The organism is Massilia sp. MS-15 (genome assembly GCF_020176695.1).
Lineage (GTDB): Bacteria > Pseudomonadota > Gammaproteobacteria > Burkholderiales > Burkholderiaceae_D > Telluria > Telluria hydrophila.
In genome coordinates this window covers 1-114,259 of sequence record NZ_JAIWIA010000042.1, presented here as the reverse complement: position 1 = coordinate 114,259, position 114,259 = coordinate 1, and the positions used below count along the sequence as shown (strand labels likewise).

98 protein-coding genes and 3 riboswitches (1 of these 101 cut by a window edge) are annotated in these 114,259 nt (G+C 67.5%); of the genes, 61 read left to right on the top strand and 37 right to left on the bottom strand.

Annotated elements, in window-relative coordinates:
• Window positions 1–728: the 3' portion of a CHASE3 domain-containing protein gene (locus LCI23_RS17120; RefSeq protein WP_224947660.1), read on the top strand. Its footprint begins 802 nt before the window's first position; the window shows 728 of its 1,530 coding nt (coding positions 803–1,530); the start codon falls outside the window, past its left edge; the stop codon is at window positions 726–728.
• On the opposite strand, the gene LCI23_RS17115 is transcribed toward LCI23_RS17120, so the two are convergent.
• Complete coding sequence (locus LCI23_RS17115; RefSeq protein WP_224947659.1) at window positions 709–1,509, bottom strand: Crp/Fnr family transcriptional regulator; 801 nt, start codon at window positions 1,507–1,509, stop codon at window positions 709–711. The genes LCI23_RS17120 and LCI23_RS17115 overlap by 20 nt on opposite strands.
• 265 nt (window positions 1,510–1,774) lie before the next feature.
• Here LCI23_RS17115 and LCI23_RS17110 point away from each other — a divergent pair, with 265 nt between their 5' ends.
• The 9 genes from LCI23_RS17110 to LCI23_RS17070 all read left to right on the top strand — a co-directional run bounded on the left by LCI23_RS17110 (window position 1,775) and on the right by LCI23_RS17070 (window position 13,674).
• On the top strand, window positions 1,775–2,467 hold the full coding sequence (locus LCI23_RS17110) for a response regulator transcription factor (RefSeq protein WP_224947658.1): 693 nt from the start codon (window positions 1,775–1,777) through the stop codon (window positions 2,465–2,467).
• Between the two features lie 24 nt (window positions 2,468–2,491).
• A complete protein-coding gene (locus tag LCI23_RS17105) occupies window positions 2,492–3,829 on the top strand; it encodes a sensor histidine kinase (RefSeq protein WP_224947657.1) in 1,338 nt (445 codons plus the stop codon).
• A 126-nt stretch (window positions 3,830–3,955) separates the two neighbouring features.
• Window positions 3,956–4,390: a type IV pilin protein gene (locus LCI23_RS17100; protein ID WP_224947656.1), complete on the top strand. Its 435-nt coding sequence runs from the start codon at window positions 3,956–3,958 to the stop codon at window positions 4,388–4,390.
• The gene (locus LCI23_RS17095; protein ID WP_224947655.1) at window positions 4,378–4,992 is read left to right on the top strand and encodes a Tfp pilus assembly protein FimT/FimU; all 615 of its coding nucleotides are present in this window, start codon (window positions 4,378–4,380) and stop codon (window positions 4,990–4,992) included. Before LCI23_RS17100 ends, LCI23_RS17095 begins: the two co-directional genes overlap by 13 nt.
• A complete protein-coding gene (locus LCI23_RS17090; RefSeq protein WP_224947654.1) occupies window positions 4,989–5,432 on the top strand; it encodes a hypothetical protein in 444 nt (147 codons plus the stop codon). Before LCI23_RS17095 ends, LCI23_RS17090 begins: the two co-directional genes overlap by 4 nt.
• On the top strand, window positions 5,429–6,604 hold the full coding sequence (locus tag LCI23_RS17085) for a PilW family protein (RefSeq protein WP_224947653.1): 1,176 nt from the start codon (window positions 5,429–5,431) through the stop codon (window positions 6,602–6,604). The genes LCI23_RS17090 and LCI23_RS17085 overlap by 4 nt, the downstream gene beginning before the upstream one ends.
• Complete coding sequence (locus LCI23_RS17080) at window positions 6,601–7,191, top strand: hypothetical protein (RefSeq protein ID WP_224947652.1); 591 nt, start codon at window positions 6,601–6,603, stop codon at window positions 7,189–7,191. The genes LCI23_RS17085 and LCI23_RS17080 overlap by 4 nt, the downstream gene beginning before the upstream one ends.
• Window positions 7,192–7,232: 41 nt before the next feature.
• Complete coding sequence (locus LCI23_RS17075; RefSeq protein ID WP_224947651.1) at window positions 7,233–11,834, top strand: pilus assembly protein; 4,602 nt, start codon at window positions 7,233–7,235, stop codon at window positions 11,832–11,834.
• Window positions 11,835–12,024: 190 nt separating this feature from the next.
• Complete coding sequence (locus tag LCI23_RS17070; protein WP_224947669.1) at window positions 12,025–13,674, top strand: peptide chain release factor 3; 1,650 nt, start codon at window positions 12,025–12,027, stop codon at window positions 13,672–13,674.
• A gap of 29 nt (window positions 13,675–13,703) precedes the next feature.
• Here the strand turns inward: LCI23_RS17070 and LCI23_RS17065 are convergent, their stop codons facing one another.
• Together LCI23_RS17065 and LCI23_RS17060 are read right to left on the bottom strand one after the other, a co-directional pair.
• Entirely contained in the window at window positions 13,704–14,687 is a 984-nt protein-coding gene (locus tag LCI23_RS17065) for a DUF3108 domain-containing protein (protein ID WP_224947650.1), read from the bottom strand.
• A gap of 47 nt (window positions 14,688–14,734) precedes the next feature.
• Window positions 14,735–15,445 (bottom strand): outer membrane beta-barrel protein, encoded by a 711-nt coding sequence (locus LCI23_RS17060; RefSeq protein ID WP_224947649.1) that lies wholly within the window; start codon window positions 15,443–15,445, stop codon window positions 14,735–14,737.
• Between the two features lie 276 nt (window positions 15,446–15,721).
• Here LCI23_RS17060 and LCI23_RS17055 point away from each other — a divergent pair, with 276 nt between their 5' ends.
• Entirely contained in the window at window positions 15,722–17,431 is a 1,710-nt protein-coding gene (locus LCI23_RS17055) for an MCP four helix bundle domain-containing protein (protein WP_224947648.1), read from the top strand.
• A 40-nt stretch (window positions 17,432–17,471) separates the two neighbouring features.
• On the opposite strand, the gene gcvP is transcribed toward LCI23_RS17055, so the two are convergent.
• The 3 genes from gcvP to gcvT form a co-directional block, all read right to left on the bottom strand.
• Complete coding sequence (gene gcvP / locus LCI23_RS17050) at window positions 17,472–20,351, bottom strand: aminomethyl-transferring glycine dehydrogenase (protein WP_224947647.1); 2,880 nt, start codon at window positions 20,349–20,351, stop codon at window positions 17,472–17,474.
• Between the two features lie 102 nt (window positions 20,352–20,453).
• Window positions 20,454–20,834, bottom strand: coding sequence for a glycine cleavage system protein GcvH (gene gcvH / locus LCI23_RS17045; RefSeq protein ID WP_224947646.1), 381 nt, complete (start codon window positions 20,832–20,834; stop codon window positions 20,454–20,456).
• A gap of 58 nt (window positions 20,835–20,892) precedes the next feature.
• A complete protein-coding gene (gcvT, locus tag LCI23_RS17040; protein WP_224947645.1) occupies window positions 20,893–22,011 on the bottom strand; it encodes a glycine cleavage system aminomethyltransferase GcvT in 1,119 nt (372 codons plus the stop codon).
• Window positions 22,012–22,057: 46 nt separating this feature from the next.
• Window positions 22,058–22,157, bottom strand: a riboswitch (glycine riboswitch).
• Window positions 22,158–22,176: 19 nt separating this feature from the next.
• Window positions 22,177–22,262: riboswitch (glycine riboswitch) on the bottom strand.
• Window positions 22,263–22,421: 159 nt separating this feature from the next.
• On the opposite strand from gcvT, the gene LCI23_RS17035 reads away from it, so the two are divergent.
• Window positions 22,422–22,982, top strand: coding sequence for an ATP-dependent Clp protease proteolytic subunit (locus LCI23_RS17035; RefSeq protein WP_224947644.1), 561 nt, complete (start codon window positions 22,422–22,424; stop codon window positions 22,980–22,982).
• 109 nt (window positions 22,983–23,091) lie between these two features.
• On the opposite strand, the gene LCI23_RS17030 is transcribed toward LCI23_RS17035, so the two are convergent.
• On the bottom strand, window positions 23,092–23,289 hold the full coding sequence (locus LCI23_RS17030) for a hypothetical protein (protein ID WP_224947643.1): 198 nt from the start codon (window positions 23,287–23,289) through the stop codon (window positions 23,092–23,094).
• Between the two features lie 276 nt (window positions 23,290–23,565).
• Here LCI23_RS17030 and LCI23_RS17025 point away from each other — a divergent pair, with 276 nt between their 5' ends.
• From LCI23_RS17025 to LCI23_RS16995, 7 genes are all read left to right on the top strand, one after another.
• The gene (locus LCI23_RS17025) at window positions 23,566–25,929 is read left to right on the top strand and encodes a DUF1631 family protein (RefSeq protein WP_224947642.1); all 2,364 of its coding nucleotides are present in this window, start codon (window positions 23,566–23,568) and stop codon (window positions 25,927–25,929) included.
• Window positions 25,930–26,026: 97 nt separating this feature from the next.
• Entirely contained in the window at window positions 26,027–29,551 is a 3,525-nt protein-coding gene (smc, locus tag LCI23_RS17020) for a chromosome segregation protein SMC (protein WP_224947641.1), read from the top strand.
• The gene (locus LCI23_RS17015) at window positions 29,548–30,717 is read left to right on the top strand and encodes a cell division protein ZipA C-terminal FtsZ-binding domain-containing protein (RefSeq protein WP_224947640.1); all 1,170 of its coding nucleotides are present in this window, start codon (window positions 29,548–29,550) and stop codon (window positions 30,715–30,717) included. The genes smc and LCI23_RS17015 overlap by 4 nt, the downstream gene beginning before the upstream one ends.
• A 39-nt stretch (window positions 30,718–30,756) precedes the next feature.
• Window positions 30,757–33,099, top strand: coding sequence for an NAD-dependent DNA ligase LigA (ligA, locus tag LCI23_RS17010; protein WP_224947668.1), 2,343 nt, complete (start codon window positions 30,757–30,759; stop codon window positions 33,097–33,099).
• A gap of 13 nt (window positions 33,100–33,112) precedes the next feature.
• Complete coding sequence (gene galU / locus LCI23_RS17005) at window positions 33,113–34,000, top strand: UTP--glucose-1-phosphate uridylyltransferase GalU (protein WP_224947639.1); 888 nt, start codon at window positions 33,113–33,115, stop codon at window positions 33,998–34,000.
• Complete coding sequence (gene def / locus LCI23_RS17000; RefSeq protein WP_224947638.1) at window positions 33,997–34,533, top strand: peptide deformylase; 537 nt, start codon at window positions 33,997–33,999, stop codon at window positions 34,531–34,533. The genes galU and def overlap by 4 nt, the downstream gene beginning before the upstream one ends.
• Complete coding sequence (locus tag LCI23_RS16995) at window positions 34,533–35,021, top strand: hypothetical protein (protein ID WP_224947637.1); 489 nt, start codon at window positions 34,533–34,535, stop codon at window positions 35,019–35,021. Before def ends, LCI23_RS16995 begins: the two co-directional genes overlap by 1 nt.
• A gap of 6 nt (window positions 35,022–35,027) precedes the next feature.
• On the opposite strand, the gene LCI23_RS16990 is transcribed toward LCI23_RS16995, so the two are convergent.
• Window positions 35,028–36,800, bottom strand: a complete 1,773-nt coding sequence (locus LCI23_RS16990) for a DUF885 family protein (RefSeq protein ID WP_224947636.1) — start codon at window positions 36,798–36,800, stop codon at window positions 35,028–35,030.
• 305 nt (window positions 36,801–37,105) lie between these two features.
• On the opposite strand from LCI23_RS16990, the gene LCI23_RS16985 reads away from it, so the two are divergent.
• From LCI23_RS16985 to LCI23_RS16975, 3 genes are read left to right on the top strand one after another with little or no spacing between them, the layout of a single operon-like run.
• Window positions 37,106–37,414 carry a hypothetical protein gene (locus LCI23_RS16985; RefSeq protein WP_224947635.1) on the top strand — a complete coding sequence of 103 codons (309 nt, stop codon included), beginning with the start codon at window positions 37,106–37,108 and terminating at the stop codon, window positions 37,412–37,414.
• Window positions 37,415–38,884: an ATPase domain-containing protein gene (locus tag LCI23_RS16980; protein ID WP_224947634.1), complete on the top strand. Its 1,470-nt coding sequence runs from the start codon at window positions 37,415–37,417 to the stop codon at window positions 38,882–38,884.
• A gap of 8 nt (window positions 38,885–38,892) precedes the next feature.
• Window positions 38,893–40,242 carry an ATP-binding protein gene (locus tag LCI23_RS16975; RefSeq protein WP_224947633.1) on the top strand — a complete coding sequence of 450 codons (1,350 nt, stop codon included), beginning with the start codon at window positions 38,893–38,895 and terminating at the stop codon, window positions 40,240–40,242.
• Here LCI23_RS16975 and LCI23_RS16970 read toward each other — a convergent pair.
• Window positions 40,239–41,459 (bottom strand): pyridoxal phosphate-dependent aminotransferase, encoded by a 1,221-nt coding sequence (locus LCI23_RS16970; protein ID WP_224947632.1) that lies wholly within the window; start codon window positions 41,457–41,459, stop codon window positions 40,239–40,241. The two genes, LCI23_RS16975 and LCI23_RS16970, sit on opposite strands and share 4 nt — an antisense overlap.
• Before the next feature lie 161 nt (window positions 41,460–41,620).
• Window positions 41,621–43,135: a peptide MFS transporter gene (locus LCI23_RS16965; RefSeq protein WP_224947631.1), complete on the bottom strand. Its 1,515-nt coding sequence runs from the start codon at window positions 43,133–43,135 to the stop codon at window positions 41,621–41,623.
• Between the two features lie 179 nt (window positions 43,136–43,314).
• On the opposite strand from LCI23_RS16965, the gene LCI23_RS16960 reads away from it, so the two are divergent.
• Window positions 43,315–44,334 carry an amidohydrolase family protein gene (locus LCI23_RS16960; protein WP_224947630.1) on the top strand — a complete coding sequence of 340 codons (1,020 nt, stop codon included), beginning with the start codon at window positions 43,315–43,317 and terminating at the stop codon, window positions 44,332–44,334.
• Between the two features lie 177 nt (window positions 44,335–44,511).
• On the top strand, window positions 44,512–46,908 hold the full coding sequence (locus LCI23_RS16955; RefSeq protein WP_224947629.1) for a TIM-barrel domain-containing protein: 2,397 nt from the start codon (window positions 44,512–44,514) through the stop codon (window positions 46,906–46,908).
• Between the two features lie 13 nt (window positions 46,909–46,921).
• Here LCI23_RS16955 and LCI23_RS16950 read toward each other — a convergent pair whose 3' ends face one another.
• On the bottom strand, window positions 46,922–47,545 hold the full coding sequence (locus tag LCI23_RS16950) for a LysE family translocator (protein WP_224947628.1): 624 nt from the start codon (window positions 47,543–47,545) through the stop codon (window positions 46,922–46,924).
• Window positions 47,546–47,618: 73 nt separating this feature from the next.
• The gene (xth, locus tag LCI23_RS16945; RefSeq protein ID WP_224947627.1) at window positions 47,619–48,422 is read right to left on the bottom strand and encodes an exodeoxyribonuclease III; all 804 of its coding nucleotides are present in this window, start codon (window positions 48,420–48,422) and stop codon (window positions 47,619–47,621) included.
• Between the two features lie 166 nt (window positions 48,423–48,588).
• Here xth and LCI23_RS16940 point away from each other — a divergent pair, with 166 nt between their 5' ends.
• Genes LCI23_RS16940 through LCI23_RS16925 form a run of 4 tightly spaced genes read left to right on the top strand, consistent with a single transcriptional unit; the run spans window position 48,589 to window position 51,620 of the window.
• Window positions 48,589–49,419: an ABC transporter substrate-binding protein gene (locus LCI23_RS16940; RefSeq protein ID WP_224947626.1), complete on the top strand. Its 831-nt coding sequence runs from the start codon at window positions 48,589–48,591 to the stop codon at window positions 49,417–49,419.
• A gap of 24 nt (window positions 49,420–49,443) precedes the next feature.
• Entirely contained in the window at window positions 49,444–50,139 is a 696-nt protein-coding gene (locus tag LCI23_RS16935) for an amino acid ABC transporter permease (protein WP_224947625.1), read from the top strand.
• A gap of 19 nt (window positions 50,140–50,158) precedes the next feature.
• Entirely contained in the window at window positions 50,159–50,851 is a 693-nt protein-coding gene (locus tag LCI23_RS16930) for an amino acid ABC transporter permease (RefSeq protein WP_224947667.1), read from the top strand.
• Window positions 50,852–50,879: 28 nt separating this feature from the next.
• The gene (locus LCI23_RS16925; protein WP_224947624.1) at window positions 50,880–51,620 is read left to right on the top strand and encodes an amino acid ABC transporter ATP-binding protein; all 741 of its coding nucleotides are present in this window, start codon (window positions 50,880–50,882) and stop codon (window positions 51,618–51,620) included.
• Here LCI23_RS16925 and LCI23_RS16920 read toward each other — a convergent pair.
• On the bottom strand, window positions 51,617–51,835 hold the full coding sequence (locus LCI23_RS16920; RefSeq protein ID WP_224947623.1) for a DUF488 domain-containing protein: 219 nt from the start codon (window positions 51,833–51,835) through the stop codon (window positions 51,617–51,619). The genes LCI23_RS16925 and LCI23_RS16920 overlap by 4 nt on opposite strands.
• A gap of 333 nt (window positions 51,836–52,168) precedes the next feature.
• A riboswitch (cyclic di-GMP riboswitch) is annotated at window positions 52,169–52,256 on the top strand.
• Window positions 52,257–52,337: 81 nt separating this feature from the next.
• Here LCI23_RS16920 and LCI23_RS16915 point away from each other — a divergent pair.
• Window positions 52,338–54,119, top strand: coding sequence for a S8 family serine peptidase (locus LCI23_RS16915; protein ID WP_224947622.1), 1,782 nt, complete (start codon window positions 52,338–52,340; stop codon window positions 54,117–54,119).
• 60 nt (window positions 54,120–54,179) lie between these two features.
• On the opposite strand, the gene LCI23_RS16910 is transcribed toward LCI23_RS16915, so the two are convergent.
• The 4 genes from LCI23_RS16910 to map form a co-directional block, all read right to left on the bottom strand.
• A complete protein-coding gene (locus LCI23_RS16910) occupies window positions 54,180–54,929 on the bottom strand; it encodes a PEP-CTERM sorting domain-containing protein (RefSeq protein WP_224947621.1) in 750 nt (249 codons plus the stop codon).
• Between the two features lie 269 nt (window positions 54,930–55,198).
• Complete coding sequence (locus LCI23_RS16905) at window positions 55,199–55,945, bottom strand: pseudouridine synthase (RefSeq protein WP_224947620.1); 747 nt, start codon at window positions 55,943–55,945, stop codon at window positions 55,199–55,201.
• Between the two features lie 7 nt (window positions 55,946–55,952).
• Window positions 55,953–58,535, bottom strand: a complete 2,583-nt coding sequence (locus LCI23_RS16900; protein ID WP_224947619.1) for a [protein-PII] uridylyltransferase — start codon at window positions 58,533–58,535, stop codon at window positions 55,953–55,955.
• A 5-nt stretch (window positions 58,536–58,540) separates the two neighbouring features.
• Window positions 58,541–59,377 (bottom strand): type I methionyl aminopeptidase, encoded by an 837-nt coding sequence (gene map, locus LCI23_RS16895; protein ID WP_224947618.1) that lies wholly within the window; start codon window positions 59,375–59,377, stop codon window positions 58,541–58,543.
• 298 nt (window positions 59,378–59,675) lie between these two features.
• Between map and rpsB the strand changes: the two genes are divergently transcribed.
• The 17 genes from rpsB (at window position 59,676) to LCI23_RS16810 (ending at window position 76,538) form a co-directional block, all read left to right on the top strand.
• The gene (gene rpsB, locus LCI23_RS16890; protein ID WP_036207002.1) at window positions 59,676–60,425 is read left to right on the top strand and encodes a 30S ribosomal protein S2; all 750 of its coding nucleotides are present in this window, start codon (window positions 59,676–59,678) and stop codon (window positions 60,423–60,425) included.
• Between the two features lie 153 nt (window positions 60,426–60,578).
• The gene (gene tsf / locus LCI23_RS16885; protein WP_224947617.1) at window positions 60,579–61,484 is read left to right on the top strand and encodes a translation elongation factor Ts; all 906 of its coding nucleotides are present in this window, start codon (window positions 60,579–60,581) and stop codon (window positions 61,482–61,484) included.
• A 165-nt stretch (window positions 61,485–61,649) separates the two neighbouring features.
• Window positions 61,650–62,366, top strand: a complete 717-nt coding sequence (gene pyrH / locus LCI23_RS16880; RefSeq protein WP_224947616.1) for a UMP kinase — start codon at window positions 61,650–61,652, stop codon at window positions 62,364–62,366.
• 35 nt (window positions 62,367–62,401) lie between these two features.
• A complete protein-coding gene (gene frr / locus LCI23_RS16875; RefSeq protein ID WP_224947615.1) occupies window positions 62,402–62,962 on the top strand; it encodes a ribosome recycling factor in 561 nt (186 codons plus the stop codon).
• Window positions 62,963–63,095: 133 nt separating this feature from the next.
• Window positions 63,096–63,851 carry a polyprenyl diphosphate synthase gene (gene uppS, locus LCI23_RS16870; RefSeq protein ID WP_224947614.1) on the top strand — a complete coding sequence of 252 codons (756 nt, stop codon included), beginning with the start codon at window positions 63,096–63,098 and terminating at the stop codon, window positions 63,849–63,851.
• A 31-nt stretch (window positions 63,852–63,882) separates the two neighbouring features.
• Window positions 63,883–64,713 carry a phosphatidate cytidylyltransferase gene (locus tag LCI23_RS16865; protein ID WP_224947613.1) on the top strand — a complete coding sequence of 277 codons (831 nt, stop codon included), beginning with the start codon at window positions 63,883–63,885 and terminating at the stop codon, window positions 64,711–64,713.
• 21 nt (window positions 64,714–64,734) lie between these two features.
• Window positions 64,735–65,910: a 1-deoxy-D-xylulose-5-phosphate reductoisomerase gene (gene ispC, locus LCI23_RS16860; RefSeq protein ID WP_224947612.1), complete on the top strand. Its 1,176-nt coding sequence runs from the start codon at window positions 64,735–64,737 to the stop codon at window positions 65,908–65,910.
• 3 nt (window positions 65,911–65,913) lie between these two features.
• A complete protein-coding gene (rseP, locus tag LCI23_RS16855) occupies window positions 65,914–67,254 on the top strand; it encodes an RIP metalloprotease RseP (RefSeq protein ID WP_224947611.1) in 1,341 nt (446 codons plus the stop codon).
• A 116-nt stretch (window positions 67,255–67,370) separates the two neighbouring features.
• Window positions 67,371–69,707, top strand: coding sequence for an outer membrane protein assembly factor BamA (bamA, locus tag LCI23_RS16850; protein WP_224947610.1), 2,337 nt, complete (start codon window positions 67,371–67,373; stop codon window positions 69,705–69,707).
• Between the two features lie 71 nt (window positions 69,708–69,778).
• On the top strand, window positions 69,779–70,282 hold the full coding sequence (locus tag LCI23_RS16845; protein ID WP_224947609.1) for an OmpH family outer membrane protein: 504 nt from the start codon (window positions 69,779–69,781) through the stop codon (window positions 70,280–70,282).
• A gap of 43 nt (window positions 70,283–70,325) precedes the next feature.
• Window positions 70,326–71,375 (top strand): UDP-3-O-(3-hydroxymyristoyl)glucosamine N-acyltransferase, encoded by a 1,050-nt coding sequence (gene lpxD / locus LCI23_RS16840; RefSeq protein WP_224947608.1) that lies wholly within the window; start codon window positions 70,326–70,328, stop codon window positions 71,373–71,375.
• Entirely contained in the window at window positions 71,372–71,878 is a 507-nt protein-coding gene (gene fabZ / locus LCI23_RS16835) for a 3-hydroxyacyl-ACP dehydratase FabZ (RefSeq protein ID WP_224947607.1), read from the top strand. Before lpxD ends, fabZ begins: the two co-directional genes overlap by 4 nt.
• A gap of 1 nt (window position 71,879) precedes the next feature.
• A complete protein-coding gene (lpxA, locus tag LCI23_RS16830; RefSeq protein ID WP_224947606.1) occupies window positions 71,880–72,668 on the top strand; it encodes an acyl-ACP--UDP-N-acetylglucosamine O-acyltransferase in 789 nt (262 codons plus the stop codon).
• Between the two features lie 16 nt (window positions 72,669–72,684).
• Window positions 72,685–73,827, top strand: a complete 1,143-nt coding sequence (gene lpxB, locus LCI23_RS16825) for a lipid-A-disaccharide synthase (protein WP_224947605.1) — start codon at window positions 72,685–72,687, stop codon at window positions 73,825–73,827.
• Window positions 73,828–73,850: 23 nt separating this feature from the next.
• The gene (gene rnhB, locus LCI23_RS16820) at window positions 73,851–74,480 is read left to right on the top strand and encodes a ribonuclease HII (protein ID WP_224947604.1); all 630 of its coding nucleotides are present in this window, start codon (window positions 73,851–73,853) and stop codon (window positions 74,478–74,480) included.
• A 10-nt stretch (window positions 74,481–74,490) separates the two neighbouring features.
• A complete protein-coding gene (locus LCI23_RS16815) occupies window positions 74,491–75,276 on the top strand; it encodes an RNA methyltransferase (protein ID WP_224947603.1) in 786 nt (261 codons plus the stop codon).
• Between the two features lie 65 nt (window positions 75,277–75,341).
• The gene (locus LCI23_RS16810; RefSeq protein WP_224947602.1) at window positions 75,342–76,538 is read left to right on the top strand and encodes an EAL domain-containing protein; all 1,197 of its coding nucleotides are present in this window, start codon (window positions 75,342–75,344) and stop codon (window positions 76,536–76,538) included.
• 163 nt (window positions 76,539–76,701) lie between these two features.
• On the opposite strand, the gene LCI23_RS16805 is transcribed toward LCI23_RS16810, so the two are convergent.
• Window positions 76,702–77,550, bottom strand: coding sequence for a pyruvate, water dikinase regulatory protein (locus LCI23_RS16805; RefSeq protein ID WP_224947601.1), 849 nt, complete (start codon window positions 77,548–77,550; stop codon window positions 76,702–76,704).
• Window positions 77,551–77,727: 177 nt separating this feature from the next.
• Between LCI23_RS16805 and ppsA the strand changes: the two genes are divergently transcribed.
• The 4 genes from ppsA to LCI23_RS16785 all read left to right on the top strand — a co-directional run bounded on the left by ppsA (window position 77,728) and on the right by LCI23_RS16785 (window position 83,694).
• Window positions 77,728–80,178 (top strand): phosphoenolpyruvate synthase, encoded by a 2,451-nt coding sequence (gene ppsA, locus LCI23_RS16800; RefSeq protein ID WP_224947600.1) that lies wholly within the window; start codon window positions 77,728–77,730, stop codon window positions 80,176–80,178.
• A 183-nt stretch (window positions 80,179–80,361) separates the two neighbouring features.
• Complete coding sequence (locus tag LCI23_RS16795; protein WP_224947599.1) at window positions 80,362–81,720, top strand: MBL fold metallo-hydrolase RNA specificity domain-containing protein; 1,359 nt, start codon at window positions 80,362–80,364, stop codon at window positions 81,718–81,720.
• 69 nt (window positions 81,721–81,789) lie between these two features.
• Complete coding sequence (locus LCI23_RS16790) at window positions 81,790–82,542, top strand: SDR family NAD(P)-dependent oxidoreductase (RefSeq protein ID WP_224947598.1); 753 nt, start codon at window positions 81,790–81,792, stop codon at window positions 82,540–82,542.
• Between the two features lie 33 nt (window positions 82,543–82,575).
• Window positions 82,576–83,694, top strand: a complete 1,119-nt coding sequence (locus tag LCI23_RS16785) for a 6-phosphofructokinase (protein WP_224947597.1) — start codon at window positions 82,576–82,578, stop codon at window positions 83,692–83,694.
• A gap of 10 nt (window positions 83,695–83,704) precedes the next feature.
• On the opposite strand, the gene LCI23_RS16780 is transcribed toward LCI23_RS16785, so the two are convergent.
• From LCI23_RS16780 to LCI23_RS16770, 3 genes are all read right to left on the bottom strand, one after another.
• Window positions 83,705–85,321 (bottom strand): murein L,D-transpeptidase, encoded by a 1,617-nt coding sequence (locus LCI23_RS16780; protein ID WP_224947596.1) that lies wholly within the window; start codon window positions 85,319–85,321, stop codon window positions 83,705–83,707.
• Window positions 85,322–85,402: 81 nt separating this feature from the next.
• Window positions 85,403–87,082, bottom strand: a complete 1,680-nt coding sequence (locus LCI23_RS16775; protein WP_224947595.1) for a diguanylate cyclase — start codon at window positions 87,080–87,082, stop codon at window positions 85,403–85,405.
• Window positions 87,066–89,603: a bifunctional diguanylate cyclase/phosphodiesterase gene (locus LCI23_RS16770; RefSeq protein WP_224947594.1), complete on the bottom strand. Its 2,538-nt coding sequence runs from the start codon at window positions 89,601–89,603 to the stop codon at window positions 87,066–87,068. The genes LCI23_RS16775 and LCI23_RS16770 overlap by 17 nt, the downstream gene beginning before the upstream one ends.
• A 431-nt stretch (window positions 89,604–90,034) precedes the next feature.
• Between LCI23_RS16770 and LCI23_RS16765 the strand changes: the two genes are divergently transcribed.
• From LCI23_RS16765 to LCI23_RS16745, 5 genes are all read left to right on the top strand, one after another.
• On the top strand, window positions 90,035–90,457 hold the full coding sequence (locus LCI23_RS16765) for an NfeD family protein (protein ID WP_224947593.1): 423 nt from the start codon (window positions 90,035–90,037) through the stop codon (window positions 90,455–90,457).
• A 39-nt stretch (window positions 90,458–90,496) separates the two neighbouring features.
• Window positions 90,497–91,432: an SPFH domain-containing protein gene (locus LCI23_RS16760; RefSeq protein WP_224947592.1), complete on the top strand. Its 936-nt coding sequence runs from the start codon at window positions 90,497–90,499 to the stop codon at window positions 91,430–91,432.
• A gap of 8 nt (window positions 91,433–91,440) precedes the next feature.
• Window positions 91,441–92,256 (top strand): SDR family oxidoreductase, encoded by an 816-nt coding sequence (locus tag LCI23_RS16755; protein WP_224947666.1) that lies wholly within the window; start codon window positions 91,441–91,443, stop codon window positions 92,254–92,256.
• Between the two features lie 74 nt (window positions 92,257–92,330).
• Complete coding sequence (gene lepB / locus LCI23_RS16750; RefSeq protein WP_224947591.1) at window positions 92,331–92,996, top strand: signal peptidase I; 666 nt, start codon at window positions 92,331–92,333, stop codon at window positions 92,994–92,996.
• Window positions 92,997–93,115: 119 nt separating this feature from the next.
• Complete coding sequence (locus tag LCI23_RS16745) at window positions 93,116–94,297, top strand: multidrug effflux MFS transporter (RefSeq protein WP_224947590.1); 1,182 nt, start codon at window positions 93,116–93,118, stop codon at window positions 94,295–94,297.
• A 9-nt stretch (window positions 94,298–94,306) separates the two neighbouring features.
• Here LCI23_RS16745 and smpB read toward each other — a convergent pair whose 3' ends face one another.
• Entirely contained in the window at window positions 94,307–94,756 is a 450-nt protein-coding gene (smpB, locus tag LCI23_RS16740) for an SsrA-binding protein SmpB (RefSeq protein ID WP_224947589.1), read from the bottom strand.
• 118 nt (window positions 94,757–94,874) lie between these two features.
• On the opposite strand from smpB, the gene LCI23_RS16735 reads away from it, so the two are divergent.
• The 3 genes from LCI23_RS16735 to LCI23_RS16725 all read left to right on the top strand — a co-directional run bounded on the left by LCI23_RS16735 (window position 94,875) and on the right by LCI23_RS16725 (window position 96,932).
• The gene (locus LCI23_RS16735; protein WP_224947588.1) at window positions 94,875–95,306 is read left to right on the top strand and encodes a type II toxin-antitoxin system RatA family toxin; all 432 of its coding nucleotides are present in this window, start codon (window positions 94,875–94,877) and stop codon (window positions 95,304–95,306) included.
• A 13-nt stretch (window positions 95,307–95,319) separates the two neighbouring features.
• A complete protein-coding gene (locus LCI23_RS16730) occupies window positions 95,320–95,619 on the top strand; it encodes an RnfH family protein (protein ID WP_235584471.1) in 300 nt (99 codons plus the stop codon).
• Between the two features lie 131 nt (window positions 95,620–95,750).
• Window positions 95,751–96,932, top strand: coding sequence for a diguanylate cyclase (locus tag LCI23_RS16725; RefSeq protein WP_224947586.1), 1,182 nt, complete (start codon window positions 95,751–95,753; stop codon window positions 96,930–96,932).
• 6 nt (window positions 96,933–96,938) lie between these two features.
• Here LCI23_RS16725 and LCI23_RS16720 read toward each other — a convergent pair whose 3' ends face one another.
• Complete coding sequence (locus LCI23_RS16720; RefSeq protein WP_224947585.1) at window positions 96,939–97,430, bottom strand: DUF4124 domain-containing protein; 492 nt, start codon at window positions 97,428–97,430, stop codon at window positions 96,939–96,941.
• A gap of 154 nt (window positions 97,431–97,584) precedes the next feature.
• Between LCI23_RS16720 and guaB the strand changes: the two genes are divergently transcribed.
• Together guaB and guaA are read left to right on the top strand one after the other, a co-directional pair.
• Window positions 97,585–99,045: an IMP dehydrogenase gene (gene guaB, locus LCI23_RS16715; protein WP_224947584.1), complete on the top strand. Its 1,461-nt coding sequence runs from the start codon at window positions 97,585–97,587 to the stop codon at window positions 99,043–99,045.
• Window positions 99,046–99,117: 72 nt separating this feature from the next.
• A complete protein-coding gene (gene guaA, locus LCI23_RS16710; protein WP_224947583.1) occupies window positions 99,118–100,728 on the top strand; it encodes a glutamine-hydrolyzing GMP synthase in 1,611 nt (536 codons plus the stop codon).
• A gap of 279 nt (window positions 100,729–101,007) precedes the next feature.
• On the opposite strand, the gene fnr is transcribed toward guaA, so the two are convergent.
• From fnr to moaD, 6 genes are all read right to left on the bottom strand, one after another.
• Entirely contained in the window at window positions 101,008–101,763 is a 756-nt protein-coding gene (gene fnr / locus LCI23_RS16705; RefSeq protein ID WP_224947582.1) for a fumarate/nitrate reduction transcriptional regulator Fnr, read from the bottom strand.
• Window positions 101,764–102,047: 284 nt separating this feature from the next.
• On the bottom strand, window positions 102,048–102,497 hold the full coding sequence (locus LCI23_RS16700; RefSeq protein WP_224947581.1) for a hypothetical protein: 450 nt from the start codon (window positions 102,495–102,497) through the stop codon (window positions 102,048–102,050).
• Window positions 102,498–102,654: 157 nt separating this feature from the next.
• Window positions 102,655–104,802: a TonB-dependent receptor domain-containing protein gene (locus LCI23_RS16695; RefSeq protein WP_224947580.1), complete on the bottom strand. Its 2,148-nt coding sequence runs from the start codon at window positions 104,800–104,802 to the stop codon at window positions 102,655–102,657.
• A gap of 205 nt (window positions 104,803–105,007) precedes the next feature.
• The gene (gene modA / locus LCI23_RS16690; RefSeq protein ID WP_224947579.1) at window positions 105,008–105,616 is read right to left on the bottom strand and encodes a molybdate ABC transporter substrate-binding protein; all 609 of its coding nucleotides are present in this window, start codon (window positions 105,614–105,616) and stop codon (window positions 105,008–105,010) included.
• Window positions 105,613–106,068, bottom strand: a complete 456-nt coding sequence (locus tag LCI23_RS16685) for a molybdenum cofactor biosynthesis protein MoaE (RefSeq protein WP_224947578.1) — start codon at window positions 106,066–106,068, stop codon at window positions 105,613–105,615. Before LCI23_RS16685 ends, modA begins: the two co-directional genes overlap by 4 nt.
• A 1-nt stretch (window position 106,069) precedes the next feature.
• Window positions 106,070–106,327, bottom strand: coding sequence for a molybdopterin converting factor subunit 1 (moaD, locus tag LCI23_RS16680; RefSeq protein ID WP_224947577.1), 258 nt, complete (start codon window positions 106,325–106,327; stop codon window positions 106,070–106,072).
• Window positions 106,328–106,533: 206 nt separating this feature from the next.
• Between moaD and LCI23_RS16675 the strand changes: the two genes are divergently transcribed.
• Complete coding sequence (locus LCI23_RS16675; RefSeq protein ID WP_224947576.1) at window positions 106,534–107,106, top strand: nitroreductase family protein; 573 nt, start codon at window positions 106,534–106,536, stop codon at window positions 107,104–107,106.
• Window positions 107,107–107,118: 12 nt separating this feature from the next.
• Here LCI23_RS16675 and LCI23_RS16670 read toward each other — a convergent pair whose 3' ends face one another.
• From LCI23_RS16670 to LCI23_RS16635, 8 genes are all read right to left on the bottom strand, one after another.
• Complete coding sequence (locus LCI23_RS16670) at window positions 107,119–107,370, bottom strand: hypothetical protein (protein ID WP_224947575.1); 252 nt, start codon at window positions 107,368–107,370, stop codon at window positions 107,119–107,121.
• A gap of 26 nt (window positions 107,371–107,396) precedes the next feature.
• A complete protein-coding gene (locus LCI23_RS16665; RefSeq protein ID WP_224947574.1) occupies window positions 107,397–107,648 on the bottom strand; it encodes a hypothetical protein in 252 nt (83 codons plus the stop codon).
• A 34-nt stretch (window positions 107,649–107,682) separates the two neighbouring features.
• The gene (locus LCI23_RS16660) at window positions 107,683–110,166 is read right to left on the bottom strand and encodes an adenosylcobalamin-dependent ribonucleoside-diphosphate reductase (RefSeq protein WP_224947573.1); all 2,484 of its coding nucleotides are present in this window, start codon (window positions 110,164–110,166) and stop codon (window positions 107,683–107,685) included.
• 92 nt (window positions 110,167–110,258) lie between these two features.
• Window positions 110,259–110,687, bottom strand: coding sequence for a putative zinc-binding protein (locus LCI23_RS16655; RefSeq protein WP_224947572.1), 429 nt, complete (start codon window positions 110,685–110,687; stop codon window positions 110,259–110,261).
• Window positions 110,688–110,698: 11 nt separating this feature from the next.
• Complete coding sequence (locus tag LCI23_RS16650; protein ID WP_224947571.1) at window positions 110,699–111,196, bottom strand: SCP2 domain-containing protein; 498 nt, start codon at window positions 111,194–111,196, stop codon at window positions 110,699–110,701.
• A gap of 24 nt (window positions 111,197–111,220) precedes the next feature.
• Window positions 111,221–112,108, bottom strand: coding sequence for a U32 family peptidase (locus tag LCI23_RS16645; protein ID WP_224947570.1), 888 nt, complete (start codon window positions 112,106–112,108; stop codon window positions 111,221–111,223).
• 25 nt (window positions 112,109–112,133) lie between these two features.
• Window positions 112,134–113,171 carry a peptidase U32 family protein gene (locus tag LCI23_RS16640; RefSeq protein ID WP_374041186.1) on the bottom strand — a complete coding sequence of 346 codons (1,038 nt, stop codon included), beginning with the start codon at window positions 113,169–113,171 and terminating at the stop codon, window positions 112,134–112,136.
• Window positions 113,172–113,315: 144 nt separating this feature from the next.
• Window positions 113,316–114,248 carry an IS1595 family transposase gene (locus LCI23_RS16635; protein ID WP_374041188.1) on the bottom strand — a complete coding sequence of 311 codons (933 nt, stop codon included), beginning with the start codon at window positions 114,246–114,248 and terminating at the stop codon, window positions 113,316–113,318.
• Window positions 114,249–114,259: the final 11 nt, after the last annotated feature.

Below are 114,259 nucleotides of genomic sequence, written 5' to 3'. Positions count from 1 at the left end.
TGCACGACGAGATGGGCGCCAACCTGACCGCCATCGGCATGGACCTGAGCACGGTGGGCGAGCAGCTCAAGGGCACGCACCCGGAACTGGCCGCCATGCTGGGCCGGGCGCGCAAGACCCTGGTCGATACCGTCCAGCTCAAGCGGCGCATCATCGAGAACCTGCGTCCCAGCCTGCTGGACAACATGGGCCTGTCCGCGGCCCTGCAGAGCTATTGCGCCGATTACGCGCGCGTGACCGCGCTCGATTGCGACGCCCTGATCGACGATGCGGCCGACGCTGCCGGTCCGATGCAGGCGATCGCGCTGTTCCGTATCACCCAGGAAGCCCTGAACAACATCGCGAAATACGCGCGCGCCCGCAGCGTGATCGTCAACCTGACGCGTGAACCGGATGGGTGGGAACTCGAAATCACCGACGATGGCATCGGCATCGCGCCCGATGCCATGGCCAAGCCGAAGTCGCACGGCCTGCTCGGCATGCGCGAGCGGGCCCTGCTGCTGGGCGGCAGCCTCAGGGTGGAGCCCGGCGTCAACGGGATCGGCACCTGCGTGCGCGCCTGGCTGCCGCCAGAGGCGCCTGGCGGCGATGCCGGGCCAGGGCCATCTTTCGCTTCAGGAAAGCCGGAAACGACAACGCCGTTCCTGGGGCCGGGAACGGCGTCGGGTTCAACGCGGGAGACGCCCGCCGAGGGCGCCGCGCTCAGTCTTAACGGGCCACATCCATGAGCAGGCGGTCGTATTCCGACTTGGCCACCTTGTAGCATTCGCCCGCATACTCTTCCAGGCCCGCACGGTCGAGCACGGTGATATTGCCGCGACGGTACTGGATCAGGCCTTCGTCCTGCAGCTTGCCGGCAGCCGCGGTGATGCTTTCGCGGCGCACGCCCAGCATGATCGAGATCAGTTCCTGGGTCACCTTCAGCTCGTTGCTGGCCGAACGGTCCAGGCGGTCGAGCAGCCAGCGGCACAGTTTCTGCTCGATCGAGCTGTGGCGGCCGCCAACGGCGTTCTGGGCCATCTGGGCGAACAGGGCATTGGTATAGCGCATCAGCAGCTGGGGCAGGGCGCCGCCGCGGTTGAAGGCGTCGCGCAGGAACTGGGTCTTGAGGCGGTAGCCGTAGCCTGCGCTCTGCACCACCGCGCTGCAGGTGGCACGTTCACCCATGAACAGCGACACGCCGACCGCACCTTCATGGCCGACCACCGCGATCTCGGTGGTGGCGCCGTCTTCCATCACATACAGCAGCGACACGATTGCGGTCGTCGGGAAATACACGTATTCCAGTTTGCTGCCATACTCGAACAATTCCTTGCCGAATGGCAGGGGAACCAGCTCGAGGTGTTCAAACAGGCTTTCCAGGTCTTGGCGGGGCAGGGCGCCGAGCAGTTCGTTCTGCTGGGTGCCGCTGTAGCTGACAACGGGGCGGGACGCGGCTTTCACAGTCTCACTCGTGGCTGGAATCTTGTGCTGCGCCTTGTGCGTACCACCAAGTTGAGTGTTGTTCATTTTATGGTCCTCTTTGCTCTGACGTGTCGGGTGCGATGCTGGTTGCGGTCCTGGGAGCGCTTTTTTGTTTCCTATCGCGATGTGTGAACATTAAAGCCATAGTCTGTTGCCGAACATAAGACTGGCCTCCGCCCCCATGTAGGCTTGGCCCATGGTATTTTGTCAGTCCAGTCCTACTGGGGAGATGACGATCTATCATCGTGTTCTCTTTGGATTGGGAAACAAAATCACGCATAATGGGGCTTTCCCATTTTTCCTCCTGCCGATGCCCCTGCCGTTGCTGCTGGTCGAAGACGACGCCGTCCTGGCCGATGGCCTGGTGCGTACCCTGCAGTCGCACGACATGGCTGTCGAACTGGTATGTGATGGCCTGGCCGCCGATGCCCTCCTGCAGGCCTGTGCGCCAGCCAGGTTCGTCGTGCTGGTGCTCGATCTGGGCCTTCCCCGCATCGATGGCTTCGAGGTGCTGCGCCGCCTGCGCGCCCGCGGAGCCACCACCCCGGTACTGCTGCTCACGGCGCGCGACGCGGTCGAGGACAGGGTGCGCGGACTGGAAGCGGGCGCCGACGACTACCTGGTCAAACCGTTCGCCAGCGCCGAACTGGTGGCGCGCATCCGGGCGCTTGCACGCCGCGCCGCGCCGGCGCCCGACCAGCTTGTCCTGGGGCGCCTGAGCCTGGACACCGCCGCCCGCCGCGCCCGCATCGACCACCGTGCGCTGGAGCTGTCGGTGCGCGAATGGAGCGTGCTCGAGCACCTGCTGCAGCACGCCGGGCGGGTGGTATCGAAGCAGCAGATCATCGATGCCATCGCACCCTGGGGCGAGGACCTGACCCAGAACGCGGTCGAGGTCTACGTCTCGCGGCTGCGCCTGAAGCTGGACGGCGCCGGCGTGGCGATCCGCACCATCCGCGGCTTCGGCTACCTGCTCGAAGCCCAGGCCCAGCCCCAGCCCTAGTCGAGCCCGACCGGCACGCCCGCCATGCCCAGCATCCGCCTGCGCCTCCTGACCTGGCTGGTTGGCCCCATCCTCGTGTTCAACCTGCTGGCGGCCAGCCTCAGCTACCTGCTGGCCTGGACCCCGGCCCAGCTGGCCTTCGACCAGGGCCTGCTCGATGCCGCCACCGGCCTGGCGGCGCGCCTGCGGCCTGGACCTGGCGGCGGCATTGAGCCGCCCGCGGACCCGGCCAGCCTGCTGGGCGCCGGCGCGCCGGACGCCAGCTGGTTCGCGGTGCGCGCCGCCGATGGCCGGCTGCTGGCGGGCGACGCCGCCCTGCCGCGCCGCGAGGACGCCGCCGCCGTGCGCGACGCCTGGATGCATGGCCAGCCGGTGCGGGTGGCCAGCGTACTGGTGCCCGCGGACGGCGGCGCGCTCGAGGTCGGCGTGGCACGCACCCTGAGCCAGCGCCACCAGGTGCGTTCCGCCATCGTACGCGCGCTGGTGCTGCTCGAAGTGCTGTTCGGCCTGGCGCTGCTGGGCCTGGTCTGGTTCTCGGTGGGGAATGGCCTGGCGCCGCTGGCGCGCCTGCGGGCCCGCCTCGACGCCCGCGGCAGCCACGACCTGGCGCCCCTGGACGACAGCGCCATGCCGCGCGAACTCGCGCCGCTGGTGAGTGCCTTCAATGCCCTGCTGGGGCGTATCGCGGCCGGTGCCCGGGCCCAGGACGACTTCCGCGCCAACGTGGCGCACCAGCTGCGCACGCCGCTGGCCGGACTGCGCCTGCAGCTGGAATGGCTGGCCGCGCGCCACCGCGACGATCCCGACACCGTGCGCAGCGTCGAGCTGCTGCTGCGCGCCAACGAGCGCATGATCCGCCAGGCCAACCAGCTACTCTCGCTCGAGCGCGCCGCGCCGGACCGCTTCGAGCGCGCCCAGCTGGCACCGCTCGACCTGGCGGCCCTGGTCGGCGAGGCGGTCCAGCCCTTTGTCGAACAGGCGCTGCGCAAGGAGATCGACCTCGGCTTCGAGCTGGCCCCGGTCCTGGTCTGCGGCGACCGCCACATGCTGCGCGACCTGGTCGACAACCTGGTCGACAATGCGCTGCGCTATACCCCCGGGCACGGTACCGTCACCGTGCATTGCGGCCCCAGCGGGGATGGCGCCCTGTTCGCGGTCGAGGATTCCGGCCCCGGCATCGCGCCCGAGAAGCGGAGCCGGGTATTCCAGCGCTTCGTGCGTCTCGACGAGCACAGCAGCGGCAGTGGACTCGGCCTTGCCATCGTGCGCGACATCGCCGACGCCCACGGCGCCGAGGTGACGCTCGAGGAGGGCCCGGGCGGGCAGGGCAGCCGTTTCGGCGTCCGCTTTCCACCGGCTTGAGCGCGCGCAGCCCTGTGCAGTTGTCAGGGTTTTGTCAGGTTTTCCTCAGGGAAATGCAAGCTTCGTGGGTTATGATGCCTCATGGAAACATTCCGGCAGTCCGCCGGCTTCCTCGGAGAGCAATCCATGCACAAGCGCCAGGCCGGCTTTTCCCTTATCGAAATCATCGTCGCGGTGGCCATCATCGGCATCCTGACGGCGATCGCGTTGCCGTCCTATAACGGCTACGTCATGCGGGCACGCCTGACCGAGGCCTTCACCGGGCTGGCCGGCGCCCAGCCACTCATGGAGCAGCACTGGGCCAACGAACGCAGCTACGAGATCGAGGACGATGACACCCGCGCCAGGCTGTTGCCGAAGGAATCCGACAGCTTCAGCTTTGCACTGAGCGAGGCCAGTGCCAGCGCCTATCTCCTGACCGCCACCGGCAAGGGCGCCGCGGACGGCTTCGTGTTCACCATCGACCAGAACGGCAGGCGCGCCACCACCGGCGTGCCGGAAGGCTGGACCGCGCAGGACGACTGCTGGGTCGATCGCAAGGAGGGCACATGCGCAGAATGAGTGGCTTCACCCTGGTCGAAGCCCTGATTGCCCTGGCCGTGTTCGCGATCCTGCTGGCGATCGGCGTGCCGCGCATGGCGGACTGGCTGGCTGCCTCGCGCGCCGTCTCGGCCACCCGCTTCTATGCCGAGGGCCTGGCGCTGGCGCGCGCCAAGGCGCTGGCCCACAATGGCGCCAGCCGCCTGGTGCTCACGCCGAACACGTCCAACGGCCAGTACGACTGGCAGGTCGACCTGTGCTTCCCGACGCCGGAAGACCCGTGCACGGCCGGCGGCGACTGGTCCAGCGTCGAGGACGCGGTCAAGCCCGAGGAAGATGGCGGCGAGGGCTACACGTCGGTGGCGCGCAGCGCCGCCACCTTGCCATCCAGCGAGCGCATGACGGTCAGCCCTGGTCCGGATGGCGCCACCGCCGTCTATTTCACGCCGCTCGGATGGGTCGATACCCGGATCGAGCCGCGCATGATGCGCATCGACCTCGAACCGGCGGCCGGCGCGCCGGCCCTGTTCCCGGCGTCGAGCGTGGTCCTGACCCTGGCCGGGGTCGCCGCCACCTGCGACCCCGAGGCCGCCGATGACGATTCGCGCAGGTGCCCGCAATGAGGCCGCGCCTCGCACGCCCGGCACCGCCGCGGGCCCAGCGCGGCATCGCGCTGCTGGAAGCGCTGCTGGCCGCGGTGATCCTGGCGATCGGCCTGCTCGGTACGATCGGCCTGCAGGCACGCTCGTATGCCGCCCTGTCCGACGCCGGCATGCGCGCCGAGGCGGCGATTGCGGCCAACAAGCTGCTCGGCATCATGAACACCGACATCAGCCACCTGGAAGACTACGCACTGGAGGCGGATGGCGAACCCTCCGCGCGCCTGGCGCAGTGGCACGAGGAAACCGTGCGCCTGATTCCCGGCGCGCGCATCACGATCGCGGTGACGCCAGGCGAGGATGCGACGCCGGCCGCCGTCGACATCGCCATCCGCTGGCAGCGCAAGGCGGACACGCCGGGCAACACCCACCGTATCACTTCCTATTTCGCGGGGTCGCGATGAAGGCGCGGCGCAGTGCCGGCTTCTCGCTGGTTGAACTGATGGTGAGCGTCGTGATCGGCCTGCTGGCGGTGCTGTTTGCGACCCGCCTGATGACCGACGCCGAGCGCAACAAGGCGGCCGCCCTGGGCGGCTCCGACTCGATGCAGAACGGGATGCTGGCGATGTTCTCGATCAGCGGCGACGCCGAGCAGGCCGGCTTCGGCCTGAACGACCCGCTGATCGTCGGCTGCGACACGGCGATGGCCGACAGCGAGGGCTTCGAGATGGCGCCGGCGGCGCGCGGCACGGCGGTAGTGCGGCCGCTGGCGGCGGCGGTGATCGCGCCGGGCGGCGAAGGCCCGGACCGGATCACCCTGTATTCGGGCAGTTCGTTCAGCGGCACCGGCACCCTGCGCGTGACCAGCGACTACATCGGCGGCAACCGGCTCGACGTCGACCGCGTGCCCTACGGTTTCGCGCGCGGCGACGTGATCCTGGTGGCGCCGGAACAAGCCGGCGAGCGCTGCTCGCTGGCCCAGGTCTCGTCCGACCCGGCCGCGCTGGCGCCGCCGCCCTCGCAGCAGTTCATCGCCTTCGGCGGCGCGGGCTTCCGCTTCAACAGCGGCGCGCTGGGCGCCCAGTATACGGGCGGCGCCGCGCGCGTCTTCAACCTCGGGCCGGCGGGCAGCCTGGGCTTTCGAACCTGGTCGGTCGAAGGTGGCTTCCTGCGCCTGCGCGCCACCGACCTGGGCGGGGCCGGCGCGGCCTCGCAGGCGGTGGCCGACAACATCGTCTCGCTCAAGGCGCAGTACGGCTTCGACACCCGCACTGGCGAGCTGTTCCAGCCGGAGGACGGCCTGCGCCTGGGCGCCTGGTCGAACACCATGATCGATGCCGACGGCGACGGCGTGGCGGGCAGTGCCGGCGACTACCAGCGCGTGGTCGCGCTGCGCATCGCCGTGGTCGCACGCGCGAAAAACCCCGAGCGCGCCGATCCGGCCAGCGGCCAGTGCAAGGCGACCAGCACGCGCCCGACCGTGTTCGCGACCCAGGACGCGGAATTCACCGAGGCGGAGGCGGTGCAGGTGGACGTGGAAGTGGAGGGCGACCCGGTCGACTGGCGCTGCTACCGCTACCGCGTATTCGAAACCATCGTCCCGCTGCGCAACGCGGGCTGGAGGCCGACCGCATGACGCACGCGATTCCGACCAGGCAGCGCGGCATCGCCCTGCCGGTGATGCTGATCATGCTGCTGGTGATGCTGGTATCCAGCATCTACCTGCTGCGCGCCAGCAATTCGACCACGCTGACCGCCTCCAACCTGGCCTACGACGCGGCGCTGGCGCGCGCGGCCGACTTCGGCCTGCACAGCGGCTTCGCGTGGCTGAGCGAGACGGCCAGGACCAACAAGGTGCAGCTCGACAGCCACGTGCCTGACGAGGGCTACCGCGCCACCCTCGACACCACCCAGAGCGTGCGCTCGAGTGGCTTCTGGGACGGCGCCAAGGAGGTCGACGACGGCCACGGCAACCGGGTGCGCTACGTGATCCACCGCATGTGCCGGCTCGACGTGTCGTACAGCGACCCGGACAACGCCTGCGTGCAAACCGCGGCCAACAGTTCCTCGCTCGGCAATACCGTGCGCATCGGCGACAGCCTGGCCTCGGATGCGCCGGTCTATGCCGGCGTGCCGCAGCTGCATTACGTGATCACCGCGCGCATCGACGGTCCGCGCGGCGGCAATGTGATTACCCAGATGGTGGTCCTGATCGGCGCCTGAGCCGGCAGGCCGGACACCGTCACCTGAACAACGGAAACCGCATGAACATCCTCCTTTCCCGGCCTCTGCGCGCACTGGCATCCAGCCTGGCGCCGCTCCTGTCGATCCTGGTGCTCAGCCTCGCGCCAGCGCTGCCGGCCGGCGCCGAGCCGACCGCGATCGCCCAGCTGCCCCTGCTGAACATCAGCGGCAGCGGCACGGTCAAGCCGAACCTGATGCTCCTCTACGATAACTCCGGTTCGATGAGCAGCACCTTTACCCCCGACTATGTCGACGACAGCGTCACCTGCCGGGCGCGCGCCACCATGGCGGGCGGCACCCGCGGCTGCCGGATCGGCGACCCGCCCTTCGCCAGCCCCGAATTCAACAAGCAGTACTACAACCCGGCCGTGCGCTACAGCCCGCCGGTGAGGGCGGACGGCACCAGCTTCCCGGACCAGGACCGCACTACCACCGACAGCTGGAAAAAAGTGCGGACCGACGGCTTCGGGGTCAACGAGAGCGACCTGCTGGGCAATGGCGTCGGCACTACCAACCTGGTGACCGGCTTTCCCGACCTGCGCTGGTGCGACGGCAACGGCAACTGCAGCGTCAACCGCAGCGGCTACACCTTCCCCAACAACGAGCGCTACCAGCCGCAGTACTTCACCGCCAATCCCTACTACTACACGATCAACGTCGCCGAGTACTGCACCAGCGCCACCATGAGCAACTGCAAGGCTGCGGCGGTGAATGCGCCGGCGCCGGCCGGTTATCCGGTACCGGCCAAGGTGCGCTGGTGCGACTCCACCGCGCTCACGAATTGCCAGGCCAAGTATGTCGGCAACTTCAAGTACCCCCGCTTCGGCGACATCAGCATGCCTTCGCTCTGGTACGGCACCATTACCATCGGCAATTCCGGCAGCGACAGTCCTGTCAACCTGCAGCGCGTCACCGCCACCACCGACGAGGGGACGGTGGTCATCACCAGCACGGCGGTCACGGCCGCCACCGGCACCAACAGCGCCACCGAGCAGCAGGCCGCAGCCAACGCGCTGGCCGCCTCGATCATCGCCAGGACGGGCCTGGCCCAGCTCTTCACCGCCTGCACCCGCACGCCGAGCGGCAGCGTGCCGTCCTGCGCCAGCTTCGGCATCAACCTGAGCGTCAACAACGTGGTGGCGGTGGTGCCGATTTCCTGCCCGGCCGGCACCAGTGGCAAGGCGGTCGGACCGTGCTGGCTGGAAGCGGACAACAGCCGCGCCGGCACCGTCCTGAAAGTGGAAGTGGACGACGCCGCCACCGCGCTGCTGCGCATCTCGGGCAGTACCGTCTCCAACAAGACCCAGGTGCTGCGCCAGCTGTCGTATGGCGGCGCAGCCATGTTCTCGTCGGAACTGAGCCTGCCACGCAGCGCCAGCGCCAGCACGGTGGCGGCGTCGATCCGCAATCACATCGGTACCAAGGGCGACGTGACCGCGTATGTGGGCGGCACCGCCAACACCACCGCGACCTGCCAGGCCGCCTCCACGTCCACGGTCTGCCTGGTGGACCGCAGTGGCAGCGGCGCCGGCAAGAACATCACGGTCGGCACCCTTACCAACAACGGCACGCTGACCTTCAGTACCAGCGCCGCCGTCAGCGAGGCGATGCCGACCTCCAGCACCGACACCGGCGCCTCGGTGTTCGTGCGCACCGATATCGTGGCAACGCGCAGCAGCTATCCGAAGGCCGCCAACCGCAGCGACTGCGCCGGCGCCACCTGCACCTACGACGAGGAGATGACCAACTTCGCCAACTGGCACGCCTACTACAAGACGCGCAACCAGATGATGAAGACCGCGGTCGGCCATGCCTTCCAGCCGATCAACGACAACTACAACGTCGGCCTGGTATCGCTCTCGAGCGCCGCGGCCGAAGGCGGAATGACCCGTCCCAAGCCCTTCTCGGGCACCCACCGCAGCACCTGGTACACGGCCCTGTACGACATGAACGGCAACCAGTCGACCCCGATCCGCCAGGCCCTGCACGCGATCGGCAAGCTGTACGCCAACCAGGCGCCCTACAACTACGCCAAGGGCCAGGAAGTGGTGCAGTTCCCGTGCCAGCAGAACTTCACCTTCGTCACGACCGACGGCTACTGGAACGGCAACGCGGCGGCGACCGTGGTCAACAACGACAACAAGGAAAACGCCGGCCGCTTCTGCCTGCGCTCGAAGGGCTGTGTCGATCCTTCGGCCCAGACCGCGAACTCGCTGGCCGACGTCGCGCTGTACTGGTACAACGGCGGTTCCAACACGGCCGTGTCCTCGCTGCGCACCGACCTGGAAGACTGGACCAAGCCGGGCCTGGTGCCGGCCGCGGCCGGGGAGAACACCCGCCTGCACATGAAGACCTACGCCCTTGGCCTGGGTGTGGACGGGGTCATGACCTATGAGCCGAACTACGACACCTCGGCCGCGGTGGGCGGCGACTTCTACAAGCTGATCACCGGCGTGACCAGCGGCTGCCCGTGGAACAACGGCGGCGCCTATGTCTGGCCGGACCCGAAGACCGGCGACAACAGCGGCTCGGCCGCCTACCAGTCGCGCGTGGACGACCTGTGGCATGCCGCGATCAACGGCCACGGCAAGTACTTCTCGGCCTCCGATCCGCTGCAGGTCGTGGACGGCCTGCGCAAGGCGCTGTCGAACATCGAGGTGAAGGTGGGCGCGGCGGCCGCGTCGGCCACCTCGACCCCGAACATCTCGCAGTTCGACAACGATATCTTCTCGGCCACCTTCACCACCGTGAAATGGTTCGGCCAGATCACTAAGCGCAAGATCGATACCGTCACCGGCATCGTCGGCGATACCGAAGTGTGGAACTCGTCGCTCACGGTGGGGCGCAAGGTGGACCAGGCCAGCGACAGCCGCCGCATCCTGATGCTCAACACGGCCGGCGGCAACAAGGACTTCACGTATGCCGCCATGAGCGAGCTGGAACGGGGCTGGTTCGACAACAAGTGCGGCGCGCTGGCGCAGTGCGCGAACCTGTCTAGCGCCAACCGGACCATCGTGAACACCGGCGCCAATATCGTGAACTGGCTGCGCGGCCAGCAGCAGTATGCCGACGACACCGTGCTGCGCGCCTACTCGCGCACCGAGACCATTCCCCAGGGCGCAAGCACCACCCTGCCGATCGTGCTGGGCGACATCGCCACCGCCAAGCCTGCTTTCTCGCGCGATCCGCGCAAGGACTACAAGCGTCCCGGCTACAACGACTACAAGGTCGAGCATGCGACCCGCGCCGGCACCGTATTCGCGGCGGCCAACGACGGCATGCTGCACGCCTTCGATGCCGCCAACGGCGATGAACTGTGGGCCTATGTGCCGCGCATCACGATGAAGAAGCTGCACGTGCAGGCCAGTGTCAACTACGGCACCAACCACCAGTACACGGTGGACGGCTCGCCCGAGGTGGGCGACGTGCAGATCAACGGCCAGTGGCGCACGGTGCTGGTGGCCGGCCTGAACGCCGGCGGACGCGGCTACTATGCGCTGGACGTCACCGATCCGGCCCAGCCGCGCGCACTGTGGGAGCTGTGCGCGGACGAGACGGTCTGCAGCGGCATCAACCACGAGCCGGAAATCGGCCTGTCGTTCGGCAATCCGCAGTTCGGTACCTGGAAGAACGCGGCGGGCACCGAACGCTGGGTGGTGTTCCTGACCTCCGGCTACAACAACATCCCGGACAGCGACGGTGTCGACAGCGGCAGCGGCAAGGGCTTCCTGTTCGTGGTGGACGTCGCCACTGGCGAGGTGCTGGACCGGATTACGACCAATTCCGGCACCACGTCCACCCCGTCGGGCTTCGCGCGCATTACCGCGATCACCAAGAATCCGAGCACCGATCCGCTGGTCACCTACGTGTACGGGGGCGACAACCTGGGCCAGATGTGGCGCTTCGACTTCACCAACCCGGGCACGGTGGCGGTGGTGAAGATGGGCGACGCCGGCGCCAACCAGCCGATCACCACCCGGCCCGACGTGGCGCTGTGCCGGGTCGAGGTGACCAATGCGGATGGCAGCACCGAACCGGGGACCCAGCGCGTGGTGGCCTTCGGCACCGGGCGCCTGCTCGACATCAGCGACGTCAGCAGCACCGCGCTGCAGTCGGCCTACGTGCTGAAGGACAGCGGCGTCCCGATCACGGCGGCGCAGTGGCGCGGCTCCCTGATGGCGCAGCAGTCGCTCACCAAGATCCAGGGCGCCGCGGGCGACACCTACACCATCGACGGCACCGAGGTCGATCTCGACAGCCAGGCCGGCTGGTTCGTGGACTTCGACCGCAACGACGGCGAGCGCGTCAACCTCGACCCGAAAGTGGTGCTGGGGACGCTCACGGTGGTCACCAACCTGCCGAGCTCCTCGTCGGCCTGTTCGGTGGGTGGCACCAGTAACATCTACGAACTGGACCTGTGCACGGGGCGCGCGGTGCGCGACGTGGCCGGCTCGACCCTGTCGAACAACTCGGCGGTGGTGGGCTTCATCAATATCGCGCTGCCCAACGGCGAGACCAAGACCATTGCCACCACGGCGGACGGCAAGACCCTGACCAAGGACCACAACCCGGCTGCCAGCATGCCCAGCCGGCGTACCGGATGGCGCCGCGTGCGCGAATAAGGAGGGCGGGGCGGGGGGCGCACGGCATATTCTCCACACGGCGCGGCCGGGAGTCGGTAAAATCGAGGGTTTTCTTACCAAGGAGCCGTTGTGCGAGGCTCCGCATTGCAAAGCCTCATCTATGGCCAACGATACCGATCTCCCCGCCGAATCTCCAGCCGAACTTCCCGCCGAACTTCCCGCCGCCGCCATGGAAGACGGCGCCGGGCAGGCCGGCAGCGACGCCAGCCGCCAGGGCAGCCGCGCCGGTTCGCTCGCGCGCGAAGTCGCGCGCCGCCGCACCTTCGGCATCATTTCCCACCCCGATGCGGGCAAGACCACGCTGACCGAGAAGCTGCTGCTGTTTTCGGGCGCGATCCAGCTGGCCGGTACCGTCAAGGGCCGCAAGAGCGGCCGCCACGCGACCTCGGACTGGATGGACATCGAGAAGCAGCGCGGCATCTCGGTTGCTTCCTCGGTGATGCAGTTCGAGTTCCGCGAGCACGTCATCAACCTGCTCGACACGCCGGGCCACCAGGACTTTTCGGAAGACACCTACCGCGTCCTGACCGCGGTCGACTCGGCCCTGATGGTGATCGACGCGGCCAAGGGCGTGGAAGAGCAGACCATCAAGCTGCTCGACGTCTGCCGCATGCGCGACACGCCGATCGTCACCTTCATGAACAAGATGGACCGCGAGACCCGCGATCCGCTCGAATTGCTCGACGAAGTCGAATCGGTGCTGAAGATCGAGTGCGCGCCGGTGACCTGGCCGATCGGCATGGGCAAGAACTTCCGCGGCGTGTACCACCTGCTGCGCGACGAGATCATGCTGTTCAAGGCGGGCGAGGAGCGCGCCGACGGCGCCTTCGAGATCGTCAAGGGCATCGACAACCCGAAGCTGGCCGAGATGTTCCCGCTCGAGATCGAGCAGCTCAAGATGGAAGTGGAGCTGGTGCACGGCGCTTCGCACGTGTTCGACCTGGAGCGCTTCCTGTCCGGGGTGCAGACGCCGGTGTTCTTCGGCTCGGCCATCAACAACTTCGGGGTGCGCGAGATCCTGTCGGCGCTGGTCGACTGGGCCCCGGCCCCACGCGAGCGCGATGCCACCGTGCGCGCGGTGAAGCCTGAAGAAGAGCGCTTCTCGGGCTTCGTCTTCAAGATCCAGGCCAACATGGACCCGGCGCACCGCGACCGCATCGCCTTCCTGCGCGTGTGCTCGGGACGCTTCGAGAAGGGCATGAAGGTCAAGCACCTGCGCCTCGGCCGCGACGTGAAGCTGTCCTCGGTGGTGACTTTCATGGCGTCCAGCCGCGAACAGGTGGAAGAAGCCTATGCCGGCGACATCATCGGCCTGCCGAACCATGGCAACATGCAGATCGGCGACAGCTTCTCGGAAGGCGAGCTGCTGACCTTTACCGGGATCCCGTATTTCGCCCCGGACCTGTTCCGCACCGTGCGCATCCGCAATCCGCTGAAGGTCAAGCAGCTGCACAAGGGGCTGCAGCAGCTGGGCGAGGAAGGCGCGGTGCAGGTGTTCAAGCCGGTGCTGGGCTCGGACCTGATCCTGGGCGCGGTCGGCGTGCTGCAGTTCGAGGTCGTCGCCAGCCGCCTGCTCAACGAGTACGGGGTCGACGCGGTGTTCGAGGGCAGCAGCATCTCGAGCGCGCGCTGGGTCTCGAGCGAGGACAAGAAGGCGCTGGCCGACTTCGAGAACCAGCTTGGCCACCAGGTGGCCTACGACGCGGCCGGCAACCTGGCCTTCCTGGCCACGTCCAACGTGAACCTGCGCCTGACCCAGGAACGCTGGCCCAAGCTGACCTTCCACGCCACCCGCGAGCACGCGGCCAAGCTGGCGTGATGGCGGGGCGGACGGCCAGCCCGTCCGCCCTAGCCATTCGTCGTGATTTCCCGGATGACCTGGGTGCGCATGCCGCCCCCGGGGGCCGGCGCGCGCAGCTGCACCGGCAGCCAGCCGTGCGCGGGCGCCAGCCAGATCTCCAGCGGCGCCGCGCCCGCCCTGGCTAGGTGCAGGGTCTCGATCTCGCCCAGCGCGGTGACCAGCCGTTCCCGTCCCACCACCCCGAAGCGCTCCACGGCGGCAGCGTCGGCGCGCCCGACGTAGATCTCCACCTCGCCCTGCAGCTGGTCCGGGTCGGCCAGCCCGATGCCGGCCAGCTGCATCAGGACCGTGGCGCCATCCTGGCTGCCCGGGGTGTCGCGCGCGCTGCGGCCGAAGCTCTCGAACACGATCGCGCCCCGCTCGCGCGCAAAGGCGACCGCCGCGCGGCCGGCGCCATGCCGGTAGCGGGCGCGCTGCGGCGCGATGCCGGCATCGTCGGTACCGCCTTCGCTCTCGATACTGCCAGCCACGCCGTCCAGCGCGAGCCGGTACTGCACCCCGTCGGTTTCCCAGTCGAGGCTGGCCTCGCCGTCCGGCCGCCCGGCACCATCGCGCAGCGCATAGACCAGACGCACGCTGGGCGGCATCACGACGCGGTAGCGGCTGGGCATCTGGAAGGGTTCCACGCCGGCCGGCATGGCATCGGTGGCGGGGGCTTGCGGCGCCGCCGCGGGCGTGGCCGCGGCCGGCGTGCCGGGCATGATGGGCGGCAGCGGCGCGGCCGGCTGCTCGGGTGGAATGGCGGCCGGCGCCGGCGCAGCGGCCGGCACCGTGGCGGTGACCCGCACCGCCAGCGCCGCCGCATCCGAAGGCGGCAGCGATGGTGGCGGATGCACGCCGAGTCGCGTATCCATCCAGGCGAGCAGGGCCAGGTGCAGCAGCAGCGACAGGGCGCCCAGCGCGAGCAGGCGGCGCTGGCGGCGCAGTGTGGCGCCGATGCGCGTGCGGATGCTTGTCGTCCCGGTCTCCATCCCGCTAGTGTAACCGGCACGGCCAGGACGCCGGAAGAATACCGGGCTCAGAAACCGATGCCGACGCTTCCTTTCAGCCCGCCCGCGTTCGATGCGGCGCCGAACTTGCTGGCGCTGCCGTTCACGCGGTACTCGCCGCTGAGCGTGGCGCGGTCGTTCAGCTTGTACTTCGCGCCGAGCGCGCCGTAGGCCCCGGTGGCCGATTCGCCGGCGAACACGCCGTCCTGCCTGCCGGCGGCCCGGGCCGCGGCCTGCTGCGGGGTGACGAAGCCGTCGTTCTTCACCTGGCTATGAGCGATGCCGAACTTGCCGTAGGCCGTCAGGCGATCGTTGACCGGCAGTGTCAGCCTGGCGGCGACATAGGTCGTGTTGCTGGCCACGCCGAGCGCCCCCGCCGCGATGGCCGACTCGACCGGGCTGTTGGCGACGATCTTGTGGAAGCCCTGGTCGTTCAGGTGGGCATAGCCGGCTTCTAGCGCCAGGTAGGCGTTGAAGGCGTAGCCGATGACCAGCCGCGGGTCGGTACGAAAGCCGGCGAACAGGCGGTCGTTCGGGTTGGCGGCCTCGTTGCCGCCGTAGAGCGGGGCATGGCGCTTGAACCCTTCCGCCAGCGGTCCGTAGCGGGCGCCGGTCGCGGCTTCCAGCCTGGCTGTCGCGGTGGCGGCGGGCGCCCCGTCCTGGAGCGCTGCGTTTTCCTGTGCCCGGGCCGCGCCGGCCGCCAGCAGTGCCGCGGCGGCCATGAAGTGATGCAGGTGCATGCTTGTCCTCGTGTTGTCCGGTTCGACGCGAGAATACAGGATTGCAAGTCGGCAACTGTATCAAAATGGTAAGCATCTGTTTCGACCATGCATGGTGCATTGGCCGAGTCGGTTTGATCCGACGCAAAGCTGTGACGCCAGGGGAGGCGTAGATTCCGAGGAATGCGTTTAGGAAACTAAACGGGCAGTATTCTCGATCGGGAGGCAAGCATGCAGGGTCCTGTCACCATCCGCCAGTCATATTGCGCCGTCGTCCCGCAGCGCCAGGCCTGAGCCATGCTGTCGCGCCTGAAGATCGGTCCCAAGCTGTTGCTCGCTCCGGCGGTGGTCCTGCTGCTGCTGCTCATGCTGTCGAGCGGCGCCTATTATGTCATGCTGCGCCAGCACCAGTCCCTGCAGACGATCGTCGGCCCGCGCGCGGTGCAGATGCGCAGCGCGACCGGCATGGCGGCCCAGGCCCAGCGCGTCCATGCCGATACCTACAAGCTGCTCACCTGGCTGGGCAGCAGTTTTTCGCGCGCCCGCATCGAACAGCTGATCGGCGCGGTCCACGGCCAGCACGCGGCGATCGAGCGCGGCCTCGCGGTGCTGGAACGCCAGACCGCCGCGGCCAGCCTGGAACGGCGGCACGTCGAGCACGCGGCCCTGGCCTACCGCCGCTATGTGCGTGAAGTGCGTGAAGTGGTCGAGCTGGCGCATGTCGACGAGACCATTGGCGCGAACGCCATGGTAAAGGCCGAAGCCGCCTTCGGCGTGCTGGTCCAGCGCATGGAAATGCTGGCCGCGCTCGAACGCGCGTTGTCCGAGGAGGCATCCAGCACCGCGGCCGCCGAGTTCCGGGTCAGCGCCACCCTGATGCCGGTGGTGGCGCTGCTCGCGGTGGCGGTCTCGCTGGCGATCTCGATGGCGGTACGGCGCGTGCTGCTGGACGAGATCGAAACGATCGGCACGGCGGCCCAGGGCCTGGCCGCTGGCGACCTGAGTATTGCGCCACGCGTCCATGGTGCAGATGAGATCGGCGACACCTCGCGCGCGCTGGAGGCCGGCATCCGCAGGCTGAACGGCACCCTGCGCACGGTGGCGGAATCGGCGCGTACGATCGGCAGCGCCTCGCGCGACATTACGCTGCGTAACCTGAGCATGCACAGCCGCGCGGTCTTTCGGACCCGCTCGCTGGAAGAGACGGCGGCTTCGATGCAGCAGCTGGCAAGCTCGGTTACCGTGGCGGCGACCGGTACGCTGGCGGCCCGCGGCCTGGCCGAGCAGGCGGCCGGCAGCGCGCGCGAAGGCGGCGCGATGGTGGAGCAGATGGTGGAACAGATGCGGGCCACCCTGGACAGGGTGCGGGAAGGGGCGGCGCGTGCGGCGCAAGCGGCGGCCACGGTCGACCGCCTGGCCAGCGAGGCCGGGACGCTCGCGCTGGACGCGGCCATCGACGCGGCCATTGAGCCGGACCGGGCCCGCGCACACGATGATGGCCGGACAGCGGCCACGCTGGGTGCGCTGGCGCGGCAGGCGGCGGACGCGGCGCGCGAAGTGCGTGCGCTGGCCGAGCGCACCGTCGCCGAGATCGAAGGCTGCGCCACCCGGGCCAGTGTCGCCGAAGCGTGCATCGGCGATGCCGCCGGCTCGACGCGTGCAATGGAAGCGGTGCTGGCCGAACTCGGCGGCACCAGCGCCGGCCAGGCTGGCAGCCTGGCCGAGGTCAGCCGCTCGATGGTGCGCATGGATGAAGTCACCCGGCAGAACTGCGCGCTGGTCGAAGAAGCCGCGGCGGCCGCGCGCACCCTGCAGATGCAGGCCCTGGCGCTGTCGCGCACGATGGCCGCGTTCAGGCTGGACGAACCGGAGGCGCCGGCGCCGGTTTCCTTGCCCGCGGCAAGCGTCCCGCCGCACCAAAAGGAAAGCGGCGTTCCGCGGGACCTGCCCAGGGAACGCCGCCGTCATGAGCGCGCCCACCTGCGCCTCGCCGCAAGCCGCGACTAGCATGCAGGGGGGGCAGGGCAGCCAGGCCGCCCTCCGCGCCTTACTCGTAGTCGCTGATCGGCGCGCAGCCGCAGAACAGGTTACGGTCGCCGTAGACGTTGTCCGCGCGGCCGACCGGCGGCCAGTACTTCTTCTTGCGCAGCGACGCCACCGGGAAGGCCGCCACTTCACGGGTGTAGGTGTGGGCCCAGTCGTCGGCCGTCACCACCTCCGCGGTGTGCGGGGCACCCTTGAGCGGGTTGTCCATCTTGTCGTACTCGCCGCGCTCGACCTTCACGATCTCGGCATGGATGGTGATCATCGCTTCGATGAAGCGGTCCAGTTCGGCCTTCGACTCCGACTCGGTCGGCTCGATCATGAGGGTGCCCGGCACCGGGAAGCTCATGGTCGGGGCATGGAAGCCGAAGTCCATCAGGCGCTTGGCCACGTCCTCGTTCGAGATGCCGGTCTTGTCCTGCAGCGGGCGCAGGTCGATGATGCACTCGTGCGCCACCAGGCCGTCGTGGCCGGTGTACAGCACCGGATAGTGCGGGGCCAGGCGCCGTGCGATGTAGTTGGCATTCAGGATCGCCACCTCGGTGGCCGCGGTCAGGCCCGATGCGCCCATCATCGCGATGTACATCCACGAGATCGGCAGGATCGAGGCCGAACCGTAGGCGGCCGCGCTGACCGCGCCGATGCCCGCCTCGTTGCGCACGTAACCCGTCGACAGCTGGTTCGGCAGGAACGGGGCCAGGTGGGCGCCGACGCCGATCGGGCCGACGCCCGGTCCGCCGCCGCCGTGCGGGATGCAGAAGGTCTTGTGCAGGTTCAGGTGGCTGACGTCGCCGCCGAAGGCGCCCGGCGCGGCCACGCCGACCATCGCGTTCATGTTGGCGCCGTCAACATAGACCTGGCCGCCGTGCTGGTGCACGATCTCGCACAGTTCCTTGATGCCCTCTTCGAACACGCCGTGGGTCGACGGGTAGGTGACCATCACGCAGGCGAGGTCACGGCTGTACTGCTCGGCCTTGGCCTTCAGGTCGGCCAGGTCCACGTTGCCGTTCTCGTCGCAGGCGGTGACCACCACCTTCATGCCGACCATGCTGGCCGAGGCCGGGTTGGTGCCGTGCGCCGAGGACGGGATCAGGCAAATGTTGCGGTGGCCTTCGCCGCGCGACTGGTGGTACTTCTGGATCACCAGGAGGCCCGCGTATTCGCCCTGCGAACCGGCGTTCGGCTGCAGCGAGATCGCCGCGTAGCCGGTGGCGGCGCACAGCATGGCTTCCAGCTGGCCGATCATTTCGCGGTAGCCGACGGTCTGGTCATCGGGTGCGAACGGGTGGATGTTCGAGAATTCCGGCCAGGTGACCGGGATCATCTCCGAGGTCGCGTTCAGCTTCATGGTGCACGAACCGAGCGGGATCATGGTGCGGTCCAGCGCCAGGTCCTTGTCGGCCAGCGAGCGCAGGTAGCGCAGCATCTCGTGCTCGGCGTGGTAGCGGTTGAAGGTCGGGTGGGTCAGGTAGGCCGTGGTGCGGGCCAGTTCGGACGGGTAGGCGTCCTGCACGTCCGTATCCAGCGCGTCGACGTCGACCGACTTGCCATTCCCGAAGATGGCGAGCAGCGCCGCCAGGTCGTCGCGGGTGGTGGTTTCGTCCAGCGAGATGCCCACATGGCTGTCGTCGATGCGGCGCAGGTTGATGCCGGCCGCTTCGGCGGCGGCGTGCAGTGCCGCGGCATCGCCCTTGACGGTCAGGGTGTCGAACCAGGTGGTGTTCAGAACGTCGGCGCCGAGTTGCTGAAGGCCGCGCGCCAGGATCGTGGTCTGGCGATGCACGCGGGTGGCGATGTTCTTCAGGCCTTGCGGGCCGTGGTAGACCGCGTACATGCCCGCCATCACAGCCAGCAGCACCTGGGCGGTGCAGATGTTCGAAGTCGCCTTTTCGCGGCGGATGTGCTGCTCGCGCGTCTGCAGCGCCAGGCGGTAGGCCTGGTTGCCCTGCGCGTCGACGGTGACGCCAACCAGGCGGCCGGCCATGGAGCGCTTGTACTCGTCGCGGGTGGCCAGGTAGCCGGCGTGCGGGCCGCCGAAACCGAGCGGCACGCCGAAGCGTTGGCTGTTGCCCACCACCACGTCGGCTCCCCAGCTGCCCGGCGCTTCCAGCAGGCTCAAGGCCAGCAGGTCGGCGGCCACCACGACCATCGCGCCGGCGGCATGCAGGTGTTCCACGGCGGCGCGGTAGTCGCGCACTTCGCCGTTCACGCCCGGGTACTGCAGCAGCACGCCGAAGCAGGTTTCCTCCAGCTTCTCGATCTCGCCGGCGGCGATCACGCGCACTTCGACGCCGATCGGCTCGGCGCGGGTGCGCACCACTTCCAGGGTCTGCGGCAGCACGTCGTCGGCCACGTAGAACACGCGCGATGACGATTTGCCGACGCGCTGCAGCAGGGTCATGGCTTCGGCGGCGGCGGTGCCTTCGTCCAGCATCGACGAGTTGGCGATGCCCATGCCGGTGAGGTCGGTGATCATCTGCTGGAAGTTCAGGATCGCTTCCAGGCGGCCCTGCGAGATCTCCGGCTGGTACGGGGTGTAGGCGGTGTACCAGGCCGGGTTCTCGAAGATATTGCGCAGGATGACCTTCGGAGTATGGGTGCCGTAGTAGCCCTGGCCGATCATCGACTTCAGGACCTTGTTCTTCGACGCCAGCGCTTTCAGGGTGGCCAGCGCATCCTCTTCGCTGCGCGGTTCGACGAACGGGCCGAGGTCCATCGTGTCCTGGCGGCGGATGTTCGCGGGCACGACCGCGTCGATCAGGGCGGCGCGCGTGGCGTAGCCCAGGGTCGACAGCATGGCTGCCTGTTCGGATTCGGACGGGCCGATGTGGCGCGGGATGAAAGAGTCGCGCGCTTCAAGTTGGGTGAGGCTGGAGCGGGTCATGGTCAGTTCAGGAGAAGATCGGGGAGGGGAGCATGCGCCAGATCGGGGCGCAACCGCGAAACAACCGGTGCGCCCGCAGGCGCACCGTCATTCATTGCCGGCTTAGTTGCCAGTCGTCTTGCCGTACGCGTCCGCGTCCAGCAGCTTGTCGACCGCGCCGGCGTCGCTTGGTGCCAGCTTGAACAGCCAGGCGCCGTAGGCGTCGCTGTTGATCGAGTCGGGGGCGTCGGCCACCGACTGGTTGACGGCGGTGACGGTGCCCGACACCGGGGCATAGATGTCGCTGGCGGCCTTGACCGACTCGACCACGGCGGCGTCGTCGCCGGCGGTGAATTCCTTGCCGACCTGCGGCAGTTCGACGAACACGATGTCGCCCAGCGCGTCCTGCGCGTATTCGGTGATGCCGACGGTCAGGCTGCCGTCAGCCTCGCGGCGCACCCACTCGTGGGACTCGGTGTATTTCAGGTCGGTTGGAATGTTCATGGTAAGGCTCCAGTGTGGTGAGGCGGATAGTATAAACGGTTGTTCTGGTTATTCTGCTTCAGCTCGCGAGGACTTTGCCGTTGCGCACGAACGGCAGTTTCACCACGGATGCGGCCAGCTTCTTGTCGCGGATCTCGACGTGCACGGTGTCGCCGACAGCCACGTCCAGTGGCACGCGCGCCAGCGCGATCGCCTGCTGCATGCTGGGGCTGAAGGTGCCGCTGGTGATTTCGCCGCTGTTGCCGGATGCGGCAATGACCTTCTGGTGGGCGCGCAGGATACCGCCTTTCTCGCGCAGGATCAGGCCGACGAAGTTGGCCTGCTGGCCCTTGGCCAGCAGCGCGCGCTTGCCGATGAAGTCGCGCTCCGCGACCAGGTCGACGGTCCAGCCCATGCCGGCGTCGAGCGGATTGACACTCTCGTCCATGTCCTGGCCGTACAGGTTCATGCCAGCTTCCAGGCGCAGGGTGTCGCGCGCGCCCAGGCCGGCCGGCTTGATGCCGGCGGCGGCGAAGGCGTTCCACAGGGCTTCGACCTGCGATGCCGGGACGCCGACCTCGAAACCGTCTTCGCCGGTATAGCCGGTACGGGCCACCATCACTTCGCCGAACGGGGTATCCGGCACGATCACGACGTTGAAGGGTTTCAGGGGTTCCGAAGCGGCCTGGGTGCCCGGCAGCACCTGCCAGACCTTGGTGCGGGCGTTCGGGCCCTGCACGGCGATCAGGGCGATCGGATCATTGCCGTCACGGCGCTGGGTGATGCCGACCCCGGCGCCGCTGGCTTCGTTCTGCTGCGTCATCCAGGCCACGTCCTTCTCGGCGGTGCCGGCGTTGACGACCAGGCGGAACCAGTCTTCGCTGAAGTAATAGACGATCAGGTCGTCGATCACGCCGCCGTCCGGATTCAGCATGGCCGAATACAGGGCCTTGCCCGGTACCTGCAGCTTGTCGACGTTGTTGGCCAGCAGGCCGCGCAGGAAAGCGCGCACATTGGCGCCCTTCAGGTCCACCACGCACATGTGCGAGACGTCGAACATGCCGGCGTCGTTGCGCACGGCGTTGTGCTCCTCGATCTGGGAGCCGTAGTTGACCGGCATGTCCCAGCCGCCGAAGTCGACCATCTTGGCTCCCAGGGAGCGGTGTGCGGAATTGAGCGGGGTCGCTTTGAGCGTCATGGAATCCTCGGGCAGTGAATTGGGGGCGCGCACCCGCGCGGGTGCCTGTATCCCCTCTGTCCTTGGTACCTGAGAGATAGCGGTTTGAAACGCCTGCCCCTTCGGTGGGCCCCGTGTGTGCGGGGCCGCTCTCCAGAGTGTGAGCTGGCCGCGCCTTGCGCTGCCGCCCCCTGACCAGTCCTTTTGCCTGAGAGTTTGTGGGTAGTGCCCCTTCGGCGGCAGGCATGCCTGCGCTCTCCCGGTCAAGACTGCGGAGAATATGCCAGCCTCCGCCTGGTGTCAACCAGATACGCTCGCGGCCGCATGGAAAAGCGCGCAATTTATTGCCGCGCACTATTGGGCCGGCACCGGCAAGCCTGGCTGGCAGGTTTTGCTACACTTGTCGGACACACTTTGCAGTGGGAAAAACTATGAGCGAAGACAAGGACCAAGGGGTCAAGGAGGCGTGGTTCACGCTGTCGGGCGACGTCAACAGCGATATGGTGCACCGCATGTTCGAAGCGGTCGCCATCATGACCGAAGATGGCATCGAGACCGCGCATGTACTGGTGCAGTCGAACGGCGGCTATGTCAGCGACGGACTGTGCCTGTACAACTTCCTGGCGAATTCGCCGATCAAGTTCATCATGTACAACGGCGGTGCGGTGGCCTCGATCGCGGTGACCCTGTTCCTGGCGGGCAGCGAGCGCTATTGCAGCGAGACGGCGCGCTTCATGGTGCACAAGTCACATGCCACGGCCTCGCCCGGCTCCCGTCCGGACGCCCTGAACATCATTGTCGAGGGCCTGCGCGCCGACGACGCCCGCACCGAATCGATCCTGCGCAAGAGCATCGAACTGACGCCGGAACAGTGGGCCATCCACCAATACTCCGACCTGCACCTGAACTCGCGCGACGCCAAGATTGCCGGCCTGGTCAACGAGGTTCGCGACTTCCGTCCACCCAAGGGCGCGGTGCTGCGCAATATCTGAGCCGGGGCCGCTTCGAACGGGCGCAAAGCAGGGGCAAAAGGCGCAAAAAAGCCCACCGCAAGCGGTGGGCTTCGACTAGCCGCTGAATGGCGCCGGAAGTGCCGGCCGCTCAGCGGTTCTTGTCGTTCTTGTGGCTCTGGCGACCAGCCTCGGCATGCTGCTCCGGCGTGCCGCCCCGGGTACCGCCGCCGCCACCGGAGCGCGAGCCCGAGCCGGAGCCCGACTGCTTGCTGCCGCCCTGGCGGCCCGCTTCGGCCTGCTGCTGCGAGCTGCCGCCCTGTTTCGACTTACCTTGATTCGAGGCCATGGTATTTCCTTTCAGAGTGGGATTGGTTCCTGCTTGCCGAGCTGCGTATCGTTAGCGCAGCATTTCCGGTCGACCCATCATGCTGCTCGTGTTGCTGAATCGGTATCGGACCACGGCGTGATCCAGTGTAGGATAGCCACCGACATACTCAAGGAATATGATGTCCTCGCCCGTCCCGGTCCGGCACTGGATCAAGCTGGATCGGTAACTTTGGTATTGCCATGTGGCAATAATGTGGCACAATAGAGCGATCGATCTTCCCTACCGTCCAAGGCCGTGAACGCTGCCCAGACTCCTGCCGTCCGCAAGGCCGCCGCCACCCAGCAGGCGACGCTGGATGCGCTCGTCGCGCTGGCGATGCAGCACGTGGGCGATGGCCTGATGGAGATGGTCAAGCGCATGAGCGCGGCCCTGCTGGACATGACCGACGCCACGCTCGCCCCGCAGGAGGCGGCGCACCGCATCCGCTCCGGCAACCTGTTGCGTGACAATGCTTACGCCTTCGTGCACCTGGCCTCGACCGGGATCGAGCTCGCCCTGCGTCGCGAAATCGCGCTGCTGGCGCCCGGACCCAAACCGGCGCAAGCAGCGCCGCAGGCCCTGAGCCTGGTGCCGATGGAGGAAATCGACAGCCAACTGGCCTTCGCCGCGATCAGCCGGCCCTTCGATCTCCAGCAGTCCGAGCGCCTGGCCGGTCTGGGCGTGCGCCTTGGCCTGCTGCTCGGACGCGAACTGGTGCGTGCCGGCCAGAATCCCTTCCGCCCAGAGGTGTTCCTGCGCGCCCTGCGCGAAGCCTGGCAGGAATTCGAGCCCGACCCGCACGCGCACGCGCTGGTCCTGCCGCTGCTGCGGCCCGGCATCGTGTTCGCGCTGGGGCCGATGCTCGACGCCCTCGGGGAGCGGCTCAAGCCCGCCCGTGGCCGCGACGGCGAAGCGCGGTTTGCCAAGACCGACGACAGTGCGGCCGCGCGCGCGGCCCGCGCACGGCGCGACGCCGCCGTCTCGCGCCAGCTGCGCCAGCTATTCGGCGCCGACGATGGCAGCCATGGGGGAGCGGGCGGCGAACTTGACATCCCCTTGATTCCCGACTTGCCACAGGGTAGCGGCGGCTGGCGCCCGAGCGCGGCGCCCGGCTTCGCCGGCGCGCTGCAGGCGCCCATCCAGCCGACGGCGCCTGCGCACACGCTGCGCGCCGGCGCCGCGCCCGTGCCCGGGCGAGCGGGACCCCCGCCGGGCTCGGCGTGCCCTCCGGCTTCGGCCACGGCTTGCGACGCAGCGCCCGTGGCGCATCCGGCTGCCACCTCGGCCGCCGCGCGCTCCGTCCTGCTGGCCGAGGCGCTCGACTCCCTGGCGGCAGGCCTGCCCGCCGACCAGGGCGCTGGCGCATCCACCGCCCACGAGGTGTTCTACCTGCCGCGCTTGAAGCAGAGCCTGCCCCATGGCAGCCTGTCGCGCGGGGACGAGACCACGCTCGACCTGCTGTCGCGGATCTTCGAGGCGGTGCTGCTGGACGATGGCATCCCGCAGGAGACGCGCGAGCTGATCGCCTTCCTGCAGGTGCCGGTGCTGCGCGCGGCGCTCAAGGACCGCAGTTTCTTCTTTGAAGAGACGCACCCGGCGCGGCGCATGCTCGACCTGCTGTCCCAGGCCGGCTGGGGCCAGGGCGCCAGTCCTGAGGACCCGCTCTACCGCGCCATGCGGCGCGGCGTCGACAAGGTGCGCGGCGCAGCCCGGCCAGGGGACAGCGTGCAGGCCTTCGCCGCGGCCGTGGCCGAGCTGGAAGCGGGCATCGCCGAGCGCGAGCAGGCCGAGCAGGCCGCCATTGCCGGGCCGATCGCGCGCGCCACGCGCCAGGAAAAGGCCGCGGCCGCGGCCCGCTCGGCGCACAAGGCGGTCGCGCACCGCCTGGCCCTGGCCGGCGGGCAGGTGGTGGCCCTGGTGAGCAGCTTCCTGGAACAGCGCTGGACCCCGGTGCTGACCCTGGCCTACACCATCGAGGAGGGCAAGCCGGGCGCGGTCGAGAACGCCACCCGCGCCATGGACGACCTGATCTGGAGCGTGAAGCCGAAAGCCACCCAGGAACAGCGCCAGGCGCTCATCAAGCGCCTGCCGGCGCTGCTGGCCGCCCTCAACCGGTGGCTGGATGCGGTCAAGTGGCAGGACGCCGAGCGCCTCCAGTTCTTTGCCGAACTGGCCGAGTACCACGCTTCGATCGTGCGCGCGCCGCTCGAGCTCTCGCCCGAGCGCCAGCTGGAGCTGGCGGTGGAGGCCGCCCAGCAGGACGCGCTGCACCGCATCGCGCTGGAGCAGGCCGGCGCGGCCGACGAGGACGCGGCGCGTGACCCGGCGGCGGCCCAGCTGGCGGCGCTCGAGCGCGGCATGCGCTTCGAGCTGCGGGGCGAGACTGGCGTGCGCAAGCTGCGCCTGGCCTGGGTCAGTCCGCTGCGCACGCTGTTCATTTTCGCCGGCAGCAGCAGCCAGGAAGCCTTTTCGCTGCCGGCCGAACGCCTGCTGGACGCCTTCCGCAGCGGCAGCATCCGGGTGCTGGCGCCGGAGGGCGTGGTCGGCCGCGTGCTGACCCAGGCGGTGGGCGAAGCCGCGATGAACGATTCCTTGCATGGCCTGGCGCACGCCGGCTGAGATCCGCGCGCGGCGGGTGGGCGCATTCTTGGCCGAAATGCAAGCAACAGATGGTATGATGGGGCCTTTGACGATTCCCTAGCCCAGCCGAAGCAACGTGCGCCTTTCATCCATCAAATTGTCGGGATTCAAGTCTTTCGTCGATCCCACCAATTTCCAGGTGCCCGGCCAACTGGTCGGCGTGGTCGGCCCGAACGGCTGCGGCAAGTCGAACATCATCGATGCCGTGCGCTGGGTGCTGGGCGAATCCAAGGCCTCCGAGCTGCGCGGCGAGTCGATGCAGGACGTGATCTTCAATGGCTCGACGCTGCGCAAGCCGGCCGGGCGCGCATCGGTCGAGCTGGTATTCGACAACAGCCTGGGCAAGGCGGCAGGGCAGTGGGGCCAGTTCGCCGAGATCGCCGTCAAGCGCACCCTCACGCGCGACGGCACTTCCACCTACTACATCAACGGCCAGCCGGTGCGCCGGCGCGACATCCAGGACATCTTCCTCGGTACCGGCCTCGGACCGCGCGCCTATGCCATCATCGGCCAGGGCATGATCGCGCGCATCATCGAGTCGCGCCCGGAAGAGCTGCGCGTGTTCCTCGAGGAAGCCGCCGGCGTGTCCAAGTACAAGGAGCGCCGCCGCGAGACCGAGAACCGGCTGTCGGACACGCGCGAGAACCTGCTGCGCGTGGAAGATATCCTGCGCGAGCTGAACGCCAACCTGGAAAAGCTGGAAGCGCAGGCCGCGGTGGCGACCCGCTTCCACGGACTGCAGGCGGAGCAGGAAGAAAAACAGAAGCTGCTCTGGCTGCTGCGCAAGAACGAGGCGCAGGCCGAACAGCTGCGCTACTTCCGCGAGGTCGAGGAAGCGCAGACCGCGCTCGAAGCGCAGACCGCCAAGCTGCGCAACGTCGAACTGGAACTCGAGCAGATGCGCCAGTCGCACTTCGCGATCGGCGACCGGCTGCATGCGGCCCAGGGCGCGCTGTACCAGACCAATGCCGAAATCGGCAGCCTGGAAGCGCAGATCAAGTTCGTGGTCGAGTCGCGCACGCGCCTGCAGAACCAGCTCGGCACGCTCACGGCCCAGCGCGACACCTGGCTGGCCCAGCGCGCCGACTACGAGGAGCAGCTGGGCGAGGCCGAGTTCACGCTGGAAGAACTCGGCGCGCGCGCCGAAGGCGCCCAGATCGCCGTCGAGGCCCAGGCCGAACGGGTGCCCGAACTGGAGGCCGCCTGGCGCCTGGCCCAGGAACGCACGAACGAGGCGCGGGCCCGCATCATGGGCGTGCAGCAGCGCATCGAACTGGCCAGCGCCCACCAGCGCAATGCCGCCAGCATCCTGAGCGGCCTGGCGGCGCGGCGCGAACGCCTGCAGCACGAGCGCAACAGCCTGAACCTGCCCGACAGCGCCACCCTCGACGAACTGCGCATGCAGGCCGAGGAAAAGCAGCTCGCGCTGGAAGAGCAGAGCATGCTGCTGGAAGAAGCCACGGCGCGCCAGGAAGCGGTGGAACAGGAGCGCCGCGAGGCCCACGCCCAGGTGCAGCACGAATCCGCGGCCAGCGCGCGGCTGGAAGCGCACCTGGCGGCGCTGCGCCAGGTGCAGGAACGGGTGCAAACCCAGGGCAAGGTCCAGCCCTGGCTCGACAAGCATGAACTGGCGGGCCTGCCGCGCCTGTGGCAGAAGCTCGACATCGAAGCGGGCTGGGAAACCGCGCTGGAAGCCGTGCTGCGCGAGCGCGCGGGCGCGCTCGAACTGTCGAACCTCGACTGGGCCAAGGCCTTCGTCGGCGACGCGCCGCCGGCGCGCCTGGCGATGTATGCGCCAGCCCCCGCCGCGCCCGCCCAGGCGGAGAGCGCCGGCCTGAAACCCTTCGCCAGCCTGCTGCGCCTGAACGACCCGGGCCTGCGCGGCGTGCTGAACGACTGGCTGCACGGGGTCTACGTGGCCGAGGATGCCCAGGGAGCCTTTGCCGATCGTGCGCGGCTGCCGCAGGGCGGCGCGTTCGTGACGCGCCAGGGCCACCTGGTGACCCGGTCGAGCGTACGCTTTCATGCCCCCGATGCGGAGCAGGACGGCATGCTGGCGCGCCAGCACGAGATCGACAACACGGCCAGGCAGCTGCGTGCCCAGGCCCTGCTGCTGGACGACGCGAAGACCCGCGCCACCCGCGCCGATGCCGCGCAGGGCGAACTGGCCAGGCGCGTGCAGGATGCGCGCCAGCGCGTCGCCGGCCTGCAGCGCGAAGTGCATGCGCTGCAGATCGAGGTGCTCAAGCAGAGCGAGATCGAGGCCCGCTTCAACCAGCGCAGCGGCCAGATCGCGGCCGACCTGACCGAGATCGCGGCCCAGGAAGCCGAGCAGCGCCAGGCCGCCCACGAGGCGGAACAGGAGTTCGAGCAGCTCGACATGGAACTGGCCGAACTGCAGGGCAGCCACGAGGATGGCCAGGGTGCCTTCCTGGAAAAGGAAGGGATGCTGGCCGAGGCGCGCCAGAAGCTGCGCGACCTGGAACGCGGATCGCAGGAGGCGCAGTTCGCCGAGCGCGCCCAGCGCAGCCGGATCGAGGAACTGCGCCGCAACATCGCCACCGCCGCCAGCCAGGCCGAGCAGGTTGCCGCCAGCCTTGGCGCGGGACGCCTGGAACTCGACGCGCTGGAAGCCGGCACCGCCCACGAGGGCCTGCAGGACTTGCTGGAGCGGCGCAGCACGCAGGAGCGCGCGCTGGCCGACGCCCGCCATGAACTCGACCAGATCACCCAGCAGCTGCGCCAGTTCGAGGAGCTGCGCATGGGGAACGAGCGCAGCCTGCAGCCGCAGCGCGACCGCATCACCGAACTGCAGTTGAAGGAGCAGGCCGCGCGCCTGAACCAGGAACAGTTCGCCGAGGCGCTGGCCGCCACCGGCGCGGTGGAGTCCGAACTGCGCGACAAGCTCACGCCCGACATGAAACCGCAGGCCCTGCAGGCCGAGGTGACGCGCCTGGGCAATGCCATCGCCGGGCTCGGCGCGGTCAACCTGGCGGCCGTCGATGAACTGGCGCAGGCGGCCGAACGCAAGGGCTACCTCGATGCGCAGAACAACGACCTGCAGGAAGCGATCGCCACGCTGGAAGACGCGATCCACCGCATCGACCGCGAGACGCGCGACCTGCTGCAGGATACCTTCGACCAGGTCAACACCCATTTCTCGGAGCTGTTCCCGATCCTGTTCGGCGGCGGGAACGCGAAGCTGGTGATGACCGGCGACGAAATCCTCGACGCCGGAGTGCAGGTGATGGCCCAGCCGCCGGGCAAGAAGAACGCCACCATCCACCTGCTGTCGGGCGGAGAAAAGGCACTGACGGCGACCGCGCTGGTGTTCTCGATGTTCCGCCTGAACCCGGCCCCCTTCTGCCTGCTGGACGAGGTCGACGCGCCGCTGGACGACGCGAACACCGAGCGCTTCTGCCGCATGGTCAAGCGCATGTCGGACCATACCCAATTCCTCTTCATCTCGCACAACAAGATCGCGATGGAGATGGCCAATCAACTGATCGGTGTGACGATGCAGGAGCAGGGCGTATCGCGCATCGTGGCGGTGGACATGGAGTCCGCCGCGCATTTCGCTACTGAGGCACAAGCAGCATGACTGATTTCCAGATGAGCCTGATCGTGGGCGCCGGCGTGTTCGTCGCCGGTGTCTTCTCGTACAACAAGTGGCAGGAATACAAGGCCCGCAAGAGCGTCGAGCGCGCCTTCGCCTCCGACCACGACGACGTGCTGATGCGCGGCGAGGACGCGCCGGCGGAACCCGACCTGGGCGAGGGCAGCCCGGTCCTGCGCCAGGAACCGGTGCTCGACCTCGATGCGCCGGCGCCGGACGCCACGGCGGGCGGGGCGGCCGCGGGTGCTGCGCCGCGCGAGACGGCGGCGCCGGCACCGGTGGCCGGTGCGGCGCGCGCGCCCACCGGCATCGCCGCGCTGCCGGGCGCACGTCCCGACATGCCGCCGGCCGAAGTGGCCGAGAGCCTGGTCGATCCGCTGATCGACTGCATCATCCCGCTCAACTTCGAGGGCGCGCTGCGTGGCGACCGTATCCTGCCGGCGCTGCAGAAGCTGCGCCGGGTCGGCAACAAGCCGATCCACTACATCGGCGTCGCGGTCAACGGCGACTGGGAACCGATCGTGCACGGCGGCGTGTACACCAAGCTGCAGGCCGGCGTGCAGCTCGCGACCCGTACCACGGCCCTGAACGAGATCGAATATTCGGAACTGGTGACGCGCCTGCGCAGCGTTGCCGACGAGATCGGCGCCGAAGCCGAGGTGCCGGACATGATCGACGTGATGAGCGAGGCGCGCACCCTGCACCGCTTCGTGGCCGGACATGACGCCCAGCTGGGCGTGAACCTGGCCGCCAACGGCGCCCCGTGGGCGATCTCGACCCTGATCGGCGCGCTGGAAAACCAGGGCTTCGACGTGCGCCCGGACGGCCGCTTCTCGATGCCCGACGGGGCAGGGGGCGTGCTGTTCACGCTCAGCACCAACGTCACGCTGGGCGCTGATACCACCGCGCGCCTGACCCTGCTGCTCGACGTGCCCTGCGTGGCGCCCGAGCGCGACGGCTTCGGCGCCATGGTCAAGTGCGCGCACGCGCTCACCCAGCGCCTGGACGCGACCGTGGTCGACGACTTCGACCAGCCGCTGTCGGACGCCGCGCTGGACGAGATCAAGGGCCAGGTGGCCGAGTTCTACCAGGAGATGGAAGCGGCCGACATCCCGGCCGGCTCGACCCGCGCGCTGCGCCTGTTCGTCTGAGGCCGGCAAGTGACTGTCCCGCATGACGTCCAGCAGCGCATGGCCTGGCTGGTCGAGGAGCTGAACCGCCACATCTACAACTACCACGTGCTGGACGCGCCGACGATTCCGGACGCCGAGTACGACCGCCTGTTCCGCGAACTCCAGGAGCTGGAAAGCGCCTGGCCGCAGGCGGTAAAGAACGATTCACCCACCTCGCGCGTGGGCGCCGCGCCGATTCCCGAGTTCAAGGGCGTGACGCACGCGCTGCCGATGCTCTCGCTGAACAACGGCTTCGCCGACGAGGACGTGGAACACTTCGACCGCCGCGTGCGCGAGGGCCTGGAGGCGCGCCAGGTTGCGTACTCGGCCGAGCTGAAGTTCGATGGCCTGGCGATTAGCCTGCGCTACGAGAACGGCGTGTTCGTGCAGGCGGCCACCCGCGGCGACGGCTATGCCGGCGAGGACGTGACGGCGAACATTCGCACGGTGCGCGTGATTCCGCTGCGCCTGCATGGCGCCGGCGTGCCGTCCGTGCTCGAGGTGCGCGGCGAAGTGCTGATGTTCAAGGACGACTTCGCGCGCCTGAACGCGCGCCAGCGCGAGGCCGGCCAGAAGGAATTCGCGAACCCGCGCAACGCGGCCGCCGGCAGCCTGCGCCAGCTCGACGCGCGCATCACGGCCCAGCGCAAGCTGCGCTTTTTCGCCTACGGCATCGGGGTGCTGGAAGGCGCCGCGGCGCCGGACACCCATTCCGGTGTGCTGGACTGGTTCGAACGCCTCGGCCTGCCGGTATCGAAGGAGCGCGCCGTTGTAAGTGGCTGCGAAGGCCTGCTCGGCTTCTACCGCAGCATCGGGGAAAAGCGCAGCGCGCTGCCCTATGAGATCGACGGCGTGGTGTACAAGGTGGACCGCGTGGCCGACCAGGCGCTGCTTGGCTTCGTCTCGCGCGCGCCGCGCTTCGCGCTGGCCCACAAGTTCCCGGCCGAGGAAGCGCTGACCACGGTGGCGGCGATCGACGTGCAGGTGGGCCGCACCGGCGCCATCACGCCGGTGGCGCGCCTGCAGCCGGTATCCGTGGGTGGGGTCACGGTCACCAATGCCACCCTGCACAACGAGGACGAAGTGCTGCGCAAGGACGTGCGGGTGGGCGATACGGTGATCGTGCGCCGCGCCGGCGACGTGATTCCCGAAGTGTTGTCGGTGGTGCTGGAGCGCCGCCCGGCGCCGGAGCCGCCGCGCTACCGGCTGCCGCAGACCTGTCCGGTATGCGGCTCGCATGTCGTGCGCGAGGAAGGCGAGGCGGTGGCGCGCTGCTCCGGTGGGCTGAGCTGCGCGGCCCAGCGCAAGGAAGCGATCCGGCATTTTGCGGGTCGGCGCATGATGGACATCGAAGGCCTGGGCGACCGCTACATCGACAGCCTGGTCGAGTGCGACCTGATCCACGGCGTGGCGGACCTGTACCGCCTCACGCTCGAGGACCTGCTGGCCATGAAGCGCCTGGCGGACGAGCGCGACGCCGCCACGGACGAACTGGCCAACCCTGCCAGTCCGGTGCTCAAAGCTGGTGCCAAGCCGGGAAAGGTGGCCACCAAGTGGGCCGAGAACCTGCTGGCGGCGATTGCGGCCAGCCGGCATCCGCCGCTCGAGCGCCTGCTGTTCGCGCTCGGCATCCGCCACGTGGGCGAGTCCACCGCCAAGACCCTGGCCGACTGGCTGGGCCGCTTCGAGCTGGTGCGGCGCGCCCCGAGCGCGCTGCTGCGCGTGCTGCCCGACATCGGCGGCACCGTGGCCGACGCCATCGCCGACTTCTTCGCCGAAGAACGGAACCAGCGCGCGATCGACGCCCTGCTGGCGGCCGGCGTGGCGCCGCAGGGCGAGCACGCGCCACGCGCCGGGCTGCGCGAGAAACTGGACGAAGCGAACCTGCTGGCGGCGCTCGGCATCCCGAAACTGACCGAGCCGCGTGCGCGCCAGCTGCTGGGCGCCGGCCAGAGCCTGGCGTCGCTGGCCCACCTGAACGTGTTCGGTGTGTTCGGCCTGCCGGCCGGCGTCGCTGGCGCGCTGGAGGAATGGATGCAGCAGCCCGGCAACCGGGAGGGGGTGGCGGCGCTGGCAGCACTGCGCGCCGAGCTGCTGGCCCAGCTGCCGGAGGACGCGGCACCGGTCCAGGGGCCGCTGAGCGGCAAGACCTTCGTGCTGACCGGGACCCTGCCGACCATGAGCCGCGACGCCGCGGGCGCGCTGATCGAAGCGGCCGGCGGCAAAGTGTCGGGCTCGGTCTCGAAGAAAACCTCCTACGTGGTGGCGGGCGCGGAAGCGGGCAGCAAGCTGGCCAAGGCCGAGGAGCTGGGCGTGACCGTGCTCGACGAAACGGGCCTGCTCGCCCTGTTAGGACAATGAACTGGAAAACCGTATGACACTCATTCGCAAAGCCGTCTTCCCCGTCGCCGGCCTCGGCAGCCGCTTCCTGCCCGCCACCAAGGCGCAGCCCAAGGAAATGCTGCCGATCGTGGACAAGCCCCTGATCCAGTATGCCGTCGAGGAAGCGGTGGCGGCCGGCATCACCGAGCTGGTCTTCATCACGGGCCGCAACAAGCGCGCCATCGAAGACCATTTCGACAAGGCCTACGAACTCGAAGCCGAGCTGGAAGCGCACGGCAAGCAGGCCCTGCTCGACGTGGTGCGCGGCGTGATCCCGAAGAACGTCAACTGCATCTACATCCGCCAGCCGGCCGCCCTGGGCCTCGGCCACGCGGTGCTGTGCGCGCGTCCGGTGATCGGCAACGAGCCATTCGCGGTGCTGCTGGCGGACGACTTCATGGACACCGATCCGGGCACCAAACCGGTACTGGCCCAGATGACCGAGCTGTATGCCTATGAGCGCTCGAGCATCCTGGCGGTGCAGGACGTGCCGCGCGAGCACACCCGCCAGTACGGCGTGGTCAGCGCCTCGAGCTACCGTGAGGGGCTGGAGCTGGTCTCCGGGATCGTCGAGAAACCGGCGCCCGAAGTGGCTCCATCGACGCTGGCCGTGGTCGGGCGCTACGTGCTGTCCGGCTCAATCTTCGGTCACCTGGAAAACCTCGGCACCGGCGCCGGCGGCGAGATCCAGCTGACCGACGGCATCGCCTCGCTGATGCGCGCCGAGCGCGTGCTGGCCTACCGCTATGCCGGCCGGCGCTACGACTGCGGCTCCAAGCTGGGCTACCTGCAGGCGACCCTGGCCATGGGCTTGAAGCACCCGGAGACGGCCGAGGGGCTGCGCGCCAGCCTCGACGCACTGCTGGCGGCGGCGCCATGAGCGTGCGCGCGATCCTGCGCATGGGCGACCCGCGCCTGCTGCGGGTGGCCGAGCCGGTGCGCGCCTTCGACACGCCCGCGCTGCACGCCCTGGTGCAGGACATGTTCGACACCATGCATGCGGCCAACGGTGCCGGGCTGGCGGCGCCGCAGATCGGCGTCAACCTGCAGCTCGTGATCTACGGTTTCGCCAGGAACGGCCGCTATCCGGATGCGCCGCCGGTGCCCGAGACGGTCCTGATCAACCCGGTGCTCACGCCGCTGTCGGACGACATGGAAGAGGGCTTCGAGGGCTGCCTGTCGGTGCCCGGGCTGCGCGGCAGCGTGCCGCGCTACACCAGGCTGCACTACGAAGGCGCCGACCAGTACGGCCGGCCGGTGGTGCGCGATGCCGAGGGCTTCCATGCGCGCGTGGTGCAGCACGAAGTGGACCACCTGCACGGCATCCTGTATCCGATGCGGATCCGCGACTTTTCCCGCTTCGGCTTCACCGAAGTGATGTTCCCCGATCTCGACCCGAAAGCCGACGACTGATGCGTCCTTCCTCTATTGCGCTGCTGCTGGCCTGCTGCGCGCCGCTGGTCCAGGCCCAGGAGGGCGGGCTGTTCACGAAGATCGAGGCCGCCCCGGCCAGCGAATTCTGGCTCGACACCGGCTTCGCCACCGCCCACTTCGACAGCGACAAGGACCTGAACGGCGCCAACAAGGGCCTGGGCGCGGAATACCGTTTCAGCGGCACCATGGCGGCCACCGCCGGCCGCTTCTACAACAGCGACCGGCGCTGGTCGAACTATGCAGGCCTGATCTGGCAGCCCTACGCGCTGGGGCCGGTGCGCCTGGGCCTGGCGCTGGCCGCCTTCGACGGCTACCCGAAGATGCGCGACGGCGGCTGGTTCCCGGCGGCGATCCCGACCCTCACCTACGAGTACGGGCGGGTCGGCCTGAACCTTGGCATCATTCCGAGCTACCGCGACCGCCTGTACGGCGGCATCTCGTTCCAGCTGAAGTTCAGGTTGCGCTGAGCACGTTCACGGCGCCGCCGGATACGGACTGGGTCCGCCGTCCGCGATGAAGGCGTCGATCCGCTGCTGCAGCACCGGCAGCGGCACCGAGCCCAGTTGCAGCACGGTGTCGTGGAAGTGGCGGATGTCGAATGTCGGGCCCAGGGCCTGTTCCGCCCGTGCGCGCGCTTCCTGGATCGCCATCTGCCCCAGGTAGTAGGACAGCGCCTGGCCCGGCCAGGAAATATAACGGTCCACTTCCGTTTCCACCTCGTGCCTGGCGAGCGCCGTATTCTCCATCAGGTAGGCCTGCGCCTGCTCGCGGGTCCAGCCCTTGGCGTGGATGCCGGTGTCGACCACCAGGCGCGCCGCGCGCCAGGCCTGGTAGCTGAGCATGCCGAAGTGCTCGTAAGGCGTCTCGTAGATGCCCATCTCCACACCCAGGCGCTCGGCATACAGGGCCCAGCCTTCGCCGAAGGCCGAGATGTAGGCGCGGCGGAAGGGCGGCACGCCCTTCTGTTCCTGGGCCACCGGCATCTGGAAGGCATGGCCCGGGGCCGATTCGTGCAGCGTCAATGCCGGCAGGCTGTACAGGGGACGCGCGGGCAGGTTGTAGGTGTTGACCCAATAAGCGCCGGGGCCGCCGCGGCCGGCCGTGTAGAAGGGCGCCTGGTCATCCGCTACCGGCAGGATCGCGAAGCGGCGCCGCGGCAGGTAGCCGAAGTACTGGTCGGCCTTGGCGTCGAACTTCTTCGCGGTCCAGGCCGCGTGCATGAGCAGTTCCTTCGGCGTCTTCGCGTAGAACTGCGGGTCGGTGCGCAGGAACTGCAGGAAGGCCGGCAGCTCGCCCTCGAATCCGGCCTGCGCCATGGTCGCGTGCATCTCGGCGCGGATCCTGGCCATTTCGGCCAGGCCGATGGCGTGGATCTGTTCGGCGCTCAGGCGGGTGGTCGTGTATTCGAGGATCTTCGACTGGTAATACGCTTTCCCGCCGGGCATGCTCTCGGCCGCCAGGGTGGTGCGCGCCCGCGGCAGGTATTCGTTGCGGAAGAAGCTTAGCAACTTCGCATAGGCCGGCTGCACCGCCTCGCGGATCAGGGTCGCCGCATGCGCCTTCAGGGCATCCTGTTCGGCCGCCGGCAGCGAGGACGGCATGTTCCTGAACGGCGTGAAGAACACCGTGTCCTCGGCCTTGCGCGCCTCGGCTACCGACACCAGCGCGATGTCGCGCCCGGCCAGGGTTACCCGCGGCGGTGTGAAGCCGCGCGCCAGGCCCGCGCGCATGTTCGCGGTCTGCTGGGCGAAGTGATCGGGCAGGGCTTCCAGCAAGCGCAGGTAGTTGCGGTAGTCGTCCAGGCTGCGCAGCGGGCGCCGCGCGGCGTAGCTGGCGTCGGTCCAGAATGCGCTGTCGGCGTTGACCGGCTGCTCGTATTCGCGGAAGCGCTGGGCATCGAGCAGGGCCGCGATCTGGGCGCGGTAGACGGCATGGTTGAGCCGCTCGGCGGGCGACAGCGCGTCCGGCTGGAGCGCATCGAGTTCGGCCAGGATGCCTTCCCAGTAGGCGCGCCGCGCCTCCTGTGCCGCCGCGTCGACCCGCGCCAGCGCCGGGCTGACGCCGCTATCGTTCGGCTCGCGCGCAAGGCGCTGGGCGATGCGCCACTGCCACTCCTTCGTATGGATCGCCTGGAACCGGAGGTCGGTGGTGGACGCGTCCGCGCCGGCAGCCGTGGCCGGCTCCAGCGCAATGCAAAACAGGATGCACACCGCCGGCAGGGCGGAAACCAGCTTCTTGATGTTCATGGTAACCCGACGTGGATGAGCGCAAAGGCGCGGCGATATGTATCTTAGCGGGAATACTTGTTTGACGCCGTAAAAAGACATGGGAAGAAAATTGCAAATCGGTCAGCGTGCCAAGCCTCCCAAGCTATAATGTGGCTTGTACGGTCGACCCTGTCGATGCCCCGTGTCGGGACATCGGCCACGCACACTGGCATGAATTGTTCCTCAATACAACCACGATGACTAGCAATGGCATGCCGGCACAGCTTACCGCTAGCTCCGCCTGGCTCTCGCCATGGCGGCGTATCGCGCAGCATTTGTGCCCCTTGATCGGCGAAAGCGGCTTTTGTGCTTTGTTCGGCCGTGCCTGCCACGTGGTGGGTCCCGAGCATGCATGGATGGTCCCGCCGCAGCCTTGCCGCTCGCCCGAGCAGCTCTTTACCGCGCTGCAAGAACGCCTGGCCTCGGTCGACGCCGCGCGCGCGAGCGCAGCCAATGAGGCCTTGCTGCGCACCTTCACCCAATTGCTTGCCACGCTGATCGGTGAGGGGCTGACCGAGCGCCTGCTCGCGTCGGCAACGACCACTGCGGAATGTGCCGCAGGCCAGCAGACGCATGCACAGGAGCAGAAATAGATGAGCGACAAAGTAAGCTTGGGGAAATTGAAAACTGGTGTACCCGGGCTCGATATCCTGCTGGGTGGTGGCCTGAATGAGTTTTCGTTCAACATGATCACCGGTTCTCCGGGTTGCGGCAAGACGACCATGGCGCACCAGATCATGTTTGCGCTTGCCAGTGCGCAGCGGCGCGCGCTGTTCTTCACCGTGCTGGGCGAGCCGCCGCTGAAGATGCTGCGCTACCAGCAGCAGTATTCCTTCTTCGACATGGACAAGGTCGGCAGCGTGATCCGCTATGTCAACCTCGCAGGCGACCTGCGCGCCGGCGATTTCAACGGCGTGCTCGAGCGTATCACGCGGGAAGTCGAGGACTTCGCCCCCGGCCTGGTGTTTGTCGATTCCTTCCGTTCCGTGATCCAGACCGCGCGCAACGGCAACGAGGGCATGAGCGACCTGCAGCACTTCGTGCAGGAACTCGGCACCCGCATGACCAGCTGGATGGCGACCACCTTCCTGATCGGCGAATACCAGCACGACGATACCGAGACCAATCCGATCATGACGGTGGCCGACGGCATGATCGCGCTGAGCCAGCAGACCGAACGCGATGCCAGCGTGCGCAAGATCCGCATCGTCAAGATGCGCGGCCAGGCCCACATGAGCGGTACGCACAGCTTTCGCATCACTGATGACGGCCTGCGTGTCTACCCGCGCCTGCTGCCGCCCCTGGCTGCCGACCGGTTGCCGGGCACGGCGGTCGATGCCAATCCGCGCCGCATCCCGACCGGCACCCCCGGCCTGGACGAACTGCTGCACGGCGGCCTTCCGCAAGGCCATTCGCTGCTCGTCATCGGCCCGACCGGTTCCGGCAAGACCATCCTCGGCACCCGCTTCCTGCAAGTCGGCGTCGCGTGCGGCGAGACCGGGGTACTGATGTGCTTTGAAAAAGGCACCTCGCGCCTGCGCAACGCCGAACTGGCAACCATGGTCCAGTCCGGGCGGGTCAGCGTGGTCGAGAGCCGGATGGTGGACCTGACCCTCGAGGAACTGGAAGACGAGCTGATGCAGGCTATTGCGCGCAGCAGCGCCAGCCGGGTGGTCATCGATTCGCTGTCGGAACTGTCGCTCTACCTGGCGCCCGAGTGCCGGCGCGACCTGCGCGACGGGGTGTTCCGCCTGCTTTGCAGCCTGGCCAAGCGCGGGGTATCGGCCCTGGTGACCATCGGCCTCGACGAACACGCGTACAACATGAACTACACCCGTCCCGACATGGCGTATATCACGGATGCGATGGTTGGCATGCGCTACGCCGAAGTCGATGGCCAGGTGCGCAGGTACATGGCAGTGGTCAAGGTGCGTGGCAGCAGCCATAGCCATGACGTGCGCGAGTACCGGATCACGGAGGACGGACTCGAGATCGAGCCGATTGCAGCGCCCGTCGACGGGGTACTGTTCGGGTCCGCCTACCGCGCTGGTCCGGACGAATGAGAACGGGCATGGGAACGTTTGACGACGCGCACGGCGGATCCGGCCAACGTTCCCAGGCAGACAGGGAAGCGCTGCAGGCGCGCATCGCCGCGCTCGAGGCCGAGCTGTCACATGCGCGCATCCTGGCGCGCGAACGCGAACGGCTGGAACTGCAGGTCGAGCAGCTGCGCGAGGCCAACGAGCACCTGGTGATGGCGACCGTCAGCGCGCAATCGCTGCGCGACCTGGCCGAGGCGACCAACCGCCGCCAGACCGAATTCCTCGCCATGCTGGCGCACGAGCTGCGCAATCCGCTGGCGCCGCTCAGCATGTCCGCCAGCCTGCTCGTCAGCCTGGGCGGGGGCTCGCCCCAACTTGCCCAGGTGGCGGGCGTGGTGCGGCGCCAGGTCGACCACATGGCACGCCTGCTGGACGACCTGCTCGATGCCGCCCGCATCAGCAGCGGCAAGATCACCCTGGCCCTGCGGCCGCTTGCGCTGGCCGAGGTGCTCGACCAGGCGCTCGAAACGGTCGCGCCACGCATCCGCGAGCGCGGTCAGCGGCTGGCGCTGGAACTGCCCGGCGAGCCGCTCGCCATCGACGGCGATCCGGTGCGCCTGACCCAGGTATTCGCCAACCTGCTCGGCAATGCCTCCAAGTACACGGGCGATGGCGGCCGCATCGCGCTGCGTGCGTGGCGCGAGGAGCAGCAAGCGGTCGTCCGGCTCAGCGACGACGGCGCCGGCATCGCCCTCGACATGCTGCCGCAGATCTTCGACCTGTTCATCCAGGGCCCGCGTTCGCTGGCCCGGTCCGAGGGCGGCCTCGGGATCGGGCTGAACGTGGTGCGCAACCTGGTTGGCATGCACGGCGGGACGGTGGTCGCCGAGAGCGACGGGGAGGGGCGCGGCAGCAGCTTCACGGTGCGCCTGCCGCTGCTGCGCGGCGCGCCAACGGCGCTTGAGGCCAGCGATGCGCCGGAGGCGGCGCCGCGCGCCTGCCGCATCCTCCTGATCGAGGACAACCGCGACGCCTGCGATACCTTGCGCATCCTGCTCGAACTGGCCGGGCACGAGGTGACGGTCGCCTACGATGGACATGCGGGACTGGCGGCGGCGCAGGCGCGGCCGGTCGAGGTCCTGATCTGCGATATCGGCTTGCCCGGCCTGGACGGCATGGAGGTCATCGGGCGACTGCGCGCCGGCCTTGCCTCCAGGACGCCGTTCGCGATCGCACTGTCCGGCTACGGGCAGGGCGAGGACCGGGAACGCGCGCTGGCGGCCGGTTTCGACCAGTACCTGGTCAAGCCAGCGGCGCCCGATGCCCTGCTGGCGCTGGTGGCGGGCAGTGCGGACCGCTGGCCCGCGACAGCGCGCTAGCCGAGGAAGCGCTCCAGGCGCGCCAGCGCCTCTTCGATCCGTTCCAGCCGCGTGGCGTAGGAAAAGCGCACGTGCCGCTGCGGCGCCGCCACGCCGAAGTCGTCACCCGGCACGATCGCCACGCCCGCCTCGCGCAGCAGCGACCAGGCGAAGGCGTTGCTGTCGCCGCAGTGCGGATGCGCGACCGACGCGATGTCGGCATACACGTAGAAGGCGCCGTCGGGCATCACCGGCACCGTGAAGCCGAGCGCGCGCAGGGCCGGCACCAACAGGTCGCGCCGACGCTGGAAGGCCAGCCGGCGCTCCTCGTAGATGGCAAGCGCCTCGGGCGTGAAACAGGCCAGCGCGGCTTGCTGGGCGATGGTGGGCGCGCAGATGAACAGGTTCTGCGCCAGTTTCTCGAACACCGGTACCAGCGCCTGCGGCACCACCAGCCAGCCGAGGCGCCAGCCGGTCATGCTGAAGTATTTCGAGAAGCTGTTCACGGTGATCGCGTCGGGGTCGAGCGCCAGTGCGCTCAGCGGCTTGTGGCCGTAGCTCAGGCCCTGGTAGATCTCGTCGATGATGGCAAAGCCACCACGGGCGCGCACCGCGGCCAGCATCGCGCGCAGCTGCTGCGGCGTCATCGAGGTGCCGGTCGGGTTCGAGGGAGATGCGACCAGCACGCCGCGGGTGTGCGGGCCCCAGTGCCCCTCAACGTGGGCGGCGCCGAGCTGGTAGCGGTCTTCGCTCGATGCCGGCACCAGCACCGGCGTGCCGCCGAAGCTCGCCACGAAATGCCGGTTGCAGGGGTAGCAGGGATCGGGCATCAGGACTTCGTCGCCCTCGTCCACCAGCGCCGCGCAGGCCAGCAGCAGGCCGGCCGAGGCGCCGGCGGTGACCACGATGCGGCCCGGATCGATGTCCAGCCCATGGACCGCGGCGTAGTGGCCGGAGATCGCCTCGCGCAGCTCGCGCAGGCCGAGCGAGTCGGTGTATTGGGTAGCGCCGGCCTGGATCGCCCGCATCGCGGCATGGGCGACGATCTCGGGCGCGCCGAAATCCGGCTCGCCCACGCTCATGCTGATGACGTCGGTGCCGCTGCGCTTCATGTCGCCCGCGGCCTTCACCATTTCCATGACCCGGAAGGGTTCGATGGCGTGCACGCGCTGGGCGAGCTGGAGGGCGCGCAGGGCGCGCGCAGCGGTCGGGGGAGCGGTCGGGGAAGTGGTAGGCATGCTGGCATCCGTCAAACTGGTCAGCCATGATACCGTAGGGTGGGCGGATTTTCCGCCCACGCGTTCAAGCCTGGCTGGATCAGTCAGTGCGTCTGCCCAGCCCCAAGTATCACCGCGTGGGCAGGAGACCTGCCCACCCTACGGTTCGTGGTGCTGCCAGCCTACTGATGTGCGTGGTGGGTCGCCGTCAGGCGCCGCATCAGCGGCAGCGCGGCCAGCGCGATCAGGGTACAGGCGATGGCCGCCAGGCCCAGCTTGTTGAACAGGCTGGTGTACACCGGCAGGGTCTGCAGCGGATCGCTCATCCCTTCCGGCACCGCGGCCAGGTTGGCCACCACGCCGCCCAGGTATTGCGAGATGCCGACCGCGACGAAATAGGCGCCCATCATGAAGCCGCCCATGCGCGCCGGCACGTAGCGCGCGATCATCGCCAGGCCCAGGCCGCTCACCAGCAGTTCACCCAGCGAGTACAGGCCATAGCCGGCGATCATGATCCAGGACGAGGTCAGGCCGCCCACCGCGAAGCTGCCGGCCACGCCATAGGTGAAGAAGCCGGCCGCCACCACCGCGAAGCCGAGCGCGAACTTGGCGGCGATCGAGATGTCCTTGCCGCTGCTGCCGGCGCGGGTGTAGATCCAGGCCAGCACCGGGCTCAGGACCATGATCCAGATCGCGTTCAGGGCCTGGAACTGGGCCGGCGACCAGGTCCAGAGGTGGGCGCCGAACACGGAGAATTCGAGGTCGACGTTACGCAGGGCGAACAGCGACAGCGAGGTCGACATCTGCTGGTAGAAGATGAAGAAGAACACCGTCTGCAAGGTCAATACCAGGGCCGCGATCAGGCCCGCGCGCTCGCTCGGCTGGCTGGTGCGGATCAGGTGGGCGAAGATGCCGAGTACCGCGATGCCCGCCACGTAGACGAAGGCGCGCGCCAGGCCCTGGTTTTCCAGGATGACGGCCGAGCCGGCCACCGCCAGCACGCCGCCGGCCAGCACGGCCAGCAGGCGGCCCATCTTCAGCGGCTCCGCGTCCGGCGGCGAGCCGATGTGGCCGATCGTCTTGCGCAGCAGGCCGACCGTCAGCAGCCCGACGAACAGGCCGACGCTGCACACGGCGAAGGCCACGTGCCAGCCGAGCTCGCCGCCGTAGCTGGCGTTGACGTAGTCCTTGATGGCGGGCGTGGCCAGCATCGAGAAGGTCGAGCCGACGTTGACCGCCATGTAGTAGATGGTGAAGGCGCTGTCGATCTTGGAATCGTCGCCCTCGTAGATCTTGCGCACCAGGTTGGCGGTGTTCGGCTTGAACAGGCCGTTGCCGACCACGATCACGCCCAGCGCCGAGAAGCTCATCCAGGTATTGGTGGTAGGGATCGCCATCAGGCCGTAGCCGAGGGTGAGGATCAGGGCGCCCAGGATCATGCAGCGTCGCGTGCCGAGCACCTTGTCGCCGATCCAGCCGCCGATCGCCGGCGCCACGTAGATCAGTGCGGCCGCCGCGCCCCAGACCAGGTTGGCGCGGCTGTCCGCGAAGCCGAGGCGCTGGACCATGAAATACACGATCAGGGCCTGCATGCCGTAATAGCCGAAGCGTTCCCACAGTTCGATCAGCGCCACCGTCATGAACGAGCGGGTCTGGCTCACGGGATGGGCCGCCAGTGGCGGAATATCGTTCTTCATCTGTCTCCTTGTCGATGCTGGTGTGGCGCCTGGGCCGGCGGCCTGGAACGTGCGCAGGGGGCGATGCTACGCCAGGCGCATGGAACATGCAATCTTGACAGGCGTTCGTGCCGGTGCGATAACATATCGCTTTGGCCGTTCGCGTACGGCCGGCCAGCCATTACCTGCGAGGTGTATGTATGAGGCGTCTTTCCGTTTTGCTCACGGCCACCCTGGCGCTGCTGCCGGGCGCTGCCCGCGCCGCCACGGTCGCCGGCCAGGCTGGCGCATCCGCACACGCCGTCCAGCCGCGGGCGGGCGCCGCGATGCCGCTGGCCGATCACCACCAGTACGTGTACAGCCCGGCCGCGGCGGCCTTCATGTCGACCACCGGCGCCCTGCACCCGGTCTCGGCGCGCGACCTCATCCCGCAGCTCGACGCGGCCGGTATCGGGCGCGCCGCCGTGCTGTCGGTGGCCTATGTGTACGGCCAGGCCGAGTACGCCCAGGATGCCGAGTACCGCCGCGTGCGCGCCGAGAACGACTGGGCGGCGCGCCAGGCCGCGGAATATCCGGAACGCCTGGTTGCGCTGTGCAGCGTCGATCCGCTCAAGGACTATGCGCTGGCCGAGCTGGCGCGCTGCGCCGCCAGTGCGGAGTTCGGGCGCGCGATCCGGCTGCAGCCGGCCGCCGGAGGCGTCCGGCTGGACGATCCCGAGCAGATCGAGCGCCTGCAACGGGTGTTCCGCTCGGCCAACGCGCGCGGCATCGCGATCGTGCTGCAGCTGTCCGAGACCGGCACGTCCGAGACCGGCACGTCCGAGACCGGCACGCGCGAGGCGCGCCTGCTGATCGAGCAGCTGCTGCCGCATGCGCCCAATGTGCCGGTGCAGGTGGCGTATGCGGGCGAACGCGAGGCCGGGCCGCAGCTGGCCGCGCTGGCGGTGCTGGCCGATGCCGCCGCCCGCCAGGATCCGCGCGTGCGCCACGTATGGATCGATGTCGGCGCCTTCGCCCGTCCCGGCCTGTCGCCGGCCGACGCGCGGCGCCTGGTGCGGCGCCTGCGCCAGGTCGGCATGGAGCGCGTGCTGGTGGGGTCCGACGCCGCGATCGGCAGCGCCGCCCGTCCGCGCGACGCCTGGGCCGCTTTCCGCCGCCTGCCCCTGAGCGAGGCCGAGACGGCGCGGGTCGCCAACAACGTGATGCCGTATCTGCGCTGAGTCGTGCTGGAAGTCTGACTACAGGGGCGACAGGAAGCTCGCCCGTGTCGTCTCATGCTGAGAATGCGGGTGCCGGCGTGCCCGGTCGGGTGCTGATGTAATTAAATTACATTGGCACTTTTTCATCCGGCCGAATTCTGTCATGCTCACGCATGTCCGCAACTCCATCCGAGACCCATGACGAACACCACGACCGCGCGGCTGCTTCTTGGCCTGCTCTGCAGCCCGCTTGCCTTCGCCCAGAACGCAGGACGCGAACTGCACTCCTATGCCCGCCACCAGGACACCCTGGAACTGCGCACGGGCGACGGGCGCTACCTGATCAAGCCGTATTCGGCACAGGTGGTCGAGACCACCTTCATCCCGAACGGCGAGCAATACGACCCGGCCTCGCACGCGGTGGTGCTGGCGCCGGTGGACGTGGGCGCCACGCTCACGGCCGGCGAGCGCCAGATCAGCTTTGCCACGCCCGGCCTGACGGTGGTGGTCGAGCGCAAGCCCTTCCGCATCAGCTACCTGTACAAGGGCAAGCCGCTGGTGGCCGAGAAGGGCGGCTATGCGCGCGCCGACAAGCTCGAGAGCATCGAATTCGCGCTCGACGGCGACGAAGCCCTGTACGGCGCCGGCGCGCGCGCGGCCGGCATGAACCGGCGCGGCCAGCGCTTCCAGCTATATAACCGGGCCGACTACGGCTATGGCAAGCGCTCGATGCTGCTGAATTACACGATGCCGCTCGCGCTGTCCTCGAAAAAATATGCGCTGCACTTCGATAATCCGCAGGTGGGCTGGCTCGACTTCGACAGCCGCCGCGACGGCACCCTGCGCTACGAGGCGATTGGCGGGCGCAAGACCTACCAGGTGGTGGCCGGCGACAGCTGGGCCGATGTCATGGCCAACTACACGGCCCTGACCGGGCGCCAGCCGCTGCCGCCGCGCTGGGCCTTCGGTAACTTCGCCAGCCGCTTCGGCTACAGGACGGAGCAGGAAACGCGCGCCGTGGTCGAGCGCTTCGCGCAGGAGAAGATCCCGCTGGACGCGGTCGTGCTCGACCTGTTCTGGTTCGGCAAGGAAGTCAAGGGAACCATGGGCAACCTGGCCTGGGACCGCGACAGCTTCCCCAACGCCGAGCGGATGATGGCCGATTTCCGCAAGCGGGGCGTGAAGACGGTATTGATCACCGAGCCCTTCGTGTTGACCACCTCGCAGCGCTGGGGGGAAGCGGTGCAGCGCCAGGCCCTGGCCACCGACGGCGCCGGCAAGCCGGCCACCTACGATTTCTACTTCGGGAACACTGGCCTGGTGGACCTGTACCGCCCCGAGGGCCGAGAATGGTTCTGGAACATCTACAAGGAGCTGAAGGCGGGCGGCGTGGCCGGCTGGTGGGGCGACCTGGGCGAGCCCGAAGTGCATCCGTCCTGGGTGCAGCATGGGCCCGATGGCGCCAAGCGCGGCGCCGACCAGGTGCACAACATCTACGGCCACGACTGGGCGCGCCTGGTGGCCGAGGGCTACCGCAAGGACTTTCCAAACGAGCGCCCCTTCATCCTGATGCGGGCCGGCTATTCCGGTTCGCAGCGCTTCGGCATGATCCCGTGGTCGGGCGACGTCGGCCGCAGCTGGGGCGGACTGCAGTCGCAGGTCGAGATCGCGCTCCAGATGGGCATGCAGGGCCTGGCCTACATGCATTCGGACCTGGGCGGCTTCGCCGGACCGATGCTGGACGACGAGCTGTACGTGCGCTGGCTGCAGTACGGCGTGTTCCAGCCGATCTTCCGCCCGCACGCGCAGTCCGATGTGGCGCCGGAGCCGGTGTTCCGCTCCGAGCGCGCCAAGGTGCTGGCGCGCGAGGCGGTGTGGCTGCGCTACGCGATGCTGCCGTATAACTACACGCTCGCCTTCGACAACAGCCAGACCGGCATGCCCCTGATGCGTCCCATCCTGTTCGAGGAGGACGAGGCCACCGCCATGGCCACCAGCTACCTGTGGGGACGCGATTTCCTGGTCTCGCCCGTGGTGGAGCCGGGCGCGACACGCCAGGAAGTGCACTTCCCGGTCAAGGACAGCGTCTGGTTCGATTTCCATACGGGCGCGCAGCACCGCGGCGGCATCACGGAAGTGATCAAGCCGGTGGACGCGCACATTCCGGTATACGTGCGGGCCGGCGCCTTCGTGCCGATGGCAAAGGTGGTGCAGAGCACGCGCGACTATTCGGCGCGCCAGATCGACCTGCACTACTACCACCACCCGAGCGTGGCGGCGGGAGAAGGGCGGATGTACGACGACGACGGCGAGACCGCCGACGCCTACGCGAAAGGACGCTACGAGATCGTGCGCTTCGCCAGCCGCCATGCCGCCGGCCGGCTCGAGATCTCGCTGCGCACCGAGACCGGCAAGGCCCAGTCGCCCCAGGAGCGCGGCTTCGCGCTGAAGGTGCACAACGTCGCGGCCCGGCCGCGTGCGGTGACGGTCGACGGGCGGCCCGTGCGCTTCGGCTGGAACGGCAGGCAGGGCATGCTCGAAGTGGCGCTGGCGCCGCGCAGGCAGCCCGCCGCGCAGGTGGTCATTACGCTATAGAGGAGGCGGCGCCTCAGCGCGCCACCATCAGGCGCAGGCCCAGCCCGACGAAGATCGCGCCCGCGATCCGGTCCAGCCACAGGCCGGCGCGCGGCGTGCGGTTCAGCCACTGGCCGACCGCGCCCGAGAAGTAGCCGAGCAGGCCGAACAGCAGCGCGGCCTGCAGCGTGAACACCAGTCCCAGCCAGGCGATCTGCCAGTTGGCGTCGCCGCGCGCGGGGACCACGAACTGCGGCAGGAAGGACAGGAAGAACAGCACCACCTTCGGATTGATCGCGTTCGCCAGCAGGCCCTTGAAGAACAGGCGGCGCGCCGGTTCGTCCGGCACGTCCAGCGCGGTGTGCGCGCCGCCACGGCTGCGCAGGGCCTGCACGCCCATCCAGACCAGGTACAGGCCGCCGGCGATCTTGAGTGCCGTGAAGGCGGCGGGCGAGGCCGCGACCAGGGCGCTCACGCCGATCACGGCCAGCAGCGTGTGGTTCAGGCAGCCCAGCGCGCAGCCGAGGCCGAAGGCGATGCCGCGCACCCGGCCCTTGGCGATGCCGACGCCCAGCACCATCATGTTGTCGGGGCCGGGCGAGAGGGTGATCAGGATGGCGGCGGTGAGAAAGCCGAGGAACTGTTCAGGACAGAGCATGGAGGGGGCGCTGGCAGGGTTGGCGGAAGAGACCACCATGGTAGCGCAAAGCGCACGCCCGGCACACCGCGGCTCAGCGGGGATGCTTCGGCTGGACGATGGCGCCAGGGTCGAGTTCGATCCAGGTCGGCGCATGGTCGCTCGGCTTTTCCTTGGCGCGCTGGAAGCGGTCGACGCCGGCGCCGCGCAGGGCCGGGGCGACGGCGGGGCTGAGCAGCAGGTGGTCGATGCGGATGCCGGCATCGCGCCCGAACGCGTTGCGGAAGTAATCCCAGAAGGTGTAGACCACCTGGTCCGGATACATGCTGCGCAGGGCATCGAGCCAGCCCTGCGACATCAGGCGTTCAAAAGCGGCGCGGGTCTCCGGCCGGAACAGGGCGTCATCCACCCAGCGCTCCGGCTTGTAGGCGTCGAGGCCGGTGGGGATCACATTGAAGTCGCCGCACATCACCACCGGCGCCCCGGTCTCGATCAGCGCCGCGCCGCGCGCGATCAGGCGCTCCATCCACGCGAGCTTGTAGTCGAACTTCGGTCCCGGCGCCGGATTCCCGTTGGGCAGGTAGAGGCCGCATACGAGCAGGCCCTGGTAGACCGCCTCGATGTAGCGGCTCTGTTCGTCCGCCGGGTCGCCCGGCAGGCCGCGCTGCAGTTCCTGGGCCGGACCGTCGCGGGTGAGGATGGCGACCCCGTTCCAGCTTTTCTGGCCGTGCCAGATCGCGTGGTAGCCCGCCTCGCGGATCGCGCTTTCCGGGAATTTTTCCTGCGGTGCCTTGAGCTCCTGCAGGCAGACCACGTCGGGCTTGCGCTGTTCGAGGTAGTCGAGCAGCGCGCCGAGGCGGGCGCCGATGCCATTCACGTTGTAGGTAACGACGAGCATGCTTTCTCCGGTCAAGGCGGTATCCTGGCGCGTACTCTAGCATGGGTGCGGGCATCAACCCGTCCTTATAGCCGAATCAGTATGTTCTTATGGCGAATGATTCGTTCGCGCGCGCAGGATGACAGCCTATACTCGCCCGATTACGGTTTTGTAGTCTGGAGCAAGCATGTTTACCCGTCGTCACCTCATCCTGGGCGCACTCGCCCTGTCCACCAGCCTGGCCGCGGGCGCCGCCCGGGCCGACCAGCTGGCCGACATCAAGAAGAAGGGCACGATGGTCTTCGGTGTCCTCGGCACCGACGAGCCGAACAGTTTCATCGATCCGAAGTCGCGCCAGCTGGTCGGCTACGAGATCGACATCGCCACCGCGGTGGCCAGGAAGATCGGCGTCAAGCCGGTGTTCAAGCAGATGTCGGTATCGAGCCGCATCCCCGAGCTGCAGGGGGGGCACGTCGATGCGCTGGCCGCCACGCTCACCCACAACAGGGAGCGCGAATCCCAGGTCGACTTCGCGCTGACCCACTTCGTCACCGGTTCCAAGGTCATGGTGCGCGCCGGCAGCGGCATCACCGCGCTGCCCCAGCTGGCCGGCAAGAAGGTCGTCACCGTACGCGGCGGCACCCAGGAAACGAATATCCGCGCCGCCGTCCCGGGCGTCGAGGTGGTGACCTTCGAGAACACCCAGCAGGCCTTCCAGGCCATGCGCCAGGGGAAGGGCGTCGCCTACGTCAACGACGAATCCTCGCTGCTGGCCGACTACGGCAAGCTGGGTCCGGCCGCGAAGGGCTTCACCATCCTGCCGACCTCGATCGGCAAGGAATCGATCGCGCTCGGCCTGCGCAAGGGCGAAAAGGGCCTGAAGGCGGTGGTCGACCAGACCCTGCGCGAACTCGAGGCCAGCGGCGCCGCCGCGCAGCTGTTCAACAAGTGGTATGGCCCGGGCACCCGCGCCAACATCGCCAAGCGCGACTTCACCATCAGCACCGACAAGATCTGATCACCGCCCGCATCGAGCATCGCCTTGCCCTTCTTCGATCCCGGCATCCTGCAGTCCGGCCAGTACCACGACTGGCTGGTGCAGGGCCTCGTCCTGTCGCTCCAGCTGACCGCCGCCAGCTTTGTCCTGGCGCTGCCGCTGGGCGCGCTCCTGGCCCTGATGCGCAGCGCCCAGGCCGCGCCGCTACGCGCGGCTGGCGCGAGCGTGGTCGAGGCGGTCCGCAACGTGCCGCTGCTGGCCCACCTGCTGTTCTGGTACTTCGCCTTTCCGGAATTGCTGCCGGAGGCCGCGCGCGAATTCCTGTACGCGCACAATCCCGAAGCCGTGTGCGCCGTGATCGCGCTGTCGCTGTACAGCGGGGTGCACATGGCGGAAGACATCCGTAGCGGCATCCGCGCCGTGCCGCCGTCGCAGCTGGAGGCGGCGCGTTCGCTCGGGCTGGGGCGCCTGGCCACGGTGCGCCTGGTGCTGCTGCCCCAGGCCCTGCGCGCCTCGGTACCCCCGCTGCTGTCGCAGACCGTCAACCTGTGGAAGGACACCAGCGTGGCCACCGTGATCGGCGCCGCCGAGATGATGTACCAGGCCGCACGCGTGGAAACCGCGAGCTTTCGCAGCGCCGAGGCGTTCACGTTCGCGACCCTGGCTTACCTCACGGTGTCGCTGCTGATCTCCCTTGCCGCCCATCTGTACCAGCGGCGCTATCCGGTGCGTCCGGCATGAGGACGATCCGATGAGCGCCATGATCGAACTGGTCGATACCTACTGGCTGTACTTCCTGGTCGGCCAGTATCCGGACGGGCCGCTCGGCGGCCTGGCCCTGACGGTGCTGCTCTCGCTCGGTGCGCTGCTGCTGGCCATGCCGTTCGGGCTGCTGCTGGGCGTGGCGCGCGTCAGCGCGCGCCGCACGATCCGCTGGCCGGTGGCGGCCCTGGTGCATCTGGTGCGCGCGCTGCCGCTGCTGCTGGTCGTGTTCTGGGTCTACTTCTTCCTGCCGGCCGTGACCGGTGTGAAGACAGGGCAGGCCACGACGATGCTGATGGTGCTGGTGCTGTTCGACGGCGTGTACCTGGCCGAGATCGTGGCGGCGGGCATGCGCGCGCTGCCCAAAGGCCAGCTGGAAGCGGCCCGCTCGCTCGGCCTCGGCTACGGGCAGGCGCTGCGCCTGGTGGTGCTGCCCCAGACCCTGCGCCGGAGCCTGCCGTCGATCGTCAGCCAGCTGGTCTCGACCATCAAGGCCACCTCGCTCGGCTACATCATCGGCCTGTCCGAGGTGTCCTTCATCGCCACCCAGATCAACACCCTGGTGTTTACCCAGGCGGTCGAGGTCTACCTGGTCCTGGCGCTGAGCTATTTTGTTCTCTGTTTCGGCCTGTCGCGCCTGGCCTTCCTGCTCGAGCGCCGCCTGCAGCGCGGCGCCGCGCAGGCGCATTGACACCCTTTATTCAGCGAGAAAGCGGAGCATGATCGAACTCGACAAAGTCAACAAGTGGTATGGCGCCGGCGCCAACCGCTACCACGCGCTGGTCGATGTCAGCGAGCGCATCGCGAAGAACGAGGTGGTGGTGGTCTGCGGCCCGTCCGGCTCGGGCAAGTCGACCCTGATCCGCACCCTCAACCGGCTCGAGGAAATCGACGGCGGCCGCATCGCCATCGACGGGCGCGACATCCATGGCAAGGGCGTGAACGTGGACGCGCTGCGCGCCGGGATCGGTTTCGTGTTCCAGCACTTCAACCTGTTCCCGCACCTGACCGTGCTGCAGAACTGCACGCTGGCGCCGGTGAGCCTGAAGCGCGCCACTGCCCGTGAAGCCGAAGCCACCGCCATGGCGCTGCTGGAGCAGGTCGGCCTGGCCCACAAACGCGATGCCTATCCCTCCGCGCTGTCGGGCGGCCAGCAGCAGCGGGTGGCGATCGCGCGTGCGCTGGCGATGCGCCCGCCCGTCATGCTGTTCGACGAACCCACCAGCGCGCTCGATCCGGAAATGGTGGGCGAGGTGCTGGGCGTGATGCGCGGCCTGGCACGGCAAGGCATGACCATGGTCTGCGTCACCCACGAAATGGGCTTCGCGCGCGAGGTGGCGGACCGCATCCTGTTCATGAGCGAAGGGCGCATCCTCGAGCGCGCCACGCCGGAGGAATTCTTCACCCATCCACAGCACCCCCGCGCGCGCCAGTTCCTGTCCGACCGCCGCCTCGGCTAGCTGTCAGCTTCGGCCGGCCTTGCCGCCTCCGCGCCTGCTGCCGCCTCTTGCGGCGGATACAGGATGCGCGTGCCGCTGGCGACGGCGAAGGGCGTCAGCACGTGCGGCCGGGTCTTGCCACGGCCGATGATGTGTTCCACCGGCACCCCACGCACGATGAGCGCATCCGCCACCAGCGAACGGTGGCAGCGCCAGGGTACGGCTTCGGCGCACATCAGCGCGCAGCGCGCGCCACTGTCCACCCTAGGTCGAGGAATTCATCGATCGGGCGGTGCGAGTGGCCGATCGTGTAGATGGGTTGCATGGGGGCGCAGACGTCGTTCACGAAGTGACATTCTCACCCATCGCCAGCCTTTCGGGCGCCGGATTGCCATGCTCAATGTAACCAGAAGTAGTTATCGAAACACAAGCTTGCCTAGAATGCAGCAACCCTGATCAGGATGACAAGCAGTGTCCATGCGGGTTCTTTACCTCTCGTGTCCATACGCAACACGATTGATTGAAACCGGTTGTCACGTGGAAATTCACCCGATATACTCGGGTCAGCTTCTGAACAAAGGCAAACTCCGCGAAAGCGGAGGACGCAAAGTCAACGGTCTAACGGGCTTCGTTCCCAACGACGGCAGGACTGCCAGAATCAATGCTTGCCGGCGCAGCATCCCGCGCCGCCTGTGATTGCTGTGCTCGCCTGCCGTGTCAACACAGGATACACAAGGCATGCACACTTTCTCTTTCGCCCTCCCCAAGACGGCCATCGCTCTCGCAGCAGCCACCCTTTCCTTCGCCAGTGCCGCGGCCCACGCCGCGCCTCCGGGTGACTTCGCACGCGGCCGCATCCTGGTCGAAGCCCGTGCCGGCCTGTCCGATGCCGACTTCGACAAGATCGTCAAAGCACATGGCGCCAAGGGCAAGCGCATTGGCCAGAGCCGCCTGCACGTGGTGCAGCTGCCGCCCGGCCTGTCGGAAGATGAGGCGGTCGCCAAACTGTCGCGCCGTCCGGAATTCAAGTTCGCGGAACTCGACCGCGAGGTGACGGTGGCGCTCGCGGTCAATGACCCTTATATCGGCAGCGCCTGGCACCTGAACAAGATCGGCGCGCCGGCGGCTTGGGACAGTGGCCTGGGCGCGGGCGTAACCATCGCCGTGCTCGACACTGGCGTGAACGTGTCCCACCCCGACCTGAAGGACCGCATTGTTCCCGGCTACAACGTGTACGACAACAACACCGACGTCAGCGACCTGTGTGGCCATGGCACGGCCGTGGCGGGCGCGGCTGCCGCCAGCACCAACAATGCGCTGGGCGTAGCCGGCGTGGCCGGCGCCGCCAAGATCATGCCGGTGCGCATTGCCTACAAGAACTCGACCGGTGGCTGTCCGGCATATTTCAGCACCATCGCCAGCGGCATTACCTACGCGGCCGACCATGGCGCCCGCATCGCCAACGTCAGCTTCGTCGGCATCGCCGGCAGTTCGGCCGTGAAGAGCGCGTCGCGCTACATGAAGAGCAAGGGCGGCCTGGTGTTCATCTCGGCCGGCAACAACAACGTCGACGAAAACGTGACACCGGACGACGCCTTCATCATCGTGTCGTCCACCGACAGCTACGACAAGAAGTCCAGCTTCTCGAGCTGGGGCAGCTTTGTGTCGCTGGCGGCGCCGGGCTCCGGCATCTGGAGCACCACCAAGTCCCTTGGCTATTCGGCCTGGAACGGTACGTCCTTCGCCAGCCCGGTCGGCGCCGGCGTCGCTGCCCTGATGATGGCAGCCCGTCCCGACCTGGATTCGGCGCGCATCGAATCCCTGCTGTTCTCGACCTCGGTCGACCTTGGCACCGCGGGCCGCGACAAGGTGTTCGGCTACGGTCGCGTGAATGCTGCCGCCGCCGTGAGCGCAGCGCGCGCCTATGCGGCCGTGGCCGATACCACGGCGCCGAGCGTGTCGATCGCCGCGCCGCTGGCAAGCAGTTCGGTATCGGGCCTGGTGCCGGTCAACGTCAACGCCAGCGACAACGTGGGCGTGGCGCGCGTCGACCTGAAGGTCAACGGCACCGTGGTCAGCACCGACAACGTGGCGCCGTACAGCTTCAGCTGGAATTCGGCCGGCGTGGCGAATGGCATGAACAGCCTGGTGGCGGTGGCATATGACGCTGCAGGCAATAGCCGCAGCTCCACGGCGGTGTCGGTGAATGTGGCCAATAGCACGACTTCGGTGGCCAGCGATATGACCGCCCCGACTGTCAAGATCAGCAATCCGGTGGGCGGCGGCAGCGTCAGCGGCACCGTCTCGGTCAGCGCGAGCGCCACCGACAACGCAGGTGCCGCAGGCATCAGCACCAGCCTGGCGATCGATGGCGTGACCAGGGCCAGCGGCAGCGGCGGTTCGCTCGCCTACAGCTGGAATACCAGGAAAGTCAGCAAAGGCACGCACAGCATCCGTTTCACCGCCCGCGATGCTTCCGGTAATACGGCAACCCAGACCATCAGCGTGACCGTGCGCTGATAGTAAAAGGGCAGGATCCCGTGTGAGCGGAATCCTGCCCCTGTTGCCGAAGCGGCCAGATCAGGCGCGACGGCGCCGGCGTGCCAGCATGCCGGCCAGGCCCACGCCCATCAGGGCCAGTACGCCAGGTTCCGGTACCGGGTTGCCGCCAGGATCACCGCCGCCACCGTTTCGCTCGAAGGCGCCGACGTACATGGTTTCGAAGCCAGCCTCGGTGCTGCCGGCGGCAAATTGCATACCGCCGTCGAGCACGCAGTCCGCCAGGTTGCCGCACAGCGCCGCAGCCATAGCGGCTTGCGCATCATCGAGGATGAAGCGGTGATTGCCCGAGTTGCCAACGCCGTTGTCGTTGGTGAGGAGGATGGGATCACCCTCATAGAAGAAGAACTGCCGCTGGTTGGTGCTTGTGTTCAGCAGGCTGAAGTAGATGTCGGTCAGGGTGGCATCGCCGCTCGGTCCCTCGTTGAGGTTGACGACCAGGCCAAGCTGCCCGGCGTCGACCAGCCCCTCGATGTCGCTCAGGCGCCAGGCATTGTTTTGAGCGTTGCCGGGGACGTTGTCACCGCCAGCCAGACCCGATGCCGCGGGGCAGGTTTCGCCAGGGGTGGCGGGACTGCCCGCGGTGTAATAAACGCAACCGGACTGGGCGTTGTTTGGACTGTTGTCCTGGATGGCGACCACGGTCTGTACGTTCCCCAGGCCGGTGCCGGTCTGGTTGGCTCCCGTTACACGGATGAGCTCTGCTGAAGCAGGCAGGGCCGCTCCCAGCAAGGCTGCACTTGCAGCCACTTTCAGAACAGTTGATTTCATGTTTTCTCTCCGAGCAATCACTTCGATATGGATGGCACGTATGCGCAGTGCATCAAGAGAGGGAGCAAGTTCTGGGCCAGCATAAATACTTTGAGCGAAATCAAAGGTCTATACCGAATCAAAACGGGCGCGACTGAGAATGTGTAAAGAAAACTGACAATCTTTCCCGATGTATTATTGTTGGTTTCAGAATTGCAAGCAGGCGCGACGGCGCAGCAGCTGCCGTATCTGGCTTTCTGTTCCGAGGAACACCGGCGCAAGAGCGCGCCTTAGAACTGCTCGTCGGGCTGCAAGTAGCGCCATTGCCCCGGCGGCAGGTCACCCAGCTTGACGCGCCCGATCCGTACCCGCTTCAGGCCGATGACTTTCAGTCCCACCATCTCGCACATCCGGCGAATCTGGCGCTTGCGGCCTTCGCGCAGCGTAAAGCTGAGCTGGTCGTCGTTCTGCCAGCGCACCTTGGCCGGGAGAAGCGGCTTGCCGTCCATCCACAAGCCATGGTTGAGCTTTCTCAGGTCGGCCTCGGGCAGGCTGCCCGGCCTGGTGTACTGCACCCGCACCAGGTATTCCTTGTCGATCGACGAGTTCTCGCCGATCAGCTGCTTGGCGATGCGTCCGTCCTGGGTCAGTACCAGCAGGCCTACCGAGTCGATGTCGAGGCGGCCGGCCGGCACCAGGCTGCGCAGCTGGGTCGGGTGGAACTGTTCGGGAGACGGGTCGTCCGCCCAGCGGTTTTCCGGCTTGACCAGGGTGACGGCCGGCTTGTAGCCGTCCTCGGCCTGGCCGCTGACGTAGCCGACCGGCTTGTTGACCAGCACGGTGACGCGCTTGGACTGCTCGGCCGCCGCCTGGCGCTCGACCGTGATCTTCTGGTGCGGCAGCACCTTGCTGCCCAGTTCGGAGACGACCTTGCCATCTACCCGGACCCAGCCTTTGGCGATCCAGTCATCGGCTTCGCGGCGCGAGGACAGCCCGAGTTCGGACATGCGTTTGGAGAGGCGGACAGGTTCGGTCATCGGCAATTCAGAAAGTAGGTGAGATCTTGAGCGCATCCAGCAGCTCGGTCTCGAGCTGGACCTGGGTGCGCGGGTTGTTCAGGGCGGCGCCATCGACCAGGAACACGTCCTCGACGCGCTCGCCCAGGGTCATGATCTTGGCGGTGTGCACGTTCACCCGGTAGCGCGCCAGCACGCTGGCGATCGCGTACAGCAGGCCGGGACGGTCATTGGCCGCCACCGACAGCACGTGGAACTGGCCGCGCTCGTCCGGGCGCAGGTCCACCGTGGGCGTGACCGGGAAGGTGCGCGACAGGCGCGACAGGCGGGCCCGGGTGGGCGGCGCCAGCGGCTCGCTGGATTCCAGCAGCGCACACAGCTCGTGCTCGATCAGGCTGATGATGTCGCGGTAGCTGCCGGCGAAACTGGCCTCGGTGACGAGGAAGGAGTCCAGCGCGTAGCCGTGGCGCGTGGTATGGATCTTGGCATCCAGGATGCTGAAGTTCTTGCGCTCGAAGTAGCTGCAGATGCGCGCGAACAGGTCGGGCTGGTCGCGCACGTAGACCGCCACCTGCAGGCCTTCGCCGATCGGTGCCAGGCGTGCCTTGACCACCGGGCGCGGGCTGTCGGCCTTGTCGTGCAGGGCACGCGTCTGCCAGGCGATGTCGGAGGCATCATGGCGCAGGAAGTAGGCCACGTCGAGCTGCTGCCACAGGGCTTCGTGGGCATCGGCGGCCAGGCCGTACAGGCGCAGGGTGGCCAGCGCCTCGCGCTGGCGCGCGCGCAGTTCGCGGTCGGCGCTGTGCGGTTCGCCGCCCAGCACGCGCAGCGTGATCCGGTACAGGTCTTCCAGCAGCTTGGCCTTCCAGGCGTTCCATACCTTGGGGCTGGTGCCGCGGATGTCGGCCACGGTGAGCAGGTAGAGGGCGCTCAGGTGGCGCTCGTCCTTGACCAGGGTCGCGAAGGCCTGGATCACGTCCGGATCGGACAGGTCCTGCTTCTGCGCCACCGTGGACATGCTCAGGTGCTGCTGGACCAGGAACACCACCAGTTCGGTGTCCTCCGCGGACAAGCCGTGATTGCGGCAGAAGTCGGCCGCATCGTGCTTGCCGAGTTCGGAATGGTCGCCGCCGCGGCCCTTGGCGATGTCGTGGAACAGGGCGGCCACGTAGAGCAGCCAGCGGTCGCGGAAGTTCGCGATCAGCTGGCTGCAGAACGGGTATTCGTGGGCGTGCTCGGGCATCGTGAAGCGGCGCAGGTTGCGCACCACCATCATGATGTGCTGGTCCACCGTGTACACGTGGAACAGGTCGTGCTGCATTTGGCCGATGATGCTGCGGAAAGCCGGCAGGTAGCGGCCCAGGACGCCCATGTCGTTCATGCGCCGCAGCGCGTGCACCAGGCCGCTCGGGGCCTGCAGCACGCGCAGGAACTGCGCCTTGTTGTGCGGGTCGGCACGGAAGGCGTCGTCGATGCAGTTGCGTGCGTGCCAGAGCGCGCGCATGGTACGCGCCGTCATGCCCTTCAGGTCGGGGCGCTCGGTCATCGCCACGAAGACGCCGAGCACGGCCTGCGGATGGCGCTCGAAGGTGTCGGGCTGGGCGATGTCGATGAAACCGTTGACTTCGTTGAAATGGGCATTCACCGGTACCGGCGCGGCCGGGTGCGGGAACAGCTGGGCCTCGATGTTCTGCAACATGATGGTGTTGAGCTGGGTGACGGTCTTGGCCGCCCAGTAGTAGCGCTGCATCAGCAGTTCACTGGCGCGCCGTCCTTTCACGTTTTCCAGACCGAAGGTCTTGGCAATCGGGGTCTGGACGTCGAACACCAGCCGGTCCTCGCGGCGCCGGGTCTGCAGGTGCAGGCGCACCCGGATGTCCTTGAACGCGTATTCCTTTTCCATCAGCTGGCGCGCCTCGGCGCGGGTGATCAGCTTGGCGCGCGCCATCTGGCTCCAGGACTCGGCCAGGCCGGCCGCCTTGGCCACCCACATGATCACCTGCAGGTCGCGCAGCGCGCCCGGGCTTTCCTTGACGTTGGGCTCGAGGGCGAAGGCAGTGTACTCGTACTTGGCGTGGCGCAGCCGCATCTCGGCGGTCTTGGCCTGGAAGAAGGCTTGCGGATCGAGGGCATCGCGGTGGCGCCGGCGCAATTGCTCGAACAGCCCGGCGTCGCCCGCCACCAGGCGCGCTTCCAGCAGGCTGGTCTGCACCGTGATGTCGGCGCGCGACTCGACCAGGCATTCGTCCACGGTGCGGATGCTGTGGCCGATCTCCAGGCCCAGGTCCCAGAACAGCTGCACCAGGGCTTCCAGGCGCGCCTGGGTGAGGGCATCGGCCGGCTGGCCGAGCAGGACCAGCAGGTCGACGTCGGAATAGGGGAAGAGTTCACCACGTCCGTAGCCGCCCACGCCCACCAGGGCCGTATTCGGCGGCAGCCCGGCCGCGTTCCAGGCATCGGTCAGCACGCCGTCCACGCAGGTGCGCAGGCCGCGCAGCAGCTTCTCGGGCTTGCCGTCGCGGTGGAAGGCGTCGATCAGGGCCTCGCGCTCGGCCTTCAGGCGCGGGCGCAAGGCGCTGCGCGCGCTGTCGAGGAGCGCAGGCTGGCCCATGGCGTTCAGGCGGCGACGGCGGCCTGCTGGTTCAGCAGCGGCAGCACGATCGCGGGCGGCGGCGGGCTGCCGGCCGACATGGTCAAGACCTCGACCCCGGTCTCGGTGACCAGGACCGTGTGCTCCCACTGGGCCGACAGGCTGCGGTCCTTGGTCTTGATGGTCCAGCCGTCCGGCATCTCGCGGATCTCGCGGCGGCCGGCGTTGATCATCGGCTCGATGGTGAAGATCATGCCTGGCACCAGTTCCTCGCCGGTGCCCGGGCGTCCGTAGTGCAGGACCTGCGGCTCCTCGTGGAACACGCGGCCGACGCCATGGCCGCAGAACTCGCGCACCACGCTGTAGCCGTGCTTCTCGGCATGCTGCTGGATCGCGTGGCCGATGTCGCCCAGGCGGTTGCCCGGCTTGACCTGGGCGATGCCCAGCCACATGCATTCGAAGGTGACCTCGGACAGGCGGCGCGCCAGGATCGAGGGTTCGCCGACCAGGAACATGCGGCTATTGTCGCCGTGAAAACCTTCCTTGGTGATCGGGGTGATGTCGATGTTCAGCGCATCGCCGCTCTTGAGCGCGCGCGCCCCCGGGATGCCGTGGCAGATGACGTCGTTCAGCGAGGCGCACAGCGAACCGGGGAAAGGCGGATAGCCGGGCGGGGCGTAGTTCAGCGTGGCCGGCACCGTGCCCTGCACATTGACCATGTAGTCGTGCGCCAGGCGGTCGAGTTCCCCGGTGGTGACGCCGGGCTTGATGAAGGGTGTGATGTAGTCGAGCACCTCGGAGCCGAGGCGGCAGGCGACGCGCATGCCTTCGATTTCTTCCGGGGTCTTGGGGATGGAGGCCATAGAATGGTTTTCCTGCAAATTGGATGTATCCGGCCATTATAAGGCTTCGCCAAGGCGCCGGTACAGCGGCCAATGGGATGCCGGATGCGGGAGCGGACGCGGCGGCGATGCGGCGCTCCGCTCCCTGGATAGCAAGTCCAGCTTGAAATACAGGCCGAATCCGGCTAGAATCTCGGGTTGCTCGAATTCGTATCGAGCAATGTCGTAAAAATCACTTTTAATGAAATCGCGAACGCCGCCGCCAAAGGGTGCCTGATCGGTGACTGGCTGCGTTCAAGACCCAACCCTGGAGAATTACATGTCTGTTACTATGCGCGAAATGCTGGAAGCCGGTATCCACTTCGGCCACCAGACCCGTTTCTGGAATCCGAAGATGGCACCGTTCATCTTTGGTCATCGCAACAAGATCCACATCATCAACCTGGAAAAGACCATGGCGATGTACCAGGATGCGATGAAGACCATCAAGCAGATCTCGGCCAACCGCGGCACCATCCTGATGGTCGGCACCAAGCGCCAGGCCCGCGACATCATCGCCGCCGAAGCGCAGCGCGCCGGCGTGCCCTACGTCGACCAGCGCTGGCTGGGCGGCATGCTGACCAACTTCAAGACCATCAAGACCTCGATCAAGCGCCTGAAAGACATGGAAGCCCTGGTCGAGTCGGGTGAAGTCGAGAAGCTGTCGAAGAAGGAAGCGCTGATGTTCTCGCGCGAAATGGTCAAGCTGCAGAAGTCGATCGGCGGCATCAAGGAGCTGGGCGGCGTGCCGGACGCGATCTTCGTCGTCGACGTCGGCTACCACAAGGGCGCCATCACCGAAGCCGGCAAGCTGGGCATCCCGGTCATCGGCGTGGTCGATACCAACCACTCGCCGGAAGGCGTCACCCACGTGATCCCGGGCAACGACGACTCGTCGAAGGCGATCACCCTGTACGCACGCGGCGTCGCCGATGCGATCCTGGAAGGCCGCGCCAACGCCACCAACGAAGTCGTTGAAATGGTCAAGGCCGCTGGCGACGACTTCGTCGAAGTGTCCGAGCAGGCATAATGCAGGGCAGGTGAGACCTGCCTGGGTAGCGAAGGGGCGCCGAGCCATAGCACGAGCGCCCCTTTTTTCAAGCACGACGCTTAGCAATAAATTATCGTCCGGATGTCCGTGGGACATGCGGGCCTCTACATCAAATAATTGGGAGAATTCAACATGGCAGCTATTACCGCAGCGATGGTTGGTGAACTGCGCGCGAAGACCGACGCGCCGATGATGGAATGCAAGAAGGCACTGACCGAAGCCGAAGGCGACATGGCACGTGCCGAAGAGATCCTGCGCGTCAAGCTGGGCGGCAAGGCATCGAAGGCCGCATCGCGCATCACCGCCGAAGGCGTGGTCGCCGCTTACATCGCCGGCAACGTTGGCGCGCTGGTCGAAATCAACAGCGAAACCGACTTCGTCGCCAAGAACGACGACTTCCTGGCCATGGCCAACCTGGCAGCCAAGCTGGTCGCTGAAAACAACCCGGCCGACGTCGCTGCCCTGGCAGCCCTGCCGCACGACGGCAAGACCTTCGACGACGTGCGTACGGCACTGATCGGCAAAATCGGCGAGAATATGACCGTTCGCCGTTTCCAGCGCTTCGAAACCACCGCCAAGCTGGCTTCTTACCTGCACGGCGCCCGCATCGGCGTCATGGTCGAGTTCGAGGGCGACGACCAGGTCGGCAAGGACGTGGCGATGCACATCGCTGCCATGAAGCCGGTCTCCCTGTCGGCAGAGCAAGTGCCTGCTGAACTGATCGAGAAAGAGCGTTCGGTTGCTCAGCTGAAAGCCCAGGAAGACGCCGACAAGGCCGTTGCCGAAGGCAAGCAGCCGCAGTCGGCCGAGATCGTCGCCAAGCGTATCGACGGTTCGGTGCAGAAGTACCTGAAGGAAGTGTCGCTGCTGAACCAGGCGTTCGTGAAGAACGACAAGCAGTCGATCGAGCAGATGCTGAAGGCCTCGAACGCCAGCGTGAAGGCATTCACGATGTACGTCGTCGGCGAAGGCATCGAGAAGAAGGTGGACGACTTCGCAGCAGAAGTCGCAGCCCAGATGGCTGCCAACAAGCAGTAATCAAACAAAGCGGGCCGTAAGGCCCGTTTTTGTAGGGTGCTGCCGCATGCGTCGGTAGGTGCGCGCGGCAGTCCCGGACAGCCATCTGTCGTTGCAGATGAGAGCGCCGGCAGGTCGCTAGCGCTCGGACCCGAATTCGAAACACAACATAGGAGCCGCTTCATCATGACAAAACCAGCCTACCAACGAGTCCTCCTCAAACTGTCTGGCGAAGCGCTGATGGGTGACGACCAGTTCGGCATCAACCGCGCCACCATCGATCGCATGGTCGCCGACGTGGCGGAAGTGGCGAAGCTGGGCGTGCAGGTGGCGATCGTGATCGGCGGCGGCAACATCTTCCGCGGCGTGGCCCCGGGCGCCCAGGGCATGGACCGCGCCACCGCGGACTACATGGGCATGCTCGCCACCGTCATGAACGCCCTGGCCCTGGCCGATTCGATGCGCCACGTGGGCATCACCGCGCGCGTGATGTCGGCGATCAGCATCGAGCAGGTGGTCGAGCCCTACGTGCGCCCGAAAGCCCTGCAGTACCTGGAAGAGGGCAAGGTCGTCGTGTTCGCCGCCGGCACCGGCAACCCCTTCTTCACCACCGATACCGCCGCCGCGCTGCGCGGCGCCGAGATCTCGGCCGAGATCGTGCTGAAGGCCACCAAGGTCGACGGCGTCTACACCGCCGATCCGAAGAAGGACCCGAGCGCCACCCGCTACAATTCGATCTCCTTCGACGAAGCGATCGCCAAGAACCTGCAGGTGATGGACGCCACCGCGTTCGCGCTGTGCCGCGACCAGAAGCTGCCGATCAAGGTGTTTTCCATCGTCAAACCCGGCGCCATGAAAGCCGTGATCATGGGCGAAGACGAAGGTACACTGGTACACGTTTGAATTTTGTTTTAAAAAACCAAGAATAGGAGTGCAGCATGTCCCTCGCTGACGTCAAAAAGAATGCCCAGGACCGCATGGCCAAGTCCATCGAGACCCTGCGCGCCAACCTGGCCAAGGTCCGTACCGGCCGCGCCCACGCCGGCATCCTCGATTCCGTGATGGTCGAGTACTACGGTTCGCCGGTGCCGCTGTCGCAAGTGGCCAACCTGACCCTGATCGACGCCCGCACCATCGGCGTGGCGCCGTTCGAAAAGAAGATGGCAAGCACCATCGAAAAGGCGATCCGCGACTCCGACCTGGGTCTGAACCCGTCGTCGCAGGGCGACACCATCCGCGTGCCGACCCCGCCGCTGACCGAAGAGCGCCGCAAGGAAATGGTCAAGCTGACCAAGTCGGAAGGCGAAGACGCGAAGATCGCCGTGCGCAACATCCGCCGCGACGCCAACGAGGCCGTCAAGAAGATGGTCAAGGACAAGACCGCGTCGGAAGACGACGAGCGCCGCTCGAGCGACGAGATCCAGAAGCTGACCGACAAGTTCGTCGCCGAGATCGACAAGCTGCTGGCGGAAAAAGAAAAAGACATCATGACCGTGTAAGATCCGGCGCGGGGTGCATGTGCCCCGCCCACGCGGACCGGTCCCGGCATGCTCGCCGCGGCCGGTCCGACTCCCTTTAAGACCGGCCGCCGCCGCATCCGCCGCCGATGCGACGGCAGCCCTGCTGGAAACAATGATGTTCAAAAGTTCGACCACTGCCATACCCGAAGCGCTGCGCGTGCCGCGCCATATCGCCATCATCATGGATGGCAATGGGCGCTGGGCCACCAAGCGCCTGCTGCCGCGCGTGGCCGGCCACGTCAAGGGCGTGGAAGCGGTGCGCGGCGTCGTCGAGGCTTGCGTGGAACGCGGCGTCGAATACCTGACGCTGTTCGCCTTTTCGTCGGAAAACTGGCGCCGGCCGGCCGAGGAAGTCTCGCTGCTGATGCGCCTGTTCGTCACCGCCCTCGAGCGCGAAGTGGCGAAGATGCATGCCAATAACATCCGCCTCAAGGTCGTGGGCGACTTGAGCCGCTTCGATCCCAAACTGCAGGAGATGATCGTCGCCGCCGAGCGCCGCACGGCCAACAATACCCGCCTCACGGTCAGCGTGTGCGCCAACTATGGCGGCCGTTGGGATATCATGCAGGCAACAAGCAAGATGGTGGCGGCCAATCCGGGCGTCAGCGAGTACACCGAGGAGATGCTGGCGCCGCACCTGGCGATGGCCTATGCCCCCGAGCCCGACCTGTTCATCCGTACTGGGGGCGAGGAGCGCATTTCGAACTTCCTGCTGTGGCAGCTGGCTTACTCGGAACTGTACTTCACCAGGACCTTCTGGCCCGATTTTTCCAAGGCCGCGCTGGACGAGGCGATCGCCTCCTTCCAGCAGCGCGAACGGCGCTTCGGCCAGACCGGCGACCAGGTGGCGCACCAGGCCAAGGCTTGAGCCCCGACCGACAGACCAAACCAGACGACGCATGCTGAAAACCCGGATCCTCACCGCGCTCGCATTGCTGGCAGTCCTGCTGCCGGTCCTGTACTTCAACAACTACTGGGCGTTCGCGGTGGTCGCTTCCTGCTTCTTCGGCGCCGCGATCTGGGAAACCTTCCGGCTGTTCAATCCAGGGACTGGCAAGGCGGCACTGATCGCCGCCTTCTGGACCGCGGCCTTCGTGTACGCCTTCTTCATCGCACCCGGCACCGATCCGAGCTTCTGGTTCGCCATCAGCGTGCTGCTCTGGGCGCTGCGTTTCGCCCCTGCGCTCAAGCTCGGCCTGCCGCCCTTGAACAGCACGGCCAACACTTTCCTCAGCCTGGTCTATGCGATCGCCGTGGTCGGCTGCTTTGCCGCCATCGTCACGCTGTATGCCTATTCTCCGCTGTACCTGCTGTCGGTGATGGCCATTGTCTGGGCCGCCGATATCTTCGCCTACTTCTCGGGCAAGGCCTTCGGCAAGCGCAAGCTGGCGCCCTCGATTTCCCCGGGCAAGACCTGGGAAGGCGCGATCGGTGGCGGCATCGCCGTGCTGGTGCTGGCCACCCTCAGCATCGTGCTGGGCGGCGACGCCATGGCCCAGACCTTCGCCGCGCGCGTGCAGGCCAGCCTCGGCTGGGCCACGCTGTACGCGGTGCTCATCCTCGTGGTCGCGGCCAGCGTGGTCGGCGACCTGTTCGAATCCCAGCTCAAGCGCCGCGCCGGCTTCAAGGATAGCAGCCAGCTGCTGCCCGGCCACGGCGGGGTGCTCGACCGTGTCGACGCGCTCGTCCCGGTCCTGCCACTGGCGGCCCTGATCGGCGCCTGGCTCTAGAAGGATCCTGAAGGAATCATCATGCAACGCATTACCATCCTGGGCGCCACCGGTTCGATCGGCGCCTCGACGCTCGACGTGCTCGCGCGCCATCCGGACCGCTATACGGTCCACGCCCTGAGCGCCCACGGCCGCGTCGAGGAGCTGGCCGAGGCCTGCCGCCGCGTCAGGCCGGCGCGCGCGGTGGTCGGCAGTCCGGAAGCAGCGGCGCGCCTGGCGCAACTGCTCGACGGGCTCGCGATCCAGGTCGACCATGGCGAAGCCGCCCTGTGCGAGATCGCCGCCAGTCCCGATACCGATACCGTGATGGCCGCCATCGTCGGCGCCGCCGGCCTGGCGCCCACGCTGGCCGCGGCGCGCACCGGCAAGAAGGTCCTGCTGGCGAACAAGGAAGCCCTGGTGATGTCGGGCCAGCTGTTCATGGACGCGGTGCGCGAGCACAGGGCGACCCTGCTGCCGATCGACAGCGAGCACAATGCGATCTTCCAGTCGCTGCCGGCCGGCTATGGACGCGATCCGCAGGCGGCTGGCGTGGCCAGGATCCTGCTCACCGCCTCCGGCGGTCCTTTCCTGCAGCGCGCCGTCGAGACCCTGGAAGCGGTCACGCCGGATGAAGCCTGCAAGCACCCGAACTGGGTCATGGGGCGCAAGATCTCGGTCGACTCGGCCACCATGATGAACAAGGGCCTGGAAGTGATCGAGGCCCACTGGCTGTTTGGCGCCCCGCCCGAGCTGATCGAGGTGGTGATCCATCCGCAGAGCGTGATCCACTCGATGGTGTCGTACACCGACGGTTCGGTGCTGGCCCAGCTGGGCAACCCGGACATGCGTACCCCGATCGCCCACGCGCTGGCCTATCCGGAGCGGATCGACTCGGGCGTGTCCCAGCTCGACCTCACCAGCATGGGCGCGCTGCAATTCTACAAGCCCGATTTCGCGCGCTTCCCCTGCCTGGCGCTGGCCTTCGACGCCCTGCGCGCGGGCGGCACCGCACCGAGCCTGCTGAACGCCGCCAACGAGGTGGCGGTGCAGGCCTTCCTCGAGCGCGAGATCGGTTTCCGCGACATCGACCGCGTGATCGCGCAGGTGATGGACGCGGTGCCGCACGGCCCGGCCCCCTCGATCGGGGCAGTGCTGGAGCAGGACGCGCGCGCGCGCGCCGCGGCGCGCGGCGCGATCGGCCGCCTGCGCGGATAAGCCATGGGACTGCTGTATACCGTGCTGGCCTTCGCGCTGGCCCTCGGTCCCCTGATCGTCCTGCACGAACTGGGCCACTACCTGGTGGCGCGCGCCTGCGGCGTGAAGGTGCTGCGCTTCTCGATCGGCATGGGGCGCGTGGTCTGGTCGCGCCGCTTCGGCCGCGACGGGACCGAATGGGCCGTATCGGCGCTGCCGCTGGGCGGCTACGTCAAGATGCTCGACAGCCGCGATCCGGAAACGGCGCCGAAGGACGAATCCGAGCTGCACCGCGAGTTCACGCGCCAGAGCGTGTGGCGCCGCATCGCCATCGTCGGCGCCGGTCCGCTCGCCAACTTCCTGGTCGCGATCGGCCTGCTGGCCGTGCTCTTCATGCACGGCGTCGAGGAACCGGCCGCGCGCCTGCGCGCCGCGCCCCAGGGCTCGGCGGCGCAGCTGGCCGGCGTGCGCGGCGGCGACACGGTGGTGGCGGTGAACGGCAATCCGGTCCAGTCCTGGTCCGAGCTGCGCTGGCAGATCGTGCATGCGGCGGTCGACAAGGAGGCGGCGCGGCTCGAGCTGCGTGCCCAGGGCGGCGGCAGCTATGCGGCCGTGATCCCGGCCGAGCGCATCGCCGCGCTCGACGTCGAAGGCGATGTCGCCAAGGCCCTGGGCCTGGACCTGTGGCGCGCGCGCGCCCGCATCGAGCGGGTGCTGCCGGGTGGGGCAGGGGAGCGCGCCGGCCTGCGCCCGGGCGACCTGGTGCTGCGCGCCGATGGCCGTGCGGTCGAGGATGGCCAGGCCTTCAGCGAAGCGATGCACACGTCCGCCGGACGCAGCGTGCAGCTGGAAGTCGAGCGCGCCGGCCGGGTCGTGGCGCTGGCCGTGACGCCGGAACGCGACCAGGCCAGCGGACGCGGCATGGCAAAAGTGCTGCTGGCGCAGCCGGTCGAGATGGTGACGGTGCGTTCCGGCCCGTTCGAGGCGCTGGCCAAGGGCCTGGAGCGCACCTGGGACACCAGCGCGCTGACGATCAAGATGATCGGCAAGATGATCACCGGCGAGGCGTCATGGAAGAACGTTACCGGTCCGATCACGATTGCCGACTACGCCGGACAGACGGCGCGCGTGGGCCTGGCCACCTATTTGCAGTTCATTGCATTTATTAGTATTAGCTTAGGAGTCATGAATTTGTTACCAATTCCGGTTCTGGATGGTGGGCATTTACTGTATTATTCGCTGGAAGTTTTGACCGGGCGTCCCCTGCCTGCGCGCGTTGGAGAGTTGGCGCAGCGCTTCGGGGTCGGCCTGCTGTTCATGCTGATGGCGCTCGCCGTCTTCAATGACCTGGTGCGCTTGCTCTGAGCGCTTGCACTGAGCGCCGCCAACGAACGCTTGCCCGACCGGGCGCGCAGCAAGCCGGAACGCCAGCTAAAAACAATATGCAACGATGTCCAATGACTGACCCACAGATCCAGCCAATGAATTCACACACGAACCGTTTTGCCCTGCCGTTCATCCGCCGCAGCATGATTGGCGCAGCCGTCCTGGCTCTGTGCGCCGGCAATGCGCTTGCCGTCAACCCGTTCGTGGTGAAGGACATCCGGGTCGAAGGCATCCAGCGGACGGAAGCGGGCACCGTGTTCAGCTACCTGCCGGTGCGTGTTGGCGAGACCTTCGACGACGCCAAGGCCACCACCGCGATCAAGGCCCTGTTCGCGACCGGCTTCTTCAAGGACATCCGCCTGGAAGAGGAAAACGGCGTGCTGGTGGTGCTGGTCGAGGAGCGTCCCGCGATCTCCTCCGTGGACTTCACCGGCACCAAGGAATTCGAGAAGGACATGCTGGTCAAGGCCCTGCGCGAGATCGGCGTGGGCGAGACCCGCATCTTCGACAAGGCGGCGGTGGACCGCGCGGAACAGGAACTGAAGCGCCAGTACCTGTCGCACGGCCTGTACGGCGTGAAGATCACCACCACCGTCACCCCGATCGAGCGTAACCGCGTGACGGTCATGTTCAACGTCGACGAAGGCGACATCGCCAAGATTCGCCAGATCTCGTTCGTGGGCAACAAGGCCTTCTCCGACAAGCAGCTGCTCGAACTGCTGCAGCTGTCGAAGTCGGGCTGGCTCACCTGGTATTCGAAGGCCGACCAGTATTCCAAGCAAAAGCTGACCGGCGACCTGGAGACCATCAAGTCCTGGTACCTGAACCACGGCTACCTGGAAGCCAACGTCGAATCGACCCAGGTCTCGATCACGCCGGACAAGCGCGACATCTACCTGACCATCAACATCACCGAGGGCGAGCAGTACACCGTCTCCAGCGTCAAGCTGGAAGGCGAGATGTTTGGCCGCGAGGAAGAGCTGCGCAGCCTGATCCTGCTCCAGCCGGGCAAGACCTATTCGGGCGAGGCGCAGGAAGCGACCAACAAGCTGATCGCCAACCGCCTCGGCACCTTCGGCTACGCCTTCGCCAACGTCACCGCCAACCCGGAAATCAACCGCGAGAAGCGCGAAGCCGCGTTCACCTTCTTCATCGACCCGGGCAAGCGTGCCTACGTGCGCCACATGAACATCTCGGGCAACACCGTGACGCGCGATGAAGTCATCCGCCGCGAGTTCCGCCAGTTCGAAAGCTCGTGGTACGACGCCAACCGCGTCAAGCTGTCGCGCGACCGTGTCGACCGTCTCGGCTACTTCAAGGACGTCAAGATCGACACCCCGGAGGCCCCGGGCGGCACCGACCAGGTCGACGTCAACATGGTGGTGGAAGAGAAGCCGACCGGTAACTTCATGATCGGTGGCGCCTTCTCGCAGTCGGAGAAGTTCACCTTCACCGCGTCGATCTCGCAGGCCAACTTCGCCGGCAGCGGCAACACGGTCGCGCTGGAGCTCAACACCAGCAAGTACAACCGCACGATCGCGTTCTCGCACACCAATCCGTATTTCACCGACGACGGCATCTCGCGCTCGTTCCAGCTGTTCCTGCGCACGATGCGTCCGCCGGCGGCCAACCTCGGCCTGTACACGGTGCGCCAGACCGGCGGCACCCTCAACTTCGGCGTGCCTTTCTCGGAATCCGACACCGTCTACTTCGGCGCCGGCCTCGAACGCACGCAGATCGAGACCGACTTCACGTCGCCGCAGCTGTACAAGAGCTTCGTGGCGAACAACGGCGGCCCGGCGGACGGTATCGGCAAGGCGGACACCTTCGCGATCCCGCTGACCGCGGCCTGGGGCCGCGACACCCGCGACAGCGCCGTGACCCCGACCCGCGGCCGCTACCAGCGCGCCAACCTGGAAATCGATGCGCTGGGCGATTCGAAGTACTACCGCCTGGTGTACGAACACCAGTGGTGGCGTCCGCTCACGCGCTGGATGACGCTGGCGCTGCGCGGCGAATTCGACTACGGCAAGGGCATCGGCGGCAGCGCCTACCCGGTCTTCAAGAACTTCTACGCCGGCGGCATCGGTTCGGTGCGCGGCTACGAGAGCTCGACCCTGGGCGTGGTCGACCCGACCTACTACGACGCCATCGGCGGCTCCAAGCGCGTGATCGCCAACGCCGAACTGCAGTTCCCGTTCCCTGGCAGCGGCACCGACCGCAGCCTGCGCTGGTTCACGTTCGTGGACGGCGGCCAGGTCTACCAGGAGCAGGAAAAGATCCGTCTCGACCGGATGCGCTATTCGGCGGGTATCGGCCTGTCGTGGATTTCGCCGGTCGGTCCGCTCAAGTTGAGTTATGCTAAGCCTTTGAATGCCCTGCCGGGCGACCGCCTGGAGCGCTTCCAGTTCCAGATGGGTACCGGCTTCTGACGGCGAGAACGGGGCCGCGCGCGCGGCCCACCTGATTGCGGAGAGAGATGTTGAAAACGCTGATAGCCACCTTGCCCCGCGTACTGCCACGGGCGCTGCTGCTGGCCGTTCTGTGCGCGGCGCCGCTGGCCCAGGCCCAGACGGGGTCGGGCCGGATCGGCTTCGTGGCCACCGAGCGCCTGATGACCGAATCGAAGATGGCGAAAACGGCCGACGCACGCATCCAGGCCGAGTTCTCCAAGCGCCAGAAGGTGGTCGAGGAAACCGTCACCAGGCTCAAGCAGATGTCGGAGAAGTTCGACGGCGAGGCCGCCGGCCTGAGCGACGTCGAGCGCACCCGCCGCGCGCGCGAGCTGCTGAACATGGACAAGGACGTCCAGCGCATGCAGCGCGAGTTCCAGGAAGACCTCATGCAGCGCAAGAACGAAGAGCGCGCCGCGATCGCGACGCGTGCCTACAAGATCATCGAGCAGGTTGCCGAACAGGAGAAGCTGGACGCCGTGCTGGCCGAAGCCGCATGGTCAAGCCCGCGCATCGACATCACCGACAAGATCCTGAAGCTGCTCGACAAGTAACGCGTAAAGAAGCACCACATTGACTGACACCCTACATTCCAACATGGGCATTCGACTCGGAGACCTGGTCGAGCGCTTCGGCGGACAACTGGTGGGCGACCCTGGGATCACCGTCTCGGCCATCGCGCCGCTCGACAGCGCGGGACCAGCGCACATCAGCTTCCTCAGCAACAGCAAGCTGCGCGCCCTGGCCGCGCAGAGCGGCGCCGCGGCGCTGATCCTGTCGCCGCTGGACGACCCGACCGTCAGCGCCACCTATGAAGGTGCGCGTATCCTGACCACCAATCCGTACGCCTACTTCGCCCGCGCCGCGCAATATTTCGTCTCGCTTGCCGAGACCCCGCCCGCGCCCGGGATCCACCCGAGCGCGGTGGTGTCGCCGCAGGCGGTGGTCGATCCGACCGCGCACGTGGGCCCCCTGGTAACGATCGAGGCGGGCGCCATCGTCGGCGCGCATGCCGTGATCGACGCCGGCTGCCACATCGGGCCTGAAGCGCGCATCGGCGCCGGCACCCGGCTGTTCGCCAACGTGACGTTCCACGCGCGCTGCAGCATCGGCGCACGCGGCATCATCCATTCCGGCGCCGTGATCGGCACCGACGGTTTCGGCTTCGCGGTCGAGGGCGGCAAGTACATCAAGATCCCGCAGACCGGCGCGGTGGTGATCGGCGACGACGTCGACATCGGCGCGAATACCTGCATCGACCGCGGCGCGCTGGCTGACACCGTGATCGAGGACGGGGTCAAGCTCGACAACCAGATCCAGATCGGCCACAACTGCCATATCGGCGCCCACACCGCGATGGCGGGCTGCGTCGGCGTGGCCGGCAGCGCCAAGATCGGCAAGGGCTGCACCTTCGGTGGCGCCGCCATGGTGCTGGGGCACCTGGAGATCGCGGACAACGTCCATATCTCCTCGGGCAGCATGGTGTCGCGCTCGGTGCTGGAGCCGGGCCAGTACACCGGCTTCTACCCGCTGGCCAAGAACGCCGAGTGGGAACGCAGCGCCGCCATCGTGCGCAACCTGGCCTCGATGCGCGAGAAGATCCGCACGCTTGAAAAAACAATCAAAACACTGACAGAACAAAAATGAATACCGACGTCCAGAGCAGCGCCAAGACCACCCTCGACATCAACGCGATCAAGGAATACCTGCCGCACCGCTATCCGCTGCTGCTGGTGGACCGCGTGCTCGACGTCGAAGTCGGCAAACGCATCACCGCGATCAAGAACGTTACCGTCAACGAGGAATTCTTCAACGGCCACTTCCCGCACAAGCCGGTGATGCCGGGCGTCCTGATGATCGAGGCGATGGCGCAGACCGCCGCGATCCTGTCCTTCATGACCATGAACGTCAAGCCGGACGAGAACTCGGTGGTGTACTTCGTGGGCATCGACAATGCGCGCTTCAAGCGCCCGGTGGAGCCGGGCGACCAGCTCAAGATGGACGTCGAGATCCTGCGCGTCTCGCGCGGCATCTGGAAATACAAGGCGGTGGCCAGCGTGGACGGCAAGGTCGCGGTCGAGGGTGAACTGATGTGCACCATCCGCGCCAACGACGCCGCCGCCATCCCCGCCACCCCCGCGGGACAGTAAGATGAGCAGGATTCACCCGAGCGCGATCGTCGACCCGAAGGCGGAGCTGGACAGCTCGGTCGAGGTCGGCCCGTATTCGATCATCGGGCCAAACGTGCGCATCGGCGCCGGCACCGTGGTCGGCCCGCACGTGGTCATCGAGGGCCATACGACGGTCGGCAGGGATAACAAGTTCTTCCAGTTCTGCTCGATCGGCGCGGCGCCCCAGGACAAGAAATGGCAGGGCGAGCCGACCCGCCTGGAAATCGGCGACGGCAATACGATCCGCGAATTCGTCACCATGAACCTGGGCACGGCCCAGGACGAAGGCGTGACCCGCCTGGGCGACGACAACTGGATCTCGGCCTACGTGCACCTGGCGCACGACTGCCAGGTGGGCAGCCACACGATCTTCTCGAACAACGCGCAACTGGCTGGCCATGTGCACGTGGGCGACCACGCGATCCTGTCCGGCTATGCCGGCGTGCACCAGTTCTGCAAGATCGGCGCCCATGCCTTCATCGGCATGTACACCAGCCTGACCCAGGACGTGCCGCCCTTCGTGCTGGTGTCGGGGAATCCGGCCGGCCAGCGCGGCATCAACATCGAGGGCCTCAAGCGGCGCGGCTTCACGCGCGAGCGCATCGACGGCATCCGCGCCGCCTACAAGCTGCTGTACCGTTCCGGCCTGACGCTCGAGGAAGCCAAGGCCGCGCTGCTGGAGCAGGAAAGCCAGCACGCGGGCGCGGCGCAAGACATCCGCGCCATGCGCGAGTTCCTGGGCCTGGCAAGCCGTGGCATCGTCCGCTGAGTTCACGGCCCGCGGCATGTCACTTGCGATGGTGGCAGGCGAGGTGTCCGGCGACATGCTGGCCGCGCGCCTGATGGCCGGACTGCGTCCGCACCTGCCGGACGTGCGCTTCCATGGCATCGGCGGCCCGCGCATGATCGAGCAGGGCATGCACTCCGACGTTCCGATCGAGACGCTCACCGTGCGCGGTCTGTTCGAGATCATTCCCCGCTACCGCGAGATCAAGGGCATCCAGAACCGCCTGCGCGACCGCCTGCTCGCGGAGCGGCCGGCCGCCTTCATCGGCGCCGACTACCCGGGCTTCAACCTGGGCCTGGAAGAGCAGTTGCGCGCCGGCGGCATTCCGACCGTGCATTTCGTCAGCCCGCAGATCTGGGCCTGGCGCGGCGGGCGCATCAAGAAGATCAAGCGTGCCGTGTCGCACATGCTGGTTATCTTTCCATTCGAGGAAGCGATCTACCGTGCGGCCGGGGTGCCGGTGACCTATATCGGGCACCCGCTGGCCGAGATGATTCCACTGGCGCCGGACGTGGCGGCGGCGCGCGCGGCGCTCGGCATCGCCCCTGGCGCACGCGTGGTCACCCTGATGCCGGGCAGCCGCATGGGAGAGCTGAAATACCTGGCCGAGCCGTTTGTCGCGGCCGCGCGCCTGCTGGCGCAGCGCGACCCGGGCATGACCTTCATCGCGCCGATGGCGGGCGAGCGCCAGCGCGCCTACTACACCGACATCGTGCACAAGGCCGGCCTGGGCGAGGTGCCGGTGCGCCTGGTCGACGGCGGATCGCACGCCGCGATCGCCGCCGCCGACGCGGTGCTGGTGGCCTCCGGCACCGCAACGCTCGAGGTGGCGCTGTTCAAGAAGCCGATGGTGATCGCCTACAAGGTCATGCGCGCCTCGTGGGAAATCATGCGCCACATGGGCTACCAGCCCTGGATCGGGCTGCCGAACATCCTGGCGCGCGAATTCCTCGTGCCGGAATATCTTCAGCATGCCGCCACGCCGCAGGCGCTGGCCGACGCCGTCTGGCGCCAGTTGGACGACCCGGCCGGGAAGGAGGCGCTGGCGCGCCGCTTCCTCGACATGCACCACAGCCTGCTGCGCAACAGCGCCGAGGCGAGCGCTGACGCCGTGCTGCGCGTGATTGGAAAACGCAAATGAGCAAGACTGCCCGACGACCCAGGATGAACCTCTATCCCGGCCTGCCGCCGCGGCTGCGCCCCTTCACCGACGCCGACATCGTGTGCGGCGTGGACGAAGCCGGCCGCGGCCCGCTGGCCGGGCCGGTATTCGCCGCCGCCGTGATCCTCGATCCGAAGCGCCCGATCGAGGGCCTGCGCGACTCCAAGAAGCTGAGCGAGGCGCGGCGCGAAGAACTGGCGCCGCAGATCAGGGAATGCGCGCTGGCCTGGGCCATCGCCGAGTGCTCATGCGAAGAAATCGACTCGCTGAACATCCTGCACGCGACCATGCTGGCCATGCGGCGCGCGGTGGAGGCGCTGTCCACGCTGCCGACCATCGCCCTGATCGACGGCAACCGCTGCCCGCCGATGGAGATCAAGGCCCACGCCGTGGTCGAGGGTGACGACAAAGTGCATGCGATCTCGGCGGCCTCGATCCTTGCCAAGACCGCACGCGACGCCGCGCTGGTGCGCCTGCATGCCGCGTATCCGCAGTACTGCTTCGACCAGCACAAGGGCTATGGGACGGCGCTGCACCTGGAGCGCCTGCGCCTGCATGGACCGTCGCCGGTGCACCGCCGCTCGTTCGGACCGGTGCGTGAGCTGCTGCAGGCCGACCTGTTTGCTGCATGAGGGCCGCCGCATGAAATCGATCACTTCGCGCGACAACGCGTTCTATAAAGAGCTCAAGGCGCTCGCCACCAGTTCGCAGGCGCGCAGGAAGAGCGGTCTGAGCCTGCTTGACGGCGTGCACCTGTGCCAGAGCTGGCTCGAGCTGCGCGGCGCGCCCGTCCACTGCGTGGTGTCGGAAACGGCGCTCGCCAATCCGGAAGTGGCGGCCATCGCGGCTGGCGCCGAAGCGCTGGGCGCCCCGGGCACGGTGCTGCCGGACGCGCTGTTCGGCGCGATCAGCCAGGTGGAGCATGGCGTGCACGTGCTGTTCCTGGTGGTGTGTCCGGTGCCGGACCGCTCGCCCGCCCTGGTCGAATCGAGCGTGCTGCTCGATGGCGTGCAGGACCCGGGCAACGTTGGCTCGATCCTGCGCAGCGCCGCGGCGAGCGGCATCTGTCAGGTGTACTGCGCGCCGGGCACGGCCTTCTGCTGGTCGCCCAAGGTGCTGCGTGCGGCGATGGGCGCCCACTTCGTGCTCGACATCTTCGAGAACATCGAGCTGGCGCCGCTGGTGCGCTCGGCCAGCATTCCAGTGCTGGCCACCAGCGGCTATGCCGCCGAGCGGCTGTATGCGCTCGACCTGCGGCGTCCCGTAGCCTGGGTGCTCGGACACGAAGGGCAGGGCGTGTCGCAGGAGCTGCTGGCGCTGGCCACGCACCGCGTCGCAGTGCCGCATGCGGGCAAGGTGGAGTCGCTCAACGTGGCCGCCTGCGCCGCCGTGTGCTTCTTCGAGCAGCTGCGGCAGCTGCAGGCATAGACGCGCACTCGGCCTTCGGGTTAAGCTGGCGCGAGCTCGCGTCGAGATGCTGAAATGGAGTAGAGATGGACATCGCGCATTTGCACTTCCTGGTGGCGGAAGCCGACACGGCCCAGCGCCGGTCGCTGGTGGAGCTGCTCGGCCAGCTGGGCGCGAGCCGCGTCACCGACGTGCCGGACGGGCACCTTGCGCTGCAGCGCCTCGAAGGCGGCTTCGCGCCGCGGATCGATGTCGCGATCGTCGACCTGGCCCTGCCGGGGATGGACGGCCTGGAACTGATGCGCCACCTCGGCACCCAGCGCATCGACGTGCGCCTGATCGTCACCGGCGCCCAGCCGGCCGGGCTGCTGTTCTCGGTGGAGACGCTGGCCCAGGCCTACGGCATCGACCTGCTGGGCACGATCGGCAAGCCGGTGACGGCGGCGAAGATCAAGCCGCTGCTGGAGAACTACACGCCGCTGGCGCGCAGTCCCGAGCGTCCGGCCGGGCCGCGTTCGACCTTCCAGGATATCGGCATCGGCCTGCAGAAGCGCCAGTTCGAACCCTTCTTCCAGCCCAAGATCGAACTGGCCACCGGCCAGGTGAAGGGGCTGGAAGCGTTTGCACGCTGGCGCCATCCGGAACACGGGGTGCTGGGCCCGGCTTCCTTCATCGACGCGCTGGAGCAGAACAACCGGGTCGATTTCCTCGACTGGAGCATGATCGAGATGTCGGCCGAACGCTGCCGCTGGTTCCAGGACCAGGGCATCCCGGTGCCGATCTCGATCAATCTCGCGCCCGAGACGCTGGCGCATCCGGCCTTCATCCGCCAGATCACGGCCTGCATCGGGCGCCACCGCATCCTGCCCGAATACCTGACCTTCGAGATGCCGGAATCCTCGGTGCTCAACAGCGATCCGGCCTTCATCGAGCGCCTGGTGCGCCTGCGGATGATGGGTTTCGGCCTGGCGATCGATGACTACGGCACCGGGCGCTCGAACCTGCAGCTGCTGGCGCGCATCCCGTTCAGCGAACTGAAGATCGACCGCAGCTTCGTCGATGGCGCCTCCAAGCGCCGCCCGCTTGGCACGGTGCTGCGCTCCTGCCTTGGACTGGCGCACAGCCTGGACCGCATGTCGGTGGCGGTGGGGGTGGAGACGCGCCAGGACTGGGATTTCCTGCAAAACCTCGGCTGCACCTACGCCCAGGGCTACCACATCGCCAACCCGATGGAGGCGGCCGCCTTCCCCGGCTGGCTCGAAGACTGGCGGCATTTCTTTTAGGTGGGGTCAGAGTCGAATTGTTTGACAACTTTTGGAAGTTGCCTTGAAATTGGACTCTGACCCTACGGGGTTTCCCTTCGTCGCCACATCAAAAGAAATGGGGGCGGAGTTAAATTAATCGGAAATGTTCGAAAGTTTCCCGATAATTCGACTCTGACCCCATTCAATATTCCCGACGGTCAGGCTTGATTTCCTGCAGGATGGTGGTGGCGATTTCTTCGATGGACTTGGTGGTCGAGGACAGCCAGCGGATCCCTTCGCGCCGCATCATCGCTTCCGCCTCGTTCACTTCATAGCGGCAATTTTCGATGGAGGCGTACTTGCTGCCGGCGCGGCGTTCGTTCCGGATCTGCGACAGGCGCTCGGGCGTGATGGTCAGTCCGAACAGCTTGGCCTTGAAGGGCGGCAGCGACGAGGGCAGGCGGCCGCGTTCGAAGTCGTCCGGAATCAAGGGGTAGTTGGCCGCCTTCAGCCCGTACTGCATGGCCAGGTACAGGCTGGTCGGGGTCTTGCCCGAGCGCGACACGCCGACCAGGATCACATCGGCCTCGGCCAGGTTCTTGTGCGACTGCCCGTCGTCGTGGGCCAGCGAGAAGTTGATCGCCTCGATGCGGTTCTTGTACTCCTCGGTGTCCACCGCATTGTGGATGCGCCCGATCGTGTGCGTGGACTTTACGCCCAATTCCTGCTCCAGGGGCGAGACGAAGGTCTGGAACAGGTCCATGTGCATGCCCCGGGCCGCCCGGATGATGCTGGACAGGTCGTGCTTGACCAGCGTCGAGAACACGATTGGCCGCTGGCCATCGCGCTCGAAGCTGTCGTTGATGCGCCGCGCCGCCTCGTGCGCCTTCTCGATCGAGTCGATGAAGGGCAGGCGGATCTGGCGAAAGCGCATCTCGAACTGGCTCAGCACCGCGTGCCCGAAGGTCTCCGCCGTGATGCCGGTGCCGTCCGAGACGAAGAAGACGGTGCGCAAGGGAGGGGTGGTCGGAACGGTCGTTTCTGCGGTCATGGTATCCAATGCTGGGCCTGCGTGACAAAGTTGCAGCGGTCTTGCGGGCTCACGGGGTAGAATGCTGGGCAACGGATCTGCATTGTGCGGCACGACGGCCAGAATAACAAGAAGACCCCGTCCGGTGCTGCATGGTGAGCGGTAAAGGTTTCTATCATCAAGTAAGGGTGTTTTACCATGACTAACCTGTCTGTAGCAGCATTGAAGGAGCCAGAGCAACAAGCGTCACGCGTCTACGTCGCCTCGTTCGAGAACCTGCGCATGACCGACGTCGAGTCGGTCGGCGGCAAGAACGCGTCGCTGGGCGAGATGATCTCGCAGCTGGCCGGCGCCGGCGTGCGGGTGCCGGGCGGCTTTGCCACCACGGCCGATGCCTTCCGCGACTTCCTCGAATACAGTGTCGACGGCGGCCAGGGAGGAGCACATTCGCTGGCCCAGCGCATCGCCACCCGCCTCGAAGGCCTGGACGTGGATGATGTGCGCTCGCTGGCCGCGGCCGGCGCCGAGATCCGCCAGTGGATCGTCGATACGCCGTTCCAGCCGCGCCTGGAGCAGGAAATCCGCGCCTTCTACGAGCGCCTGGTGGCCGACTCCGATACCGAAGTCTCGTTCGCCGTGCGTTCCTCGGCCACCGCCGAAGACCTGCCCGACGCCTCGTTCGCGGGCCAGCAGGAAACCTTCCTGAACGTGGTCGGCATCGACAACGTGCTGGAAGCCATGAAGCAAGTCTTCGCCTCGCTCTACAACGACCGCGCGATCTCCTACCGCGTGCACAAAGGCTTTACCCACGCCGAAGTGGCGCTGTCGGCCGGCGTGCAGCGCATGGTGCGTTCCGACACCGGCGCGGCCGGCGTGATGTTTACCATCGATACCGAATCGGGCTTCAAGGACGTGGTCTTCGTCACCTCGAGCTACGGCCTGGGCGAGACGGTGGTGCAGGGCGCCGTCAACCCGGACGAGTTCTACGTCCACAAGCCGATGCTTGCTCAGGGCAAGCTGCCGGTCATCCGCCGCAACATCGGCTCGAAACTCATCAAGATGGAGTTCAGCAACGAGGCCAAGGCCGGCCGTTCGGTGCGCACCGTCGATGTGCCGATCGAGATGCGCAACCGCTATTCGCTGAGCGACGCCGAAGTGGTCGAGCTGGCCAAGTACGCCGTCATCATCGAGAACCACTACGGCCGTCCGATGGACATCGAGTGGGGCAAGGACGGCCGCGACGGCAAGCTCTACATCCTGCAGGCGCGTCCGGAAACCGTGAAGTCGCAGCAGAAGGCCACCGACGCCCAGCAGCGCTTCAGCCTGAAGGGCACCGGCACCGTATTGACCTCGGGCCGTGCGATCGGCCAGAAGATCGGCGCCGGTCCGGTGCGCGTGATCCACGACCCGAGCGAGATGGAACGCGTGCAGCCGGGCGACGTGCTGGTGGCCGACATGACCGACCCGAACTGGGAACCGGTGATGAAGCGCGCCTCGGCCATCGTCACCAACCGGGGCGGGCGTACCTGCCACGCGGCGATCATCGCGCGCGAACTCGGCGTGCCGGCCGTGGTCGGCTGCGGCGACGCGACCGATACCCTGAAGGACGGCACCTTCGTCACGGTGTCCTGCGCCGAGGGCGACGAGGGCAAGATCTACGACGGCCTGCTGGAAACCGAGGTCACCGAAGTGGCGCGCGGCGAACTGCCGCCGATCCCGACCAAGATCATGCTCAACGTCGGCAACCCGCAGCTGGCCTTCGATTTCCAGTCGGTGCCGAACGCCGGCGTCGGACTGGCGCGCCTGGAATTCATCATCAACAACAACATCGGCGTGCACCCGAAGGCCATCCTCGAGTACCCGAACATCGACAACGACCTGAAGAAGGCGGTGGAATCGGTGGCGCGCGGCCACGCCTCGCCGCGCGCCTTCTACGTCGACAAGCTGGCCGAGGGCGTGGCGACCATCGCCGCGGCCTTCTGGCCCAAGCCGGTGATCGTGCGCCTGTCCGACTTCAAGTCGAACGAGTACAAGAAGCTGATCGGCGGCTCGCGCTACGAGCCGGACGAAGAGAACCCGATGCTGGGCTTCCGCGGCGCCGCGCGCTACCTGGCCGAGGACTTCGCCGAAAGCTTCGAGATGGAATGCATGGCCATGAAACGCGTGCGCGAAGACATGGGCCTGACCAATGTCGAGCTGATGATCCCGTTCGTGCGCACCCTGGGCCAGGCCGAGAAGGTCATCGACCTGCTGGCCAAATATGGCCTGAAGCGTGGCGAGAACGGCCTGCGCGTCATCATGATGTGCGAAGTGCCGTCCAACGCGATCCTGGCCGAGCAGTTCCTGCAGTACTTCGACGGCTTCTCGATCGGCTCGAACGACCTGACCCAGCTGACCCTGGGCCTAGACCGCGACTCCGGCATGGAGCTGCTGGCCAAGGACTTCGACGAGCGCGACCCTGCCGTGAAAGCCATGCTGAGCCTGGCCATCAAGGCCTGCCGCGCCCAGGGCAAGTACATCGGCATCTGCGGCCAGGGGCCGTCGGACCATCCCGACTTCGCGCAGTGGCTGGTGGAGCAGGGCATCGAATCGATGTCGCTCAACCCGGACTCGGTAATCGAGACCTGGCAGAAACTGGCAGCGCGCTAGCAGCGTTCCAGGACCACGCCCTGACAGGAAAGCCTGCCCTCGCGAGACGGCGGGCTTTTTTTTGTGCCGGTTTCGCACTGCCCAGAGAGAATTGATGTAAGTCAAAGATTTGCGAGCGCATGCCCGCTTACACTCGTTCACGCGCGCTAGTTTTGATCCCGCGCATCACAATAAGGTGGAACCATGCGGATACAGTTTCTTGGCGGTACAGGAACGGTGACTGGGTCGAAATACTTGCTCACCACGGAACACGCCAGGATCCTGGTCGACTGCGGACTGTTCCAGGGCTACAAGCAGCTCCGCCTGCGCAACTGGGCCGGCCTGCCCTTCGACCCGGCCGGCCTCGATGCGGTCGTGCTGACCCACGCCCACCTCGACCATAGCGGCTATCTGCCGCTGCTGGTCAAGACTGGCTTCCGAGGGAAGATCCTGTGCAGCGAGGCGACCTACGACCTGTGCAAGATCCTGTTGCCGGATAGCGGACACCTGCAGGAAGAAGACGCCGCCGCCGCCAACCGCCACGGCTACAGCCAGCACCGGCCGGCCATGCCGCTGTACACCGAGGAAGACGCGCGCGTGGCGCTGCGGCAGTTCGTGACCGTCGGCTTCGACAGGCGCATCGAGGTGGCGCCGGGCCTGGGCGCGGTATTCAGCCGCGCCGGCCATATCCTGGGCGCGGCCATCGTCGCGCTCGACGATGGCCACCGCCGCATCACCTTCTCGGGCGACCTGGGACGCGCCAACGATCCGGTCATGGTGGCGCCGGCGCCACTGGCGCCGACCGACTACCTGGTGGTCGAATCCACCTATGGCAACCGGGTGCACGATCCCGCCGATCCGCTGCTGGCGATGGCGAGCGTGATCCGCGACACGGCAGCGCGCGGGGGCGTCGTGGTCATTCCCGCGTTCGCGGTGGGGCGCGCCCAGGGGCTGATGTATGCGATGCACCAGATGAAGGCCAGCGGCGCCATCCCGGCCTACCTGCCGGTGTTCCTCGACAGCCCGATGGCGCGCGACGCCACGGCCATCTACGGCAGGCACCGCGCCGACCATCGCCTGGACCCGGCGGCATGCCAGGCCATGTGCCATGCCGCCACCATCATCAACACCGTCGAGGAATCGAAGCAGCTCGACGCCAGGAACACGCCGAAGGTGATCATCTCGGCCAGCGGCATGGCGACCGGCGGGCGGGTGCTGCACCACCTGAAAGCCTTCGCCGGAGACCCCCGCAACACTATCTTGTTCGCCGGTTTCCAGGCTGGCGGCACGCGCGGCGCGGCGCTGATCGACGGCGCCGACGAGATCCGCATCCATGGCCAGCAGGTGAGGGTGCGCGCACAGGTTGCCCATGTGGACAACCTGTCGGCACACGCGGACAGCAACGAACTGATGGGCTGGATGTCGGCGCTCGGACGTGCGCCGCGCCGCACCTTCATCACCCATGGCGAGCCGGCCGCCTCGGAAGCCCTGCGCGCAAGGATCAAGCATGAGCTGGGATGGGACTGCCTGGTGCCCGAGCACCTGCAGACGGTCGCCCTGTGAAGCCAGGCACCGTCGGCGCTGCCTGCCGTTCCAGACCGCTTCACACGAACGTTCAAGCACGGAGGTGACATGAAATATGCATTCAAGGGCAAGGCAGTGCTGGTCAGCGGGGCCGCATCCGGCATCGGCGAGGCGAGCGCCAGGCTGCTCGCGGCCAACGGGTTGCCGGTGCTGGTGTCCGACCTGCAGGCCGAACCGCTGGCACGCCTGGTGGCGGCGATCGAGGCCGAGGGCGGACGCGCGCTCGCCCATGTCGGCGACGTGGCCGATCCGGCCGCCGCTGTCGCCGCCGTGCGTGCCGCCGAGCAGGCCTTCGGCGGCCTGTCGTATGCGGTCAACAATGCCGGTATCGGCGGACGCCTGCTGCCGGCCGGCGAACTGCCGGCAGAGGACTGGCAGCGCGTCATCGACATCAACCTCGGCGGCGTGGCCCACGCGCTGCGGGCCCAGATTCCCGCCATCCTCGCCGCCGGGGGGGGAGCGATCGTCAACATGTCCTCGATCCTCGGCCTGGTGGGCAACCCGATGGCGCCGGCCTATGTGGCGGCCAAGCATGGGGTGACCGGCCTGACTCGGTCGGCGGCGCTGGCCTATGCCGCCCAGGGCATCCGGATCAACTCCCTGCACCCGGGCTACGTCGAGACGCCGATCCTGGGCGCGCTCGAGGCCGGACAGCGCGCCGCCCTGGCCGGCCTGCACCCGCTGGGACGCATCGGCCGCCCCGAGGAGATCGCGCACGCCGTCGCCTTCCTGCTGTCCGACGCGGCCAGCTTCATTACCGGGGCCGCGCTCGCCGCGGATGGCGGATATACCGCACAATGAACCCCGCTAGCACGTTTTCGATGGAGCCATCAGATGGATAACACGACCCGCATTGCCATCGTCACCGGTGGCGGCGACGCCCCCGGCCTGAACGCCGTGATCCGCGCGGTCGTCCTCGCTTCGGCGCGGCTCGGCTGGGAATGCTACGGCATCCGCGACGGCTTCAACGGCCTGCTGGCGCCGCACACCTGCATCGGCGAGCCGGTGCTGCGGCTGCTGCCGGAGGCGGTACACGGCATCGGCCATCTTGGCGGCACCATGCTCGGCAGCACCAACCGCGGCAACCCGCTGCGCTATCCGGTACCGGCCGAGGAGGGTGGCTTGCGCGAACAGGACCGCAGCGACGAACTGCTTGCCCTGTTCCGGCAGCATGGCTTCACGGCCCTGGTGATGGTGGGCGGCGACAGTTCGATGGAGATCGCGGCCTGCCTGCACCGCAAGGGACTGCCGGTGGTGGGCGTGCCCAAGACCATCGACAACGACCTGGACGGCACCATCCAGACCTTCGGCTTCGATACCGCGGTCGGCTTTGCCACCGAGTGCATCGACCGGCTGCACACCACCGCCGACAGCCAGCACCGCGTGATGGTGGTCGAGGTCATGGGACGCTACGCCGGCTGGATCGCGCTGCATGCCGGCATGGCCGGCGGCGCCCATGCGATCCTGCTGCCCGAGATTCCATTCGACATCGCTGCCGTGGCCGGCGCCATCGCGGCGCGCGACGCCGCCGGACATGGCCACACCATCGTCGTGGTGGCCGAGGGCGCGCAGCCCAGCGGTGCGGAACGCGTACTGCTGATGGACGCCGCGGCCGGCCATGCCGAGCGCCTGGGCGGCATCGGCGCACGCCTGGAGGCGGCGCTGGCCCGTGCCACCGGCAAGGACTGCCGCAGCGTCGTGCTGGGCCACCTGCTGCGCGGCGGCAGCCCGTCCGCTTTCGACCGCGTGGTGGCGGCGCGCTTCGGCGCGGCCGCGGTGCGCACGCTGGCCGGCGGGCAGTCGGGCGTGATGGTCGCGCTGGGCGCGCCGGACATCGGCACCGTGCCGCTGGAACAGGTGGCGGGCCACACCAGGCGTGTGCCGGTGGATGGCGAAACGGTGCGTGCCGCGCGCGAGCTGGGGATCTGCTTCGGCGACGCTGGCGCCGCCTGACCGGAAGCGCCTAGCGCAGGCCGAGCGCCTCCATCAGCGCAGGATCCTGGCGATAGATGTCCTGCGCGAACAGGGCCTGCCCTTGGCGGTCGACCAGCGCCGTGGCATAGAACAGCACGACCGGTACCGGCCGCGGCAGCGTCACCGTGCGCATCGGGCCGGGCTGCATCGCCTGGGCCACGGCGGCTTCGTCCCAGCGGCGCGCGTCGGCCAGCACGAACTGCGCCAGCGCGGCCGGCTGCGCGACCCGGATGCATCCGTGGCTCAGGTCGCGGCGGCTGCGCGCGAACAGTTCCTTCGACGACGTCGAGTGCAGGTAGATGTTCATCGGATTGGGCATCGCGAACTTGACTTCGCCCAGCACGTTGCGCGGGCCCGGCCGCTGCCGCACCCGGGCCGCGCCGCTGCGCAGGCGCGCGAGCGCGTCCGGCGGCGCCAGTGCCAGCACCTTGCCATCGGCGCCGACCAGCTCCATGTCGTTCTGGCGCAGGTAGGCCGGGTTCCCGGCCAGCTTCGGAACGATCTCGCCAGCCTGGATGCTGGGCGGCACGTTCCAGTAGGGGTTGAATTCGAGATAGCGCATCTGGCCGATGAACAGCGGCGTCGGGGTGCGCGCGGCGGTACCGACGATCACCGGCATTTCCAGCACCGGTGCGCCGGGCGCGGCGTCCGGATCGAAGGCCCACAGGCGATAGGTAGGCACGTTGACGGCGATCACCCTGCCACGCGGCAGCGGCGGCAGCCAGCGCAGGCGTTCCAGGGTCAGCGCCAGCTGCGCCGCGCGCCGTGCCGGCGGCACCGCCAGCGCGGCCAGCGTCGCCGGCCCCAGCACGCCATCCTGCGCCAAGCCATGGCGCGCCTGGAAGCGGCGCAGCGCGTCGGCCAGCGCGGCGCTGTAAGCGTCCGTGCATGGCGCGCCGCTTGCCCCATCCAGGTCGCCCAGCAGGCGCAGGCGGGCGCACAGCAGGCCGGCCCCCGCGTAGTCGTCACCGGGCCGGAGCGCGGCGCCGGGCGGCGGCAGGGCCGCCCAGTCTGGGGCGGCCGCCGACAGCGCGCGGTAGTGGGCCAGCATCTCCCTGGTGCGCCCGTACAGGGCGATGGAAGGGGCGGCCGCTTCGACCGCGCCTTCCAGGTTGCCCTCGGCCAGCGCCTGGCGCAGGTGCGCGACGGGATCGAAGGCGCCGGCGGCGAGGCCGCCGGGACGGTAGCGCGATGGCGCGCGTCCGTAGCGCAGCTCGCCCAGGTAGCGCAGCACGGCGGTGCTGATGTCGCGGTCGAGCGCGGCCAGGGCGGCCGGGTCCTGCGTCGTGTCGAGCCGGCGCGCCAGCCCCTCCAGGCCGTAGGGGGACGGGTCGAGGCCGTGCTCATCGGCCTTGCCCAGCAGGCGCAAGGCAAGGCGCGCCCGTTCCGGCCCGTCTGCCAGCCAGAGCAGCGCAGGACCGGCCACATACAGGCGCGCGCTGAGCTGGCGTGCATCGATGCCGGTATCCGCGCCGGCGCGCGTACCCGGCACTTGCGCCGGAGGCTGCACGGTGCCAGCCGCGCATGCGTGGATCACGGACAACAGGATGGCGCCAGCCCATAGGCGGGCGCGGAAGGTCTTGCGGACGTGCTGCCTGACGATCATGGTTGCTGGGATATCTGGTGGGGGGCCGCGGCGCGGGCCCGGTCTCGATGGCCAAACCATACGGGCCTTCCATGCAGAGCGTCATTGACCCAGATCAAAATTACCAGGATCGGAGGCGTGCGTCGATGGCCTCCGCGGTGCAAGGCTGTCCGCGCCGCGCCTGTCGTCGCAATCGACGCGGTTCCGTCCATTCGCCTTGGCCGCATACAGGGCGCCGTCGGCCCGGTCGAGCAGGGTGTTCGCGGCATCCGGGCAATGGACCGGCGCGATGCAGGCAACGCCGATACTGAGTGAAAGCATCCCGCCAGGCGCATCGCGATGGGCCACGCCGCGGCGCTGCAGGTCGGCGCGGATCGTCTCGGCGACGACCGCGGCGCCCGCCAGGTCGGTGGCGGGCAGGAGGACCACGAACTCTTCGCCGCCGAAGCGGCCGGCCACATCGCGCGGCCGGCATGCGCCGCGCCGGACGGTGCGCGCCACCTCGATCAAGGTGGCGTCACCGGCCAGGTGACCGTAACGATCGTTGTATTGCTTAAAATGGTCGACGTCGATCATCAAGGCGGCGAGCAAGCCGCCATCTCGCTGCGCCTGCGCAACCTCCCGCTCGAGCGCGGCCTCGACATAGCGCCGGTTGAACAGGCCGGTGAGCGGATCGTTTTGCGACTGCGTCAGCAAGGACGCATTCAGGCTTTCGAGCGTCGTCTTGGCCCCCATCAGCTGGTGCTCCAGCCCGTCGCGCTCATGCATCTGGCGTACCAGGTAGATGCCCATGGCGCCCAGGCAGGCCGCCAGCGCGAACAGCGCCGTGCCGGCCGCCAGCACCGACTCGCGCCATGGCGCCAGCACATGATCCTTCGACCGCGCGACGGCAAGCAGGACCGGGTAGTCGCCTGCCTGGCGCACCGCATGGATCAGGTCCTGGCGGCGCGACGAGGTCTCCACCAGCCCGCCTTCCGGCAGCCTGGCGGCCAGTTCGGAAAACAGGGGCGTGTCGCGCAGCCTGGCGCCGATGTCGGTTCGGCTGAAGGGAATCGCCAGCAGCTGGGTGCCGTCCTTCAGCGTCAGGATGAGCTTCCCGCCGGGTCGCAGCGCGATCTTTTCGTAGATCCGGCGGAAGAAATCGATCTTGATGGTTGCCAGCACGACGCCAGAAAAGCGCCCATCCGCATCCTGCAGCCGGCGCGAGACCGGAATGACCCAGGCCCCGCTGGTACGGCCGATGATGGGGGCGCCGATGTGCACGCCGCGGTCGGGGAAGTCACGGTGGTGCCTGAAGTAGGCGCGGTCGGCGTTGTTGCGTCCGTTATAGGAGCGGCCGGCCGAGTTGACGATCCAGTTGCCTGCGCGATCGTAAATGAACAAGCCCTGCAAGGCGGGCAGTTCGGCCAGGTGATCCTTCATCAGCGCGTACACGGCGTCCTTGTCCGACGCCGCCAACCCATCCTGCTCGACGCGGTTCACCAAGCCGACCAGGACGGTATCGACCATCTTGAATGCGGAACTGGCCTGGTCGGCCAGGGCATGCGTGAGATTGACCGTCGAGATTTCGGCGCCCGACAGCTGCAGGCGGCGCAACTGCCAGCTGTTCCATCCGTAGGTGAGCAGCAAGGCCAGGACCGCGACGGCCAGGATGCCGAACGCACCGGCCCGGATGTTGCGGCGCCGGGCGGCCAGCTGCGAGCCGAGCAGGCCGGTGCCGCCCGCGAGCGCGGGACGTTCGTATGCGCACGCCGAGCTGCCCGCCTCAGCGCTTCCATGCATCGAGCAACTCCTTCAAGGCAGCGGCAAAGGCCTGACTGGCTGCCTGGCAGGGCCGCATCGCCGCTACCGCGCCGCCGGGCGCGTCTCCAGGCCCGTCTCCAGGCCGGTCTCCAGGTCCGTCGCCGGCCGCGCCCGCGCATGCGCCCAGCTGCGCCAGGAAGGCATCGCGACAGGCCAGGGCACTGGCGAGCGCCTGCCGGCAGCGCTCGGGTTTGGCGCTGTTCAGGTCCAGCCATTCGTTGAAGGTCTGGATGGCGTTCGGGACCGCGGCCTGGCAGCGCCGCTGCTCACCGCTGGCAGCCGTCAGCCCGGCATGCCACGCGCGCTGCTCGACCAGTGCTTTCAGGAGCAGCGTGTCGTCGCGGTCGAGCGGGGCGCAGCTTGCCACCGAGGACGGCAGGCGCCAGTTGGCCAGCCAGGGCGCCACCGCCTGCGCGGGCATCGGGCGCGCGATGCCATACCCCTGGGCCAGCATGCACCCGAGCTGGACCAGCATGGCGGCGTGTTCTTCCGTCTCGACGCCCTCGGCCACCACTTCGCGCTTGAAGGCAGCGGCCATGCCGATCACGCCTTCGAGAATGGCCAGGTCATCGGGATCCTGCAGCATGTCGCGCACGAAGCCCTGGTCGATCTTGATGCGCCGGGCCGGCAGCTGCTTCAGGTAGCGCAGCGACGAGTAACCCGTGCCGAAGTCGTCCAGGGCAAAACCGATCCCGATCTCGGCGCACTGCCGGATCAGGTTGGACACATGCCCCATGTCTTCCAGCGCGCTGCTCTCCAGCACTTCGAGCTTGATGCGGCGCGGGTTCACGCGCGGATGGGCGGCGAGCAGCCCGCGTACGTGCTGGACCAGGTCCTTGCGGCGTAACTGGGCGCCGCTCATGTTGACGCTGATCGCGATGTCCAGGCCCTCGTCGAGCCAGTGCTCGTGCTGGCGGAACGCCTCGGCCAGAATCCAGTTCTCCAGGACCAGCATGAGCGGATGTCCCTCGAGGGTGGGCAGAAAACTGCCCGGGGCCAGGCAGCCGCGCGTCGGGTGGTTCCAGCGCACCAGCGCTTCCACGGAGTTCAGCTGGCCGGTCTTCAGATGCACGATCGGCTGGTAGTGCAGGGTGAATTCCTGGCCGGCGATGGCGCGCTCGAGCGCTTCGATTTCCTCGGCGCGTTCGATCATCTCGCGATAGCCATGGGTATCGAAGGTGAAGTAGCGGTTCTTGCCGCCCATCTTGGCATCGAACATGGCCTGGTCCGCCTGCCGGATCAACTGGTCGGCATCGACATCCTCGCTTTGCGGATAGAAGGCCAGGCCGGCGCTGGCGCTCACGCACACGGTCGCGCCGCCGAGGCTTACCGGCTCGGCAATCACGCGCAGGAGCCGCGCCACCATGGGCTGGCATGCCGCCAGCGAATCGACGCCGTCGAACACGGCCACGAACTCGTCGCCGCCGGGGCGGCAGACGGTATCGGTGTCGCGTACCACCTCCTGGATCCGGCGCGCCAGGGTGACCAGCAATTCGTCGCCGCATTCGTGGCCGTGCAGTTCGTTGATCTTCTTGAAGTCGTCCAGGTCGAGCGAAGCAACGGCGACCCCGGCGCCGACGCCGGCACCGTTGCGGCGCGCTCGCCCCATGGCCTGCTGCAGCCGGTCGGCCAGCAGCCGGCGGTTGGCCAGGCCGGTGAGCGGATCGTAATGCGCGATGTGCTCAAGATGCTCGGCCTGACGCTTCTGGCGCGTGATGTCGGCGAATACCCCCACATGGTGCGACAGCTGTCCGGCCTCGTCGCAGATGGCGGTGATGGTGAGGCGCTCCACGTAGAGCTCTCCGGACTTGCGGCGGTTCCAGACTTCGCCGCTCCAGCTGCCGGCCTGCCCGATGCGGCGCCACATGTCGGCATAGAATTCCTTGCCCTGCCGGCCCGAGCTGAGCAGGCTTGGATTCTTTCCCAGCACCTCGGCGCGTGCGTAGCCGGTGATCGCTTCGAAGGCCTGGTTGACGTCGACGATGCGGCCATCGGCCGAGGTCACCAGGATGCCTTCGCCCGCGCTGGCGAACACGCCCGCCGCGAGCCGGCTCTGCTCGCACGCGCGTTTGCGTTCGGTGACGTCGAACAGGGTTCCGACCGTGCCGGTGACGACGCCATTGACGTCACGCTGGGCGCGCGCAAACACGTCGACCCAGCGCACTTGTCCGTCGGCGCGCAGATAACGCACTTCATGCCGGCAGCAGTCGCGTTGCCCGAGCAGGAGCTGGTCCAGCCGGCCCTGCTCCCTTGCCCGGTCGTCGGGGTGGATGTAGGCGAGACAGGAAGCACCGAGCGCCGTGGCCACGCTGCAGCTGGTGAGTGCTTCCCAGGCACGGTTCAGGAAAGTCCAGCGCCCCGCGCGGTCGGTCTGGAACACGACCTGCCTGAGTTCGTCCAGAATGGATGTGGCGTTGCTTTCCTGTGTGAGCGTGTTATCAGGGGCAGGGTGTGCGGCAAGAAGAGCACAGTCGTGATGCAAAAACGTATCGAGAGGCATGCAGGGTGTTCGCACGGGCGGCCGGTTCCACTGGCGCGACACACGTCGCTGGAGTCGCCGCTGGTACGAGGAGTGAACGGATGAAAGGTGTCATCCTAGTCGGAAGTTGATTCAAAGAAATTGATACAGATCAAGAAACAAGGACATAGGGCATGATTCGCCCCCTGCGGTCGGGGCGTCGTTGTCGGCATGGGTGAGCAGGCCGTGCCCGGACGAGTTCAGGGTGGCGTTGCCGATTTCCTGCTCTTCATGCGGCTGCGATAAACGTTGGCCGGGAGCTTCCAATCCTGCCCAGGCCTGCTACACTGGAACTGACAACTTCCTGGCAGAAAGCACATAATCGGCACGCACACCGACATCGTTGAACCCTCGCCGCCTGTCGCAGGTCGCGGGGGTTTTTTACTTGTTTGAACCACTCGAGGAGAGAGCAGATGACTGACTGGATGGGCTGGCTGGTGGCCGCGGGCGTCCTCGTGATAGCCGAACTGTTCACCGGCACGTTTTACCTGTTGATGATTGCGATCGGTCTCGGCGCCGGTGCGCTGGCCGCGCTGACGGGCGCAAGCGGCCCGGTCCAGACCCTGGCCGCCGCCGCGGTCGGCCTGGCGGCGACCGCCGTCCTGCACCGCAGCCGCTTCGGCAAGCCGGCCAGGTCCGCGGCGAGCCGCGACCGCAACGTCAACCTCGACATCGGCCAGCGCGTCGCGGTGCCGGCATGGCAGGACGGCCGTGCCCGCGTGATGTACCGCGGTGCCTTGTGGGACGTCGAGCTGGGGCCGGGTGCGCAGGCCGAAGCGGGCGACTTCCGCATCGTCGAGGTGCTCGGCAACCGCCTGATCGTCGCCAATTCATAAGATCAGCTAATACTTGGAACTCATCTATAAGGGATGCTCATGGAACTCTCCTTCGGCACTGTGGCACTGGTCATTTTCATCATCGCGCTGGTATTCATCTTCAAGACCATCAACGTGGTGCCGCAGCAGCACGCCTGGGTGGTCGAGCGTCTCGGCAAGTTCCACGCCGTGCTGGCGCCCGGCCTGAACATCGTGGTGCCCTTCATCGACCGCATCGCCTACAAGCACGTCCTGAAGGAGATCCCGCTCGACGTGCCGCCCCAGGTCTGCATTACGCGCGACAACACCCAGCTGCAGGTGGACGGCATCCTGTACTACCAGGTGACCGACGCCATGCGCGCGTCCTATGGCGCGTCGAACTACGTGCAGGCCATCACCCAGCTGGCCCAGACCACGCTGCGTTCAGTGATCGGCAAGATGGAGCTCGACAAGACCTTCGAAGAGCGCGACCACATCAACACCACCATCGTCAACGCGATCGACGAGTCGGCCGCCAACTGGGGCGTGAAGGTGCTGCGCTACGAGATCAAGGACCTGACCCCGCCGGCCGAGATCCTGCATGCGATGCAGCGCCAGATCACCGCCGAGCGCGAAAAGCGCGCGCTGATCGCCGCCTCCGAAGGCCGGCGCCAGGAACAGATCAACATCGCCAGCGGCGAGCGCGAAGCCTCGATCGCCCGTTCCGAAGGCGAGCGCCAGGCCGCGATCAACCGCGCCCAGGGCGAGGCGAGCGCCATCGTCGCCCTGGCCGACGCGAGCGCCGCCGCGCTGCGCCAGGTGGGGGCCGCGATCCGCGAGCCGGGCGGCATGGATGCGGTCAACCTGCGCGTGGCCGAGCACTACGTGGACGCTTTCGGCAAGCTGGCCAAGACCAACAATTCGCTGATCGTCCCGGCCAACATGGGCGACATGTCGAGCGTGATCGCCAGCGCGATGCAGATCGTGAAGTCGCAGAAGTCCGACCTGCTGCCATGACGCCCGCCATGCGCGTGGTCGTGATCACCGGCGCCTCGGACGGCATCGGCGCCGAGATGGCGCGCCAGCTGGCGGCATCGGCGCGCGCCGGCGTGGCGCTGGTGCTGGCCGCGCGCAACGCGGCCGGGCTCGAGGCCGTGGCCGGCGCCTGCGCGGCGCTGGGCGCGCAGACGCTCACCGTACCGACCGACGTCGGCGTGCAGATCCAGTGCCGGCGCCTGGTGGTCAGCGCCGTCGAGCGCTTCGGCCGCATCGACGTGCTGGTCAACAATGCGGGCCGCTCGGCCCACGCCCTGTTCGAGGAAGTCGAGGACCTGTCCTGGTACGAGGAGCTGATGCGGGTGAACCTGTGGGGCGCGATCTGGTGCACCCAGGCCGCGCTGCCGGCATTGAAGGCCTCGCGCGGGAGCATCGTGGCCGTGTCCTCGCTCGCCGGGCTGGTCGGGGTGCCGGGACGCACCGCCTACAGCGCCACCAAGTTCGCGCTGGCCGGCTTCTTCGAGGCGCTGCGGGCCGAGCTGAAAGGCGATGGGATGAGCGTGACCATCGCCTATCCGGGCGTGGTGGCGACCCGCATCCGCCACCGCGGCTTCAATGCGCACGGTGGGGAACTGGGCGCGAGTTCGCTGAAGGAGGAGGGCGCGATGAGCGTGGAGGAATGCGCGCGCCTGGTCATCGCCGGCATGGACAAGCGCAAGCGCGAGGTCGTGATGACGGCCAGGGGCCGCATCGGGCGCTTGCTCAAGCTGGTCGCGCCCGGCCTGGTCGAGGACATGGCGCTGGCCGCCCTGGAGCACGGCGCCAGGCCGCCGAGGCGCGATTAAGCATCGCCAAAGCCTGGCGCCGTACGGGCGGCGTATAACGTCCCGGTCGATACCAATAAGAGGAGACTGTTTCGATGAAAGCGTTCGTCCGTGCAAACAAGGGCTTCCTGCTGTTCCTGATGCTGTTCGGCGTCTTTCGCACCGCGGTGGCGGACTGGAACCCGATTCCCTCCGCCTCGATGCGTCCCAACCTGCTGGAAGGGGACGTGGTGTTCGTCAACCGCCTGGCCTATAACATCAAGGTACCGCTGACCGACGTGGTACTGGCGCGCACCGGCGAGCCGCGGCGCGGCGACGTCGTCACCTTCGCCTCGCCGCTGGACGGCACGCGCCTGATCAAGCGCGTGCTGGCGCTGCCCGGCGACCGGGTCGAGATGCGCAACGAGCGCCTGGTGATCAACGGTGTCGAATCGCGGTATGCGCTGGAAGAACTGGTGCGCGAAGCCGGCCCCGAGGGTGCGACCCAGGCGCTGCGCCTGACCGAGGCCGTGGACGGACGCAGCCACCGCATCCAGGTGCTGCCACAGCGCCTGGTGGCGCGCGACTTCGGTCCGGTGACCGTGCCCCCCGACGCCTACCTGATGCTGGGCGATAACCGCGACAACAGCGCCGACTCGCGCTCCATCGGCTTCGTGCCGCGCCACCTCCTGATCGGACGCGCCGAGCGCATCCTGGTGTCGGCCGACTACCAGGGCAACTGGATGCCGCGCACCGAGCGCTTCGGGCTGTCGCTGCGCTGATTCTCATCCGGCCTCCTGCGCCGGAGGGAGTGCCGGAAAGTTTGCCGGAAAACCAGTACAATTGCGTCCCCCCCCGGACGCCTGCCCAGCAGTGCCCGATCAATTCACAAGGCACTGCCATGCACCGACTCCTCACCACCATCCTCGCCTGCCTCGGCATGATCGGGGCCCTCGCGATCGACACCTACCTGCCGTCGATGCCGGCGATCGGGACCGAATTCGCGGTAGGGCCGTTGGCGGTGCAGCAGACCCTCAGCGTGTTCCTGTTCACCTTCGCGCTGATGATGCTGTTCTACGGAACCCTGTCGGATTCCTTCGGACGGCGCCCGGTGATCCTGGCCGCGCTGTCGATGTACACGCTGTCCTCGATCGGCGCCGCGCTCGCGCCCACCTTCGGCTGGCTGCTGTTCTTCCGTGCGCTGCAGGGCCTGTCGGCCGGCGCCGGTTCGGTGATCGGCCAGGCCATCGTGCAGGACCGCTTCGCCGGCGCCCAGGCGCAGAAGATGATGTCCCATATCATGATGGTGTTCGGCCTGGCGCCCGCCATCGCGCCGGTGCTGGGCGGCTGGCTGCACGTGAGCTTCGGCTGGCGCTCGACCTTCGTGTTCCTGGCCCTGTTCGGGGCCGCCATGATCCTGCTGGTGACGCGCCTGCTGCCGGAAAGCCTGCCGCGCGAGAAGCGCCAGGCCTTCCACCCGGCGCCGATCGCGCGCAACTACCTGATGGTGCTGCGTCACCCGCAGTTCGTGATGCTGTCGCTGTCGCTCGGCCTGGTATTCGGCGGCCTGTCGCTGTACATCGGCTCGGCCGCCAACTTCGTGATGGAGATCCTGGGCCTGCCGGAGACCGCCTTCGCCTGGATGTTCATCCCCCTCATCGGCGGCATGGTGATCGGCTCGGCATGGGGCGGCAAGCGCGCCGCCAAGGCGCCGCCCGGCCGCCTGCTGTGGATCGGCTACGGCGTGATGGCCGCGGCCTCGGTGCTGAACGTCGGCTACAACGCGCTGTTCCCGGCCAGCGTGCCCTGGGCCGTGCTGCCGCTGGCCGTGTTCACCTTCGGCCTGGCGGTCGCCATGCCCGGCATCCAGCTGTCGGCGATGGGACTGTTCCCGCACAACCGCGGACTGGCCGCCTCGATGGTGGGCTTCATCCAGATGATGTCCTTCGCGCTCGTCTCCGGCCTGGTGGCGCCGCTGCTGTTCGGCAGCGCCTTCAAGCTCGCGCTGGGCGCCGGCATCGGCTGCGTGCTGAGCTTCCTGATGTGGCGCCTGAGCCTGCGCTTCGCCCGGCCGGCGCCCTGACCGGCCCGGTCAGCGGCGGTGCTGCTTCATCGCCGAGGCGACCTCGCGCCTGGCATCGCGGTCCTTCTCGGTGGCGCGCTTGTCGTGCTGCTTCTTGCCCTTGGCCAGGCCGATCTCGCATTTCACGCGCCCGCCCTTGAAGTGCAGGTTGAGCGGCACCAGCGTATAGCCGGAACGCTCGACCTTGCCGACCAGCTTGTCCAGCTCGTTACGGTGCAGCAGCAGCTTGCGCGTGCGCAGCGCCTCCGGGTGGCTGAAGCTGGACGCGGTCGTCAAGGCGCTGATGTGGGCGCCGAACAGGAACAGTTCGCCGTTGCGCACGACCACATAGGCTTCCTTGATCTGGACCTTGCCTTCGCGGATGGCCTTGACTTCCCAACCCTCGAGCACCATGCCCGCTTCGTAGCGGTCCTCGATGAAGTAGTCAAAAAAAGCTTTTTTATTGTCAACGATACTCATGAAATAGCGAAAATCCGCGTCTCGGTTAAACTACTGCTGTGGCGCTTATGCAAACACGGATGTGATGCCGCATGGCGCAAAATGCAACTCGTCCAACATCATAACAAACGGTTGACCAATGGCAGTAGTGCACAAATCAGTTTTTCTCGGCTATAGCACCGAGCAAATGTTCGACCTCGTCGCCAAGGTCGAGGACTATCCGAAGTTTCTTCCCTGGTGCGGCGGCGTGAAAGTGATCGAGCGTAGCGAGGACAAGCTGGTCGCAAGCCTGCAAATCAATCTCCATGGCGTGAAGCAGAGCTTTACTACCTCGAACCACAATAATCGCCCCACGCAGATGAAGATGCACCTGGTGGACGGTCCGTTCAAGATGCTGGAAGGTACCTGGAACTTCAAGCCCCTGCGCGCCGACGCCTGCAAGATCGACTTCGAGCTGCACTACGAGTTCTCCAGCATCATCCTGGAACAGCTGATCGGCCCGGTCTTCGGCATGATCGCCAACACCATGGTCGATTCCTTCAGCAAGCGCGCCGAGGCCGTCTATGGCTGAGACGGCGCCGGACATGCTGCACATTTCTGTCTGCTACGCCAGCGCGAACGGGGAATTCCTGCGTCCCTTGACGGTGGCGCCCGGCACCACGATCGGCCAGGCCATCGAGATGAGCGGCGTGCTGGAAGCCTATCCGGACATTAACCTGACGACCCAGCCGGTCGGCATCTACGCAAAAAAGAAGACCCTGGACACCGTGCTGCGCGAGCGCAACCGCATCGAGATCTACCGGCCGCTGGTGGCTGATCCGAAAGAGTCGCGCCGCAAGCGTGCGGCCAGGCGGGAGGGCGCACCGGGCCGGACGGGCAGCTAGGAGACGGCCTGTGGCGCAGGCAGGACGCGCCCGGAAAGAATGCAATAGGGTAGCATTTCTTGCTATCATGCACTATTCTGCGTGTGCGCGCGCTCCCGCCACCGTCTCCATCCTCCGCCCTCCGTCTGTCCATGCTGAGTACCCTGAGTCTGCTGTTGGTGACCACCGCCATGTCGGTGGTCATGCTGCTGGTCCTGAGTTCGCTCGCGGACAGCAAGCTGGCCGGCATCCGTGAATGGGGACAGGCGAACGCGGTGGCGATTCCGGCGCTGCTGCTGTTCGCCGCGCGCGGCACCCTGCCCGACCTGCTCACCATCGAGCTGGCCAACGCCGTCTTCCTCGGCACCAGCACCCTGATGTATGTCGGATTCCGGCGCCACCTGGGCCAGCCGGTGCCCTGGCGCATGCTGGCGGCCGGCGCAGGGGCGGCCTGGACCGGCGTCGTGGTGTTCCACCTCGGCCATGAATCGATGCCGCTGCGGATCACTTCGGTGTCCGCCTACCATGGCGCGGTCTGTTTCGGGATCTTCGCCAGCGTGCCTGTGGCGAGGGAAGCGCGCCTGCGCTATGCCTATCGCTTCACCCGGACCGCCGCTCTGCTGCTGGGCCTGGGCCACGCGTGCCGCGGCCTCTACTATGCGTTGGACGCCTACCGGCCGGTGCTGCTGCCCCCGGACACGGCGAACCTGATGTTCTTCGCGATCGGCACCCTGGCCCTGCCGGCCCTGACCCTGGGTGCGGTGATGATGGCGAATGCCCGCGTGATCGCCGACACCAGCTACGCCGCCGACCACGACTACCTGACCGGCGCGCCGTCGCGGCGCGCCTTCTTCACCCTGGCCGAACGCGAGCTGGCCAGGGCCCGGCGCAAGTCGAGCGGCCTGGGCCTGCTATTGCTCGACGCCGACCACTTCAAGCGCATCAACGACACCTACGGCCATGGCGTGGGCGACCAGGTGCTGTGCGACCTGGTGGCGCGCACGCAGCAGGTGATCCGCGAAGTCGACTATTGCGCCCGCCTCGGCGGCGAAGAATTCGCCGTGCTGCTGCCGGACGCCGATGCCGCATCCGCGCTGGCCGTGGCGCAGCGCCTGCGCGCCGCGCTTGACCGGCGAGCGGACGACGCCGGCAATCCGCATGGCGTGGCCTACACGGTGAGCATCGGCCTGGCCATGCTCGAAGCGGACGAAGGTATCGGCGAACTCATGCAACGGGCCGACCGCGCCCTGTACCAGGCCAAGACGGCCGGGCGCAACCGCGTGGTATGCGCCCCGCCCCAGGGTGCGCCGGGCGTGCCGCTGCCGGGCGGCTGAGGCAGGTCAGGGGCACTGCGCCAGCATCCGCCTGGCGCGCGCCAGTTCCTCGGCGCGTTCCTGGTCCGTGACGAAGCGCCGTTCTCCGTTCGCATCCACCTTCGCAATGCGAATGCCCGACTCCGCCTGGGCCCGTACCTCGCGCGCGCGCTCGCAGTTCTCGAGCAGGGCGCGCTGGCGCGCGGCGTCCTCGGCCAGCTTCTTTTCCTGCGCTTCGCGCTGCCGGGCGCGCTGTACGTAATCCGCTTCGCGCTCGGCCAGGGTGGGCGCCGGCCTGGCATCCACGGGCGTAGAGGCGGGCGCGGGCGCCGGTCCCGGCGCATGGCGCGCGGGCATTTTCAGGATGCGCTGCGGCGGCGTCGAGGGCGGTGGCGGCTGGTCGGAAAAATGGCGCGTGCCCTTGGCATCGATCCAGGAATACTGGGCCTGGGCACCGCCGGCGCCCAGCAGCAGGGCGCACAGGAGCGTCAAGTGGCGGAAAGGGAAGGGAGTTTGCATAAGCTGTCCTAAGGTAACAGGCTGATTTCGCCATGCTTCGCTCCGGCTGTCAATCATGGCGGTAACGCCGAGATGCGCGCCGATATTTGGCCAGGGCTGCGACAGGCGTTGCCAGTTTCTGTATAATTCACTTTTGCGCCTATAGGAAAATGCTATGCGTCTACTCCAAAAAGCACTCACGTTCGATGACGTGCTGCTCGTCCCGGCCTACTCCAATGTTCTTCCGGCCGAAACTTCCCTTCGCACCAAACTGACCAGGAATATCACGCTGAATATCCCGCTGCTGTCGGCCGCGATGGATACCGTGACCGAAGCACGCCTGGCGATCGCGATGGCTCAGGAGGGCGGCATCGGCATCATCCACAAGAACCTGAGGCCGGCCGACCAGGCCAGGGAAGTGGCGCGCGTCAAGCGTTTCGAGGCCGGCGTGCTGCGCGATCCGATCACGATTCCTCCCACCATGAAGATCCGTGAAGTGCTGGCGCTGTCGCAACAGCACGGCATCAGCGGCTTCCCGGTGGTCGAGGGCAAGCAGGTGGTCGGCATCATCACCAACCGCGACCTGCGCTTCGAGGAAGACCTGGAGGCGGAAGCACGCGCCAAGATGACCCCGCGTGACAAACTCGTCTACGTCAACGAAGACGCCGACACCGAGGAAGCCAAGCGCCTGATGAACAAGCACCGCCTCGAGCGCGTGCTGGTCGTCAACGAGGACTTCGAACTGCGCGGCCTGATCACCGTGAAGGACATCCAGAAGTCGCATGAGCACCCGCTGGCTTCCAAGGATTCGCAGGGCAAGCTGCTGGTCGGCGCCGCGGTCGGCGTCGGCGCGCGCGACGAGGAACGCATCGAGCTGCTGGTCGCGGCCGGCGTGGACGTGCTGGTGGTGGACACCGCCCACGGCCATTCGCAGGGCATCCTCGACCGTGTGAAATGGATCAAGGAACGCTACCCGCACGTGGACGTCATCGGCGGCAACATCGCCACCGCCGCCGCCGCGAAAGCCCTGGTCGAACACGGCGCGGACGCGGTCAAGGTCGGCATCGGCCCGGGCTCGATCTGCACCACCCGCATCGTGGCCGGCGTGGGCGTGCCCCAGATCACCGCGATCTCGAACGTGGCCAAGGCGCTGGAAGGCACGGGCGTGCCCTGCATCGCCGACGGCGGCATCCGCTTCTCGGGCGACATCTCGAAGGCGCTGGCGGCGGGCGCGCATACCGTCATGATGGGCAGCATGTTCGCCGGCACCGACGAAGCGCCGGGCGAAACCATCCTGTATCAGGGCCGCAGCTACAAGTCTTACCGCGGCATGGGCAGCCTGGGAGCGATGGCCGAGGGCTCGGCAGACCGCTACTTCCAGGAAGCCTCGAGCAAGGCCGACAAGTTCGTCCCGGAAGGCATCGAAGGCCGCGTCGCCTATAAAGGCAGCGTGCTGGCGATCATCTTCCAGCTGACCGGCGGCATCCGTCAGTCGATGGGCTACTGCGGTTGCTCGACCATCGAGGAACTGCGCGAGAAGGCGGAGTTCGTCGAGATCACGTCGGCCGGCATGCGCGAATCGCATGTGCACGACGTGCAGATCACCAAGGAAGCGCCGAACTACCGTTCGGAATAAACCGTCCATGAAACGCGGCCCGAGGGCCGCGTTTTCGCATTACCCGATTCATTTTCTATCCTTGCCCTCTCCATGCATTCGAAAATCCTCATCCTCGATTTCGGTTCCCAGGTCACCCAGCTGATCGCCCGCCGCGTGCGCGACGCCGGCGTGTTCTCCGAAGTCTTCCCCTACGATGTCAGCGACGAGTTCGTCCGCAACTACGGCGCCGCCGGCGTGATCCTGTCGGGCAGTCACAATTCCACGCTGGAGGGCGATTCCCCGCGCGCCCCGCAGGCCGTGTTCGAGCTGGGCGTGCCGGTGCTGGGCATCTGCTACGGCATGCAGACCATGGCCGCCCAGCTCGGCGGCAAGGTCGAGAACGGCAAGGTGCGCGAGTTCGGCTACGCCGAGGTGCGCGCCCGCGGCCATACGGCCTTGCTGAACGGCATCAACGATTTCGTTACCGGTGAAGGCCACGGCATGCTGCGCGTCTGGATGAGCCACGGCGACAAGGTGCTGGACATGCCGCCGGGCTTCAAGCTGATGGGTTCCACCGACAGCTGCCCGATCGCCGCCATGGCCGACGAGGAGCGCCGCTTCTACGCGCTGCAGTTCCACCCGGAAGTGACCCACACCAGCCAGGGCGAAGCCATCATCGGCCGCTTCGTGCACGAGATCTGCGGCTGCAAGTCGGACTGGAACATGCCCGACTACATCGGCGAAGCGGTGCAGAAGATCCGCGAGCAGGTCGGCACCGACGAGGTCATCCTCGGCCTGTCGGGCGGCGTCGACTCGAGCGTGGCTGCGGCCCTGATCCACCGCGCCATCGGCGACCAGCTGACCTGCGTGTTCGTCGACCACGGCCTGCTGCGCAAGGACGAGGGCAAGATGGTCATGGACATGTTCTCGAAAAACCTCGGTGTGAAGGTGCTGCGCATCGACGCCGAGGACCAGTTCATGGGCCACCTGGCCGGCGTCACCGATCCCGAGCAGAAGCGCAAGATCATCGGCCGCGAGTTCGTCGAGGTGTTCCAGCAGGAAGCCGGCAAGCTGACCAATGCGAAGTGGCTGGCGCAGGGCACGATCTACCCGGACGTGATCGAATCGGCCGGTAAAGGTAAAAAAGGCCAGACCATCAAGAGCCACCACAACGTGGGCGGCCTGCCGGAAACCCTGAACCTCCAATTGCTCGAGCCGCTGCGCGAGCTGTTCAAGGACGAAGTGCGCAAACTCGGCGTGGCGCTGGGCCTGCCGCACGACATGGTGTACCGCCATCCGTTCCCGGGCCCGGGCCTGGGCGTGCGCATCCTGGGCGAGGTGAAGAAGGAATACGCCGACCTGCTGCGCGAAGCGGATGCGATTTTCATTGAAGAGCTGCGCAACACGCCGTTCGAGCTGCCTGCGGTTGCGGGCATCGATCCGGGCAAGGCACCGGTCAACTGGTACGAGGCGACCAGCCAGGCCTTCGCCGTGTTCCTGCCGGTCAAATCCGTGGGCGTGATGGGCGACGGCCGCACCTACGAATACGTGGTGGCGCTGCGCGCGGTACAGACCCTGGACTTCATGACAGCGCAGTGGGCGCACCTGCCGCATGCGCTGCTGGGCAAGGTGTCGAACCGCATCATCAACGAGGTGCGTGGGCTGAATCGTGTTGTGTACGATATTTCGGGGAAGCCGCCGGCGACGATCGAGTGGGAATAAACGGCGTAGAGCAGGTCGCCGGTTTTTAAGAAGAATCAGGTGAGCCGTTGATCGTTCGATTCGAATGATCAACGGCTTTTTTGTGTCCTGGAGGAGTTGGGTGACAGGCGCCGATTTACCCAGTAGAGCGCCTCTCCGATCTTTCGGAAAGGCAACGAACCCGCATGGTATTCCCAAGGAAGCACCACCAAGACATCCATGAAAGCGCGGGATCAGGCTAGCCGGCGCCTTCGCGATGGGGCAACCCACACCGCGTCCTCGCGCCAAGGAGCAATCCAGTCAGTTCGTGCTGTCCATCCCGGCAGCCAGCGACTTCAGTTGCGCGAGATCGAGCAGGCGAATCTCGCGCTTGTCCACCTGGAGCAGACCAAGCGATTTGAACCTCGACAGCAGCCGGCTGATACTTTCGATCGTCAGGCCGAGATAGTTGCCGATCTCCTCGCGGCTCATGCGCAGTTGCAGGCAGGTGGACGCATATCCGCGCATCGCATACCGCGACGCCAGGTTGACCAGGAACACAGCGAATCGCTGCTCGGCGCGCATGTTCCCCAGAAGGAGCATGACGTTTTGCTCCCGCATGATTTCCTGGCTCATGGTGCGGTGAAAGTGGCGCAGGAGTGCCGGCACCTCGCTGAACAGTCCTTCGAGACGGGCGAAGGGAATCTCGCATACTTCGCTGTCTTCCAGGGCGACGGCATCGCAATGGTGGGCGCCACTGATGGCGTCCATGCCGAGCAGGTCGCCTGCCATCTGGAACCCTGTAATCTGGGCGTCACCAGCGGCATTGACGTGGTAGGTTTTCACATGGCCGAAGCGGATGGCGTAGAGGTTGCGAAATGGATCATTTCGTTTGTAGAGGAACTCATCGCGTTTGACACGGCGCCGCCTGCCGATGACCTGATCCAGTTTTTCGACTTCCGAGGGTTCGAGTCCCATGGGCAGACACAAGGCATGCATGCTGCAGTTCGCGCAGCTCGTCTTGGGCGTCGGCTGGATGTCCAGGGCTTTCAATTCAGCGAAATTAATAGCGTTCATGGCAGGGCCGTCGTCTGAGCATAGGTCAATGGGATGAACCCGGAGCACGCCATGTCAAACAACTGGATTGGCCGGGCGTCGGGAGCGACATGCCGGATCTGTCTTCGGTGCGAAGCAGTGCGGCAGATGATGGAATCGATTTTACTCGCCGTGGGCAAGCAGTCGAATGGGCATGAGGAACTAACTGGCCTAGGCAATTCGACCTAGGCACAGCAGCCATGACAACGCTGCAGCATTGGGAAGCTGCGCAGGCGCGGTCGCTGGAATCCGGTATTCTCTGCCGCTCAGGCGGCAATGCCGCGCCGGGCCGCCGCTCCCCTGACCCCGTTCGGTGCGCGTACGCGCGTGCGCTGCTGCAGGGCGGATACGGCCAGCACCAGGTCGGCGGCGTGGCGGTGCAGGTTGAGCAGGTCGCGCAGTGCGCTGACGACCTCGCGCCCGGTCTCCGGGCAGCCGCGCTCGACCGCCGGTGACACATGGTGCAAGGCGCTCAGGATGAGGGCGTTGTGTTCCCTGCGCTCGCGCAGCCCCGGAATGCCGAGCGCCTCCATGGTCAGCTCTTCGCGACGGAATCCGTCCTCGACCGCGACGACCAATGCGGGGAATTCGGCGGCGAACATCCGGTCCGGCGTCGCCGCGGCCCGGGCGACGCGCTGGCACAAGGCGTGCCGTGCATGGCGCAGGACGGTGCACAGTGCCTGGGGATCGGCGGCGACAGAGCGGCAGGATTTCATCACATTTCTCGACTAGGTATTGATGACCATCAGTTTCTACGCTTGCCAGAAAAATTTATTTGATGTAAGTCAAAAACCTCCTAGACTGGACGTGCAAGCCGCAGCGGCACTGCCATGCGAGGCGCGCCCAGCGTCCTTGCGCCGCCTGGCCGGCGCCCTATACCTCCACGTTCAGCGACAGCCACAGGCGCCGTCCCTCGAGGCTGTTCACGAAGCGGTTCGCATAGGTGAATGCGGCCGTCGGGCTTGCACGGTAGGCCTGGTAATCGACGAAGTGTTTGTTCAGCAGGTTGTAGAGCGCCGCGTTGATCGATACATTGCGGCTCAGCCTATAGCTGCTGCCCAGGTGCAGCATCGTATAGCCACGGTAGTCGCCCAGTGCCGCCTTGGCGGCGCGGGTCTCGGCCGAGCTGCCCGGGTCGCGGAAACGTTCGCTCCGGTACTCGGTGCGCAACCAGTGTTTCCAAGCGGGAGAGACCTTCCACTGCAGGCGCGCGTTGACGGCGTGGCGCGGGGTATCGGTCAGGGGCTTGCCGGCGTTGCTGCCGCTTTTCTGCTCGCTGTCCGTATAGGTGTAGTTGGCCGTCGCCGACAGGGCCCCGCCGAGCGGGAAGCGGGCGCCGAGCTCGAGGCCGCGCGTGACCGCCTCGTCGACGTTGACCGACTGTCCGAATGCGTCGACGTTCGGCCAGTTGCCGAAGCTGACGCAGCCCGGGCGCTGGGGCGCGGGCGCATAGCTGCAGTTGAGCAGGCCGGTGCCGCTCGTGATCTTGTCCCGGAAGGCATTATTGAACAGGCTTGCATTGGCAGTGATGCCCGCATGGTTGTCGAAGAAGAATCCCAGCTCGGTACTGACGCTGGTCTCGGGTTGCAGCCCCGGGCTGCCGACCAGCGGAATCGTCCCCTGGCCGCCGAAGCCGTTGATGCCCGGCGTGAGCTGTTCGACCCGTGGCGTCTTGTAACCCTTGCTGACGCCGCCCTTGACGGTCCAGTGCGGCGCCGCATTCCATACGCCGTAGATGCGCGGGCTGAGCTCGCCGCCGAACACGCTGTGGCGGTCGTAGCGGGCGCCGAGGGTGAGGGAAAAACTGTCGTGCAGGCGCCATTCGTCTTCCGCGAACACCGCCTTTTGCGTGAATGCGAACGGGTTCGGCGCCACGCCGTCGCGCATCGACGCATCCCACCACTGGGCGCCGATGGTGGCAAGATGCCCGCCCAGGGGAAGGAGCAGCTTGGCGTCGAGCACCCGGCTCTCGGCTTCGAGCGTACGCGCGCTGCCCGCCACGGCGCCCGGCGTGCCCGGCGGGATGGTGCGGCCCAGGGTTTCGGTGCGGTTGCGCATGAAGGTCGAGTCCAGCGTGCCGACGTCCAGGCGGGCGCGCCAGGACGCGCTGACCTGGTCGCGCCGGTATTCCTGCTCGGGACCGTAGCCGCCTTTCAGGCCAAGCGTGCCGAGCTGTCCGCGCGCATTGTCGTAGGTCTGGCGGCTGGCATCGGCATCGAGCACGACGGTGTGATCGGGGTGCGGCGTGAAGGCCAGGCGCGCGCCCAGGTTCCCGAGCTCGGACGCGACCGGATTGGCGCCCATCAGCGGTTTCGCCTCAAGGCCGGCCTGGGTCGTGTAGCGGATATCCGCCGCGTTGCGCCGCGACACGCTGCCGCGCACTGCCAGGCCCAGCAGGTCAGTCCGCACAGGGCCGCTCAGGTGGAATCTGGCCGAGCGCTGGTCGCCGAAGCTGGCCTGTTCCTGGGCCGTGTAATCGGCTGTCAGGGCGGCCGTCCACTTCCTGCCGACCTTGCGCGTGATGATGTTGACGACGCCTCCCATGGCGTCCGAGCCGTACAGGGTGGACATGGGACCGCGGATGATCTCGATCCGTTCGATCGCCCCCAACGGCGGCATGAAGCTGGTCTGGGTGCCGCCAAAACCGTTGGGCGCGACATTGCCTGCCGCATTCTGGCGCTTGCCGTCGATCAGGATGAGCGTGTAGTCGCTCGGCATGCCACGCACGCTGATGTTCATGCCCCCGGTCTTGTCGCTGGCCGCGCCGACGTCGATGCCTTCCACGCTTTCGAGTGCCTGGGTCAGGTTGCCGAAGCGCTCCTGCGCCAGCATCTCACGGGTGAGCACCGTGATCGAGGCGGGCGCCTGCCTGACGTTCTGTTCGAATCCTGCCGCCGTCACCACCACGCTGGAAATGAAGGCCGGCAGTGGCTCGGCTCCCGCTCCGGCGTGGAGGGCGCTCAGGCCCAGCGCAAGTGCGGTGCGGCGAAACGAGGGAAGGGGAAGGCAGGGGCTCGGCATGATGTACTCCACGAAGATAAGTCTTGATGGAAAGATCATAGCACGAAATGAGAATGATTCTCATTCCCAAAAATAATCTGGTTCAAGTTCTTGAATGATCGATACGGACAGGTGCGGTGCCCGCGTCAGGCCGGCTTGCGAGGATGCCCCGGTCCGCGCATGCGTCCGGGCTGCGGCCCAGTCGAGCGAGCAGGTCCTGCAGGGTTCAGTGCGTGTAGCCGTAGGAACGCATGATGGCCCTGGCCTTGCCCGAAGCCAGGTAGCGGGTGAGGGCCTGGGCGATATTCTCGCCCTGCACCAGTTTCGGGCCGAGCGCGCGTGCCTGGCCGAGCTTGTCCAGTACCTCGAGCGCGGCTGCGCCGTAGGGGGCGGTACGCGGATCGGCGATCGCAAGGTGGGCAAGGCCGGCTCGCCTGAGCAGCAGTCCCCCGGCGTCGACAAGGCCTGGTTTTGCCGACCACAGCGCCAGCCGGCCGACGGCGTAGGTAAAGCGGGTGCCCTTGAGCGCCAGGCCGTCCGCTTCCAGTCGCGCCGGGATCTGGTCGTCGGCTGCCAGCAGCACCTCGAAGGGCGCGCCGTTCCGCACCTGCGCATAGAACTTGCCGCTGGCGCCGAAGGAAAGAACGGCGCGCTGACCGGTGTCGCGCTCGAACCCGGCGGCGATCTCCTTCATCGGCGCGGTGAAATTGGCGGCGACCGCCACCTGCACCTGGGCCGCGCCGGCGCCCGGCGCCCATCCCGCCGCGCAGGAAACGAGCAGCGCGGAAAGCAGGGCGGGGCGGCACGCACGCAGCATGGCGGCCCCAATCGTCATTGCAGCGCCCATCTGGCGGCGGCCGTGCCGTCGCTTGCTCGGGCGTCGACCCAGCGCATGCCGCCGGGTGTGGTCTCTTTCTTCCAGAACGGCGCCCGGGTCTTGAGGATATCCATCACGAACTCGCAGGCGGCGAAGGCGTCGCCGCGATGGCGGGCAGCCACGGCCGCCAGCACGATCTGCTCGCTTGCCTGGAGCAGGCCGACGCGGTGCACGATGGCGACGTCGATGAGGGACCAGCGGCGAGCCGCCTCGGCGGCGATGTCCTGCAAAGCCGCATCGGTCATGCCCGGATAGTATTCCAGTTCGAGCGCCGAGACGCTGCCGCAGCCGCTGAGTTCGCGCACCGTGCCTACAAAGGCGACCACGGCGCCCGTGTCACGATGGCCGGCGCGCAGGCGGGCCAGTTCGGCGGAGACGTCGAAATCCCCGGTCTGGACACGTACCGCCATGTCAGCCGCCCGTCACCGGAGGAAAGAACGCCACTTCGGAGCCGTGCCGCACGGCGCTGGCGGTGGTGGCCATGCACTGGTCGACGGCCACCCGGAAACTGCGTTCCTCGGCCAGGGCCTCGATCCAGGCGCCGCCGCGGGCGCGCAGCGCCGCCAGCACGTCGGCGGCGCTGCCGCTGTCGCCAGGCAGGTGGACGGAATCGGCGGACACACCGAGGGCCTCGCGTAGGCTGGCAAAAAATTTCACTTGAATCTGCATGACGGTCCAATCGAAAGTGCGGGAAGAGGCCGGCGTGCTGCGCTGTCGCGGCCATCGCCCGGCCTGCCAATTGTAGGGACCGGCGCGGCGGGAGGCTGTCGGCACGATGGCGTAGCGCGCCTAGTCATTCGGTAGTAGGGAAGCCTGGCCCACGCGCGCGCATAATGGCCGGGTGGCGCCATGCTACTTTCGACAGGAATCGCATCATGATGGACAAACTATGGTCTTGCCTGGCCGGACGCCGGCATGTGTCGCTGCGGCGCCTGCTCGCCCCAGGACCCGACGATGCCGCGCTGGAGCGGATTTTCGCGGCCGCCGCCCAGGCCCCGGACCACGGCGTGCTGCTGCCCTGGCGTTTCATCCTGGTGTCGCAGGAGCGGCGGCCGGATCTCGGCCGCGCGTTCGCCGAGGCGCTGGCGCAGCGCGATCCCGGCGCCGACGAGGCGGCGCGCGCCGCCGCTTACGAGAAGGCCTTCCATGCCCCGTGCCTGGTCGCCGCCGTGATGGTGGACGACCCAGCCGGCGCGACCACGGTCCCGGTAACGGAGAAGCTGGTATCGCTCGGCTGCGCGGTCCAGAACATGCTGCTGGCCGCCCAGGCCCAGGGCTTCGCGAGCGGACTGGCGAGCGGCCTGGCGATGGAATCTGCCGCCATGCGGCGCCTGCTGTACCTGCTGCCGCACGAGCAGGCCATCTGCTTCATCGGTTTCGGCACCGGCGGCGCGGCCAAGGCGCCGCGTGAGCGGCCGGCGACCGGCCGCTTCGTCACCGTCCTGTAATCCCTTCCTTCATTACCGCGGTGCCGGCTTGCGGCCGGTCCGCGTGCCGCGTACTGCTTCGAGACGTGCAACCAGCATGCAGCCCGCCACCGCGGCGGCGCCGGAGGCGGCGTATGCCACTACCAGCCCGAGTGACCCCGCATGCCTGAACGGCAAGAGGGGCGCCAGGCCATGCAGGGCCAGCTGGAACAGCACCGGTGCGGCCATCGCGGCCGCCAGCAGCGCGCGGGTGCGCTGCGCCGCGGTGCAAGGGGCCGGGGGCATCGGTTTCGGCATGGCCGGCCCGCTTTTCAACTGCAGCAGCCGCCGCAGCAGCCGCCGTTGCGCGCGCCCGCCTGGATCTCGGCAAAGCCGGCGCGGGCCGCGGCTTCGGAGATGGCCTGGCGCGAGATCGCCAGTTCGTCGGCGTGCACGCTCAGTTCGCGCGCGCCCGGCACGGCGTCGATGGCATGGACACCGGGCAGGGCGCACAGCGTATCGACGATACGGGCCACGTCGGCAAAAGCGAGCGGGGTGGACAGCTGGAATTGATGTTGCATCATGATGGGTTCCTTGGGTTCGGTTGAAGAAAAAGGGTCAGCCGCAGCTGCCGACGTAATGGCAGCCGGTGCAGCGCTCGCAGCCGTCGACCTTGACGAGCGCGCGCGCGCCGCACTCGGGGCATTTGCGTCCGGCCTGGGTTGCGGGCCCGGCGGCAGGCACGGCGGCAGCGGGGGCCGCCTGCGGTACACCGGGCTGGCTCGCGCAGCGGGCCGCGAGCAGGCGGTCGAGTTCCTCGACCGGCACCTGGTTGCCCCAGGCATCCAGGAAGCCGCGCCGGATCAGCATGCGCTGCAGCGTGAAGGCGACCGCCGCCACTTCCGAGTCGTGGTAGACCGGTACCTCGACGCCGTCCTCGCGCCTCAGGACGCCGCAGCGTACCGGGCCTTTTTCCCAGACGACTTCGCGCATGTCGGCCAGCGCCTTGGCGATCGGACTGCCGGCGCGCGCCGCCATCGACAGCAGGCGCATGGTCGAGGTGATCCACTGGTGGCCTTCGCTGCGCTGGTTGGCGGGCATGAAGAATTCGAACGGCCTTTCGATCAGCACCTCGCGCCCGCCCACGCGGCCTTCGACCCGGATGAAGCTGACCGTGATGTAGGCCGCCTTCTTGCCTTCCTGGGTCGCATACTCGATCTTGGAGGTGATCGACTCCAGCTCGCCCAGCGGGCGGCGCTCGAAACGCTTGCGCAACGGGTCGACATCGTCCGGATGGACCGCGGGCGCTTCCGGAGCAACGCTCAGCACGCTGCCGGTGACGGCATTCGGACGGTAGGTCGCCAGGCCCTTGAGGCCGGCCCGCCAGGCGTCGGTGTACAGGTTCTTGAAATCCGCGTAGGGATAGTCGGCCGGGACGTTCACGGTCTTCGAGATCGCGGTGTCGATGTAGGGCTGTACCGCCTCCATCATGCGCAGGTGGTCCTGGGCCGCCATCTGCAGCGCGGTGACGAACTGCGGCGGCAGGGCGGCGCTATCGGACACGTCGTGGCCCTGGTGGCGGTAAAGGCGCCATGCGTGGTCGGCCACCTCGTAGACCCGGGTGCTGTCGTCCGGCATGCGCTTCTTGCGCTGGTAGGTCCAGGAAAAGGCCGGTTCGATGCCGTTCGAGGCGTTGTCGGCGAAGGCCAGCGAAATCGTGCCGGTGGGCGCGATCGATAGCAGGTGCGAGTTGCGGATGCCGTGCTGCGCGATGGCGTCGCGCAGCGCTTCCGGCAACCTGCCCACGAACTGCCCGGCCAGGTATAAGTTGGGGTCGAACATGGGGAAGGCCCCCTTTTCGCGCGCCAGCGCGATCGACGCGGCATAGGCGGCGTCGCGCAGCTCGCGGGCGATGCGCGCCGCCAGCGCGCGGCCTTCCTCGTGGTCGTAGCGCAGGCCGAGCATGACCAGCGCACTGCCCAGGCCGAGAAAACCCAGGCCGATGCGGCGCTTGTTGCGGCCTTCCTCGGCCTGCTGGGGCAGTGGCCACTCGGTGGCGTCGAGCGCCAGGTCGAGCATGCGCACGCCGACCCCGGCCACTTCGCGGAAGGTGTCGAAATCGAAAGACGCCGCGGCGGTGAACGGATCGCGCACGAAACAGGTCAGGTTCAGCGAGCCCAGGTCGCAGCAGCCGTAGGGCGGCAACGGCTGCTCGCCGCAGGGATTGGTGGCCGACAGGCGTTCGGCGTAGTACAGGTTGTTTTCGGCATTGATGCGGTCGATGAACAGCACGCCGGGCTCGGCATGGTCGTAGGTCGACCCCATCACCTTGTCCCACAGCGCGCGCGCGCGGACGCTGCGGTAGACCCAGGCGCCGTCCGGGCGTTGGTAGGCGCCCGCACCCTGTTCGTCCGGACCGGGTTCGGCGGCGTGCACGAGTTCGACGTTGCCATCTTCGACCACGGCGTGCATGAAGGCGTCGCTCACGCCGACCGACAGGTTGAAATTGCTGAACGCGCCGCCGTCCTTGGCGGCGATGAAGCGCTCGATGTCGGGATGGTCGATGCGCAGCACGCCCATCTGGGCGCCGCGCCGGGCGCCGGCCGATTCCACCGTGCGGCACGAGGCGTCGAAGACTTCCATGTAGGACACCGGTCCCGAGGCGCGTGACTGGGTGCCCCGCACCAGGCTGCCGGCGGGCCGGATGGCTGAAAAATCGTAGCCGACGCCGCCGCCGCGGCGCATGGTTTCCGCCGCCTCGGCCACGGCCGTATAGATGCCGGGCAGGCCGTCCTGCTGGCCGCTGATGGCGTCGCCGACCGGCTGCACGAAGCAGTTCATCAGGGTCGCCTTCATGCCCAGGCCGGCGGCCGAATTGATGCGGCCCGCGGGCACGAAGCCGTGATCCTGCGCCCACAGGAAGCGCTGCTCCATCTCCAGCCGCAGCGGCTCGGCTTCGTAGGCGGCCAGGGCGCGGGCCACGCGCTGGCGGACTTCGGCGATCGTGGATTCGTCTCCCTTCGCATACTTCTCGCGCAGGACATCCATCGACACTTCCTGGGCCGGAAGCGTCTGGTCGAACAGTTTTTCGGGTGCGTTCATCTTGTTTTTACGTGCTGATTCGGTCGCGGTGTTGGGTGCAGGTCTGCGGGTCCACTATCCCACGCTGGCCCGCCTGGCCGCCTTAAAGTGGTTCAAGGAATCGCTACCGGATGCGCATCGGATGGCGTCGCAGGCATGGATGCGGCTTGCGGCGCCAGCTCGCGAACGGCGGTGGCGAGCGCCAGCGTGATCGTCTCCGCCTGGGCCGGGTCGAACTGCGCGTGGTAGCGCTTGCGTACGCCGAGTTCGCCCAGCTGCGTGTGCAGGGTCGGCGTGACGCCGTGGCGGGCCAGGCAGCTGCGCGCGCACACCAGCGGGCAGCCGTCGATTACAACGACCGGACGCCCCGAGGTGGCCAGCCTGACCAGCGAGGGAACATCGCCGCCGACGCCGGCAACGCAGGACATCTCGGCCACTTCGCGGCGGTCGAGTTCGAGCGCGACATGGTTCGCCATCTGCGCCGCGCTCGAGCAGCCGGAGCAGGAGTACACCAGGGGAAAGGTGGAACGGTCCTTGGCCATGGCTTGCTCCATCAGGATGGGCGGCGCGCGGCGCCCGGGCGGCGCGCCTGCAGCTGGCGCAGTAGCTGGCGCGGCGCCAGCCAGGCCGGGTCGAACACCGGGCCGTCGATCGCATCGAGCGTGTTCTTGATCAGGAGGCCCAGTTCGGTGTCGCCCTCCATCACCAGGCGGCGGCTGAAGAAAAGCGTGTCCGGATCTTCCTTGCGCGCGGCCAGCAGGCCGAAGTCGTGCAGGGTGGCGCGGATCACCAGGTCGGGGAGTCCAGCCTTGCGGCAGGGGACGAAGCCCTTGCCGTCCCAGGCGAAGTCGAAGGACAGGGCGGCATCGTCGACCGCCAGCCGCAGGTGCCGGCGCGCCAGGGCGTCGCGCACGTCCTGCGGCAGGTGCCTGCTGACGGCGGTATTGAGCAGGGTGGCGAAGATCCGTGATCCGGGGTGGGCCGGCAGCAGCGACAACAGGCGCTTGACGGGCGCCGGCAGCCGGCGTGGAGCGGGTGATTGGCTTTGCATGGTATTCCTCGGTAATGAAGGGTGTCAGGCGGCGTGCAGTTCCTGGCCAGGTTTGCCGTGCCAGAAGCCGTTGCACGGCGCGGCCGGCATCAGCGCCGCCATGCGCTCGCGCGCCTGGGCCACCGTCAGGCTGCCGGACAGCACGGCGCGCAGCAGCAGGACAATGTCGCCGGTATGAGCCGATTGGGGACTGAGGCGCAGCACCCCGACGCCCATGGCGCGCATGCCCTCGAGTTCGCCGACCAGGTTGTAGACGCGTGCGGACTGGGTCTGGATGCCGTTCAGGACCAGGAAGGGCTGGGCTTCCTGGGTTTCCATCAGGAGGCCGTCCGGGTGATCGATGCAGCTGAAGCGGCAGTCGTCCTTCGGCAGGTTGCGCTGGCGCGCCGTGAAGCAGCGCGCCGAGAAGGCCAGCGGCATGCGGCCATAGCCGAACACCTCGGTCTCGATGCCGGCCGGCGCCTCGCGCAGCACGGCGGCGAGGCCGGCGCCGGACATCTCCAGCGGCATCACCCAGCGGGTGGCGCCCGCCTGCGCCAGCAAGGCAAGCGTCGGCGCGCTGTAGATGTTCAGGTGCGGACCTGCCACGAAGGGCCTGCCGTCCATGCACTGGACCGCGCCCATGTCGTTGGCTTCGACGGGGAAGCGCCCGTTGTCGGCGATGCGGCGCAGCGTGCCGAGATCGGGGCCGGACTCGATCAGGACCTGGGTCGACAGCACGACCTGCTTGCCTGCCGCGACCAGCTGGTCTCCGATCGCCAGCCAGTCGGCCAGGCGCAGTTCGTGGCGGCGCGAGCACACGGCTTCGCCCAGGTAGACGATGTCGACCGGCAGGGTTGCCATGGTGTCGTAGAAGGCGAATACGGTGGAACGCGGCCAGTAATACTGGAGCGGGCCGAGGGAGATTTTCACGGGACGGTCCTTTCCGGTTGGGGCGTCATTTCCAGGGGCGGTGGTAGGCGCCGAGGGTGTGCTGCTGGCCCTCCGCCACTTTGTCGAGCTCGGCCATCCATGCCGGCTTGACCGAAAAGCGCTGGTGGCTTGAGAGGCAGGTGTCGATCGCCTCGCGCCACACGCGGGTCACCTGGGCCACGTAGGCCGGACTGCGCTGGCGGCCCTCGATCTTGATGGCGCGTGCGCCCAGGCTGGCCAGCTTGGGCAGGATTTCGAGCGTGTTCAGGCTGGTCGGCTCTTCCACCGCGTAATAGGTTTCGCCCTCGACGGTGAAGCGTCCCTTGCACAGGGTCGGGTAGCCGGCCTGCTCGCCTTGCGCGTAGCGGTCGATCAGCACCTCGTTCAGGCGCGACTCGAGCCCCTTGGGCGTAGCCTGCCAGCGCACCGCCTTGGCCGGCGAGCAGACGCCGTGGGTGTTGGGCGACTCGCCGGTGGCATACGAGGACAGCTGGCAGCGGCCTTCGGCCATCACGCACAGGCTGCCAAAGCCGAATACCTCGATCTCGACCGGCGTCTTGCCGATCAGCTGTTCGACCTGGGTCAGCGACAGCACGCGCGGCAGTACGGCGCGCGCGATGCCGAAGCGCTGGTGGTAGAAATTGATGGCTTCAAGGTTGGTGGCCGAGGCCTGGACCGACAGGTGCAGGCGCAGCGCGGGGTGGGTGCGCACGGCGTACTCCATCAGGGCCGGATCGGCCAGGATCACGGCGTCGATGCCGCTGCTTGCCGCGCGGTCGATGGCGCGCCGCCAGGCTTCCCAGCCGTCCGGCTGGGGATAGGTGTTCAGCGCCAGGAAGACCTTGCGCCGGCGCGCCTGCGCGTAGCGGATGCCCTCCGCGATGGCGGCCTCGCTGAAATTGAGTCCGGCAAAATTGCGCGCATTGGTGGCGTCGCGAAAGCCGAGGTAGACGCAGTCGGCGCCGTTGTCGATGGCGGCCTTGAGGGCCGGCAGGCTGCCGGCGGGACAGACGAGCTCCATGCGCGGCTGCGTGCTGGTGGGGGCGGTACTGGTTGCTTGCATGGGCGGTAGGTGAGCGCAGGATGGCCTGCGAATGGATCGGGCCGGGCCGGGGCACCACCGGGCGGGCGCCTTGCCCGCCGCGAGACTATAGGCGCGCTGCGCCGGCGCGGCCATGAACTGGTTTAAGGAAAGGCGCTGTCACCGTTATCTGTTGATGGCTCCGATCGCGATACGCAGCAATTGTTCCGCAGTAGTGATGCGTTCGCCATCGAGCGCCCAGCGCCAGCCCAGGTAGTTGGGCAGGTAGCGCGAGGCCACACCGCGAAAGTGGCTGAGCCACTGCCGCAGGCGCGCGTGATAGGCGTTGACGTTCTGGACGTGGATGGCACCGGCAGCCCGGCGACGGACCCGTATGCCGGCCTGCAGGTTGACCGCCTCATGTGCAATGCGATGCTTGCGGGCGAATGCGCGGTAGGCGGCGTGGGAATCGCTCACCAGCAGCACCTGGCGGTCGAGCCTGGGCAGCAGATGGCGCTCCAGCTGCCCGGCTGTTAAGGATCCACGGCCTACGACCGCATCGATCGTCTGTCCGCTACGGTCGCGCGCCACCAGGATGCAGTCGAGCTCGCCTGAAATCCCGCGCTTGCGGGACCGGCCACCGCGCTTGCGTGCCGGTCTGTCCAGCTTGCGCGAACCCTTTTGCGATTCGAGTATGAACATCTCGTCCGCTTCGGCGATGCCGCTCAAGGTCTTGGGACGATCGTGCCTGGCCTGGTCGAGAAAGCGGTGGCGCCACCGGAAGGCCGTGTTGCGGTGTACGCCGACCTCCCCGGCTGCCTTGCGCACCGACTTCGATGCGAGCATCGTGTCCAGGTAGCCGAGCCATTTTTCCCGTAGCCGCAGGTGCGCCAGCGGTGTGCCACTCAGGTCGTTATAGGTGCGGCCGCACGCACGGCAGCGGTAGCGTTGCAGGCCGTTGGCCTGGCCATGCCGGTAGTAACGCTCGCAAGCGCACGCAGGACAGCGGCGCTTGCCTTCCTTGACCTGGGCAATGAGGGCGATGATGCGGTCGAGTCCGGCAGCCGGATGCAGGGCCGAGAGCGTTTGCAGGCGCTGCGGCACGTTCAGCGCGGGCAGCTGGGCGAACC

Bases quoted from the DNA above. Each gene is read 5' to 3' on its own strand.
- LCI23_RS17115 (WP_224947659.1), bottom strand. From the start codon at position 1,509: ATGAACAACACTCAACTTGGTGGTACGCACAAGGCGCAGCACAAGATT.
- LCI23_RS17110 (WP_224947658.1), top strand. From the start codon at position 1,775: ATGCCCCTGCCGTTGCTGCTGGTCGAAGACGACGCCGTCCTGGCCGAT.
- LCI23_RS17105 (WP_224947657.1), top strand. From the start codon at position 2,492: ATGCCCAGCATCCGCCTGCGCCTCCTGACCTGGCTGGTTGGCCCCATC.
- LCI23_RS17100 (WP_224947656.1), top strand. From the start codon at position 3,956: ATGCACAAGCGCCAGGCCGGCTTTTCCCTTATCGAAATCATCGTCGCG.
- LCI23_RS17095 (WP_224947655.1), top strand. From the start codon at position 4,378: ATGCGCAGAATGAGTGGCTTCACCCTGGTCGAAGCCCTGATTGCCCTG.
- LCI23_RS17090 (WP_224947654.1), top strand. From the start codon at position 4,989: ATGAGGCCGCGCCTCGCACGCCCGGCACCGCCGCGGGCCCAGCGCGGC.
- LCI23_RS17085 (WP_224947653.1), top strand. From the start codon at position 5,429: ATGAAGGCGCGGCGCAGTGCCGGCTTCTCGCTGGTTGAACTGATGGTG.
- LCI23_RS17080 (WP_224947652.1), top strand. From the start codon at position 6,601: ATGACGCACGCGATTCCGACCAGGCAGCGCGGCATCGCCCTGCCGGTG.
- LCI23_RS17075 (WP_224947651.1), top strand. From the start codon at position 7,233: ATGAACATCCTCCTTTCCCGGCCTCTGCGCGCACTGGCATCCAGCCTG.
- LCI23_RS17070 (WP_224947669.1), top strand. From the start codon at position 12,025: ATGGAAGACGGCGCCGGGCAGGCCGGCAGCGACGCCAGCCGCCAGGGC.
- LCI23_RS17065 (WP_224947650.1), bottom strand. From the start codon at position 14,687: ATGGAGACCGGGACGACAAGCATCCGCACGCGCATCGGCGCCACACTG.
- LCI23_RS17060 (WP_224947649.1), bottom strand. From the start codon at position 15,445: ATGCACCTGCATCACTTCATGGCCGCCGCGGCACTGCTGGCGGCCGGC.
- LCI23_RS17055 (WP_224947648.1), top strand. From the start codon at position 15,722: ATGCTGTCGCGCCTGAAGATCGGTCCCAAGCTGTTGCTCGCTCCGGCG.
- gcvP (WP_224947647.1), bottom strand. From the start codon at position 20,351: ATGACCCGCTCCAGCCTCACCCAACTTGAAGCGCGCGACTCTTTCATC.
- gcvH (WP_224947646.1), bottom strand. From the start codon at position 20,834: ATGAACATTCCAACCGACCTGAAATACACCGAGTCCCACGAGTGGGTG.
- gcvT (WP_224947645.1), bottom strand. From the start codon at position 22,011: ATGACGCTCAAAGCGACCCCGCTCAATTCCGCACACCGCTCCCTGGGA.
- LCI23_RS17035 (WP_224947644.1), top strand. From the start codon at position 22,422: ATGAGCGAAGACAAGGACCAAGGGGTCAAGGAGGCGTGGTTCACGCTG.
- LCI23_RS17030 (WP_224947643.1), bottom strand. From the start codon at position 23,289: ATGGCCTCGAATCAAGGTAAGTCGAAACAGGGCGGCAGCTCGCAGCAG.
- LCI23_RS17015 (WP_224947640.1), top strand. From the start codon at position 29,548: ATGACTGATTTCCAGATGAGCCTGATCGTGGGCGCCGGCGTGTTCGTC.
- ligA (WP_224947668.1), top strand. From the start codon at position 30,757: ATGGCCTGGCTGGTCGAGGAGCTGAACCGCCACATCTACAACTACCAC.
- galU (WP_224947639.1), top strand. From the start codon at position 33,113: ATGACACTCATTCGCAAAGCCGTCTTCCCCGTCGCCGGCCTCGGCAGC.
- def (WP_224947638.1), top strand. From the start codon at position 33,997: ATGAGCGTGCGCGCGATCCTGCGCATGGGCGACCCGCGCCTGCTGCGG.
- LCI23_RS16995 (WP_224947637.1), top strand. From the start codon at position 34,533: ATGCGTCCTTCCTCTATTGCGCTGCTGCTGGCCTGCTGCGCGCCGCTG.
- LCI23_RS16990 (WP_224947636.1), bottom strand. From the start codon at position 36,800: ATGAACATCAAGAAGCTGGTTTCCGCCCTGCCGGCGGTGTGCATCCTG.
- LCI23_RS16980 (WP_224947634.1), top strand. From the start codon at position 37,415: ATGAGCGACAAAGTAAGCTTGGGGAAATTGAAAACTGGTGTACCCGGG.
- LCI23_RS16975 (WP_224947633.1), top strand. From the start codon at position 38,893: ATGGGAACGTTTGACGACGCGCACGGCGGATCCGGCCAACGTTCCCAG.
- LCI23_RS16970 (WP_224947632.1), bottom strand. From the start codon at position 41,459: ATGCCTACCACTTCCCCGACCGCTCCCCCGACCGCTGCGCGCGCCCTG.
- LCI23_RS16965 (WP_224947631.1), bottom strand. From the start codon at position 43,135: ATGAAGAACGATATTCCGCCACTGGCGGCCCATCCCGTGAGCCAGACC.
- LCI23_RS16960 (WP_224947630.1), top strand. From the start codon at position 43,315: ATGAGGCGTCTTTCCGTTTTGCTCACGGCCACCCTGGCGCTGCTGCCG.
- LCI23_RS16955 (WP_224947629.1), top strand. From the start codon at position 44,512: ATGACGAACACCACGACCGCGCGGCTGCTTCTTGGCCTGCTCTGCAGC.
- LCI23_RS16950 (WP_224947628.1), bottom strand. From the start codon at position 47,545: ATGCTCTGTCCTGAACAGTTCCTCGGCTTTCTCACCGCCGCCATCCTG.
- xth (WP_224947627.1), bottom strand. From the start codon at position 48,422: ATGCTCGTCGTTACCTACAACGTGAATGGCATCGGCGCCCGCCTCGGC.
- LCI23_RS16940 (WP_224947626.1), top strand. From the start codon at position 48,589: ATGTTTACCCGTCGTCACCTCATCCTGGGCGCACTCGCCCTGTCCACC.
- LCI23_RS16930 (WP_224947667.1), top strand. From the start codon at position 50,159: ATGATCGAACTGGTCGATACCTACTGGCTGTACTTCCTGGTCGGCCAG.
- LCI23_RS16925 (WP_224947624.1), top strand. From the start codon at position 50,880: ATGATCGAACTCGACAAAGTCAACAAGTGGTATGGCGCCGGCGCCAAC.
- LCI23_RS16920 (WP_224947623.1), bottom strand. From the start codon at position 51,835: ATGTGCGCCGAAGCCGTACCCTGGCGCTGCCACCGTTCGCTGGTGGCG.
- LCI23_RS16915 (WP_224947622.1), top strand. From the start codon at position 52,338: ATGCACACTTTCTCTTTCGCCCTCCCCAAGACGGCCATCGCTCTCGCA.
- LCI23_RS16910 (WP_224947621.1), bottom strand. From the start codon at position 54,929: ATGAAATCAACTGTTCTGAAAGTGGCTGCAAGTGCAGCCTTGCTGGGA.
- LCI23_RS16905 (WP_224947620.1), bottom strand. From the start codon at position 55,945: ATGACCGAACCTGTCCGCCTCTCCAAACGCATGTCCGAACTCGGGCTG.
- LCI23_RS16900 (WP_224947619.1), bottom strand. From the start codon at position 58,535: ATGGGCCAGCCTGCGCTCCTCGACAGCGCGCGCAGCGCCTTGCGCCCG.
- map (WP_224947618.1), bottom strand. From the start codon at position 59,377: ATGGCCTCCATCCCCAAGACCCCGGAAGAAATCGAAGGCATGCGCGTC.
- rpsB (WP_036207002.1), top strand. From the start codon at position 59,676: ATGTCTGTTACTATGCGCGAAATGCTGGAAGCCGGTATCCACTTCGGC.
- tsf (WP_224947617.1), top strand. From the start codon at position 60,579: ATGGCAGCTATTACCGCAGCGATGGTTGGTGAACTGCGCGCGAAGACC.
- pyrH (WP_224947616.1), top strand. From the start codon at position 61,650: ATGACAAAACCAGCCTACCAACGAGTCCTCCTCAAACTGTCTGGCGAA.
- frr (WP_224947615.1), top strand. From the start codon at position 62,402: ATGTCCCTCGCTGACGTCAAAAAGAATGCCCAGGACCGCATGGCCAAG.
- uppS (WP_224947614.1), top strand. From the start codon at position 63,096: ATGATGTTCAAAAGTTCGACCACTGCCATACCCGAAGCGCTGCGCGTG.
- LCI23_RS16865 (WP_224947613.1), top strand. From the start codon at position 63,883: ATGCTGAAAACCCGGATCCTCACCGCGCTCGCATTGCTGGCAGTCCTG.
- ispC (WP_224947612.1), top strand. From the start codon at position 64,735: ATGCAACGCATTACCATCCTGGGCGCCACCGGTTCGATCGGCGCCTCG.
- rseP (WP_224947611.1), top strand. From the start codon at position 65,914: ATGGGACTGCTGTATACCGTGCTGGCCTTCGCGCTGGCCCTCGGTCCC.
- bamA (WP_224947610.1), top strand. From the start codon at position 67,371: ATGAATTCACACACGAACCGTTTTGCCCTGCCGTTCATCCGCCGCAGC.
- lpxD (WP_224947608.1), top strand. From the start codon at position 70,326: ATGGGCATTCGACTCGGAGACCTGGTCGAGCGCTTCGGCGGACAACTG.
- fabZ (WP_224947607.1), top strand. From the start codon at position 71,372: ATGAATACCGACGTCCAGAGCAGCGCCAAGACCACCCTCGACATCAAC.
- lpxA (WP_224947606.1), top strand. From the start codon at position 71,880: ATGAGCAGGATTCACCCGAGCGCGATCGTCGACCCGAAGGCGGAGCTG.
- lpxB (WP_224947605.1), top strand. From the start codon at position 72,685: ATGTCACTTGCGATGGTGGCAGGCGAGGTGTCCGGCGACATGCTGGCC.
- rnhB (WP_224947604.1), top strand. From the start codon at position 73,851: ATGAACCTCTATCCCGGCCTGCCGCCGCGGCTGCGCCCCTTCACCGAC.
- LCI23_RS16815 (WP_224947603.1), top strand. From the start codon at position 74,491: ATGAAATCGATCACTTCGCGCGACAACGCGTTCTATAAAGAGCTCAAG.
- LCI23_RS16810 (WP_224947602.1), top strand. From the start codon at position 75,342: ATGGACATCGCGCATTTGCACTTCCTGGTGGCGGAAGCCGACACGGCC.
- LCI23_RS16805 (WP_224947601.1), bottom strand. From the start codon at position 77,550: ATGACCGCAGAAACGACCGTTCCGACCACCCCTCCCTTGCGCACCGTC.
- ppsA (WP_224947600.1), top strand. From the start codon at position 77,728: ATGACTAACCTGTCTGTAGCAGCATTGAAGGAGCCAGAGCAACAAGCG.
- LCI23_RS16795 (WP_224947599.1), top strand. From the start codon at position 80,362: ATGCGGATACAGTTTCTTGGCGGTACAGGAACGGTGACTGGGTCGAAA.
- LCI23_RS16790 (WP_224947598.1), top strand. From the start codon at position 81,790: ATGAAATATGCATTCAAGGGCAAGGCAGTGCTGGTCAGCGGGGCCGCA.
- LCI23_RS16785 (WP_224947597.1), top strand. From the start codon at position 82,576: ATGGATAACACGACCCGCATTGCCATCGTCACCGGTGGCGGCGACGCC.
- LCI23_RS16780 (WP_224947596.1), bottom strand. From the start codon at position 85,321: ATGATCGTCAGGCAGCACGTCCGCAAGACCTTCCGCGCCCGCCTATGG.
- LCI23_RS16775 (WP_224947595.1), bottom strand. From the start codon at position 87,082: ATGCATGGAAGCGCTGAGGCGGGCAGCTCGGCGTGCGCATACGAACGT.
- LCI23_RS16770 (WP_224947594.1), bottom strand. From the start codon at position 89,603: ATGCCTCTCGATACGTTTTTGCATCACGACTGTGCTCTTCTTGCCGCA.
- LCI23_RS16765 (WP_224947593.1), top strand. From the start codon at position 90,035: ATGACTGACTGGATGGGCTGGCTGGTGGCCGCGGGCGTCCTCGTGATA.
- LCI23_RS16760 (WP_224947592.1), top strand. From the start codon at position 90,497: ATGGAACTCTCCTTCGGCACTGTGGCACTGGTCATTTTCATCATCGCG.
- LCI23_RS16755 (WP_224947666.1), top strand. From the start codon at position 91,441: ATGCGCGTGGTCGTGATCACCGGCGCCTCGGACGGCATCGGCGCCGAG.
- lepB (WP_224947591.1), top strand. From the start codon at position 92,331: ATGAAAGCGTTCGTCCGTGCAAACAAGGGCTTCCTGCTGTTCCTGATG.
- LCI23_RS16745 (WP_224947590.1), top strand. From the start codon at position 93,116: ATGCACCGACTCCTCACCACCATCCTCGCCTGCCTCGGCATGATCGGG.
- smpB (WP_224947589.1), bottom strand. From the start codon at position 94,756: ATGAGTATCGTTGACAATAAAAAAGCTTTTTTTGACTACTTCATCGAG.
- LCI23_RS16735 (WP_224947588.1), top strand. From the start codon at position 94,875: ATGGCAGTAGTGCACAAATCAGTTTTTCTCGGCTATAGCACCGAGCAA.
- LCI23_RS16730 (WP_235584471.1), top strand. From the start codon at position 95,320: ATGCTGCACATTTCTGTCTGCTACGCCAGCGCGAACGGGGAATTCCTG.
- LCI23_RS16725 (WP_224947586.1), top strand. From the start codon at position 95,751: ATGCTGAGTACCCTGAGTCTGCTGTTGGTGACCACCGCCATGTCGGTG.
- LCI23_RS16720 (WP_224947585.1), bottom strand. From the start codon at position 97,430: ATGCAAACTCCCTTCCCTTTCCGCCACTTGACGCTCCTGTGCGCCCTG.
- guaB (WP_224947584.1), top strand. From the start codon at position 97,585: ATGCGTCTACTCCAAAAAGCACTCACGTTCGATGACGTGCTGCTCGTC.
- guaA (WP_224947583.1), top strand. From the start codon at position 99,118: ATGCATTCGAAAATCCTCATCCTCGATTTCGGTTCCCAGGTCACCCAG.
- fnr (WP_224947582.1), bottom strand. From the start codon at position 101,763: ATGAACGCTATTAATTTCGCTGAATTGAAAGCCCTGGACATCCAGCCG.
- LCI23_RS16700 (WP_224947581.1), bottom strand. From the start codon at position 102,497: ATGAAATCCTGCCGCTCTGTCGCCGCCGATCCCCAGGCACTGTGCACC.
- LCI23_RS16695 (WP_224947580.1), bottom strand. From the start codon at position 104,802: ATGCCGAGCCCCTGCCTTCCCCTTCCCTCGTTTCGCCGCACCGCACTT.
- modA (WP_224947579.1), bottom strand. From the start codon at position 105,616: ATGACGATTGGGGCCGCCATGCTGCGTGCGTGCCGCCCCGCCCTGCTT.
- LCI23_RS16685 (WP_224947578.1), bottom strand. From the start codon at position 106,068: ATGGCGGTACGTGTCCAGACCGGGGATTTCGACGTCTCCGCCGAACTG.
- moaD (WP_224947577.1), bottom strand. From the start codon at position 106,327: ATGCAGATTCAAGTGAAATTTTTTGCCAGCCTACGCGAGGCCCTCGGT.
- LCI23_RS16675 (WP_224947576.1), top strand. From the start codon at position 106,534: ATGATGGACAAACTATGGTCTTGCCTGGCCGGACGCCGGCATGTGTCG.
- LCI23_RS16670 (WP_224947575.1), bottom strand. From the start codon at position 107,370: ATGCCCCCGGCCCCTTGCACCGCGGCGCAGCGCACCCGCGCGCTGCTG.
- LCI23_RS16665 (WP_224947574.1), bottom strand. From the start codon at position 107,648: ATGATGCAACATCAATTCCAGCTGTCCACCCCGCTCGCTTTTGCCGAC.
- LCI23_RS16660 (WP_224947573.1), bottom strand. From the start codon at position 110,166: ATGAACGCACCCGAAAAACTGTTCGACCAGACGCTTCCGGCCCAGGAA.
- LCI23_RS16655 (WP_224947572.1), bottom strand. From the start codon at position 110,687: ATGGCCAAGGACCGTTCCACCTTTCCCCTGGTGTACTCCTGCTCCGGC.
- LCI23_RS16650 (WP_224947571.1), bottom strand. From the start codon at position 111,196: ATGCAAAGCCAATCACCCGCTCCACGCCGGCTGCCGGCGCCCGTCAAG.
- LCI23_RS16640 (WP_374041186.1), bottom strand. From the start codon at position 113,171: ATGCAAGCAACCAGTACCGCCCCCACCAGCACGCAGCCGCGCATGGAG.